The following is a 115,343-nucleotide window of genomic DNA, read 5'->3' on the forward strand; positions in this document are numbered from 1 at the left end:
TGCACCACCTGGCCCTCATACATCACGGCAATTTTATCCGCGAAAGTAGAGGCCTCGAGCTGATCGTGGGTCACGTAGATCATGGTGATATTGAAGCGCTCGTGAATCTCTTTGAGCTTGCGACGCAGCTTCCACTTTAGCTGCGGGTCGATAACGGTGAGCGGCTCATCAAACAGAATCGCCGTTACGTCGTCACGTACCAGCCCACGGCCCATGGAGACCTTCTGCTTCTCGTCGGCGGTCAGGTTTTTGGCCTTACGATCCAGCAAAGGGGTCAGCTCAAGAATATCGGCGACTTCGAGTACCTTGGGTTTCACCCGGTACTCGGGGGTATTCATATTGCGCAGGGGAAAGGCAAGATTATCGAACACCGTCATGGTGTCGTAGATCACCGGAAACTGGAACACCTGGGCAATATTGCGCTCTTCTGGGGGCAGCTCATTGACCCGCTGACCGTCGAAAAGTACGTCACCCTCCGAGGGTTCAAGCAGGCCCGAAATAATGTTCAGAAGGGTCGATTTACCGCACCCTGATGGGCCCAATAGGGCATAGGCGCCGCCCTGGTGCCATACGTGATCCATCTGCCGGATGGCGTAATCCGCCGCACCTTTGGGCGTTTTTTCGTAGGAGTGCGCCAAGCCTTTTAGTGTGATCTCAGCCATGGGCAGCTCCTCCCTGACGTGCAGGAATATGTACCGTGTGACCCTGCTTGTCGAAGGCGTAAAGTTGATGGGTGGGGAAGTAAACTTTCAGAGGTTCATTAACACTAAACTGGTGAATACCCGCTAAGTGCAGCACTAAGGGGAAGCGTTCGTGGCGAACATGCAGGAAGGTTTCAGAGCCGCTAATTTCCGCTACATCCACATGGACATCCAGGGCCAGGTCATCGGCCTGTTGGGGTTGTAGAGTGAGATGCGAAGCTCGCACGCCAAAGTCGTAATCACCCGGTTCAAGACGCTTTAGCTCGTCATCGCAGGGAAAGTGAAGCGTTTGGTCGAAGGTGATCTCGCTGTCGGTCAGCTGACCGGGAACGATATTGATTGGGGGTTCGGAGAACATTTCTGCGCTAAAGCGGCCATTGGGCTCGCGATAGACCTGCTCGGTAGGGCCGTATTGGAGAAGCCTGCCTTCGTGCAGTACCGCCGTGTTACCGCCCAGCGCTAACGCTTCATTGGGCTCGGTGGTGGCGTATACCGCAATACAGTTACGCGCTTTAAACAGGTCACGCAACTCATCGCGTAGCTCTTCGCGGAGCTTATAATCCAGATTGACCAGCGGTTCATCAAACAGAATTAAATCGGCATCTTTGATCAAGGCCCGCCCCATGGCGGTACGCTGCTGCTGGCCACCAGAGAGTTCCTGCGGGTAGCGGTTAAGCAGGTGCTCGATATGCAGCATTTCAGCAATTTCGCCAACCCGTTTATCAATTTCGCTTTTTGGGTGTTTGGCCAGTTTAAGCGGCGACGCAATGTTGTCGTAAACGGTGAGGCTGGGGTAGTTGATAAACTGCTGGTACACCATGGAGACATTGCGTTTACGCACTGAGACGTTCGTGACGTCTTTGCCATCCATAATAATTTTGCCGCGGGTGGGTGGTTCAAGCCCCGCCATTAGGCGCATTAAAGTGGTTTTGCCAGCAAGTGTTCGCCCAAGCAGCACATTAAAGGATCCTGGCTCTAGGGCTAAGTCTATCCCACTGATATGGGGCACACCGTTAACGATGTGATCGATATTTTGCAAATGTAAGGACATGCCGATCTCGCTAGCGTCATTGTTGTTGGATAAGGTAGATCGTTTTCGTTTACGAAAGGCTAGTTGATCGTTTGCGAACTTGCAACGCGTTTTTGGTTCCTTGGTCTACGCATTTAGGTGTAGAAAGTGAACACAAAAAAGCCGACTCCTGGCATACAGGAGTCGGCTATCTTTACAGGTAATGCTTTGAAAAAGAGGTATTACTTAACGTTTTCTTCCTCCTGCTTAGGCGCTACCACAGGTTTTCCGTTGTGCTCGATCAGCGTGGACTTATTCTTGGCAAAGGCATCGTAGGCAAAATCGTCCACGGTGAGCATTTCCAGTACTTCGGCCTCGAAGGTACGCATAAAGTCGGCATCCTCTTCATTGATCAGGCCTTTTTCCAGACCGGCTTCTACACGTGCCTCAGGATGCAGCGCCGTTTGCGGGAGTTTGCCTTTAGCATACGCCTTGTTCACCGTGCGGTAGATCGCCTCGGCGCGGTCATAATCGACCAGCAAAGCGTTGTAGCGCGCCAGCGGGTTGCGCTGTTCACCGTCGTCTGCATCCCAGGTGTTTTCCAGCAGCTTGGTGCGCAGGGCACTGTGTGTAGACACACGCTTAGCGATATCCCGGGCCAGGTCATCGTGGGGTTTATTCCAGCGGCGACCGGTGGGCATTACTACGGCGTTGAGCGTTTTACCTAGCGCACGGTTGGGTAGATTATCGAAAATCTCCACAAACGCCTGCTCGGCACGCTGGAGCAGGAAGCGGCAGCTGTAGTGCAACAGCGCCTCTTCGCCTTCTACTTTACTGCCTGCCTGCCACTGCTTGAGTACCATTGAGGTGAGATAGAGGTTAGACAGCACATCCCCCAGCCGTGCAGAGATCATTTCACGTTTCTTCAGCGCTGAACCCAGGCTTGCCATGGCAGCATCGGCACACAGGCCAAAGCCAGCGGAGAGGCGGGCAATATCCTGGGCATAGGCGGCGGCGGGGCCGTCGAAGGGTACGCTGGCTTTACCAATGCCAAAGCCGAGGGTAAAGGCGCGCGCAGCGTTACCAAAGATCAAGCCCGCGTGACCGAAGAAGGCTTTATCGAACGCCTGCATATCGTTGGCGTCTTTGGCGGCCAGTTCTTCTAGTACGTAGGGGTGGCAGCGAATAGCACCCTGACCAAAGATCATCAGGTTGCGGGTCATGATGTTGGCGCCTTCCACGGTGATCGCCACCGGGTTGGCGCTGTAACCGATACCGAGGTAGTTGCGCGGGCCAAGAGTGACCGCCTTGCCGCCGTGAACGTCCATCGCATCGCTAAGCAATACGCGCTGGAACTCGGTCAACTGGCTCTTCAGGATGGCTGAGGGCACGGCGGGTTTTTCGCCGTGGTCGATCATATTGGCGGTTTGATACACGGTGGCCTGGGAGATATAGGCCAGCGCCGTCATGCGGGCGAGGGGCTCTTGCACACCTTCCATTTCGGCAACCGGCACGTTGAACTGACGACGAACACGGGTGAAACCGCCGCTCCAGCCCAGGGCGTAACGCGCGGTGCCGGTGGCGCCTGACGGCAGCGTGATGCAGCGGCCGATAGACAGACACTCCACCAGCATCCGCCAGCCCTGGCCGATCATGTCTGGGCCGCCAATGATGGTGTCCAGCGGAACAAAGACATCTTTGCCGATAATCGGGCCGTTCATAAACGGGCTGCCGATAGGGTGGTGACGGCGGCCGATTTCCATGCCGTCGGTATCGCGGGGAATCAACGCCAGGGTAATACCGCGATCTTCTTCGTCACCCAGCAATTTTTCCGGGTCAAACAGACGGAAGGCAAGACCAACGACTGTGGCGATGGGCGCCAGAGTGATCCAGCGTTTTTCGAAGTTAAGGCGCAGGCCGATCACTTCTTCGCCGTTAATGGTTTGCTTACATACAACGCCAGTGTCTGGCAGCGAGGTAGCGTCAGAACCTGCGCGGGGGCCGGTGAGGCCAAAACAGGGGATCTCGCGGCCATCGGATAAGCGCGGCAGGTAATGATCTTTCTGCTCTTGGGTACCGTATTTAAGCAGCAGCTCGCCAGGGCCGAGGGAGTTGGGTACGCCCACGGTCACCATCAGGGTTTCATTGACGGAGAGCTTCTGCAGTACCATGGACTGAGCCTTAGCCGAGAAGCCAAGACCACCGTACTCCTTCGGAATAATCATGCCGAAGAAACCCTCTTTTTTCAGGTAGTCCCAAAGCTGCTGGGGCAGGTCGGCGCGCTCCTGGGCGATGTCCCAGGCGTTGCACATGCCAGCGGCTTTCGCACACTGATTGGCTAGGAAGGCTTTCTCATCGTCGCGTAGGCCATCGTCTTTAAAGGCGAGCAGTTTTTCCCACTGGGGTTTGCCTGAAAATAGCTCTCCGTCCCAGGAAACGCTGCCCGCTTCCAGAGCTGTGCGCTCGGTGGCGGAAACTTTGGGGGCGACTTTTTTAAAGGTGGCGAATAAGCGCGGTGTGAGCCACTTGCGACGCAGTGCAGGCAGGCCTGCCACGGCTACTGCCGCAGCGCCAAGAAGCAGCAGACCACCAATGATTTCCGCGTCAAACAGTAGGCCAACAAGGCCTAATACGCCAAACACAGCTAGCGCCGCGGGAGCGCCTGCTTCGCGACGCATGACCACGAGCAAGCCGACAATGGCGAGCACGATCAGAAGTAGGGTGAGCATAGGTTATCTCTCTTTTTGCTGGCCACTGTTGCAGGCCGACTGTTGTTAATAAAACGCGAGTAACATCGTTGTTGAGATATTGAGTCGAACACTTGTTTGAATATTGGCAGATGGGGGCTATCACACGCAAGTTTTTAGGCACGTTTGGCGTAGCTTGTTCCTTTAACGTAGCCAAAAAAAACGCCATGGCGACAAGCCATGGCGTTTGGAGTAAAAAACAGACTAAATGTTCAGGCGCGTTTGGCCGGTGCTCCGTTGGCGACGTAATAGTCAACGCTGGCACGGGGAAGCGGCTCATGGCCTTTGATACGGTCGGCGATTTTCTCGGCCAACATAATGGTGGGCGCATTCAGGTTGCCGGTGGGAATCACCGGGAACAGTGAGGCATCTACGACGCGAAGGCCTTCAATACCATGGACACGACCCTGGCCGTCGGTGACGGCCATTTCACCCTCGCCCATACGGCAGCTACCGCAGGGGTGGTAGGCGGTTTCGGCGTGCTGTTTGACGAAGGCATCGAGCTCGGCATCCGACTGCACGTCGGGCCCTGGTGCTATCTCGCGACCACGGTATTTATCAAAGGCTGGCTGAGCGATGATATCGCGAGTCAGGCGAATAGCATCGCGGAACTCTTCCCAATCTTTCTCTTTGGCCATGTAGTTGAACAGGATGCTGGGCGCGGCGTGTGGATCTTTCGAGGTAAGTCGAATACGACCACGGCTTTCTGAACGCATGGAGCCAACGTGGGCCTGGAAGCCATGGGCCTGCACCGCGCTCTTGCCGTTATAGCTAATGGCAATGGGCAGGAAGTGGTATTGCAGATTGGGCCACTCCTCTTCATCGCGGCTGCGGATAAAACCACAGGATTCAAACTGGTTGCTGGCGCCCACGCCGGTGCCATTGAACAGCCATTCAGCACCAATTTTGGGCTGGTTGTACCACTTTAGCGCGGGGTAGAGCGAGATGGGTTCTTTGCACTCGTACTGGATGTACATCTCCAGGTGATCCTGGAGGTTTTCACCTACGCCGGGCAGGGCGTGAACCGTCTCGATACCCAGTTCCTTCAGCAGTTCAGGGTTGCCGATGCCTGAGCGCTGCAGAATCTGCGGGGAAGCGATGGCGCCACCGCACAGGAGTACTTCACGGCGGGCGTAGGCCTGCTGTTTTTCGCCTTTCTGCTCATAACGTACCCCCACCGCACGTTTACCTTCGAATTCAATAATATCGGTAACGGCATGGGTTTCGATGGTGAGGTTGTGGCGCTGTTTGGCGGTATCCAGGTAGCCGCGGGCCGTTGATGCGCGGCGGCCTTTGGGCGTGACGAAGCGATCCATAGGGCCGAAGCCTTCTTGCTGGTAGCCGTTAACGTCTTCGGTTTCCGGGTAGCCAGCCTGCTTGCCGGCTTCAATAAAGGTGCGATAAAGCGGGTTGTTATCCGCTTTGGGCGTGGTCACGCTGACCGGGCCGTCGCCACCGTGGTAGCTGTTGGGTCCAATGTCGCGGGCTTCGCACTTTTTGAAGTAGGGCAGGCAGCTTAGGTAGTCCCAATCTTCGAGGCCGGGCTGTTTGGCCCAGTTGTCGTAATCGAGTGCATTACCGCGGATATAGCACATGCCGTTAATCAGTGAGGAGCCGCCCAACCCTTTGCCACGACCACACTCCATGCGGCGACCATCCATATGTGGCTCGGGGTCGGTTTCAAACGCCCAGTTGTAGCGCTTGCCCTGTAGTGGGAATGCCAAGGCAGCGGGCATTTGGGTGCGGAAATCGAAGCGGTAGTCGGGCCCGCCCGCTTCTAACAGCAATACGCTGACGTTGCTGTCTTCGGTGAGGCGAGTAGCAAGCACATTGCCCGCCGAGCCTGCGCCGATAATGATGTAATCAAATTCGCGTGGTTGAGACATAGTGTCTCCTTAAGAAATCTGGCGAGTCGAGGAAGTGAGCCGGTAGGCATAAAAGCGAAGCGTCTTTTTCAGGGCCGGAAAGTGCTCCATGCGATTCCAGCATTCCCGCCATCCTTGGCGGTCAGATGAAAAAGCCGAGCGCCCATGGATGGGTTCACAGCGTCTTCGTGTTATGCCTACCGGCGGAGCTTAGTGCTTAGAGTTAAAACACTGACTCAAACGGCCCCATTTCGATTTGTACCGACTTGGTCTGGGTGTAGTGATTGAGCGTCTCAACACCGTTTTCGCGACCAATACCCGACTCTTTATAGCCGCCTACCGGCATCTCGGAGGGGGACTCGCCCCAGGTGTTTATCCAGCAAATCCCCGCTTCAAGTTGGTGTATCACACGGTGGGCGCGGTTCAGGCTTTCGCTGAAGACACCGGCGGCAAGGCCGTAGGTGGTGTCGTTGGCGCGGCGAATGACTTCCGCCTCATCATCAAAGGCGAGTACCGACATCACCGGGCCAAAGATCTCTTCGCGCACGATACGCATCTCATCAGTGCAGTCGGTAAACACGGTGGGTGCAGCCCAGGCGCCATTGGCAAAGCTACCGGTGTTCCATTCGTCGCCACCCACGAGCAGGCGAGCGCCTTGCTCTTTGCCCAGGGCAATATAGGAGAGCACTTTCTCCTGATGCTCGAAGCTGACCAGGGGGCCAAAGTTGACGCTGGGATCCATGGGGTCGCCTGCTTTGATGCGCTTAACGCGCTCCACCAGTTTGGCTTCAAAAGCGTCTTTAACGCTGCGCTCAACAAATACCCGCGTGCCGTTGGTACAGATTTGGCCGCTGGAGTAGAAGTTGGCCATCATGGCGGCGTCTGCAGCGCGATCAAGGTCGGCATCTGCAAACACCAGCAGCGGCGATTTGCCGCCCAGTTCCATGGTGACGTCTTTCAGCGTTGAGCTAGCAGCGGCGGCCATCACTTTCTTGCCGGTGCCTGCTTCGCCGGTGAACGAGACTTTGGCGATGCCTGGGTGTTCGGTGAGCATGGCGCCCACGCGGCCGTCGCCCTGAACCACGTTAAAGACGCCGTTGGGCAGGCCTGCCTCGGTAAAGATTTCCGCTAGTTTCATCACGGTCAGCGGAGTCACTTCGCTGGGCTTGAATACCACTGCGTTGCCTGCCGCCAGCGCCGGAGCGGCTTTCCAGCAGGCGATTTGGATCGGGTAGTTCCAGGCGCCAATGGCACCAATGACACCCAAGGGCTCGCGGCGAGTGTACACAAAAGAGCTGTCGCGAAGGGGGATCTGGCTGCCTTCAATAGCCGGCGCCAGGCCCGCGTAGTACTCCAGCGCATCTGCGCCGGTAACGATATCGACACTGGCCGTTTCGCTGATCGGCTTGCCGGTATTGCGGGTTTCAAGCTCGGCAAGCTCGTCATTGCGCTCTCTTAACAGCGCGACGGCGCGCAGCAGGATGCGTGAGCGCTCCATGCCGCTCATCGCGGCCCACTCGCGCTGGCCGCGCTGGGCTGCGGCGACCGCAGTGTCAACATCCGCTTGGCTGGCTTGGCCGATAGTGGCCAGCAGGCTGCCATCGAAGGGGTTGGTAACGGTAAAAGTATCGCCTGAAGTGGCGTTTACCTGGCGACCATCAATATAAAGTGGCTGTACGTCTTGAGCGGCCATGTCGATCTCCAAGAATCAGAAAATTAAAGGTAAATATTGGATGCTTTGTTGGTGCATCCATGATGAGCAAAAAGCTGGTCGAGATAGGTGTGGGCAAGGTAGCGGGCCTCTTCGGCGTCAAGGCCTTCTGGCGTTAGTGCGCCACGCAGCCATAGCCCATCAATCATGGCGGCTAAGCCGCGTGCTGCGTTGCGGGCTTCTACGCGGGGCATAACACGTCGGAACTGGTGACATAAATTGCTGTAAAGACGGCGATCATTGACGTTTTGCAGACGCTGCAGCATAGGCTTATGCATGCTGCTGGCCCAGAACGCTAACCATGTCTTGGCGGCGGGGCCGGTGACCTGAGTGCGGTCAAAGTTACCCTCAATAATGGCACCGATATGGGCGCGGGGAGAGTCGTCTTCCAACGCATGGCGACGCACCGCAACAGCTCCGGACAGGTCGGTCAAGATTTGCCGCATCGTCGCTTCCAGCAAGCCATCTTTACCGCCAAAGTAGTGGCTGATAATGCCCGCTGAAACGCCCGCATGGCGGGCAATTCGCATCACGGTAGTTTCGGCTAAGCCGACTTCATCAATGGCTGCCATAGTCGCGTTGATTAACTGCTGGCGGCGTATCGGTTCCATTCCCACCTTTGGCACGACGTTCTCCTAATTCGTTGAATGCCTAACAGGGTCGTTGCTTGAAACCCGAGCGTAGACATGATTACCTAACAATGATGGCATTTTTTTATTGAACGTTCAATCAATAAAAAGACAGCGATGATTGCTACGCACTGCGACCACTGCAGCAACGGAGTGTTCGTATCTATGTTTTGGAAATACGTATTGGCAATATGTATTGGCAATAAGCTTATAAAAGGGGACTACGATGATGAGCAGAACTTCTTCACGCTATGCAGGTGCTTTATTGCTGGCAGCGGGTCTGCCAACGGCAGCCTATGCAAACGAGTGCAGCAGCGTGCGCTTTGCTGAAGTGGGCTGGACAGATATTACCGCCACCACTGCGCTCGCCAGCGAAGTCCTTGAAGGGCTTGGCTATGAGCCAAGCGTCGATACAGTTTCCGTTCCGATTGCCTACGCCGGTATGCGCAACAATGATTTCGATGTCTTCCTGGGTAACTGGATGCCCTCGATGGCCTCTATTAGTGACCCCTATATCGAGCGCGGTGAAGTTGAGCGCTTGGCGACCAACCTGGAAGGGGCGAAGTATACCCTGGCAGTGCCTCAGTACGTTTACGATGCGGGGGTAACGTCGGTTAACGATTTGGCCGAGCATGCGGAGCAGTTTGAGCGTAGCGTGCACGGCATCGAAGCGGGTAACGACGGTAACGAGCTCATTGAGCAGATGATCGATGATGATGCTTATGGGTTAGGCGATTGGCAGGTGATCGATTCCAGCGAAGCGGGAATGTTGGCGGAACTGCGCGCCCGGGTACCCAATGAGCAGTGGATGGTGTTTTTGGGCTGGGAGCCGCACCCCATGAACTCTAACTTCGATATGGCTTATCTTGCTGATGCCGACGACTATTTTGGCCCAAATTTAGGCGGCGCGACTGTGCACACGAATACCCGAGCGGGATTCGTGGATGAGTGCCCGAATGTGGGTACCTTGCTGCGCAATATGACCTTCACGCTGGAAATGGAAAATCAGCTCATGAGCGCGATCATGGATGATGGCGAAGATCCCCGTGATGCCGCACGTGACTATTTGAAGGCTAATGATAGCCTACTGGACGAGTGGTTAGACGGCGTTACAACACGAGACGGCGAGCCAGGTGCAGAGGCCGTGCGCGCCGCTATTCAGTAAGTCAATTTCGATACGCTTTGTTGACTAGCAGGGCAAGCCGGAATCCGGCTTGCCTTTCGTCATTAAGGTAGGCATAATCTGCACCCGTTGATGAGGGAAAGGCTACGTAGCTCAGCTGGTTAGAGCACATCACTCATAATGATGGGGTCCCCTGTTCAAATCAGGGCGTAGCCACCACATCAGCCTCAGCACACTTAATATATAACAGAGTGTGCCGTTATGGTGGTCCCTTAGGTCCTCCCGCAACGCTAAACTGCGAACCCCGCCAGGCCCGGAAGGGAGCAACGGTAGTGGTGGCTGCGTGTGCCGGGATGTGGCTTTTGGGGCCGCCTCCATTTCTTGTCGTTTCTGGTCTGTTTTGACATAAAATCCGGTTAAAATGACATAATTTGCGGTTTCTCGTGACATAACCTATTTTTGTAGTAAACCTACGAAATGGGGTGCTGTCATGTACAGGCGTAAGCTCCGTCATTCCCGTGTCAAAAACCTCTATAAATTTGCTAGCTTCAAAACTGCTTCTGCTCACACTGTAGAGTCGTCCCTAGAATTTGATGCCTGCTACCACTTTGAATACTCTCCTCACGTTAAGTCTTTTATTGCCCAGCCTATGGGTTTTACTTACTCAATTCATGGGAAAACTAACCCCTACACTCCTGATTTTAAGATAATAAATAATAATCAAAAAATGGCCTTTATTGAGGTCAAGCCCCATAGTAAAACCCTCCATCCAGAATTTTTTCAAAAATTCCAGGCAAAAAAAGAAGCAGCATGTCAGTTAGGTTTTGAGCTGAGCTTAGTAACTGAGCTTCAAATCAGAAAGTATCCAGTCTTGAATAATTTTAAGCTGCTACATCGTTACGCTGGTTTTCAGAGCCATTGCGAGTTGTATGATAGTGTTTATGGCCTTGTAAAAATTCACTCCCCTATTTTCTTGCATGAAATTTGTGCTCTATATGACATTAGCTTCCGTCCTAGAGTTATTCGCTCACTGGTTTCGTTAATAGCCTCTGGGAAATTAAAGGCCAATATATTGGAAAAGCAAATTGGTGACGATTTGCTTCTTTGGGCATGAGGTGACTTATGTTGGAAGATCCTTTTTTTGATGAGTTTTTAGCAGGCATAGATTTTTCGCAAGCAGCGAGTAAAAAAAGCCGTGATGAAATTGAGGATGTGGCATTCATAACAATAGATGATCTTAATGAGGATTGCGCCGATAAAGCTTTGTTCAAGTATAAGGTAATAAAGTTAGTCAATAAAAGGCTTAATGGAGGCTGGACGAAGAAGAATGTAGAGCCAATTATCTATGAATTGTATAATGAGGGTGTTATAGATAAAAAGCCTGGGTGGCAAAGCGTAGCTAGATGGAATGCAAAGTATCGTGTCGATAAAAATTTGCTTTCCTTGGTTGATATAAGAGCTATAAAAAATAATTTTTGTGATTTTAGTTCTTTTTCAAAAGACACTTTCTTTTGGGACGCTGTCGAAAAAAAATATCTTACACGAGTGAGGGGGTCTGTTGCGACCACTTATCAGTTTTATAAGGATTTAATATTAGTCCATAATAATGAAAATCCAGATGATCAGTTTGAAGCGGTTGGGCGAAGTGCCTTTTACGATAGAGTTAAAAAGCTTCCACCTTATATTTGTGACTTGAAGCGTTATGGCAAGCGATATGCGGATAAAAAATATCGATTGATCAATAGTTTCACAAAATCTACTAGAGTGATGGAACGTGTTGAAATTGATCATACTGCTCTTGACTTGATCTTGCTTGATGATACCTTAAATACCCCTATTGGAAGGCCATTTATAACTGTCTTGATTGATACATTTAGTAAATGTATCGTGGGTTTTTATTTAAGCTTTAGAGGGCCGAGCTATAATTCTGTAAGGTGTGCAGTGTTAAATGCGTGCTTGGATAAAAAAGACTTGTTGGAAAAGTATCCAGACATCGAAAAAGATTGGCCATGTCAAGGGCGTATTGAAACACTTGTTGTTGATAACGGCGCAGAGTTTTGGTCGAAAGATCTTGAGAGATTTTCTACCTCAATAGGAATGAGCGTTGAGTACAATCCAGTTGGAAAACCGTGGAAGAAACCTTTAGTCGAGAGAATATTTAACACCTACAATACAGAGTTTATTCATCAGATACCGGGAAAAACTTTCTCAAGTGCAAAAGATTTAGAAGGTTATGAGCCTGAGAAAGATGCGTTATTACCATTTTCCAGGTTTTTACATCTGCTTCATATATGGGTTGTAGATATTTATAATCAGCAGCCAAATAAACGTAGAACCAATATACCTGCTTTATCTTGGCAGATTGGGTGTCAAGATTTTCCACCGGTTGTTTACCAAGGGGCTGAAAAACAAAGATTTAAAATCGAAAGCTTTCCTACCGTCTATCGAGATTTACGACCAATTGGGATAGAGGTGGATCATATCAGCTATAGCAGCGAAATGTTGGTAGAGTTCAGAAAAAATCACCCGCCGCCCCCCGGTCAGAAAAAGCATAAGCTTTGTGTTAAGCGAGACCCGTCTGATGTTTCTTTTGTGTATGTATTCTTACCTGGATTGGAGAAGTATATCAAAGTTAATGCTACTAGCCAGGAGTTTCATTTAGAGGGCGTCTCTATTTTCCAGTACCAAGTTATGAGAAGGTTGTTGAATAATCATATTGAAATTAATACCGATCATGAGGGGCTTGCCCTTGCAAATATGAAGCTCAGCGAGAGAATGGATGATATAAGGGGAAATGCTTTAGTCAAGAAGAGAAGTAGCCTAAAAGGAATGAAAAGCGTTGCTGCTTTCATAGGCGTGGATAGTGAGAGTGATGCGACTTTTGAAAGTGTGCACCGTGACATGAAAAGTAGAGATAACGCTATGTGTGATTCTTCAGAAGACGGCTTAACAGATTCAAAAAACTTTGAGCTTGTTGATGATTGGCACGATATTGCTGTTGATGTGGAGCCTTATTAATGAGCAACATACTGTCTGAAGCTAAATGTAGTCAATTGATTTATTTTAGAAACTGTTTTGTCCAACATGCAGCCTTAATACAGGCGATGAGTTCTTTGAATCGATTGAAAAATAATCAGCTATTAGGCGGAGAACAGCAGTGTATGTTGCTGTTAGGAGATACAGGGACTGGTAAAAGTAAATTAATCAATGAGTTTTATTCGGCATTTCCAAGCTACAGAGAGGGCGATGTTCTAGTAAAGCCTGTGCTCGTTTCGCGCATACCAAGTAAGCCTGATGTTGAAAAAATGATGATTCAATTATTGAGCGATTTGGGGTATTTTGGTTCAGAAGCAAGAAAAGGTAGTCGTCGTGAGACGGGCCTAGCAGAGGCATTAGTCAAAGTATTAAAAAAATGTAAAACACAAATAATCATCATCAATGAATTTCAAGAGTTAATAGAGTTTAAGTCGGTTGAAGATCGTCAACGTGTTGCCAATAGACTTAAGTTGCTCAGCGAGCAGGCTTGCATACCCATCGTTTTAGTAGGTATGCCCTGGGCTTCTGAAATATCTAACGAGCCTCAATGGGCCTCGCGATTAATGTGTTCAATAGAACTGCCGTATTTTAAAATTTTTAAACAAATCGATCGTGTTGAGTATGTAAGGTTTTTAAAAGGCTTGGCGTTAAGGATGGGCTTTCATGAACCGCCGCCACTTCATAGCGATGAGATACTATTTCCACTTTTTTCTGCAACGCGAGGTGAGGTAAGAAAAATTAAACACATTCTCGATGAGGTTCTTTTTTTAGCCTTGTCGCAGGGAGATAATACTGTTCATAGGCAGCATTTTGTTGATGTTTTGGATAACGTTTTTTTTGATAAAGATAATCCATTCAAGCTGCCTATTGATGATGTCCCACTGAGCGAAGTATCTCGATATGCATCTTATAATCGCTACTCATCGGTTGAGTCTGAGACTTTTATAGGAACTCAGTTTGGTCGGAAAATTTCGACTAGAGAATTATTTTCTAAAAATTAGTAAATTATCGTGAAAGATTTCCTTTTGTTAAATCAAAATGAAGACACCTTCAAAACACCATTGCATTCTTGCTAAGAATCTCTTAGCATATTTTTGTGTCATCTTGCGCTAGCCTAGCGGCTTTCCAAGTAGCGATGGTGTTTTCATGGATAGTCCGCTTCCAGATCGCTTGAGAGCCGCCAGGCAAGCAGCGGGTATGACACAAAGGCAGTTGGGTGAATACCTCGGCATGGAGCCGAATCTGGCGAGTGCGCGTATGACGCAGTATGAAAAGGGCCAGCATGCGCCCAATTACCAGTTGCTGAAGAGGCTTTCAGAGGCACTGGAGGTGCCCATTCCCTATTTTTTCTGCGAAGACGATACGATTGCAGAACTTATCCTTGAGCTGGATAAGCTCGATCCTGCGGAACGCCGAAGCTTGCTGGAGCAGCTCAAGAAGGGCAGTAAGCCTAGTAAAAGCTGATTTCATTACTGATAAACTGTCCGCAATTCCAATGTAATTAACCTTGATGAGCGCCTTTCAACTTCTTTCAGCTACAATTCTGACCTGATCGGCGGTGGGCTGATGGTACGCGAAAGCCGCTCCATCGCCGATGTGCTGCGGTCTGAAGCAGATGATGAACAGTGGCAGTAGGCAATCATTGTTGATAACCGCCTCCAGAAGAACCGTCCCGTGGCTGTTAAATCTGTAAGCCAAGCCATTCGTAAACGCTTAGAGAAGTTGGAGCGATCTTTCTGGCAAGCACTAAGCGATGGAGACGACCAGCTCGCAACACAGGTTACTTTCTGTGCGTCCATGGCACGTAACCTGCTACTGGTGGAGTTTCTTGAAAGTGTCGTCGCCGATGCGTTCCTAACTCAGTCGGAGGCGCTTCAGGCCTACCCCAGTGGGATGAGTTTTTAGCCGAGTGTGCCCATCGCTACGAAGCTATAGTGGGCTGGGCCGAAAGCTCCAAACGTAAAATGTGGTAGGTGGTGAATCGTATGCTGGATGAAGTCGGCGTATTGGAATCCAGCCGCTCACACAAATTACAGCCATTGCTGCTTCGCCCAGAAGTAAAAAGCCTGCTGGAAATCTACCAGCACGACCGCTTGAGTGCTTGTTGTAGCCTCCGTTCTAATTGCTTACGTCAAAATAAAACTAAGTAGACCTTGCAACACAGGTGGCAAGCGGCATAGTCTTATATAAAATCAGTCTTGTGCATTAACAAAACCTTGCATTAAACATGCTAGACATAGGGACGCAGCCGCATGTCACAGAGTAATTACTACCCTATAATTAGCAGTTTTATTAGCTATAAATATGCAGAAACAAGCTGCAGAATATTTCTGACCTATATGCGTTAAGCGTAGATTCTAACCAGCGGGAGCAGTTAGTGTTGTAAACATTGCCTTTGCTAAGTCGTATATAAGTTATCATGTCCCATGCTGACTTAGTAGATAAATGATATCGACCTATAGACTTGGGTTTAAAAACGCAGTTTTCTCGAGTGATTAAGATGGGTGTAATCATTTAATAGATTCTAAAGCTTTATGCAGAATAAAGACAATTATCACTGGAGATGATTAAGTGACGGTAACCTTAAAAACCCTTGGTATCGCATTCCGCAAAGCCAAGGTGGATCTCTACTACTCTACCAATCGCTCACTTTTTGCAATAGTTGATTATGAGGAAAATTTGCAGGAAAACCTTCAGCTGCTGCAAAAAAAGATCAATAGCAGGTCTACCACTTGGGTGAAAGACCCTGACTTTCTCGGAACATGGTCCCTCGCGCCTAAATCTATCAGGTGTGGAAAAGACAAAAAAGCTGGATTGATTCATGCCTCCCCTGAACAGGAGTGGGCCTGTTTCAACAAAGCTGATGAAAAGTCTTTTGCTGAGTTTCGGCTCATGGCTAAGTGCAGCATAGATTTCCATGTGCTCTCGGCACTCTGGATGCTGAAAGTCGGGCACCTCTTCGATGATCAACTGAGTCAAAACATTTACGGTAGCCGGCTGCGTAGAACAATTGATAACGAAGTAAATGAGTTTTCGCTTGGCTCCTTCAAATCTTACCTAAAGCCTTTCAGTGATTGGCGTGACGGTGCAATTAAAACTATGCGCACGGCGCTTGATGACAAGAAGAAGGTTCTGGCGCTCACTGCGGATGTCAGCAGCTTTTATCATCGGCTTCATCCCAAGTTTATGCTCAGCGAAGCCTTTCAGGAGATTGCAAGTGTTGAGTTAGATCAAGAGCAACGGAAGCTCCACCAACTTTTTATCAACGCACTGATTGCCTGGGCAAAGGGCACGCCCCTTAAAACAGGATTGCCCGTGGGTTTACCAGCTTCCGCCGTTGTCGCTAATGCTGCGTTAATCGGCCTTGACCAGTTCATTGAGCGGCAGGTAGTTCCGCTTTACTACGGTCGATACGTGGACGATGTACTACTGGTGATGGAAAACTCCAGTAATATTCAAACCATGGAGAAGTTTTGGGAATGGATATTCAGCCGAGACGGTGGATCTAAAATTCTAGGTTGGGATAAACAAGAAAAATCAACAGACAAAAGCATCCTGTTCAAACCGAGGTACCTTGAGAACAGTCACGTCGCGTTCGAAAACAGCAAGAACAAACTTTTCGTATTGTCCGGTGGCCCGGGAAAAGCATTGGTCAATGCCATCGGCGAGCAGGTCAACCAGCGCGCCAGTGAGTGGCGATCATTACCAGACCTTCCAGAAAACCCAAATGTAATTGCCACAGATCTATTAAAAGCGACAAACCATGCTGGAGAGCATGCCGATAATCTACGCAAGACCGACGCATTGACTTTGCACAGGGCAGGCTTCGCACTCAACCTTCGAGATTACGAAGCATACGAGCGGGATCTCACTCCAAGTGCATGGCGAGCCCAGCGTCACGCCTTTTTTTCGGCTGTCATTGACCACCTGATTACTCCGGTAACATTTTTTGAGTTGGCGCAGTATCTTCCCCGCGTAATCCGCATGGCCGTAGCGTGTAAGGATTTCAAGATGCTTGGGAATATCTTACATAGCCTTAGAAAATTGATAGAAACGGTTTCTGAAGACTGCCAGCCAAGCATTAAGTCATTGACTTCAGACATTGAGTTAGACCGCAACGATGCCCTATGGCGTTGGCAGGTGGCTCTTCATAATTCTGTAGCAGAAAACATTATCGCGGCATTACCGCCACGATTGGGTACCTCAAAGGTTCGTGAGTGGGAACTGCATGTAAGGTCGCACTGGCTAAGAATCACTGAAGCATTATGGGACGGGCATAGCATGTACCCACACTCTATTAAGGAGTTGAAGGATTATCACCTTCGCCTCTTCAGTCATGACCTCGCGCACATTCCGCTACGATTTGTCGGGTTGCCGAAAGAGATGGTCAGCCGTAGAGGAATTCCAGCTCGCAGAAGCTTGATCGAAGCATCAGTGGATGAGCTTTTGCCTGAGGCGGTTACTTCGGGTATTAGGGTTCTTTCGCAGTGGGTTAAGCTGGAAAACAACACCCCCTTGGGGCTCTATTTCTCCACACGCCCGTTCAGTCTTCAAGAGCTTTACTTGGTCGCCAAGGAGCCTTTCAAACAAGAAAATCAGGATGATCTGGGCAAGGTAGTTCTCTCCCTGCGAGGCTTTTCACCTAAAGAACAGAAAATGCCGACCTGGGGGGGGAGTGGGCGTATGTTGCGAGTCCCCGATGGAAAGCCTACTCCCAGACAGACCATAGCAGTCGCAAGCTGGAAAACGAGCGATAAAAGCTTCATCTCGGTAGTAATGGGAAAGGCAGACCCCGATAGTCGGCGTCGCTATCAGCGACTTAATCGCTTAATCAATGAGCTAATCTCGCGTCCAGATGGTGCGGGTTACTTGGTATTTCCTGAGCTAGCCTTGCCAACCCGGTGGTTCATGCGCATTGCCGACAAGCTCAAAGGGCGGGGCATTTCTTTGATCACAGGTGTAGAGTATCTACATGCTAAGAAGAAAACGGTCAGAAACCAGGTCTGGGCATCACTGACCCATGATGGTCTGGGCTTTCCGTCCCTTATGATTTATCGACAGGACAAGCAGTTCCCTGCACTCCACGAAGAAGTCGAACTACGTCGTCTATCTGGTGTAAAGATGGTGCCCTATGTTACTTGGGTGAACCCGCCCATTATCAAGCACGGTAACTTCCGTTTTGCCTTGATGGTATGCAGCGAGTTAACCAATATCCGGTACCGAGGCGATCTAAGAGGGAAAGTGGACGCATTGTTTGTTCCTGAATGGAATACCGATATAGACACTTTCAACGCGCTGATCGAATCTGCAGCACTGGATATTCATGCCTATATCATTCAGTGCAACAACCGTACCTACGGCGATAGCCGCATACGTGCGCCCTACAAAGACCGCTGGAAACGTGATGTACTGCGCGTGAAAGGTGGCAACCACGATTACTGCATCACTGGCGAGATCGACATTCTTGCACTACGCCAATTCCAATCCTGCCACCGTTCTCCAGGCGAAGGCTTTAAGCCAGTGCCGGATGGTTTTGCAGCCGACATGTCGAAAGACCGAAAAGTTTTACCCAAAGGGTGAGGTTAATAGGGCAACAAGATTAAAGGCCCCCTTGATGGCTACAAGCCCTACCACTTCTTATTTTAGTGCATCGGTTTATTAAACGAGCCTTGGATACTGACAAGAATAATCCATTCGAACATCCAGCGGAAAATTACAAAGACTGCTAATGGAAATTAGCAGCTTTTCCGGTTACGTTTGACTCCTGGGTGGCGAGAATTTTTGCCTGCTTCGCAGTTTGGATAACGGATGTTAGACCATGTGGCATGACAATGAGACGGCTATTGATTACCTGAATTTCGGCGTAGTTGCTGATGCTTGTGCGAGTATGCTGAAGCGCGCCGATGGTGCTCCTATTTCCATTGGAGTGTCTGGGGGATGGGGAGCAGGTAAGTCATCTTTGATAAAGATGGTTGCAGTACGTTTACACACATTATCTGAACCAGATTTAAGCGAAAAACCAGATAATACTTTTGTCGTGTTAACTTTCAATCCGTGGCTATATCAGGATTTTGAATCTGCGCGAAGTGCTCTGCTTCAAATCGTAGGTGACGAGATTGTTCGACTTGCGAAAGAAAACGAGACCATAGCAGATAAGGTTGATGAACTATGGCGTCGTATCAACCTCCTCAGGATTGCTCAGTTGAGCGGTGAAGCCGCACTGACATTAACGACTGGCATTCCGGCCGGAGCCCTTGGCAAAACGTTCAATTCCATCGTTAACCTTGTCTCTTCGGATGCAAGAAAAACACAAGCTGTAGAAGTCGATGCTGAAGGTATCGCGGCTGCGGCAACGGGTTTATTGAGGCCAAGTGAACCGTTTTCCATGCCAGCTCATATCCAAGCCTTCCGTGACACGCTGGAAAGCCTCCTCGACGACCTAAAAGTCACCTTGGTCATTTTTGTCGATGATTTGGATCGGTGCCTTCCGCAAACTGCTATTTCAACGCTGGAGTCTATTCGCCTGCTGCTATTTATCCCCCGCAGCGCATTCGTCGTTGCTGCCGATAACGACTTTATTAAGGCAGCGGTAAAAGTTCATTTCGATGGGGCTGGGATCTCGAGTGACGTTGCCACCAATTACTTTGACAAGCTCATCCAGGTTCCACTTCACGTTCCACGGCTTGGTCTCAATGAGGCAAAAGCCTACCTGGCACTGCTCTTGCTCGAGCGAGAGGCCAAGGCTGGTACTTTCACTAAAGAGCAGTTCGAAAGCGCGCTCAAGCTCATTCCCGAAAGACTGAGAAACAGCTGGAGAGGCGATACGATCAATCAAGAGTTTCTCTATGAACTAGTCGGAACAGACGAAACATTGAGAAGCTTGATGGATCTTGCAGAGGGATTGGCGTCTATGCTTCATCGCTCATCAGCAGTCAATGCTAACCCTCGGCTTATGAAGCGCTTCCTAAACACGGTTTATCTACGTGAGGCTCTTTCTGCGCCGCAGGGAATCAAGCTAGATATCGCCGCATTGGCAAAATGGCACCTTATTGAGCGTTGTGATGAAGCTCTAGCTGAAGCGTTGGCTGGACAGGTGCATTCAGACAATGATGGTCGAGTAGAGGTTCTTGCTGAAGCAGAGAGTGCGGCTGCAAGCCAAGCTCGGTTGCCCGAGCCTTTCAAGGACAACCCTTTTACTCGTCAGTGGCTTGATTTGCCACCTGCACTTGGTACTGAAGATTTACGCCCATTGCTTCACCTGAGCCGTGACTCAGGCACGCGTGACTTTGGCGATGACAACATGACGCCTGATTCAAGAAAACTTCGTGATGCTCTAAAGACTGCCACTAGTGGGCATAAATCCCTCACAGAGCTTATGAACAAGATTGGGCCTGATCAGACCGAACTGGCGATGTCCAAAGCATGGCTGAGCTGTAGCACCACTCGCAATTGGAAGCGCAATGATGAAATTGTGATGCTTATTGAGTGCTGCAAGGTTTTTCCGGAAATTGGAAAAAAAGCAGCCAGCTTGTTAGAACAAGCTCCTCTAAAGCAAGTCGGGCCCGGCATTATTCCAACCCTAGGTGCCCAACCATGGGCGCAAGAGGTCTTAGATCGCTGGAAGGATCTTAACGAATTGCCTAAGACAACTAAGAATGCGATTGTGAACTTGAAGGCGAAGCGCTGATGGGGACTTCAACATCTAGTAATGGTGGCCGTGCAGGATCTCCTTTTGACCCAGAATGGCTCGCTCCAGATGGAACGGCACCAAGCAACCCTGATAGTGAAACACAGTCAGATCCTGAAAAAGACAATGGCGAGGGGGCGGCTGACAGTGATTCGCCTGTGGCACGCGAGAATGTTATTGCTCCAGATCGTCGCTTTGGTCCTGCGCGATCGCAAATGGGTTCTTACCTAAAAAATGGCAATCGCGACAATCTTCGTGGTGCTATCCGAAGCATGGTGTCAAAAGGAATGGGGGGAGCAAGCCGTGCTGCTTCCACTATGCGTAGCACAGCCAAAGGGGCCGGGGCTCTCGGTCAATTCCTCGAAGCAGCTCGAGATGGTAAGGATCCGCGTGTAACGGACTGGGTAGAGCGCTGTAGGGCGGCTAATCTTTCTGCTTCTGACTTGGCGCTTGAGGTTTTAAAAGAGGTTATCTCAGGTTCTGGAAGTATTGACGAAGAATCTTTACGTGATGCCGGTACTAATGCGCTAGCCAAGCTCTACGAGAATCACCCGAACGTCGATATTTTTGATTTAACAGATGCTCAAATTGCCGAAGTGATTGGTCTGACAATCGCTAATCAAATCTGTCAGTGCATCGATATGCAGCTCGGGCAGACCTACGAAAAACTGAAGCATGACCCAGCCCAGATCCAAGAGCGCCGAACGGACATAAGGGAGTGGGTCTGGGCAGAGGTACGGGTGACCCTGGAGGAGAAAAAAGCCTCACATACAGATCCTAAGAACTTGGCTCAATCAGTCCTTCAATCTGCTTTGCAGGTATTTGCCGAATGAACAAGATTTTGTGCTCCACCGCGGATCGTATCCCGCAGCAGTTGCAAACAGGCGAGAGAGTTTTCTCGTATTTTAAAGGAGCCAAACGCAATGATGTTGGTGCAATTGCCAACCGTTGGCATGGAACACTGAAGCGAGTCGGATTCCGGCCATCACCGGCAGTTTGGGACTTTGTACAGTTTTGCCTAGCGGTCTGTAGTGCTGACTTGGCCAGCCCCAGGAGCACCAGTGCAGACGGATGGACGCGTACGATCCAACTCACTTTAGGACTTTGTGAGCCGCTGCGATGGGTACCCTTCAAGTATCACCTTGAGGAAATGCTAAAGGTTTTGACTGGCGACTATTGGACCTTGGTTTTTAATGATGCAGGGTATAAGCCTCCTCAGGGAGATGGCGGATACCTCCAGAACGACTGCGTTTCTTTGCTATCAGGCGGCCTCGATAGCCTGATTGGCGGTATCGATTTAGTGACTGAAGAAAAGAGGCCTTTGTTCGTTTCCCAGCTTGCGCATAAAGATTCGGAGCTGCAGCGACGCTATGCTGAGTTGTTGGCAGGCAGGGGCTCTCATTATCAGTGGAGCCACGGTATAAGTTTCAAAGGTGTACGGGAATCGTCGACTCGTGCCCGATCCTTGGCCTTCTACGCGTTTGCTGTACTTGCCTCCACGAAGATTAATCTGCCAAAGCCTAAGATCTACATTCCTGAAAACGGCTTTATCTGCATTAACCCTCCATTGGTACCCGGGAGAGTCTCGAGCCTAAGTACACGCACAACTCACCCGCTCTTCATTGGTATGCTCCAGAGTGTGCTTGATGAACTTGGGATATCTGTGGAGCTGGTACTGCCTTATCGCTTGCAAACTAAAGGCGAGATGATGCGAGGTTGCCTCGATCAAGAAAGGTTGAGAGCGTTGGCGGCAAACTCTACAAGCTGTGGGCGCTTTAGAACTTATAATCGTCAGCACTGTGGTCGTTGTGTACCTTGCTTGATTCGTCGATCTGCATTCTTGGCCTGGGAGCCAGAGTCCGATACCACCAACTATCGTTTTCCATCAGTAGTTGGCAGCGATAAGTCAGGTGGCCCCGATGACCCTATGGCTGTAGCTCTGGCTGTGCTTGATGCCAAGCAGAGAGGGCTGGATCGATTCCTGGGGGGCACACTGGCTTTTGCATCAATTGAGGAGCGTCCAGACTATCGCCGAGTCCTTAAGCAGGGGCTTGCTGAATTGGAAGCTGTTCTTGTTCAGGATCAATTGCTTTGATTGACTTTCATTGTCACGTAGATCTCTATCCCAAAGCTAGGGAAGTGCATGCTGAGGCACTGCAGCGCAACGTATTCACGTGGCTAGTAACTACGAGTCCGAAGGCCTTTCAAGCAACGAGTTCAGTGCTTGGTCATCACGAGACAATGTTGATCAGCCCTGGCCTGCACCCTGAAATCGCTGGCGATCGTTTCCAGGAGTTGGAGCTTCTTATAGAGCTGATTGATGGCGCCAAAACTGTCGGTGAAATCGGTTTGGATGGCTCCAAGAGGTATGCCTCTAGCTACCTAAAGCAGAAGCAAGTTTTCTCTACTGCCGTGAAGCGATGCCATGATTTGGGCGGGCGTACGCTCAGTATCCACTCGAGGCAGGCGGTTGTAGACGTGTTGACGTTACTTAGAGAGTTTCCAGATCACGGTATCCCCATTCTGCATTGGTTCACCGGGTCGGTATCGGAGCTTAAAGCTGCCGCTGCACAAGGCTGTTGGTTCAGCATTGGTCCAGCAGCTTTCAATTCTGCGGCAGGGAAGGCATTGGCCAAAAAGCTGCCAAAGGAAAAGGTTGTTCCTGAAAGTGATGGTCCCTTTGCACAGTTAAATGGCCAACCCGTGATGCCATGGGATTTCGAAATCACCGTCATCCTGCTCAGCAAAGCTTGGGAAATGCCAGTAAGAGATGTTCGGTATCAATTGCTTAACAATGCCAAAGTATTGCTTGGGGTAATGGATTGCACAGCTGTAGCGACAAGCCTTATTCTTGAAACAAAGTAATATGTAGCATTTGTGGTATTCAGAGCTCAGTAGTACTGGGCCGACAGTATTTTGGTTTCTGGCGGGCAAACCACGGTGGCTAACCTGTTCTACAACATGAGCTCACGGGGCATTGGCCTGGTGGGTATGTGGGATTTGATGGCGTTCGATGAAGTGGCCGGTATCTCTTTCAAGGATAAGGACGGGGTGCAGATCATGAAGAACTACATGGCCTCTGGTTCTTTTGCCCGTGGGCGCGAAGAGATGGAGGCCTCAGCCTCGATGGTGTTCGTCGGCAACATCAACCAAAGCGTGGAGTCGCTTGTAAAACCAGTCACCTATTGACGCCATTCACCGATGCCATGATTGGTGCCGCGTTCTTTGATCGCTTTCATGCCTATATTCCTGGTTTGGAAATCCCCAAGATGCGGCCCTCGTTCTTCACTCAGCGCTATGGGTTTATCGTCGACTAACTGGCTGAATTCTTCCGTGAAAGGCGCAAACGCAGCTTCGCTGATGACATTGATTGCTACTTCTCGTTGTGTGACAGCCTCAATCAACGTGACGTGATCGCGGTACGTAAAACTGTGTCGGGCCTGCTGAAGCAGATGTTCCCTCATGGTGAGTACATGAAAGACGATATACGGGAGTGCCTGGAATACGCCATGCAAGTACGCCGCCGCGTGAAGGAGCGGCTGAAAAAAATGGTGGCATGGAGTTCTACGATGTCCACTTCAGCTACATTGACAAAGAGACCTTGGAAGAGCACTTTGTGTCGGTGAAAGGGCAGGGCGGTGGCGGCCTGATTCCAGAAGGCCAGAGCAAGCCAGGCGTGGTGCATACCATTGGTCTGAGTGATAAGGACATGCCGGGGGTTTACCGCATCGAAATGCAGGTAACCGCAGGCAGCGGCAAGCTGGCCATGTCAGGGCTTTGGAGTTCCACCGCTACCAAAGTAAGTCAAATTAGTGTTTGATTACTTCAAGGCCAACGCCAGCCGCATCAGCGGTGCCCGTAAGGTGTTGGAGCATGATTTTCACCTCCATGTGGTCGATCTACAAAATAGCGGCGTTTTGCGTGACCTCTCACTCGCTAGCTTGGTCGCGTTCTCTTGAGGTCTGGTCGGTAAACCTACTCAGAGCCAAATGGTCGTGCTGGGCGATATGAGCCTAGGAAGCAGCCTAAAGCTTGTCGAAAGTCTAGCGGAATGCCTGCAGGTTGCTTTTGATGCCTGTGGCAAGCGCGTCACCCTGCCCATGAGCAGCGCTATGGATATTTCTACCATACCTGGTGAGCTGTTCACCAAGTTTCAAACCAATTTCTATGCCGAACCGATTGATGCAGTGGTCAAAGCGCTTGGGGTGGATTAAGGTTGATGAGTCTATTGCGATGATACATTCATGCTCTCGCACGCTTTACAGGAGGCAGTTAGATGGAAAAATCTAATGAGCTCAGTGATGTAAAAGCAAACGGCGGTCCTCTGCAGCGGCTTAAGGGCTCGGTTGGCAAATATGAACTGCCATTTGAGCCTTTAGGCATTGAGGACTGGGAGGCTATGCAGCTGGAAGAGCTTGTTCCAGCCACCCGCACAAGTGATGAGCATTTGCCGAGATAGGCACGCATTGCACATGCCATGTGAGTGAGTACATGGTCGGTAGGCGAGGAGCATAGCAATGAAAGTGACTGAAAAAGTTGAAGTCGAGGCCGTCACCGATGTGGTGTGCGATGTATGCCTAACCACAACGCGTGTAGCAGATGGAAATTTTGAGTACGCCACCCTCAAAGCCCATTGGGGCTATGGCTCTCAACACGACGGCGAGCGTTATGAAGTTTACCTGTGCGAAAGCTGCTTTTTCAGCACGTTGGCTTACTTCAAACAAGAACGCCGCGTGCAAAATTTGTTCAGCAAAGATAGCGACAGAGATCAGGCCTTCAATACAGATGACCGCATTGGGCTCGTGGCGAAGGATGACTATTTTGGTGACAGGGATACATAATCTTGATAAGTGGTTTTGCTTCGCTTTTGGACTGGCTACAGAGGGCTGCTTTAGGCAGGTTTCGACCCAAAGCGGCCCTTCCAACGAAAGCAGCATGCTGATGCAGCCGGCTCGATAATCTAAGCAGTGCTGCCTATCTATACTTAATTTATTTTAATTTCCATTGGATCGATCGTGAATGAAGGTATAACCTGAATGAATGCACTGCCGGGTTCATTCGGGTTATGTAAAGGGGGTATAATCACTGTTAGTAGAGAGGCGGCATGCCAGTTTGTTCTTACTGCGAAAATGAGTGCTCACTGACAAGGGAACATATAATTCCCAATTTCTTATACCGTTATCAAAAGCGCAATGGCGGTCATATTGGATGGAATGAAGGTGCACAGAAGATCATAGGTGGCGAAGCGCAAATCAAGGACGTCTGTCAACGTTGCAACAATGGTGTCCTGCACGATCTAGATGACTACGGAAGGGAGTTTCTTGAGAATGCCGGAATTTTCGTCGAAAATTTTTTGATAAAGCAACATGTCGTATACTATGACTATTGTTCTCTTTTACGTTGGCTTTTAAAGATCTCATTCAACTCTGCACGGGCGTCAAAGAACCAAGCCAGCGTGTTCGAGTACCAAAAAGGTTTCATCCTGAACGGTAGTGGTAGTAGCGATGCTGAACACCCCAAAGAAACCTTCTTATTGGCAGGTTTAGTTAAGCCTGCGTCGCTATCCGAGGACGAAGCAAAGAAATATGCCAGCCAGTTACCGATTTCGGATGAGGGGTTCTCGAATCCATTTTTTATACGCCTATCTTGGGTTCCTGCGATCTCAGGTAGTCATGTAATACGATTAGTCGTTATTGGTGCGCTGGTATTCCATTTAGTCATTTTCAACAATGAAGTTAAACCGGGGTTTCGACGTTCTCAGGTAAGACGTTGGCTAAAAGAAAATAAAGGGATGCAACTTGTTGATCCTGCCAAAAAAGCTATTACTTTGACGCAAAACGATATTAGTTTTCTAGATCATACCAGTATGCAGCTCGGTCGGGATAAGCATCGCGAGGCTGCGGAGAACCTACTAACAAGTAGTTTCAGGTGATGCCGCCGGTGCACCTGAACTAAGCGTTAGCTTTTTTAGGATAAACGTTGATTCTGTATAAATATATGTCGTTTAAAGCGGCTCTTTCAGTTATTGAAAGCTCATCACTTGGCTTCTCTTGCCTAGAAGATCTGAATGACCCATTCGAGTGCACTGCCTTTGGCTTTGAGGAGGGTGGCGGTTCATTCGTAACCGCAAGAATGGCTACGAATGCGTGTAAAAATCGATTTTCAAGAAACTATGGCGTGCTGTCATTAACAAGACAGCCATTGAACCCATTAATGTGGGCCCACTATGGAGACGAACACCAAGGTGTAGTAATTGGCTTCGATGTTGAATTAGCTGGATTTACTGATGAAGATGCATGTGTCATACCCTGTCAGCATGGAGAAATCGTTTATTCGGCAACTAAGCCGCATAAAAATTTGCCTACTCTAAGTAGTGAAGAATTGATGAGTATAGGAAATGGCATCAAATTTAACTCTCATGCGTTTAATTTAGTTAAAAGGGCATTTCTATACAAATCTATTGAATGGAGTTACGAAGAAGAAGTTCGAGTTGTTAAGGATATATCAGCTCTGCAATTTAGTTACCATTTTGGAAAGGGCCGTAGTAACGCTTGGAATAAAATTTCAGTAGTGGGACGTCCATTGTATTGTTTTGATATACCAGAAAATGCTATTAAGGAAGTGTATTTAGGTCGGCATATATATAAGAATGTGACTAAAAAGAAAGTTTTTTCCGGTGATGAACTTAAAGAGGTGTAGTGGCATAGTGAATTTGGCCACCTAATTAGAGGTGCTAATATGCACCAAGACATCACTAGGTGGCAGCATGGCAACAAGACCAAAACGTAACTTTAGCCCTGAATTCCGGCTCGAAGCAGCACAGCTAGTCGTTGATCAAAACTATACAGTTAGAGAAGCGGCTGAAGCCATGAATGTGGGGTATTCGAGCATGGATAAATGGGTTCGTCAGTTACGCCAAGAGCGTGATGGCCAAAGCCCTAAAGCAACGCCCATGACACCCGATCAGCTCAGGATTCGCGAGCTTGAAAAGCGCATCCGTGACATTGAGATGGAAAAAGACATCCTAAAAAAGGCTACCGCTCTCTTGATGTCGGACTCCCTGAACACTTCTCGCTAATCGAGAAACTCAAGACGAGCTACCCGGTAAAAAAACTGTGTGACGTGTTTGGCGTGCATCGCAGCAGCTTTAAATACTGGAGACAACGTTCAAAAAGACCTGTGTGTGCCACGAAGACTAAGGAAATAGCCAAGGTCAGAGAGCTCTTTCGCGAGAGCGAAGGCTCGGCAGGGGCGCGCAGCATCGCAGAGATGGCGACAAGGCAGGATGTGCCGTTAAGTCGCTATCGCGCTGGCCGCCTGATGGAAAAGCTTGGCCTAATTAGCTGCCAAGTGCCTGGGCACACCTACAAGAAAACAGGTGATGAACATGTTGAGGTACCGAACCACTTAGCGCGTCAGTTTAACGTTGAGGCGCCCAACCGCGTTTGGTGTGGCGACGTCACATATATCTGGACTGGCAAACGCTGGGCTTATCTAGCCGTTGTCATGGACTTATTTGCTAGGAAAACGATTGGCTGGTCGATGTCGTTATCGCCCGATAGCGAACTCACCAGCAGCGCATTGAAAATGGCTTATGAGAGCCGTGGGCGGCCAAAAGGGGTTATGTTCCACAGCGACCAGGGCAGTCATTATACGAGCCGTAAGTTCCGTCAGACACTCTGGAAATGCCAGGTAAAACAAAGCCTAAGCCGACGTGGTAACTGCTGGGATAATGCGCCAATGGAGCGTTTCTTCAGGAGCTTAAAGGTTGAATGGGTGCCAACGTATGGCTATCGCTCATTCTTGCAGGGGCAGCACCATATCGTGAACTATTTAATCGGGTATTACAGCCAGCTTAGGCCTCACCAACATAACGGTGGTATGAGTCCAAATCAGGCAGAGGAAAAATACTGGGTTAACTATAAACCGGTGGCCAGTTTTACTTGACCACTACAAGGTTCTTCTTTCATGGGGGCGGAAAGATTTAAAATTATTGCAATGTGAGCCTGATGTACACTCATGGAAGTTGATAGCGAAACAATCAATCAACCAATAAAGATAACAAGCTATTTAAAGTTGATTCGAAATGCGTGGCATTTTTACTGTTCGTTGAGTTTATTGTTTAAGGGGTATGCCGGGAACATCGTTATTGCATTGCTTACACCTATCAGGGCGTTATGTACTGCTGATTTCTGAGGACAAGCAATGTAACCTAAAAGACCACTCTTGGCCGGACAACGACGGCCCGAAGTAGACCGTCGTTTATCCGCATCAAACTTCTGTCTGTTCTGCCATTTCCAACGCGTCATCTACCTCTATCCCTAGATACCTGACGGTGCTTTCCAGCTTCGTGTGACCCAAGAGCAGTTGCACTGCCCTCAAGTTTTTCGTGCGGCGGTATATCAGCGAAGCTTTTGTACCAAGCATCGTGTGCGTGCCATACATTGACGCATCTAGACCTATTTCGGTAACCCAGGCTTTCACAATACGGGCATATTGGCGCATTGAAAGATGCTTTGCGCTATTGATTCGGCTGGGAAACAGGAAGTCTTCGCTTCGGAGCTGAGCAAGCTGTATCCAGTCGATAATAGCGATGCGAGTTTCCTCGGTAATTTCGAACTGGACAGGCCGATGTGTATTTTGCTGCATCACAATGGCTCGTGGGGATATGCACGCACCATGGGCTATATCCCGTACTCGTAAATTGACAAGATCGCAGCCCCGTAATTTGCTATCGATGGCTAAATTGAAGAGGGCAAGGTCTCTCGTCTTTTTGGCAAGCTGAAGACGAACACGGATGGCCCAGATGTCACGAAGGCGCAGAGGCGCCTTCTGCCCAACTAACTTGCCTTTATTCCAAGGTGTAGGTGTAAAGGAAATTTCAGTCAAAACGTTCACGGCATGATCCTCCATCAGGTGGAGGTCAAAGAATGGGTCAATTCGTGCACATCATGTGCTAAGGTTAATTTAAAGTCGGGGCTCGACCCAAAGCGGTAATGGCGGGAAATGCAGCAGGAGCGCGAGTTTAGGCTATGCTTCCTAATTAAAATCAATAACTAAAAGAATCATGAGTTTGAGAGAATCTGGTAGGCTGCATTTATCGGAAAAAAGTGCCGGCACGTTCACTCAATCATAGAACGCGCAGTCTAATACGCTGTTACATGTAGTGGGGGTTCAACGAATGGAGTCAATTTTTGCCTAGTTACAAACGCCACCATTATGTGCCTCAGTGGTATCAGTACAGATTCTTGGATGGATGTTCGGGCGAGAACAAATTCCACTACTTGGACATGAATCCCGAGACCTGTACTGCTCCAAATGGAAAGAAATACCAGAGGAAAGCACTTTTGCGGTGGGGGCCGCCAAGGTGTTTTTATAAGGAGAATTTATATACGACGAAATTTCCAGGCTGGGAATCCACTGAAATTGAGGAGCGATTTTTTGGGGAAATAGACGCCAAAGGAAAAGATGCTGTCGAGTATTTTTCCGATTTCACCCATCCTAGCGTCGACCCAGACGCACTCAATGCGTTTTTACCGTATATCAGCTCTCAGAAACTTAGAACGCCAAGGGGGCTTGGTTATTTAAAGAAAATTACTAAAAGCGAAGACAAGAATGCATTGCTATTTGAGCTTCAAAAATTACATAGAATGCATTGTGCTCTTTGGACAGAGAGCGTTTGGAGTATTGTTGACGCGTCGGACGCTAATACTAAATTCATTATTTCGGACAATCCAGTCACTGCTTACAATCAAAATTGTTTTCCCGAATCTCATTGGTGCAGGGGTTTTAATGAGCCTGGGATCTGGCTGGACGGTACTCACTCAATTTTTCCGCTTAGCAGTACAAAATGTCTTATACTGACAAACCTTTCATGGGCTCGGAACCCCTACGGAAACCCGCTCAAGGGGAGACCTCATCCAGAATTGTTCAGAAGCGCGATGTTTAATTTTACCACCATACAAACAAATCGGATGCTGTCTGAGCAAGAAGTTATATCGATAAACTACGTGATCAAAAAGCGAGCCGATAGGTACATAGCAGCAGCTAAGGAAGATTGGCTATACCCAGAAAAACATATAGATTTTAAACGATGGGATGATATCGGAAAATCCTATCTTTTAATGCCTGACCCAAGGTCTATAACGTTTTCATCGGAAATGATTATCGGATATAAGGGAGGTCGGGCGGATTCATTTGACGAGTATGGTCGTAAGGTTTGGCATTCCGATTATAATGATGAAAAGCGTCGTTCAGATGAGTGGAACTCGTTTCAAGCTTTCCAGGGAGAGTATGCCCGGCTGTTTGGCCCTAAACGTCGAGGGATAAGCTTTGAGTTCGGCAGGATTGGTAAAGAGGAAGACAACGAAGATTTCCATAAGTATCACTTGAGTTTGGAACAAGAATACAAGCCGTTGATTCGTCGTAGACGGAGAAGGCGCAGATGAAATCATGTAACAAGTTGCTGCATGCGGATAAATTACTCGCTGCGCTCCTAATTTACCGGTGAGCACGGCGTTATAACAGCACTACCTAAAAGACTGCTTCTGTCCGAATGGGGTAGCTTCAGGCTATGCTGATGTAATGGCCGCAGCATCGGTCGCTGGAGCCGATCGGCCACCGATTATCGTCAGACCAAAGGATATTGGCGCCTGTGATATTTGAAACATTAGCAACTCGATTGGGTGGGTCCGCTTTCTTAGCGGGAGTCAAGTATCTTTACGGCCGACTCGTTCCCCATAGAATCAAAGCTAAGAAGACTCCGCGGAATTTTTTCGAGCACATAGGCCCTGGGGTTTCTAAAGAGTTCGTGGTTGCATCACTAGGTCCGCCGCACCGGCAGTGCGAGGAGATATGGCAATATAATTTTGGGGACGCGCTAGCGCAGATCGAATTCTATGTGGATGGGGCTGCTCGCTCAGTGGCCCTTGCCATCACTATTGACAGCCCGAAGCAGGGCTTCAAGCTGCCGACTCTTGAGGTTCCACTCGGGAAGCTGACATTTAACGAATTTCTTGTTTGCCCAGAAGGACACTTTAGGTACCGTTCGACATTGAGAACGTGTGAACTTCTATATTAAGTAAAGTTTCCACCTTCATGGACGAGCAACCATTACACTTTTGGAGCACTTTGCGTACTCACACCAGGAGCACTAGCGGAATCCGCTTTTAATACCCAACTGGCCGAGGCGAATGCGAGCTCTGCCACGAAAGATGTCCGGGTAAACTGGATCGGTCTTTCTAGTAGCTCCGAGGAGCTTTGGTTTGATTGGTCTATTGCATTGCCGGTGTCGGCTTAACGATCGACTATGTTTAGATTAGGCTATGCTCAACGCTTGCTTTTGGCCGAAAAAAAGCCAGATTAATGAAACTTTGAAGCGCAGAGAAATATATGACATATGGATACAGGCTCAATGTTGAGCAGCTCATGCTAAGGAGAGCAAACAATAGTTTTGATGAAGCTAAGAAGAAGATGGTTGAGGTTCCTGATTCTTTGCCAGAGTCTGGAAAACCTTATTCCTTTAAAGGTCCAGGGTTTGAAGATGATGAAACTATTGCTCTCTGCATTGAAGCTATTCTTGGCTGGGCAATTTCATTTGAGGCATTTATAAATTTAGTTTGGCATGCTCATCCAATAGCTAAAGAAGAGAATGAGAGAAGTTATGGAAGCACAACAGCCAAGCTAAAAAAATTGTACAAAATCTCTCGGTTGCCTTATGGCGATTCAAGTTGGAGAGCTGGCATCCAGGATCTTTTTGATATGCGAAACTATCTTGTTCATTATAAGGATCCGGTAGTTTATATAGGTTTCAGTTTTGCAGCTAAGTTTCAGCACGATTTCTCAGAAAGAAGCATGCAGAAGATTCAACGAGACGTTCTCTGTGCGATAAAAGAAATTGGAGTCCTGTTTGGTGTTGAATCTGGATTTATTGATAGTGATTATGATCACTTGGTGTATAGATATTAATTCAGTTTGGTAGCATGGCTGCGCAGGCCAAGATCGGCGATAGCGAACGAGCAGCCTAGTGAACGACTGCGATTTAGCCCTAGCTTACAATTGCAGATAACGGCTTCGCTGTGGCTGTATTACTTGTTATTTCAGTTGTGCTGAATGTCTGCTTCTGGCCGTTATCAGAAGGGCTGCTCGCCCTACGCACTTAAAAAGATTTACGTTAGTTATTAATAAAAATCCAGCCCTAGACAGTGGATGAGCATTACTGCAGAACAGAGAATTACGGATCTTGGGCCAGACGAAATCCGACAAGGTCGTTCCGGTTTCTGGCGTCGAATCGGTAGCGGTAGGCTGAACGCACCCTCCGTGGTTTGCCGTCCCATGCACCACCGCGCACCGCACGATCAACGCAGACGCCCCCGTCCTCTTCTAGCCACGCAGGCCTTGCCTGCACAGGTGCACCTTTATAGTTTTCGTGCCAGCAGTCTTCAACCCACTCCGCCACATTGCCCAGCATGTCGTGCAGCCCAAAGTCGTTGTGCCTAAAGCTCCCCACCGGTGCTGAGTATGCGTAGTCATCCTCACAAGGATGCGCTTCCCAGGTTATGTGCTCGAAGCGTGTTCGAAGAACCTCCTCGTTATTTGTATCGAACACGTTTTCATGTACACACTGGCCTCGCTCTGTAGCCTCGCCCCAATAGCGTGCAGTAGTAGTCCTGGCCCGTGCAGCGTATTCCCACTCAGCTTCTGTTGGCAATCGGTAGAGCTTATCGGTTTGCTCCGATAGCCAGTCTACATACGCCTTTGCGTTATGCCAGGTCACGCCTATTACGGGCCGCCTGCCTCGCCCGTAGAAGAAACCACCAGGGAGGGGGCGGCCCGTCGCTCTCGCGAACTGGTCATACTCATCGAAGGTGACCTCGTGTCGGCCGATTAGAAACGCCTCAACGCGAACTACACGTTGTGGCCCCTCGTCGGGCCATCGGCCTTGCTCGTTATCTGGCGAGCCCATTAGAAATGATCCCGGCGGTACCTCGACCATTTGAGGTATCTGGAGATCGGAGTCCGACTGATCAGTCCGGGCAACGAGCGGCACTGTTACAGCCCAAAAGGCTAGGCAACCGAGCAACGCCATCACCGTGCCGACCGAGCGTAGAGGGCGCTTTTTGATCGGCAACACGTACTTTAGGAACTTGACACCCTGGTTTATCGAACTCGTGAAACGCGTGAGTCGCTGCGCGGCCCAGTATATCCAAACCCATACCGAAGTAGCGAACGTCGTCCACACGAACACGGCCAAGATGCGTCCGTCGACGGGCACGCTCGGGCTTAGCACCCCTGCTGCTAGGACATTGCGGATACTCTCGATCGCGGGCATGCCGTCCAGCATCCCAAAAATGGCGACAGGGATCACGAAGATAGCGAGTGTTGCAGCAAAATCAAACATCAGCCAAATTATCTGGCCCGGCATCGAGCCCACCGATGCCATCCGCCGTATCACGAAGCGTGTCTCAAGCAGCGAGAGATAGTCCGGAATCAGGTTGAGCATGACGAAAAAGAAGACCAAGAGCCAGCCCGGCACGAAGCTCCAGAAGAAGGCTAGGCGATCGCCCGAGGCGACGGCATGCTTGACGTAATCCCAGTCCGCAGGAGCGGCATACGCATAAACGACCAATGCCATAGCAAGAGCAGCCAGCGAGGCGATGCACGAACGAGCGAAGCAGCGCACGCTAATGTGCTTGCTTCCGAACACTTGATCGAAAAGCATGGCGAAATGCAGTGGCCAGACACTCACCGCCGCACCTACTCGTTCTGGCTTGATACTTAACAGGTATCGACTTAAATCCTTGCGGAATTCCTCGCTGATATAGCCGTCTGCCTTCCAAGCCAGCTTGAGCAAGATAGCACCGAAGGAAAGACCCATCACCAGCCATGCCCAAATCAAGTCCACGGCCATGTCCTCGCCCAATGCAGCGTTAGGGAAACGCTGAACAAATGCCGCTTTCAGCGCGGGGTGCCGTTCACCTGGCGGGATTGATCAACAATTAAACTATTTGCCATGCTTCGCCGAGAGAAAGATCCTAAAGTTTGTATAGGAAGTATAGACGTCTTTTCGACAACTGGTATAAATCATAGTCTCCGCAAATGCCTGGATTCATCAAGCTAGTAGGAAGGAGTCTAGGATAGGGGAGCACACTGGCGAATCTCACAATGCTTGAGCGTGTTGCGTATTGAATCAACTTTAGCTAAAAGTCCGCTCTTGGCCGAAACAGGAATGCTCGTGCATAGATGCAATTGACCCAAAGCGACCATGCAGGCAAAGGCAGCATGTGCTTTCATTGGTGTTGAACAGTTAGGTATGAGATCCCGAATGATCGAACCATTTAGAACCCATGTTGAAAACCTGAGGAACGCTCTGCTGACTCTGAAGCCAACGGGAGAAGATGGCTTTGAAGGGCTTATTGGCGAAGCGCTTGAAGGAATAACGAGCATCCCCTTTCGGCTTGCGAGTAGCGGCTACCAACGCGGAATCGACGGCAAGGCTGCTTTTGAAGGCGCTGTTGCTTTCGAAGGCAAACTCTACACGAACAAACTGCCGCGCGCAGACGTGCTGTCAAAAATCCCCGACCTTGTCCGCCACAACGATCACGCAGACTTAGTCTGGGTACTAGGCGCAACCTGTGAGGTACCTAGCCAGTTGGCGGACGACTTGCGTGCCGATGGAACACAGCAAGGTATCAGTGTTCTTATTTTAGATTGGACTCCTTCCGATTTTCCACGTCTGGCTGTGGCGCTCGCAATAGCTAGTATCAAGACCGAAGCCTTTCTGAAAGCCAATCTCATCAATCAGGTGTTAAGTGTGGCGCTTTCTGCACTGGATGCTATTCGTTCAGATGCTCGGTTTCCGCACCAAGAAGAGTCAATTCGCAGAAGCCTCGACGCGTCGGGAATGGCCACAGTGATGGCAGAGAAGGCCAACGTAATATGGTTCGAAGAAACCGTATCGCAAAAGGCCATTGCGCGCATCGAACTCGGTCAGCCCCTCGCACCCAGAGACCGAGCTGTCACCGTTTTAGCCCGCAACAACTTAGTCATTAAACTGCGGACATATTTATCGAATATGGATGATGACAATATTGTCTGCGTCCATGGCGAGGAAGGCTGTGGCAAATCATGGATCGTGTTGCAGTCATGGCTTGCACAACCTGACAAGCCACTTCTGGTGTTTTTAACGCCTGATGATTTTTCAGAGGTCGCTACACAAGACGACATAGAGGCACTTCTGATTACAAAACTCGTTGGGCAGACTGGCAGCGTAAAAAGCGATGAGAGCATAATCCGCTGGCGGCGCCGCCTGAAGGCATGGGCGACTGACGGCAAACCGTCACGGCCTCGCTTCGTTTTCGTAATCGACGGAGTCAATCAGCGCCCCGACTGCAGGTGGGGCAGGATCATCAGCAACGTCGCAACCTATGTTAACCAGCGTGGCGGTCGCATCGTACTTACTGCACGCACACACTACTTCAACACGCGAGTTAGGAAGGCGCTGACATACCCTGTTAAAGAAGTCGTTGTTCCCAAGTGGGGTGCTGAAGAACGTGAGAGCATTCTAAGAAAGCACCTGGTTCCCCTTAACAAGCTCAATCCAACTGTTGCAGAGTTCCTAAGGAATCCTCGCATTCTGTCGATTGCACTTGAGGTTTTCGGCGATGATGTTGCGATATTTGAGGAACTTAGCATCGAACGCCTGCTGTTCGAGCATATCATGGCAGGAATCAAGGAAGACTTTGGTGACGATCCTATCGAATTCGTAGCGCATCTACGCGGCCAAGCGCAGGAACTAATAATGCGCGCTACGAGCCAAGTAAAGGACGATCTGCGCATCTTTGACAGCGAAGTTCCAGCGGTTGCCGAAGGCCGCTTCTATTCCGCCGTCCCCGGGGAGTCGCAAAAATACGAACTCAGGGATGAGGGGCTAACATTGGCCCTTGGGTTCTCTATTATCGAAAATCTGCGCAAAGCCAAGCGCAACAACCGTAGTCTTGATGATGCTCTCAAGGAGGTTCTTGAGCCGATCGAAGCGCTAGATAAAACGGCTGAGGCAGTGAAAGCGGCAATTACAGTATGCGCGGCTGACGATGATGAGTATTCGCCTGAGATTGCCCAGGCACTTGTTAAGGGATTCGCCGAGCTTCAGAACCCACCGCCGGATTCGCTTGACGCCTTGGTTAGTTTAGCAAGGGAAAGACCGCTGGATATCGCAAAGGCGGCTCGGAATCTCTGTTTGGATTCTAGTCAACAGCCAAACTTCGATTGGATACAAGCGGCGCTTGTTCAAACTGTAAAATCAAGTTCCGTCTGGGACTCGGTGGCACAGGAAGTTCGGGATTGGCTATGCGCATACTCTCTGGCGGTGGAGCGCCGTATGCATCGTCACGTCCGCCGTGATCCCCAGGACAAAGTTCAGCAGGAGCGTGAAAAGCTGCAAGCGGAAATGGATGACAAGCTTGCTGCCTTCTCACCCGCCGAAAAGACTCGTCAGAGCCGCCTAATAAAAATGGAGGGTGATCTGGATGCGCTATCGGGGCTTGCTTTGATTTTGCTGGCTGGCAAGAGACTCGCACCGTTCGCAAACGAGCTTACTGACTGGAGTTTTGCCAACGCGCTTAACGGCTCCTATCAGGTGCCAAGCAAGGATTTCCTTGCCCTCATTAGCCTGAACCTTCGTGATTGGTCAGAGACGCGAAGTTCACTGTTGCGAAGTTGCAAGGATCTGACCTCTGATACCATCTCAAAAACAGGCAAGTGGGCTCTGCTTAGAATCTTGCGAGCAACGGGCGATTCAGGTGACGATCGGGAAGCTAGCATCCTTTATGAGGAACTAACCCATGATCGTCAGATACCACACCGCCTATTCCCTACAAAGGAAAAAATAGAGGCCTGTGATCCGTCAGCACCGGTACCTGCTAACATGGATCAAACAGTCCAGCGTTACCAGAGCCTTGATTTCACCGCGCTCCGACAGGGTAGAGGGCAATCGTCTCAGGATCACGTTTTTGTTGATTCCCTGCCGGTCGTTGCTCGTTTTGCACTGAAAGCCGCCGCAGCTAAGCTTCGCGAGTTTGCAGAGGACGTTGTGAAACGCACCGACATATCGCTTCGACAAGGGTTATTGGAGCTGCGCGAACATGGCGCGCTCGCCACGGAGGATCAGGCACGGGCTCTGGTCGAAAAATGGAAAAATGCACAAGGAGCAGGCGATAATCAAGGACTGCCAAAAGGTGAGAGCATCTTGCTGCAGTATGAATTGCTCATCGCTTTTCCATTCCTTGATTGCTCCGAGCAGATTGAAATTCTGCTGGCAACGACCGAGGATCAGCCACTCCTGCTGGAACTCATCGATGAAACCAAAACTCCCGATCCACAGATCCTCGACCGTTTCTTAAAAGAAACCCTGGCCGAGGGCACGGAATGTTATAGGCAGCACCTACTTCTTGAGATAGCTGCAGCGACGGGCGCCGAACTCTCAACCGAGATATGCGATTTCACTCGGTCTTCCATTACTTCGAAAGAGGGGCGGCTTCGCAGCAGCGCACTCGGTCTGGCAGCCCACTCGGGGCATCCCGACCTAATAAGGGCGGTAGCGGAGAGTGGCTGGAAATACGTTCTGTCCGAGGGTAAAGGTAATTTTGAGAACTGGTACGGCTCTATTGCTTTGCTAAAGGCTGCAGAAGCCGGACTCACCGATGAGAGTATGGTTATAGACCGGATTTCACCATCACTCTATGGGCGAGCAGCAACGGTGCTCAACAGGTCAGCGGTTCAGCAAATTGCTCAACGCATTGATGCCTCTATTCACTGTGCAGTCGGCCTACCGATTGAGCTGGTTACTCCTGAAATTGAGTTGGAGGCAGAGTATATTTTTTCCGAGGATCCAATACTTTTCTCTGTCTCAGAGCGAGAGACGCCCTCAGAGAATATAGAAGATTTTTTCAGACGTTTATCCGAGAGCGATAATGAATTCCGCGATAGGCAAAAACATAATAAAGACTCGTTCGTTGCTTTCAGGGAAGAGCTAACAGCAGCAAAAGCGCATATCATTCTTGATCACCTTACGTATGAGGATTTTGCGGCGTTGGCCGTTATCGATCCCGAAATTATAAATAAGTGGGGTGACCTCTTCATGGAGATCAACGACACTAGGCTCCCAGTCGTCCACAATCTCATTCTGCTGGTGGCTAGTGCGATTGCAGACACCAACCCTGAGAAGAGTGTGCTGCTATTTAAGAGAACGGCACATAGCCGCCCGTTGGTAAGGTTTACATTCGGTAAGAGCGGCGTTGATCTTGGGTCAATTAGCGCCTGGAAGGGAGGCAAACCTTCATCTTTTGATGCGTTGCGTAGAAAGCGATTGGACAGCGCGGCAACTGACCAAGCGATTGCAATCGAAGTATTATCCGCATTGCAATGCAATCAAGGGTCTTTTCTTGATGCCTATATCGATGAAAAGATTGCACAGCCTGAGCCAGCCGAAATTGCTCGCGGGCTCATGGTTGCTGGCTTTTGCGATAATAGCCCACACATTGAAAGGACATTAGCAGAATTCAAAGATACCGAGGGCCTGCTCGGCAAAGCGTATGAGGCGGCTGTCACTGCCTATCGGCACAATAGCTGGGCTCAACACTGGTTCAATATCATGTGTGAAACTAATAATCCTGTTGCGTTTTGGCAGGCCGGAGTTCTTTTCACACAATGTGTCGATGGCCGGTTTGATATGTGGAGAAATAGCTTTATTCAATACGGCGGTTCGATTGCGGCCTTTAGTACGAGCCTAAAAAACCCACTGAATAGACGCTATGAAAAACTTGCAAAGGACCGCCAAAAACGACTTTTTGGGCAGGAGGCTCCGTCAGCTATTTTCATCCACTCAGCCGATTAAGTGTTGTGATGGTAGACCTTTTCTTCTTAAGTCATTGCTTTATTTGATTTATTGTCCAGCATATAACAAGCTGCTGCATTCGGAAAAATTATTTGCTGCGATCCTGATTTTCCGGTGGACACGGCGTTGGGCCAAATAGGAACTCATTGAGCAGGTCAAAGATCTGGACGCGGAACGTATTACTATTCCCTGAGCGCGCGGCATATCGTTTATCCGTGGCGAGCTCTATTCCGACGGGCCGACATCAGCCTTAGCTTCGAAAGCCAACGGGGTTTTCAAGCCTAGAACTGAGTGTTTTCTGCCCGCGTTGTAGAAACCCGGCCGGTTCCCGCGTGCAGAGTAAGATCTGTATCCGCCTTGACCTCATTGCTCAGGCGAAAATATGCAGCAACAGCGAACCACAGCTTTGTCCGTAACTTACTCATCTGCATGCCCAAATTGCTGCGATCGCCCGTCAAAATCCGGTTGTGGCAGGTATCTGCCGAGAAAATTGTTCTTATTATTTAAACGCAATTTCCTGCTTGAAAGCTATCTGATTGGCCCAGCTTCCAGCGACAGCAGATAGCACCAGTAGATATTGCATAAAGGGACGGATCAATTTTGACAGCGTATCAATCGCAATCCATATTTGCATAAAATCAGCTTTTATTAGCGAAAGACGCCATCATGCCGAAGGATAAAAGTAACTGTGACAAATGGCTTAATGGCGGCGGTGTCAATGATGATGCCTTTGTCAGTCACAAGCCGCCAATGACGAGCCTGAGGGGCTCTGTGCGTAAATACATGGGCACCTTTGAGCCGGTAGGGGATGATGATTGGGCAGTGTTAAGTCAAGTGAACGACTCTCCATTTAAAGAAGGTTATATCACTAACTCAGGAAATGGTGCCTACGTATATGAACATTCCAAATAGTTTGCGCGAAACTGAGATGGAAGCAAAAGCGCGTCGAGCCGTGATGGAAAGCGGCGATTGGTTAACGGCCGGTGAGATATTGCAGTTGCATGGCGTCAGCTCACGTAGTGACTGTGCTCAACCTGCGCAGTGGAAACAACAAGGTGATATTTTTACTATTAATGACCATGGCACCGAATACTATCCTGCGTTTGGGCTTGAAAAGGAAGCTGGCTACCGACCATACGGGGTAATGTCGAAAATCATCGACATCCTCAAAGACCATAAAGATGGGTGGGAAATGGCTTTTTGGTTCCAGTCAGTAAATAGCTATCTTGGCGGGCTAAGACCTCAGGACTTGATGGCCACAGACCCTAATCTCATTGTCGACGCCGCTTTTGATGAGGTTCTAGGGATCAACCATGGGTAGCGGACAGAACGAGGCCCAACAGCTAAACACTGACCGAATTCCTTCGATAAAGCCAATTAAAGTAATGTCGGCTGCACCTGAAGGGATTGGTAGGATTAATATGAACTTTCTGCTGCAGATCAGCTCTGTCTTATAACCGTGATTTGCCAGTTCCTGCTAAATGGAGTTATTCCTCCACGGGCGTCGGGTTTCCCCAAATATGTTGTCATTTTACATGTAGTAAACAGCATGTGATGAGGTTGATCATGCCAAATGAAACAATGACGTCTCAGCAGCTGAGGGATAATGAGCATGAAACCCTGGTAGCCGAGTTTTGGCGGTTCAGTAAAAGCCACACGTTACGCAGCGTAATCTGAGCGCCTAATAAGCATCCACGATGGCCTTCTACCAAATTTATACCAAGCAATGCGAGAGACCTTTCAGCTAAACGGTAAGCAGGTTGGCATTGTTAAATGCATCTATATCGACTCTTCACCGCCGCAAACGTGAGGGGAAGAACCTGAACTCCGTGGCGTCAGAACGGCTTGATAGGATTGCGACCATGAGCCAACTTGCCGTGATGGTGTTCGAGGACAAGCCTGGCGCAATCAACTGGCTGACTCGCTCGAATGGGGCTCTAGGAGGGCAGGTACCTATAATGCTCTGCAAGACCGAAATTGGGGCAAAGCAGGTTCGTCGTGTGCTATAAGCTATGAAGTGTGGTGGGGTCGGGGTGGTTTGAAGTAGCTACTATTCATGATGGATATCCGGCAAGCCTGGATGATTAATCTCTGTCGATCCCTTTGGAATTACAGGTATATCCTGTTTGTTGCACGAAGCTTTAAACCTGTCGGGCTGGTGACATCAATCGATACGCTAAATGTGAGCAGTAAGGGGGGATAAGCTACCTGTTTGAGGATGGTTCCACCTTAACAGACAAAGAATCCCTGCGTATTCGACGCCATGCGAGCGCTGCTATCCATGATCGCCCAGCACTGCTATGTGGATAGTTAAATAGCGATCTTGAGCACCTGGAACAGGTGCATTTGGAAACAACATGCCCTCATAGTGGTTTCTACACCCCATGGCCATTTATGGAAGCAGTACCCTTACCACCAGCGATGATGCCAATGAGTTGGTGGTAGAAAGTATGTTGACCCGCGAATCAACGTGTCGAACGACAAAATGCCACACAACAGGCGAGCTATGAAAAGGCCTATCGTGAGTGGAAATGGCGAAAAGTGAATTTTGATGCGGCAGTATTTGCCCGCCAGCAGAGGGAAGAATCTGGTGTGTTGATTCAGCATGAAGCTATGGCGCCCACCCTGGAAGAGCTATTGGATGAGATAGATTGGCCGCGTGAGACAGTCATCGACTTCGATCTTGGTAGTGGTGACACCACGATTGCACTAAATATTGATTTGCCCCCAAAAGATAAGATGCCCAACTGATAATGGACGATGCTAGCAAAACCCATCAAGCTCTCGTCGAAGATGCGTAGTGCCATTCGAAAGCGGGAATTGTATCGTGATCACGTACAGGGCATTGCCTTTCTCGTGCTATGTGCGGTGTTTTTTCGTTTGCCACGTGTTCAAGAAGCGCGAGTTTCTGGGTATCGTCAGGTCGTTGATCCCGCTACTGACGGTGTTCGCGACCAGTATCTCTTCAGCATCTAAGTTACCAGAGCGCAGCGGATACGTATCAACTTCGAACAGCTTGACACGGTTGCGGCCGTAGAAGCGTTTTCGCTTCGTCGTGACATGACCAAAACAGGCATCTTTCGTGTTATTGAGCCATTTAAGTTGATCTAATCTCTGAGTGAAGCGTCAGGCACTTTTCCACAAAGGCTTTTGCGCCGCTTAGCCGCGGATGATAGTTCAGTGTTGTTAAAGTGAGAGATGTTGAAGTGACTGATGGTTCTTTGATCGGCGGACATGGTGGTTGAGTACTGTAAGCCAATATTTTTTAGAAAAATTTATGCTTTATGGTGAGTAGCTGCTATATGTTTGATAAGGATATCTTAGCAGGTGGTTGCCATGAAATTGCTTGTCCGCCCAAGACCGTTCATTAACGAGTCACTTGAGAGCTACATGCTCCGTTTGTCGCAAGAGAATTTCTTCGAATACTATCAGCAGCTTAGCCGAGCGATAAAAGACTGGCTGCAGTTGCATGATCACGAAGCAGCAGGGGCGTTCCCAGAAGAGTTAAGTCGGCTAAATGTCTACCATGCTGCGCAGAGTAGTAGCCGACGCATCAGAGCGCTCAAGCTAGTGGAGTCGCTAACTGATAATGAAAAACTTCCGCTGCTACACTTGTCAGTAATGCACTCCAGCGAGAAATTTTGTTCACGCTACGCTAGCGTGTTCTATGCCGGTAGCCACCTACCCAGAGCGTTAGTACGCCAAAAGGAGATACCTGTTTGCCCGGATTGCCTTACTGAAGCTAACTACATTCGTCAGGAATGGCATTGGATGCCATACGAAGCTTGTATTAATCACGGCAAACAGATGCTGCATGAGTGTCCAAAATGCGAAGAGAAATTAAATTACACTCATTCGGAATGTTTGCACACTTGCCGCTGCGGATTCGATCTTCGTAACGCCGACACAGAGCCAGCAGACGAATGGCAGCTGATAGCGAGTCGCTTGGCAGTAGGTGAGCATTCGCCTTCAAGGCATCCTCTATTAGACATCCGACCCATCAGTTTGCGACTTGCGTGCTTGCTGTGGTATCAGCTATACACATATAAAAAGCTAGACGCCAGCGATCAGGTTCCCACTCGTACGATTGAGCAAGCTATAGAGTATTTCACGCATTGGCCTGAAGTGTTTACACAGGAACTAGAGCAGCAAGCTGCGCTCTCAGGCGATAAGTTGATATGTGATTATAATAAAACCTCATTTCGCGATATTTTTGGCAATATTGTCGGCATTTCGCGCCTTCTTTTGCAGGCTTCCCCAGAGAGTGATTTCGTCTTGGCGCCTTTAGAAAGTTTTTTAGCCCGATTAGTAGAGCAGAATCCGCAAACGCGTGTGCCAAACGTCGCAGACTTTCTTATCAGCATGTCAGAGGCAGCTATTCTGCTAGGCACATCGTATGAGCAAGTGTACCGACTTTATGAAGAAGGGTATCTAAAAATTGCGGTCAGATTGAAGTCTCACGAAAAGCTAGTGAACGGTAAAGGGGTGTTTTACTTAAGAGAAATCATGGAGTTACGTAAATCACGCATGCCGATTGAGACAGGCAACTACAACAATTATTTACCAGCGTGGTAACGTCATGTCTTTTATTAACTTGTTAGAAATCGATGAGCCAAGCCGCTCAGAAGCGATTCGAAAAGCCTTTGCTCCCTACACGCCGCTGCTAGAGGTTTCTGAAAATATTAGCGCTGCAATTTTGGCACTGCTCAACTTATCGCATAAGCGTCAGTTTGCACCCGATTTATTGAATAAAAAAAGAGCAGTTGAAACACTCAAAGATTGGGAGCATATAGAAAGCTGCGCGCAAGAAATGCAATGGCTGCACTCACATAACTTAAAGCTCCCCGATACACGTGTCGCACATCAGAGATTGTTAGTAAGAGCTGAGAAGCCCTCGGGGAATGTCCTTTCTTCATTTAATAGCGTGAGTCGTTTGGGCTGGTCACACAACTCAGCAGCTGTAAATAAAGCAAAGCTTTTTGGAGCTCAATTTATATTTAATGGTGAGACACACTGTTTGGCTACTGTGATTATGGATAATGAAGAAAGATGGAAGGAAGAATTCAAGAAGCTTGGTATATCTGCTGGTCAGTGGATTTACCTTCAGTCGCTTTTCGAGGCATATTTTACTGAAAATCTATTGCCCTCTTATGTGGATAGGTGTTCTGTACAGGTGACATTTATTTACCAAGGGAAAGATGTAAGCATTACACCGGTGACTTCACATTCATTGTTGGCCGATATTCAAATTGCTCGCCGCAATAAAACTGGGAATTTTTCAACAATAAAACATTGGCACCCCTCAAGTGTTGGAGATTTATCGTCATCACTTGGAGGCAATATTTCAGCTCTTAATTATCCACCTCGCTTGCTATCTAATAGCTGTTATAAAAATAAGAATTTTTCTGAAGGATCTTTTTTAGATTTTCATCACAGCTCTTTGAGAAGTAAGTCGTTCATCTTTGCATGTAATGATATTATCGAAAGTAAAAGTTTTTTGACAGCGAAGGAGAGGCGAGATGCTAGACGTGCTGGCATCAAATTGCTGAGGCAGTCTTTATCTGAATGGCTATCTCCAGTTAGCTATTGGAGAAGTGTAGGAAGAGAAGTAATTTCAGAGCGGCATAACAATACAGCATGCCTTCTGATTTCTGCTCTTGACGAGGATGTACTTGGAATTCTACCTGAGGTTAATAAAGAATTGCACAGTATTTTGGTAAGATATCCCCAGACACAAAGCTTTGCTTACCGCTCAGATTTATTAATTCCTTTCAAGTCTCAGCTTAAATTTTTACTGACAAAATTAAAAAAACAAAAAGGTGAAGACACAGTTGAAAATAATTTTCATTATCTTCATTTGAAAAACTTGCATATCTTTGATGCTCAAGCGCTATCTTGTCCCTACATAGTGGGCCTGCCTTCACTGCTAGCAGTATGGGGAACCGTTTATAACTACCAGCTACGTTTACGAAAAATTCTTAAACGAAGCATCGTATTTGAAGAAGTTGCTTGGTTTTTGCGGCAATATGAGCCTTCTTCGGGTGCCAAGATACCTGCTCCTTACCAACCACCAGTGAAGCCAGGTGGGGCTCCTAAACGCCCCGGCCTGATTGATATGCGCTTTTGCGATTTACGCATGGATTTAGTTATTCGCTATCGTATAGAGGATAGAGACGATACCCCGGTGGGAAATGAAGAACTGCCAATACTGCAGTCTGCTTTCCCCGGAAGGTTCGCGGGGGGGACTATGCAGCCCCCGCCACTTCATGAAGAGTTGCAGTGGTGCCAAGTATACGCAGATGAGAACAGTTTATTGGCAGCCATATCGCTTCTGCCGGACGAAGGTCGTTGGATTGTTGACTCAGAAAAACAGGTGCAAAGCATTGAAAGCTTGGTGGCATGGTTGTCCAAGCATCCCAATCATTTACCTGCTACGAGTGGCTATCAGTTGCTTGAAGAACCTTGCTATCGGTCTGGTTCGCACAGGGAGCACCATGCTTATGCTGAGCCTTTGGTCGGTCTAACAGAGACGTTGTCACCGGCAAGCGTGAGGCTCAATGGTAAAGCTGACTTTCTTAAAAACGCTTTTTGGAGGTTGCAAAGCCAGAATCTGACTATGCTGATGAAAAAAGCATAGGCAGGTCAGCATGATGAACTCTTTCAGGCATCTTAGCTATGAGCGCTCTCTCAATCCGGGTAAGGCGGTTTTTTATTACCGGACAGATTCGAGCGAATTTGAGCCGTTGCAAGCTGAAGTGACACGGTTTCGTGGCCCCAAGGCAACGTTTAGCGATGGCTATATGGCATCTGGGACTGCGCGCGCAAAAGAAACAAGTGATTTAGGATTTTCTAATCTTATCATGCTCGAAGCGTGTTATGTACCACCGTTAGTCGATACGGTGTATTGTCGTTTTTCTTTACGCATCATTGCAAACAGTTTAGAACCAAATATCTCTGATAATGCAGAAGCAACAAAAGCATTGAGAGAATTTTCTGATACGTATAGAAGTTTGGGCGGATACTATGAGTTAGCAACCCGATATGCTAAAAATATTCTTTCAGCAGAATGGCTTTGGAGAAATAAAGTTGCAAGAGGAGTAGTTGTTGAAGTTTCTACCTCTAATTTAAAAAACTACTGTGTTAAAGATGTACAGTACAAAGAATGGGGTTCTTCTTGGGGAGGAGATGATCTTAAATCATTAGAAGGACTAGCAGCCGAGCTTGAAGAAGCACTTTCTTGCCCACAAAAATTTCTTTTTGCTGATGTAACTGCCAAAATAAAAACAGAATTTTGCCAAGAAATCTTTCCCAGTCAATTATTTGTTGAGAAAGATGATAGAGGCAACGAAAGTGCGGCTAGACAGTTTGTGAAGAGCACAATGAGTGATGGTCGTCAAGCAGTTAGCTTTGGCGCTTATAAAGTCGGAGCAGCAATTCAAAAAATTGATGACTGGTGGTTAACTGAAGGTGCAGAATATCCCTTAAGGGTAAGTGAGTACGGTACAGATCGTAGTCGAGTTTTAGCTATGCGTGAACCTACTACAAAAAGAGATTTTTATTCATTGTTAGACGAAATTATAAGTATGACTGAGGAAATGAATAAATCCAAGCAGCCTAGTTACAGTGCTCACTACTTAATGTCAGTGTTAGTAAAGGGTGGGATGTTTCAAAAAGGAATTAAGAAGGGTGAGAAATGAGATACTTTTTCCACATTAGATATCTAATGCCTTCAGCCAATCATGCATTTTTAGCAGGTAGGTGTATTGCTTGCTTACATAGCTTTATGACTGGGCCAAAGATAACAAATCATGGTGTTGGTGTTTCTTTTCCATTATGGGCTACGGATACAGTCGGAGGTTCAATAGCTTTCGTGAGTAAAGATAATAATGCCTTGTCTAATTTATCATCAGCGCGTTATTTTAAGAATATAGCTGACGAAGGATTTATTGAAGTTAGTGGTGTTAAAATGGTTCCATCCACATTAGAGGAAGTGAGGTTTATTAGAAACCAGCATATTGCTAAGTCTTTTCCGGGCGAAATTAAGAGAAGATTGGCCCGTGGCAAAAAGCGGGCTGAAAAACGTGGTGAGACGTTCATGCCTATTAGCGTTGTATCAGATCGTTTGGTTGATCACTGCCACGTAATTCCTATTGATAGCCGCTCGTCAGGCCAACGCTTTCCGCTGTATGTCCAGCTTGAGGCACTCAGCGAAGAAAGCAAGCATGATAGCTACAATAGCTACGGCTTGGCTACACAACACTCGCATACTGGCTCTGTTCCAAATCTTAAACATATTACCTAAATATTTATAGAATATATATTGTATTACTTATCAATGTCTTATCTCTTATACGCCAAGAAGGGTATTTTTACCATTTTGTGTTTATCTCGTTGATATCTATATTTTAAGTACTAACTACGTCTAGTGAACCGTCGCATAGGCAGCTGAAAATCGGTGCAGATTCAAGCCGAAAGCCGAGCAGGCGTGAACCGTCGCATAGGCAGCTGAAAATCGCTCGATGGCGGGCTAGGGAGTTAAACGTATGTGAACCGTCGCATAGGCAGCTGAAAATAACGGGCGATTAGGATGTGCTGTGGGCTTAATGTGAACCGTCGCATAGGCAGCTGAAAATAGGTTCGGCCAACGATACGGGGCCATCGGTTAGTGAACCGTCGCATAGGCAGCTGAAAATAAATGCTACCCGTGCGCAGCATGACCACCTGGGTGAACCGCCGCATAGGCAGCTGAAAATCGCGGCGAATTGTGGGACACGTTTATCGATGCGTGAACCGCCGCATAGGCAGCTGAAAATATGGTACGCAGTGAGTCTTTTACCCATAGCGGGTGAACCGCCGCATAGGCAGCTGAAAATCGCGAGAGGAGGTGAATAAATCGATCCGGTTGGTGAACCGCCGCATAGGCAGCTGAAAATTTGGAGACGATTGTTAAACAGCAGCCAGTTTCGTGAACCGCCGCATAGGCAGCTGATATTAGGACTGGAAGCCAGCAACGGTAATGATACACACCGCCGCAATGGCAGTAATTGTTCTAAAACCTCCAATTTTACTTGGAGGTTTTTTTATAGTGAGCCTGGGATAGCGCGCAGCGCCCAATGAGGGGGTCATGAGGGTGTCCTCTGTGGGATTGAGGGCGGATGGTAGGGCTGTCGTAAGAACTTTTCCTACAACCATCGCTCGCCATGACATCTCCAGCAATGACACCTTCCGCCACCTAGGATTGATGCCTACTATGACCTTTTTGCAACTTCATGTCTCGCTTTTCCGAGTAAATGAAAAATGTTTTTACCGCCCCCTGTGGCGCTCTTCAGTACTTAATTCAACGCAAGAAATGAGGCATGGATCTTAAATAAATACACAGGAGGTGCGCTCAGTTTCTGCGGCAAAAAAGCAGATAATCTTAATGTATATTTATGACGTGATTTTATTACAGAAGCAAACGTTCGTTTTATTTTATGTCATCTAAAAATGGAAAATTTATGTCATTTTGCGGTGGAATTTTTACGTAAGTTACTGATTTTTAGATTTGCCTATGTCAAGTTGAAACGGAAACGACATTTCTGATTTTCCCTTCGATCCTGCCTCAGTTACGTGTCATAGCTTTATGTAGTTATCCTTCGAGAGCTGTGTTGCCATGTGCCTTCTATAAACATTATTCTGTAAAAAGCATAATGATCCACATGTTTCATGTTTGGATTTCTTTATACTATTAGGCACCCGCTACATTTAAACCACCGAAGTTGACATATCACGAAGATAGTCGCTGGTTTCCCTGGAGTCGTATCGACGACATGGTTACTTGGTATGCAGCCTCGCTTCTGCTTCATCTAAAGCAAGTGACTTATACTTCGCGCAAGCCTTTTTCAAGTCTAGCCTCCTACTCAGCAGGGACAGGCTCTTAAGCCTAGTGTCATTCAAGAATTGATATCAGGAATGCAAGATATTTGGAGAATATTCTTGATCTGTATCACCAAATGTACATTTTCCAGTTTCATGGTGGTTGTAAAGGTCAATAATGACATCAGTCGTTATCTTTTTTTCCTACTGAATAATTAGAGAATCAAGGAAGCTCTGTTGTGTCCTCCAAGCTGAAAAAAGTGTTATGGCGAATATTAATAATTGCCGGAGTTGTATTCATTGCCGGTGTGCTGGTATGGCTGGAGTTCCGACCCGATGGACTGGGTGATGGTTTTGTCAGCGGTAATGGAAGGATTGAAGCGACAGAAATCGATATCGCTACCAAGCAGGCGGGGCGCATCGAAGCAGTGTTTGTTGGCGAAGGAGAGCAGGTCGAGCCGAATCAGCTTTTGGTGCGTATGGACACGAAGGTGCTAGAAGCCGAGCTGGGACAGGCCATGGCACAGGTTCGACAGGCCGAGAGCGCGACACGCACCGCCCAGGCACAAGTAGCTCAACGACAGAGCGAAAAAACGGCTGCCGATGCCACCGTTCTGCAACGGCAAGCCGAGCTAACGGCGGCTCAAAAGCGTTATGAAAGAACTCTGGCATTGGTCGCTCGCAATGCTTTGTCAAGGCAGCAACTCGACGATGACTTAGCCCGCTTGGAGAGTACCGAAGCCGCGTTGGCGGCAGCGCGTGCGGGTGTACTCGCTGCCGTGGCGGCTATTGAGGCAGCCGATTCACAGGTCATTGAGTCACAGGCGGCCATTGAGGCGGCGAGCGCCACGGTGGACAAATTAGAGGCAGATCTTGAAGACAGCCAGCTGCGCAGTGACCGGGTGGCTAGGGTTCAGTATCGTGTCGCTCAGCCCGGTGAAGTGCTGTCAGCGGGGGGCGTGGTACTCAATCTCATCGATCTGACCGATGTGTATATGACCTTTTTCCTGCCCGAGCGTCAAGCCGGGCGTGTTGCGCTGGGTGCTGACGTGCACTTGGTGCTAGATGCAGCACCTCAGTATGTGATCCCGGCTAACGTCAGCTACGTCTCCAGCGTGGCCCAATTCACGCCCAAGACCGTGGAAACGGCTAGCGAACGTGAAAAGTTAATGTTTCGAGTTAAGGCTCGTATCGACCCTGCGCTACTTGAACAGCATCTGGATCAAGTCAAAACCGGTTTGCCGGGCATGGCCTATCTCAAGCTTGATGATACGCTCGATTGGCCCGAAGAACTGAAGGTCAATGTGACGCCATGATCCCTGATAAACCTGTGGTACAGCTTGAAGGTGTCAGCTTGCGCTATGGTTCAGTGCATGCCTTATCTGGCCTAAATTTGGCCATCCCCGCTGGCAGTATGGTGGGATTGATCGGACCCGATGGCGTGGGTAAGTCCAGTCTGATGGCCCTGATCGCCGGTGCCAGGAAAATTCAGCAGGGTAAAGTTGTCGTGTTAGGCGGTGACATGGCAGAAGGGCGACATCGCAAACAGGTGTGCTGGCGGATTGCCTATATGCCTCAGGGGTTGGGAAAGAACCTCTATCCCACTCTGACAGTCTTTGAAAACCTCGATTTCTTCGGCCGACTATTCGGTCTGGATCGCCGGAACCGGCATAGTCGTATTGCCGAACTTGTGCACAGTACTGGGCTGGTTGGGTTCACGGAACGTCCTGTCGGCAAGCTCTCCGGCGGAATGAAACAGAAACTGGGGCTATGTTGTGCGCTGATCCACGATCCCGACCTATTGATACTCGATGAACCCACCACTGGCGTCGATCCTTTGTCACGCGCCCAGTTCTGGGAACTGATTGGTAGGATACGGGGCAAGCGCCCAGGTATGAGCGTACTAGTTGCCACTGCCTATATGGAGGAGGCTCGAAGTTTCGACTGGTTGGTGGTCATGAATGAGGGACAGGTACTGAATACTGGCTCGCCCCACGATCTGCTGGCAGCGACGGAAAGCGCAACGCTTGAGGAAGCTTTTATCAGGTTATTACCCAAGACTAAACGGCGCAGGCATCGAGACTTCAAGATAACGCCGCGTCAACCTGATGCCAATATAGCCATTGAGGCCCATGGACTTACCAAGCGGTTCGGCGATTTCGTCGCCGTGGATCACGCTGACTTTCGTATCGAACGCGGTGAAATATTTGGTTTCCTGGGATCTAATGGCTGTGGAAAGACCACCACGATGAAGATGCTCACTGGGCTACTATCCGCCAGTGAAGGAAAGGCATTGCTATTCGATAAGCCCGTCGATCCACGCGATATCGCTACGCGCCGTCGGGTGGGCTACATGTCCCAGGGTTTTTCTCTCTATACGGAACTGACGCTTCGTCAGAATCTTGAATTGCATGCGCACCTGTTTCATCTTCCTAAGGCTGAGCGCTCCCTTCGCGTGAGGGAGATGCTGGATCGTTTTGACCTCACAGCAGTGGCTGACAAATTACCGACAGCGCTTCCCCTAGGTGTGCGCCAGCGGCTGTCGTTGGCGGTGGCTGTTATTCACCGTCCTGAGTTATTGATTCTCGACGAACCCACCTCTGGAGTGGATCCGATTGCACGCGATGATTTCTGGCTGCTGTTAGGGCAGATCTCCCGTGGAGAGAGAGTGACGATCTTCATCTCCACCCACTTCATGAACGAGGCAATGCGCTGCGACCGAATTGCCCTGATGCATGCAGGGCGCGTATTAGCCACCGACACCCCTGCGGGGCTACTAGCGTCGCGTGGCTTACCCACACTAGAAGCTACCTTTATGGCGTACCTGAAGGAGGCTAGCAAGATAGATGAAGCCGAGCCCGAAAAGCCGACAACTACCTCTCTAAAACCGCACCCGTCGACCCGGTCAGGCGGGCTGACCGTTAGCCTGCGTCGTTTGTTCAGCTATACCCACCGAGAGACCCTGGAGCTACGTCGCGATCCGATACGCGCCACGCTGGCGCTGCTGGGTAGTCTGATCCTAATGTTTATCATGGGATATGGCATCAATATGGATGTCGAACATCTGACCTATGCCGTGCTCGATCGTGACCAGACCACTACCAGCCAAGCGTATACTCTCAATCTAACGGGATCGCGTTATTTCACCGAGAAGTTTCCTCTGACCGACTACACCGATGTACAGCAACGTCTACGCAGCGGCGACATTAGCCTGGCGGTGGAAATTCCGCCAGGGTTTGGCCGCGATCTCAAGCGTGGCAATGTGCCCAAAGTTGCTTACTGGGTCGACGGATCCATGCCGGTCAGGGCCGATACCATCAAAGGGTATGTGGAGGGGATTCATGCTGAGACCGTAGCTCGTTTGAGTGAAAGTGCTGGAACCTCTTCTCCTGTCGAGATTGCCATTCGCTACCGCTACAATCCCGATGTTAGAAGCCTGCCAGCCATGGCCCCGGCGATGATCCCGTTACTGCTCATGCTGATACCGGCGATGCTTACTGCACTGGGAATCGTTCGTGAGAAAGAGCTCGGTTCTATTATCAATCTTTACGTCACGCCGGTTTCTCGGTTGGAATTTCTGCTTGGCAAGCAGTTGCCCTACATAATGCTGGCGATGATCAATTTCGCCACCTTAGTGACGTTCGCCGTTCTGGCCTTTGGCGTCCCAGTGAAGGGGAGCCTGCTGACATTGAGCCTAGGAGCGCTGCTCTATGTCGCCTGTTCCACGGGGATGGGATTGTTGATGTCATCGGTTCTGCATAGTCAGATTGCCGCTATCTTCGGTACCGCCATCGCTACACTGGTGCCTGCGATCCAGTTTTCGGGGCTACTCTCTCCGGTTTCTGCGCTGCAAGGGGGGGCGGCTGTCATTGGACATATCTACCCCACTAGCCATTTTCTGATTATCAGTCGAGGCGTGTTTTCCAAAGCGCTTAGTTTGGGAGATTTGACACCGTATTTTCTGGCCCTGCTGATTACTATCCCCGTACTGACGTTGTTTAGTGTTTTGGGGCTTAGGAAGCAGGAGCGCTGACATGGCCAGGTTTGCCAATATTCTGCAACTGGGTATCAAGGAAATACGCAGCCTGTATCGCGACCCGGCTCTGATGTTACTGATCGTTTACTCGTTTACTTTGGGGATCTACCTGAGTGCCACTGGCGAGCCGGAGGCGCCGTTCCGGGCTAGCGTAGCCATCGTCGACGAGGATCGATCTCAGGCATCCTTGCGTATTGTTAATGCCTTTCAACTTCCCTATTTTTTGCCGCCCGAATTTATCGATATTGGCCAGATGGATCGCGGCATGGATGCGGGGCGTTATACCTTTACACTTAATATTCCTCCTAACTTTCAGCGTGATCTGCTGGCCGCTCGACAGCCGACCATTCAGTTGAATGTCGATGCTACCCAGATCAGCCAGGCATTCACGGGAGCTGGGCATATCCAGCGGATTATCAGTGATGAGGTGGCCGATTTCATCGGAGCATACCAGCAATCATCACCGGGCCGCATTGAGGCAGTGGTTCGTGCTGAATTCAACGCTAATCTCAACCGAACTTGGTTCGGCGCCATTAATGAAGCTATCAATCAAATCACCATGTTGTCGATTATCCTGACAGGAGCAGCGTTGATCCGTGAACGAGAGCACGGCACCATTGAGCATTTGTTGGTCATGCCGGTCACCTCGTTCGAGATCATGTTGGCCAAGGTCTGGTCGATGGGGTTGGTCGTGCTGCTGGCTTCGGTCTTCGCACTACGCATTATCGTCGAGGGTTGGCTGCAAGTACCTCTTCGCGGCTCGCAGATGCTCTATCTTTTCGGCGCCACGCTACTGCTGTTCGCGACCACATCGATGGGGATTTTTCTGGGTACGATGGCGCGCTCGATGCCGCAATTGGGGTTATTAATCATTCTGGTACTGATTCCCCTGCAGATTCTCTCGGGCGGGATGACACCGCGTGAAAGCATGCCAGATCTAGTGCAGCGCATTATGTTCGTCGCCCCGACCACTCACTTTGTCGAGCTTGCTCAGGCCATTCTCTTTCGTGGCGCCGGATTGGGAATTGTCTGGCCGCATTTGTTGGCGCTGGCCATCATTGGAAGCGTGTTCTTCTTTGGCGCCTTGGTAAGACTTAGAAAAGCACAAGAATGATTCAGCCAGCTACTTTCGGCGCGTTGTTTATGGCCGAACAAACCCTGGAGCAGGGGGGCAACGGCAACATAAATCAATGCAGCATTCATCAATCCCATAAGTGGTCATGGACTAGCGACTTAATGGAAGGGCAGTCCAGCCGCTCTGAGCCGTCCTTTTAGTCGCTCAATCTCCTCAAACAAGTCGGCGACCAGAGCGGCTAGCTCTGGGACAGCATCGAAATCGTACTCCATTTGGCGAAGGCGGCGAGCCCGAATAAGATCGTGGCTGGTGAATCGCCATTGAGAGACGTAGTGAGTGCCATCGCCGAGCATGCCGCTCTCGACCCGCTCTTTCACCCATTGCCTTTCTACGGCGCATGCATGCGCGAACTCTTCCAGTGTAAGGGTAGTTTCGTCGAGTATTTCACCATTGACTATGTTGTTTTCAACCATGATCTACCTCTTTTGACGCGGGTTGAATGGTATGTCACGCGCCATACTTTCATACAGTTGGCGTGCCTTATCGGTATTGGCCGGAGGTAATACCACGTTCAGGACGAAATAGAGATCACCAGGCTCAGAACTGGGAATGCCTCGGCCTTTCAATCGTAACTTTCTACCGCTTTGGGAACCTTTGGGCACTTTCAGTTGAACCTGTCCAGAAGGTGTGGGCATCGTGAGAGACGTACCGAGAGCTGCCTCCCAAGGTGCAACCAGCAGGGTTGCGAACACATCTTTCCCTTCCACGCGATAGTCGGGGTTTGGTGTAAAGTGTATTTCCAGATAAAGGTCGCCGGACTCGCCCCCACCTGTACCAGGGTGGCCCTGTCCCGCTAAGCGGATATGCTGACCTTCAGTGATACCCTTAGGAATGCGCACCTTGAGATTGTGCTGCTGCAGGTAGACATGTCCTTGTGGATCAGTCTGTGGCGCATGCAAAGTCACCGAGCGTGTTGCACCGTCATAGGTGTCGCGCAAGTCGATAAAAACTTTTGCATGACGATCCAATCCACGCACGCGGTGATGTGACCCGGTGCTTCGCCGACCAACGTGGCTAAATAGATCGGTGAAGAAGTCACTGAACTCACCAAGGTCGACATCTTCGTAATTTCTGCCCGAGAACTCGAAACCTGCATCCCAATCTGGCGGCGGCCGGAACTCCTGCCCAGCACGATAATGCTCTCCCAGTTGGTCGTAAGCCGCACGTTTCTCGGGATCGGTAAGCACCGCCTTAGCCTCATTGATTTCCTGCATACGCAGGGCAGCATCGGGCTCCTTGCTAATATCAGGATGATACTTGCGCGCCAGCTTGCGATAGGCCTTCTTGATGTCGGGGATGGCGGTAGCTCTATCGATCCCAAGTATTTGATAATAATCCTTGAACTCCACGAATCACTCCATACTTGTTCGGGGCTAAGGGGGGCGAGACATTCATTACGCAAATGTCCGTTGGCCGGCTAGATGCCTCTTTTGTTACTTTAAGAGCCTATAGTAAAAGGTTATTGTTATTTTAAAATGCCTCTCCTCGTCTTATCGTGACCATTATCAATAAATCCACACTTTGCTGTAATAGGTCAGACAAAGTAGTCATTATGTTTTTTAGTCGAGCCTATCGTACCTATGGGTCAAGAGTGCTTTATATTCGATCCGTCGCTGGCCTGTCAGCTATCTCTGCTACTTCCCCGATAGGCGGAAAATCTTGGACGGTCAGCGTCTCGCGCTCAAGCAGCATGGCGGCACCGGTCTCCAGTACCTTGCGACGGCGGGTCAGTATCTGGGTGGCACTATCAAAAGCGTCGTCGACCAGTCTGCGTATGGCAGTATCGATTTCACGGGCTGTTTCCTCGGAGTAGGTCTTGGGCTTTGCGAGCCCAAATTTGTCGCCTAGAAATGCTTGCCGGTCTTCCTCATAAATGACTTGTCCGCCTTCCTCACTCATTCCGAATCGGGTGACCATGCTACGGGCAATATCGGTCACCTTGGCCAGATCATCAGCCGCTCCAGTGGAGATTTCGTTGAAAATCATGCGTTCGGCGGCTCGGCCGCCCATCAGCGCTGCCATACGACTCTTTAGGTCGGCAACCGTTTGCAGGAAACGCTCCTCTGTTGGGCGCTGGAGTGTATAGCCCAAGGCGCCAACCCCACGTGGAATGATAGAGATTTTGTGTACGGGGTCCATTCCAGGCAACGAAGCGGCGACGAGAGCATGGCCCATTTCGTGATGCGCTACTACGCGTCGCTCATGTTCATTAAGCACACGGCTTTTCTTCTCCAGTCCGGCAACGATGCGTTCCACCGCGAGTGTAAAATCGCTTAGTGTCACCGCATCGGCATCACGGCGCGTGGCTAGCAGAGCCGCTTCATTGACCAAGTTGGCTAGATCAGCACCGGTAAATCCTGGGGTCAAGGCGGCTATCTGCTCGGCATCGACATCAGGCGCCAGCTTGTTGAGGTGTTTTAGATGTACATTGAGAATGGCAATGCGTCCCCGCCGCTCGGGGCGATCGACCAAAACCTGACGGTCGAAACGTCCTGCACGCAGCAGGGCGGGATCAAGGATCTCGGGTCGGTTAGTCGCGGCCAGAAGTACAATCCCGGATGATGTATCAAAGCCATCTAGCTCAGTTAGTAGCTGGTTGAGGGTCTGTTCCTTTTCGTCATGACCGCCACCGAGCATACCAAGCCCTCGGGCGCCGCCGAGTGCATCCAGCTCATCAATAAAAATGATACACGGCGTGGCTTTTGCAGCTTGCTCAAAGAGGTCTCTAACTCGGGCTGCCCCCACACCGACGAACATCTCTACGAACTCGGACCCTGAAATCGAAAAGAAGGGAACGCCAGCTTCGCCAGCCACGGCACGGGCCAGTAGCGTCTTGCCAGTGCCAGGAGGACCAACCAGAAGGATGCCCTTCGGCACGTGAGCCCCCAGGCGACCATAACGCTGTGGGTCGCGCAAAAAGGCCACTACTTCCTTGAGTTCATCCTTGGCTTCGTCAATGCCAGCCACGTCGGCGAAGGTCACCTTGGTTTCGGTCTCAACATAAACACGGGCTTTCGATTTGCCCAGTGTCATCATGCTGCCAAGGCCTCCCTGACTAGATACCATACGGCGCAGGAAAAATCCCCAGATAGCGAATACGAGCAGGAACGGCAAGAGCCAAGAAAGCATAGAGGTCAGCCATGACTCACTAGGCGCACCATTGAAAGTGACATCGTATTGGGCTAGGTCATTGGCCAAGGTCGGGTCGATGCGATAGGTGGTGAAGCCAGTAGTACCGTCGGAGAGTGGCGTATTGTAGGTGCCTTTGATCCGCTCTGAACTAACATCAAGCGTGTTGATGATGCCTTGCTCAAGATGATGTCGAAACTCGGAATAGGGAATCGGTTCGTAGGAACGCTCCTCCGCAATGAAGTCCTGAGCCAATAGGACAACAATATAGCCGAAAATAAAAAAGAGGATATATGCTTGGTAACGTTTGTCCATGCTAACCTCAATGCGGCTTACTAGAGGGCCTTATTGGAGGAGGTTTCGCCCTTGTTACAGATCGGCGCAGTTTTTGCAGCGGGTTGTGTAGGGCAAGGCCTTGAGACGATCTGGTGCGATGGGCTTGTCACATTCCTCGCATAAGTCTCCGACCTGGGCAGCGATGCGTGCCAAGGCGCGTTCGGCCTGGGCCAGTTCTAGCCTGACTTCTTCCTCCAGCCGCGCGACAACTTCGTCGTTTTGAACCTCTACCGCCTGATCATCAAGATCTTTATTCAGAGCGCCACTGCTTCGATGCTGGTGTTCTTCATAGTGATGGATGCGGGCTTTGAGCTCTAACCGTAGGTTGTCTAGCAAGGCCTTTCTATCTTGAGTAGACATGATGTACCCGTTAGTGTTGATTAGTAAGTTGCTCTATTGAGCGGTATATGGCATCTAATACACTTGGTACAGCTCGCGTTATGCTCAAACCTGTTTTAATCGGGCCGATGGCGGCGTTACACCACCACGGTTTTCTGAGTAAGGTCAAACAGCATGAGCGCTAGAACTTGTATCTATGACTAAAGATCTTCCAGCTTTTCCGCGTCTCGTATCATGCGCATGATTTCGTGTTGTTCTAAAGCGAGGAGGCCATTCAATAATTCCTCGGTGGACGAGACTTCAGCCCGTGTCGATAAATAGCGATAGAGATCAATAATACGATCATGTACTGCTAGCAAAGAGCGCAGGACATCGTCAGTGCCCATGTTGGCAAAGTCTAAATTACCCAGTGTTTCAAGCTTGAAAGGGTGCTTGTCAAAGTATTCTGCACACCACGTTTGGAGCGCGGCTTTCTCTGCATCTTGCTCGCTCAACGCTATGACCCGGCTAAGCTTTTGTTCATGTTGGGAAAGATAGTCAAGTAACATGCGCAGCTTTTCATGCTGGGTGTCCCTGGCGGCGCGCTTTAGTTTATCGGCCAGATTGGCATGCAACCGCCGGGTCAGTTCCAGTATGTCTTTGATGGTTTCAACCGTCATGCCTTTGTCCTATCTCAGGTTAGTCCTTTAGAAAAAGTCGCGCGATCCTTGCAGAATTTTTAGATTTCACACCAAATGCGCTCTCTTAGATCATCACTGAGCTTTGATACCTTATGCACGCGTTTTAACGTCGCTTCTGTCATATCACCAGTGATTTCGTGATAGCAGGACATCATAGATGATGGCGTTAGCAGACCCTCAAGACCCAGCATGCAGCTTGTCAGCTTACTGCAGGAAATCGCCACGGTTGAAAAGAAGTCTAGTTCGTGACGCGTTGCGTCATTCAGTGTCTCTAGCCAAATGCGCTGTAACTTGATCGCTGTGTTAGTGGATTCCATCCAAGGTTGAGACCACAAAACGAGCAAGTTGTCTGCCACGGGTGCTTTCAGAGGGTTTTTTTGATGACCTGAAGTTATCATGTTCTTGTCCTCGTTGAAGTGTTTTTGTTTTGTAGCCAGGCGAAAATTGCATTTATTTTGATTCGTTTTGTATTTTCATTAATAATCAATTAGTTCGATGTACTTAACGTCCTGATTTTTATTTTATTTAGGTCGGTGAGTTATCTTATTAGGCTGACAGCAACACTTTAATTGCATTTTCTGAAGAAGCACGCGAAAAAATATCATAGGCTTCCTCGATCTCTTTCAAGGCGAACCGATGGGTGATTAGGCTCTTCGCTTCAATGCCACCTGCCTCCAGGAAACGCATCAATACTGGAATGGTATTGGTGTTCACCAGCCCAGTGCGCACGGTAACGTTTTTGATCCATAAGTCCTCGATTCGAAATTCAACGCTGCGGCCATGCACCCCGATATTGGCAAGGCGACCACCGGGACGCAATATGCGCTGGCAGGTATCAAACGACTCGGGAATTCCTACGGCTTCCATCGCTACATCGACGCCTTCACTATCCGTGAGCTTCATTATTGTTTCGACCGGGTCAGCACTGACGGTATCGGTAGCTCCTAACTGACGTGCCACGGCTAGACGGTTTTCGTCGGGATCTACCATGATAATACGTGCGGGTGAGTAGAAACGGGAGGTGAGTAGGGCCGCCAAGCCGATCGGCCCGGCACCGACGATGGCCACGGTATCGCCGAGTTTAACTCCGCCATTGAGTGCGCCAATTTCATGACCGGTTGGCAGGATATCGCTCAGCATAAGTGCGGCGGCAGGATCGAGCCCCGGCGGCAAGTGGTAGAGACTGTTGTCGGCATGCGGGATGCGTACGAATTCTGCCTGGGTGCCATCAATTTTATGCCCCAGAATCCAGCCTCCATCGCGGCAATGCGCATACATTCCTTGCTTACAGTAGTCGCAATGTCCGCAAGAGGTGATGCAGGAGATAAGTACTTGATCTCCTGGCTTGAGGCTACTCACGCTATCACCTACTTTTTCTATGATACCGATTCCTTCGTGGCCCAGAGTGCGACCAGCTTCGACTGTAGGAACATCTCCTTTAAGGATGTGCAGGTCAGTCCCGCAAATGGTGGTTTGCGTTATCCTTACAAGAGCATCGGTGGGAGTCTCGATTATAGGCCGGGGCTTCTCTTTCCACTTCCGTTTCCCTACTCCTTCATAAACAAGTGCTTTCATCGTTTATTCCTCCTATGCAGACAATTGCTAGGGATCTCGCAATAGCTTTCAAAGAGTATAGATAATATAGGTGCACAAAAACTTGACCGTTGTCAGCTTTATAGCTTTGTTTTTTTATGCGTGTATGGTTGTTATAAAACCGGCAGCTTAAATAGCTAAGACTTGATTAGCACTACAAGGGTGAAGTTTGAGTTATTGGCTAATGGTAATGGTGGATGTTCTTTTGAGGAGTATTAATTTCTTAATGCCGTGATGAAAAATTGACAGAGATCATAGAAAATGAGCTTTCTCTCACACTAGGATGCCTCCTGAAAAACAGCCTAATGTTGGGCTATTTCTACATGGTGAGAGGGCTTTATTGATGGATAACTTGACAGCACTTAATTTTCTGCCGCAAGACCAGCTGAACTTAGCATATTTGCACGAAGTACGTGAGTTAAATCGCTACCGAGGCTTGGCATTGAGTTTTCTACCCTTTGATCCACCCATTAGTCGTTTGATGGATGCGATTGGTATGGAGTGTGTGCACAGACTTTGTAGTTTGCAGGAAGTGGCTAGCCAAATGGATCTTGGTGCTTGCGTGAGTGCTAATCAGCAAAAGGAACCTCCATTTTTCAATAAAGTTAGTAAGCACTTCTTCGTTGTGGATGAAAATATGGGGCATCACCTGCTAGTGAATGCCGAAAAAGCCGCTGAAGCGACGAGTGCTTTCTTTGGTTGGATGCTGGAAACGAATGCTACACCTGAATTGCACCAGCCTTTATTCGACTTTGTGACACAGAAAACGAAAGAGTGTTTTGTGCTTCGGGAGTGCCAAGAACAGTGGAGAGTAGGCTCTTCTGAGCTAAATCTTGCGATGTGATTAAAACGCCGCTTTCACGCATGGTATATTCATGCATTAGAGCATATGTGGCCACGTAAAAGCGGCATACCTCCCAAAACAGCTCGTTTGTTAAGACGCTATGAAAGATGTCTCACTATCGGCTGGTATTTTTGATTCAGGAGCGTTTTAAAATCTGCGCCTTTAATATCAAGGCTGTATTTAATAGGTATTTTTATTTGAGCGATAAGGTGTTGTTTTACTTCCTTATGTTGAGTGGACTGCTATGAAAAAGCGGGCGCTGTCGAGGCAGTTTGATTGCGCTAGATCAATATTATTATGAATAAGTGATTTTATTTGCTTGATGAGCTTTTCTTCACGGGACTTTACGCTATAACTATCCATAGATTTCTAGTAGTGACTATGAGCAAAGGAGTGGTTTGTACACAAAAGCAGCATACGAAACCAGCTAAGAAAAAGGTAACGAAAATTGGTGTTTACGGTGCTTAGGGACGTCGCATGAAGGTCATGGTGCTTGAGCAACAGGGTGGATCGTTGCAATGTCAGGAAAGGCCCATTCCTACGCCGGGAAAGGGGCAGGTACTGCTGAAAGTTGAAGCGTGCGCCGTGTGTCGCACCGACCTGCATCTGCTTGACGGAGAGCTGCCGGACATCCGTTATCCGATTGTTCCTGGGCACGAAATTATTGGTCGTGTTGTTAAGTGCGGCCCTGGTGTAGTGCTAGAGAAGGGAGTACGCCTGGGCGTTCCTTGGCTAGGGTATAGCTGCGGTAAATGCCGCTACTGTTTGCACGGGAAGGAGAACCTTTGTGATCAGGCGCGTTTTACCGGGTACCAGATAGATGGTGGCTTTGCTGAATATACCTTAGCGGATCATCGCTTCTGCTTTTCTATCAGTTCCCACTATAGCGCTGCTGAAGCAGCCCCACTGATGTGTGCTGGCCTGATTGGCTATCGTTCTCTGGTTATGTGTGGCAATGACCTGCAGCGTCTCGGTATTTATGGCTTTGGCGCGGCGGCACATATTGTGGCCCAGGTCGCAAAATGGCAGGGCATGGAAGTGTACGCCTTTACTCGCCCAGGGGATGAAGTGTCTCAACGATTTGCGCAGTACCTGGGGGCGACATGGGTAGGTAGCTCTGAACAGTTGCCGGAAGCGCCACTGGATGCCGCTATCATTTTCGCACCTGTGGGAGAGCTGATACCCCTTGCACTTCGTGCCGTGCGCAAAGGGGGAGTCGTTGTCTGTGGCGGTATACATATGAGTGACATTCCCTCTTTTCCGTATGCGCTGCTTTGGGGAGAGCGGCAGTTGCGCTCGGTAGCCAATCTGACTCGCCAGGACGGTAGGGCGTTTTTATCACTGGCCTCTGAGGCGATGATCCAGACCAGGACAGTTTGCTACCCGCTCCACGCCGCTAATGACGCACTGAAGGATCTCAGGGAAGGCAAGCTGACCGGAGCTGCCGTGTTGGTGATGGGGCCATCCCTGGCATCGGAGATGTTAGATGTCGATTCGTAATTTGGATGCCCTGTTTTCACCTAGTACGATCGCTTTGATTGGCGCCAGTAACCGCCCCGGTTCTGTGGGGGCGGTACTGGCACGCAATCTTTTTGATGCTGGTTTTGCCGGGCCTGTCCTAACGGTCAATCTACGGGAGAGAGCGATCCGCTCGACCCTCAACTACCACACCGTGAGTGAGCTGCCGCTGGTTCCCGACTTGGCCATTATTGCAACGCCGCCAGATACGGTTCCTGGTCTTATACGCGAACTCGGCGAACGTGGATGTCGGGCTGTCGTGGTCATTACAGCTGGCTTCGGCGAAGGCGATTATGCCGATGGAAAAGTACTCAAACAGACGATGCTTGACGCGGCCAAGCCTTACTTGATGCGCATTGTTGGCCCTAACTGTCTGGGCATTTTAGCCCCCCATCGGGGGATCAACGCCAGCTTTGCGCATATCATGCCCCAAAAAGGCGATGTGGCCTTTGTGACGCAGTCTGGCGCGGTGGCGACCTCTATCCTCGATTGGGCGGCAGCACGGGGAATCGGCTTTTCGCATGTAGTGTCTCTGGGTTCGATGAGCGATGTCGATTTCGGCGATATGCTCGACTACTTAGCCCTTGACCCTAAGACGCATTCCATCCTGCTGTATGTCGAAGCCATTACTGAGGCACGCAAATTTCTCTCGGCGGCCCGAATGGCTTCTCGTACCAAGCCTGTAGTGGTGGTTAAGGCAGGGCGTAGCGATGCGGGGGCCAAGGCTGCATTGTCGCATACCGGAGCGCTGGCAGGTGCTGATGCCGTTTACGATGCAGCGTTTCGGCGTGCTGGGATGCTGCGCGTCAAAACACTCGATGAACTATTTCAAGCGGCAGGTACGTTGGCCACAGGGGCTCGCGTGAAAGGCGACCGGCTAGCCATTCTCACCAACGGTGGCGGCGTTGGTGTGCTTGCAGTCGATGAGTTGGCTGACATGCATGGCCGTCTTGCCGAGCTTTCCGAAGACGCGTTAGCGCGTCTGAATCATCTTCTGCCACCTGCATGGTCCCATGCCAATCCGGTCGATATTCTCGGTGATGCGCCAGGGGCACTTTACGCCGGCGCACTCGAAACTTTGATGAATGAGAAGGAAGCGGATGCGATTCTGGTCATGAATTGCCCGACAGCGGTCGCCGATAGCTTGGACGCTGCCCAGGCAGTGGTGGATACTCTGGGCTCACAGCGGACAGCCGTCCTCACTTGTTGGCTGGGTGAAGGTGCACCGGCTAAAGCTCGCCATTTGTTTGCGGCACACAACATTCCAAGTTACGAAACACCCGAGCAGGCCATTCGGGCCTTCGGACATCTGTTTAGTTACTGGCGAAACCAGCAAACATTAAGGGAAACGCCGCCGCCTCTTTTTAACAACAGTACTATCGATAAGAGTAGTGCGGATGCTGTGATTGACCGCGTACTGGAAGATGGGCGGAGTGTTCTAACGGAGCCAGAGGCGGTGGCCGTGCTATCAGCTTATGGCATTCCAACCGTCTCTGCTATCACGGTGCATACCCCGGAAGAGGCGAGTGAGGCAGCAAAACGGATTGGCTTTCCGGTGGTATTGAAAATCCTGTCGCGAGACATTTCGCATAAGTCGGATAGTGGCGGCGTGCAATTGAATCTTGCCTCGCCTGGTGCGGTGAAGCAGGCTGCTGAAGACATACTTGTGTCTATTCGCCAAGTAATGTCTGAGGCGCGATTAGATGGATTTAGTGTACAGCCGATGATTCGTCGTCCTGGCGCACATGAGCTGATCTTAGGTATCGCTGAAGATAGCATTTTTGGTCCAATCATACTGTTTGGCCAGGGAGGAACGGCCGTTGAACTGATAGGTGATCGTGTGATTGGCCTCCCGCCTCTCAACCCGCTGTTAGCGCAGGAAATGATCCAGGCGACACGTATCTCAAAGTTGCTACGTGGCTATCGTGATCGGCCTGCGGCTGATCTTGAGGCGGTTACGCTCACTCTTATCAAATTGTCACAGTTGGTCATTGATTTGGAGCGCGTGGTCGAACTGGATATTAACCCGTTGCTGGCCGATACCTCTGGGGTGCTTGCCCTAGATGCACGTATTGTGGTCAGGGCCGAGCGTGATCAGCGGCGCCCGCTGGCTATTCGTCCCTACCCACAGCAGCTTGAGCAAACGATAGAAACACGCAGTGGTCAGCGCTACAGCCTGCGACCTATTCGCCCCGAAGATGAGAGTGCATTGGTCGATATGCTGCGTCACTCTTCCCCTGATGATGTGAGGCTGCGCTTCTTTGCTGCCATTCGAGGGTTTGATCACGCCTTTGCTGCTCGCCTGACTCAAATCGATTATGACCGGGAAATGGCCTTTATAGCGATGCCATTTGGCAAGCAGGATATCGCGGGAGTGGTTCGTTTATCTTCGGATCCCGACAATGAAAAAGCGGAGTTTGCGATCATGGTGCGTAGTGATATGAAGGGGATCGGGCTTGGCTATCGGCTTATGCAGCAGATGATTGATTATGCTCGTGCTGCCGGCATTCAGCAGGTGTTTGCCGATGTCCTGAGAGAGAACCATGCCATGCGGGACATGGCCAAAGAATTTGGTTTTATAGTTCAGCCCGGCCGCGATGAAGTCGATACCGTGACGGTGGCGCTCAAGCTGTAACGGTGATTGCTTATTCCTTTTGAGTACGTCTGCCAGGGAGACAGGATGGAGACGCCGACTGTTAAACGAGATACTGTTTCTCCATTGGTTTCACCGCCCAGCGATGCCCATACCAAGCGAAGCGAGGATGTTCTTGCGGCGCTAGGAACCTCAACCGCCGGGCTTGCAGTGGGTGACGCGAAGCAGCGCCTCGTTATTTTTGGAAGTAATCGGTTGCCAAAGGTGGCCGGTCGACATCCATTGTTTCGTCTTCTTGCCCAGTTTCATAACGCATTGATCTATTTTCTGTTGGCGGCAGCGCTTGCCGCTTCGCTGCTAGGGCATTTCGTTGACTCTGCGGTTATTGCTGCGGTGGTTTTGGTCAATGCCCTGGTTGGATTTATTCAGGAAGGTAAGGCCGAAAAGGCGCTGAGCGCGATCCACAATCTTATCGCTCCCCACGCCTATCTGGTAAGAGAGGGAAGGCGAGTCAAGGTACCCGTGGAAGAGATTGTACTTGGAGATATCGTGTCACTTGAGCCAGGGGATCGGGTACCTGCTGATCTGCGGCTTATTCGTACGAGTGCTTTGCGTATCGAAGAGGCCATTCTGACGGGCGAGTCGGTGGCGGCAGAAAAGCGGGAAACACCAGCGCCCAAGGACGCTGCATTAGGTGACCGGCACTCAATGGCCTATTCCGGGACGCTGGTGGCTACAGGGCAGGCGATGGGTGTCGTTGTGGCAACGGGCGGCGCTACGGAAATCGGGCGCATCAGTGCTTTGCTGCGTGAAGTACAACCATTGACCACACCGCTGCTGCGCCAGATTAACCATTTTGGGGTGTGGTTTACCTGGATCACACTGGCGGTGGCGGTCTTACTATTTGCCTTTGCGGTATTGGTACGTGGCTATGCTTGGCCGGACGCGCTGATAGCTGTCGTTGCCCTGGCAGTGGGGGCTATTCCTGAAGGCTTGCCAGCGGTCATCACCATTACATTGGCTATCGGCGTACAGCGCATGGCGCGTCGTCATGCAGCGATCCGGCAGCTACCGGCGGTGGAAACACTAGGCGCTACTTCGGTCATCTGTTCAGACAAGACCGGCACCCTGACGCGTAACGAGATGACGGTGCGACGGCTGGAAGTCCCTCATGGTCGGTACACGGTGACAGGCTCGGGTTATGTGCCGGAAGGGCGGCTGGAAGCTGCTTCTACAGATGACGCTGCTGCGGATAAACAGCGGCTAGAGAGTGGTTGTTTAGTGCTATCGGGAGTGCTGTGCAACGATGCCCAGTTGAACCAGGAAAATGGTGCCTGGCATGTGATGGGCGATCCGATGGAAGGTGCGCTGGTGGCGTTGGCCATTAAAGCTGGTTTGGAGCCGGAGCTAACCCGCCATGAATGGCCGCGAATTGATGAGATCCCCTTTGATGCTAATCATCGCTTTATGGCCACCCTTCATCGCCATTCATCAGGCGATGGTCGGATTTTTGTCAAGGGCGCCCCCGATGAACTAATGCAGCGATGTGTCGCCCAGATAGATGGTGAAGGGACGGCATCGCTAGATCAAGACGCCTGGGGCGCCAAGGTCGCGAACGCAGCCTCTCAGGGAGAAAGAGTGCTCGGCTTTGCCGTTAAAGCAGTAGCTCCAGGTGCTGATAAGCTAGCTTTTTCCGACCTGGATGGGCTCGTCTTCATTGGCCTGATAGGGTTTATCGACCCTCCGCGCGAGGAGGCGGTGGCCGCCATTAAAGAATGCCATTCCGCGGGTATTGCGGTGAAAATGATTACCGGTGATCACGCTGAGACAGCAGCGGCGATTGCGCGGCAGCTAGGATTTGGAGAAGATCCACACGTCTTGACTGGGCGTGAACTTGATGGCATTTCAGACGCTGACCTTCCTGCTATCGTGAACGAAACCAGTGTTTTTGCTCGCACCAACCCTGAACACAAACTGCGTATCGTTCGTGCCCTGCAGTCGACGGGGGCAATCGTGGCCATGACCGGCGATGGCGTCAATGATGCGCCGTCGTTGAAGCAGGCAAATGTCGGCGTTGGGATGGGGCATAAAGGCACTGATGCGGCGAAAGAGGCCTCTCAAATGGTCTTGCTGGATGATAACTTCGCCTCTATCGTCGCTGCGGTGAACGAAGGTCGAGTTGTCTATGACAATATCCGCAAAGTAACCGCGTGGACACTACCCACTAATGGCGGTGAGGTATTGGCGGTCATTGCCGCTATCCTGTTTAACTTCTCCATGCCGATGTCTGCGGTGCAAATTTTGTGGATTAATCTTGTTACAGCGGGCACCCTTGGCCTAGCTCTAGCGTTCGAACCGGCAGAACCCAATGTCATGCAGCGCCGTCCCAGGCCTGCTAATCAAGGGTTGCTGACACCTTTTCTGATCTGGCGGGTAGCGCTTGTTTCGTTCCTTTTTCTAGCAGCGGTGCTGGGCGTATTTTTTTACTCACTGGGGCGTGGGGATGAGCTGCCGATGGCTCGCACCTTGGTGGTCAATTTGATCGTCGTATTGGAAATTTTCTATCTATTTAATGTGCGCTATCTACACTACACCTCATTTAGTTGGCAGGGGTTACTGGGCACCCCCGCTGTGCTGTCTGCTGTCGCTGTGGTGATAGTTGCTCAGGCGATGTTTACCTACTGGCCTGCTATGCAAGCCCTTTTCGATACTCAGCCGTTAACATTTTTGGATGGCGTATTGGTCATCAGCATCGGCATGGTGATGATGACTATATTGGAACTCGAGAAAATTGTGATGCGCCGAACAGGCTGGCTAAATCAATAAACAGAGGTAGGGGAGTGTGTCTAGGATTAAGCAAGTACGTGCTCGTCTGCTAACGCTTGATCCGTTTCCTGCATGGCTGTTTGTTGGATTTGTGCTGTTCTGGATATGGTTGGCCATAGCGCCTTATTACCGTTCAGATTGGCTACTTGAAAATATTCTGGTGTTTGCCGCGGTGCCCGTATTGGGTTGGTTGTGGTATCAGGGTGGTGTCTCACGTCTGGCATGGTTAAGCATTTTTCTATTTTTGATATTTCATGAAGTTGGTGCTCATTATACCTATTCTGAAGTGCCCTATGACCGTTGGTTGAGAACCCTGCTTGGGTTTTCTCTGGACCAACGGTTTAGCTTTGAGCGTAATCAGTACGACCGCTGGGTACATTTCCTTTATGGACTGCTACTTTTTCCACTGATGGAAGATCTTGTGAAAAGACGCCTACTACCGGTGATGCTGATTTTATCCCATTCGGCGTTTTATGAGATTGCTGAGTGGCTGGCGGTTGTACTCTTCCCAGGGGAATTGGGGGAATCATACCTAGGTGCCCAGGGAGATATTTGGGATGCACAGAAGGACATGGTTTTGGCACTTTTAGGAGCGTCCATAGCAAGCCTACTGAGTGTGACAGCACACTATTTCGTGACACCAATTAACTCAAATTCAAATAAATAAGCAGAGTGGTGAGTATGTGGAATTTTCTTCATAGATATCAATTGCATCATTGAAAGAAGAGGTAATGCGATGCGCGCTCATGTTTTTATTTCAGCAATAGCAGCCAACTTTGTAGGGTTAAGAAGGCGGCAGTACTCATGCCCATGAGCTGATAATATGCCTTGCTGTTGAAAACCGCTGATGAGTCGGCTGAGCGTTTCAATATTGCGAATGTAAGCTATATTAAAATCTTGCAAGCAGTGGTATGTATTTTACAGTGCCTCATTGGGATGTGGCGCAGTAAATATACAGGGATTTATAGGTAGTGAGAGATAGGGCGTGTAACGTTGAATATCGTTTAGCTCTGTGAGGCAGCCAGGATAAAAGAAACAAAGTGACTAGCACCTTAATAGAACTAGCCATACAGGCGTTACGCCTTTCTAACATAGCTACCAGGGGCGTCTTCGAGCGGTGGGTAAGTTTGTGAACCAACATCGGGCGCCTTAATAAGAGAGCCAGACCTGGTTGCCAGCCATGATTGCCATGCAGCCCACCATGAACCTGGCTTAATTGCTGTGCGTTTCAGCCAAGTGTCTGGATCAATATAAGAGTCACCTTCAAAGGCGGTGGCTACCCGATAATGCCGATGCGATTGTTCAGGGGGGCTAATAATACCCGCGTTGTGACCTCCACTAGTGAGTAAAAAAGTAATCTCCGGCGCATCCGCAATTAGATGCAACCTGTAGGTTGATCGCCATGGTGCGACATGATCCCACTCAGTGCCAACACAGAAGATAGGTATCTGAATATCACTAAGTGCTATCGGACGGCCATCTACCCGAAGACGTCCTTCGGCTAAATCATTATTTAAAAACAGGTTACGCAAGTATTCAGAGTGCATGCGGTAAGGCATACGCGTTGCATCCGCGTTCCAGGCGAGAAGATCGTTAATGGGTTGCCTTGTGCCTAGCAAATACTCGTTCACGACCCGAGACCAGATTAAATCGTTGGAGCGCAGTATCTGGAATACCCCTGACATTTGCTTAGTATCGAGAATGCCCTGAGCCCACATTAAATCTTCAAGGAAGGCGAGCTGCTTTTCGTCAATAAATAGCATCAATTCGCCAGCTTCTCGAAAATCTGTTTGCGCGGCAAAGAGTGTCATTGAAGCTAAGCGATTGTCGCTATTTCTCGCCATCGCAGAGGCGGTAATGGCCAACAGTGTTCCTCCAAGGCAGTAGCCTACCGCATGTATCTTCTGGCTAGGAAATAGATGTTCGATAATATCGAGGCTAGCCATAATGCCTTGTTGCCGATAGTCATCCATCCCAATATCGCAATCCTCAGACGTTGGGTTGCGCCATGAGATCATAAAAACGGTGTGGCCATGGTCGACCAGATACCTGACAAGCGAGTTATGCGGTGACAGATCTAGGATGTAATACTTCATGATCCAGGCAGGCACAATGAGCATAGGAGCCGCGTGCACCTCTTCAGTAGTAGGCGTGTACTGGATCAATTCGACTAGATGGTTGCGATAGATAACCTTACCCGGCGTAATTGCTACATTTTTTCCAACGACGTACTTTTCAGTACCCGCTGACCTTTTGCCAAGATAGTGGTTTTGGATATCTTCACAGTAATGCTGCAGGCCTTGGATTAGATTACCTCCGGCGCTTTCAAAGGTCTTTTTGAGCACAGTGGGATTAGTCAGTAAAAAATTGGAGGGCGAGAACACATCAAGCCACTGGCGGGCACCGAATTCTACTGCCTGTTCGTGATGCGGAGATAAACCGCGTGGTCCGGTGGTAGCGTTATGCCACCACTGCTGTTGAAGAAGAAAGCCTTGATAAAGCAGGTTATAGGGAAAATAACGCCAAGCAGGATCACGAAAACGACGATCCTGTGGCAAAGGGGCAATACAAGGCTTGGCATCGGGATCTAGAGCCGAATGGCTGGCCCAAATCAGTAAGCGTAGATGTTTCTTCGTTGCTTTTTGTAGTAGATGAGCCTGAGTCCCTGGAGAAAGCTGGAGGCTGGATAGCCAGTCCAAGTAAGACAGCATCGCCGATGCAGGAGAAATACCGAGCGTTAGCCTGGCCAATGATGCACGTACCAACCTATCGATATTTTGGTGTTGAGCTTCGTCGTAAATCATCAAAATCAATCCTCGTGAGGTAGATAGGCTGCTCAAGAGAGTGAGTACAAGATTTAGTGCTTCACTCTTATCTACCACTTGCTTAGCGTCTTGGCATCGTGTTTGATACTAGCTGTTCTTTTCTAGATTATAAGCTACTTGGGTTTCAATAGGGCTAGTTTAACGCCATATAAAACTCATCATGCTGTCCTGCTAAGTTTTTGATTTTTAATAAGTCTGTTGTACCCCCCTTTAAGAATAGAATTTTGAATGGCTGGAAAGGAAGATAAATTGCTCTAGATCAATTTTTAATCATTTTAATACCTTTTTGTTACGTTGATTAGCTTTTAAAAAATCTTGTTTGCGCTATAAATATTCAAGTAACACCTGATGTTTTTTTGGTGCCTAAGATTAATACGTAATGGGTGAAGGTGCTATCCAAAGCAGATGAAAGCATAGAGGAGAAATATCATGGAGAAGACTGCTACAAAACCTGTTATTGCGGGTCAGGAGTCCAGCGCATTGCCAACCAATCGGTCGCTGAATCCGCTTGAGGAGTTCGACCGCTTAATGGAGGGGTTCTTTGAACGTAGTTGGTTAAAACCTTTCTTTAGAGATGACTTAGTCAAGGAAAGGCTCGGATTTTTTGCTCAAAGCAACCCTAAAGTCGACATTATTGACCGAGAAAAGGAACTCGTCGTTCGTGCTGAGATGCCAGGTGTTGATCGCAAGGAGATAGATATCGAGATCACCGACCATGCTGTGATGTTAAAAGGTCGGCGCTCTGGTGAAACCGAGGAAAAGAAAGATGAATATTACCATTCAGAAATATGGCAAGGCACTTTTTCTCGTACGATTGCATTGCCTGTCGATGTAGAAACACAGCATGCGGAGGCCAAATTTAAGGATGGTATCTTGACAATCACCATGCCCAAATCCAAGCAGGCATTACGGCGAAAGCTTGAGGTTAAGTAAGTCAAAAATAGTCTGGTTGACGGAAAGTTATAACTGCATAACACAAGGAGTATTCATAATGTCGAAATCAGATAGTCAACTTCAGCAAGATGTACTTGCGGAACTTGGTGATGAACCCTCTGTCCGAGCGTCGGATATTGGTGTAGAGGTAAAAGATGGCATTGTAACATTAGCCGGTCATGTGGATAGTTATGGTGAAAAATGGCATGCGGAAAAGGCAGCTCAGCGGGTGGCTGGGGTAAAGGGCGTCGCTGTGGAAATTGACGTACAACTGCCAGGGGAAAATCAGCGCACTGATGCCGATATAGCGCGTGCGGTAAAAAATACGCTTGAGTGGAATGTTTTTATTCCAAATGACCCATTAAAGGTAATGGTTGAGGATGGATGGGTCACCTTGTCAGGGGAAGTGCCCTGGGAATATCAGCGCCTCCTAGCTGCTAGCTCAATTCGATATTTAGCAGGTGTGACTGGTGTTAGTAACCAGATCGTTCTTAAACCTAAGCCAACGACTACGGCGGTTAAGGCTAATATTGAGAACGCACTTAAGCGAAGGGCGCTTCAGGATGCGAATGCCATAAAAGTAGAAGTTCATAATCATGAAGTAACGCTTAGTGGAAAGGTACATAACCTTGCGGAAAAAGACTTAATTCACCATGCTGTATGGAATTCACCAGGCGTCTGGAAAGTAACGGATCATATAAGAACTTAAGCATTAAATGTTATAGAGTTTTCAGGGTTGTCTAATCGCAGGCAGGGGTTCGATGACCCTTTGTTTTTTGGCTTGTTGGATCCTGTAACCAAAGGGAATCCTGCTATGTACCTAGTCCGCCCGTCCTGAGGTGCTACCAATGGGAGGCCGCCGAACATCTTTACGATGCATCTAATTTGTGGGCGATGCAAAACTATATTGATGGCCGCCGAGCCTGTGATCCATAGTGATGTCTCCTTACGGCTTTCTGCGACATCTCACGGCGACGAGACGGCTTCACCACTTTTTATGATGGCTTTCCTTGAAGATGTCCGCTTTCAATCGTTCCTTGGAGTACATCTTCTTGAGCCGCTGGCTTTCATCCTCTAGCACCTTCAGCCGTGCCACCATGGATGCACCCATACCACCGAATTTAGCTATCTACTTGTAGAAGGTCGCACTGCTCATGCCGAGCTCACGGCATAGTTTCGGAACCGGGGCACCGCCTTCCTTTTACTTAAGGATCGAAAGTATTTGGCTGTCTGAAAAACGTGATTTTTTCGTGCAGGTTATCCCTGCGTTTAGCTTACGGAAAATTCTACTTCTGAGTTCCCTGGTTTTTCGGAGGGGATTACCAAATAATATATATTAATGGGAATTGTTTTAGCCTTTTTTGCTTAATTTCTAATTGGTGAGACTAGTAAAATAGAATGAGAAAATATGCCTAAATTGTTAGGTTAACAGTTATAGCTATATAAACAGCTTGTTTATATACTTCTCTTCGAGATCGTTACTCTTTGGTTGCCTTTGTTTGGGTGATAAAGCGTATTCTTGTTGAAGTGGAAGTTGCCAAGATCTAATTTTTATATGGTAATAATAGTGACTTAACCATGCGGGTATTGACATCATGACTAAAATATTACGATTTTTTGATATCCTGTTTGCTGCCACGGGCCTACTCATTGGTCTGCCATTATTGCTTATATTAGCCTTAATCGGTTACTGGGACACGAGGTCTCCTCTATTTTTGCAAAAGCGTGTGGGATACCGTGGCCAGCCGTTTGTATTGATTAAATTTCGTACTATGAAGCCTGATACCGCTTGGGTTGCTTCGCATCTTGCGGATTCTTCTTCAATTACCAAATTCGGTCATTTCTTACGGCGTACCAAATTGGATGAGTTACCGCAGCTATGGAATGTATTGAAAGGGGATATGAGCCTTGTGGGGCCTCGTCCTTGCTTATACACGCAAGATGAGTTGATCAAAGAGCGTACCGAGCGTGGTGTATACAATGCTCGCCCAGGAATTACCGGGCTGGCGCAACTTAACGATATTGATATGTCTACGCCTCAATTACTGGCAGAAACGGATCAAAAAATGTTGGCGACAATGGCGATGCCGACGTATTTTCGCTACCTGTTCCTCACTGTGATGGGTAGAGGAAGCGGAGACCGGGTGAGACAATAAAGCATGCGCACTCCTGTGGCCTACAAGGTAAATACTGCATGCAGGCTTTAGCAATCACCGTGTTACCGCTATTGGCCCCCTTGGGCTATTGGCTAGGATTGGCGATCACTATTATATGGTCGTTTCTTGCTAGGCATGAGCGACAAAGGCGTAGCTTTTTTAGAAAACCAATGGGGCGTGGTGATGGCCTTCTTTTGGCGTTGCTACTAGGAGTCGGTATTGTCGAAGTAGTGGCTGGCGCTTGGCATTCTAGCTTGGAGCGGGCCTTGCCATTAGCTGGTGCAGCTTGGCTCGCGGCATTGGCGTTTATGTTAGTGCGCGCCGTTCCACCACGTCCTTCAGCATGGTGGGTGGGTTTAGCGCTAAGTGGATTGGGTGCAGGGGGTTGGGCGGCGTGGCAAAAATGGATAGTCGGTTTAACCCGTGCTACAGGCCACCCACCGTTACATTCAATCTTTTTCGGCAATCTTGCGCTATTGATGGCGCTGTTATGTTTGGCCGGATTGGGGTGGGCCTGGCAACAGCGATCAACACGTTTTTTTTGGGTAGCGCTTTTGCTGAGCGGCGCAATGGGGGGCGGACTAGCCTCGGCTCTTTCTGGCACCCGGGGCGGGTGGTTGGCACTGCCGCTAGTGATATGGGTATTTTATTACGGTTATGCGCGTCGCTGGCGAGCGCTGTGGCGATGGTTGGCACTGACTGCTGCAATAGCTGTGATGATAGGGGTGTATACGACGCCCCATAGCGGCGTAGAAAAAAGGGTGGATAAGGCGGTGGCCGAGGTGCATCGCTACATGGAAGGCGCTGACTATGGCTCCGTAGGGGCTCGCTTGGAAATGTATCGCGGCGCATTCTGGCTGATTTATGAACGTCCCCTCGTGGGCTACGGGCATCAGGGCTATCTACCCGCCATGCAAAGACTAGAGACTCAAGGCGTGCTAAGCCCCGAGTTAGGCAATTACTGGCATGCGCATAACGACCTTCTGGATGCCTGGGTACGAAAAGGGCTGCCAGGTCTTGTTATAGTCGTGAGCCTCTATCTCATTCCCCTGTGGCTTTTTTTCCCAGGTTTACGCGCTGAAAGCGCCACTCAGCGCTCCTATGCCGTGGCTGGTATATTGCTGCCAATCACTTTTATGGGCTTTGGCTTAAGCTATTCTTTTTTTGCTTATCCAGCAGGGGTAGCGGTGTATGCTAGCTGGCTGATTTTCCTTTGGGTTCTCGTTTCCGAGCAAGTTCTGCAAGATGGTTGCCATGTATACACTAATGAAAAGCCTGACGGCGATATTGCTGATGCCAATGTCTCTGATGGCCCTCACTTTTACTATCGGATGGTTGATTCGTAAGCTTGGGTGGTACCGCCTGGGTCACAGCATAATGACGTTAGCAATGCTCTTGCTATTGCTGGCGGCCTGGGCACCAGTGGCAGATAATTTGCTAGGGCCGTTGGAGTCTCAATATGTCGCTTGGGAGAAATGGCCTGAAGAGCAGAACATCGAAGCAGTGGTAGTCCTCGGGGGTGGTTGGCAGCCGGATCGCCCTTGGTCGATAACCGGCAGGCTCAGCGAAAGTTCGGGTTTGCGTCTGATGGAAGGCCTGCGGCTATGGCATGAGCGTCCAGACTTGCTACTGGTAGTGTCAGGGGGAGGGCAAGATCCAAAAATGACCATGGCTCATGGTTACGCCGAAGCTGCCGAAGCATTGGGGGTTCCGCCAGAGAGTATCGTGACGCTGGTGTCGCCCAACGATACTGCTGAAGAGGCCAAGTCAGTTCGGGCGCTGCTCGGTGAAGGTGCGCAAGTATTGATTGTGACATCAGCGTCGCATATGCCGCGCGCTATGCGTCATTTCGAGGCGGCAGGCCTAGCTCCAGTTGCTGCACCTACCCATTATTTGGCCGATCGAACGGAGGGATTAGCGCTAGCTTATTGGCTGCCCTCTGCCCGTGAGCTACGCAAGACTGAGAGGGCAATCTACGAAACCCTTGGGTTGCTTGCTATTCAGTGGGAGCATTGAAGGTGTCATTTGAAAACGTCTACCTCTGCTCACCCAGGAGATAAGTAAGACATGTTCGAGCGTATTTTAGTGGTGTGTACAGGTAATATTTGTCGTAGTCCTGTCGCTGAGGCATTTCTTAAACAGCGGCTACCCGAGCGTCATATCAGTTCTGCAGGCTTGGGCGCCTTGGAAGGCGAGCCTGTATCCCCGTTTGCACGTCAATTGGCCGAGGCCGATGGTTTGGATGTGACCAGCCACCAGGCACGGCAATTAACGGTGATAATGATACAGGAAGCCGATCTCATTCTGGTGATGTCTGAGGGCCAGCGCCGTGCCGTAGGACAACACGTACCCCAAGCCTTAGGTAAGACGCTATTGCTAGGTCGTTGGCTAGATAGTGGCAAAGGGCGCAATATCCCCGATCCTTACCGAAAATCCAGGGAAGTTTTCGAGCATATCCATATGTTGCTAAAGGACGCTGCCTTTACGTGGGCAGAGAGGCTCTAGAGGCATCGCCATCGCTTCTTTTTCTTTTTTACTGCTTGATCTGTCTGCGGTATGGCCAATGTGCATGTCAGTATTAGATCCATTTTTCGTTTTAAAATTTTTAGTTGACTAATCATTAAGTAATGATTTTTTTGCTATTTTTTAATTATGTATTTCTTGTTTTTAAGATGTTGATCTTTGTATTTATGATGGGATTTATGTATTGTTTTTCTCATTTATTTTGAAGGAGTAAAATTGTTAAAAATGCCTGATTTAAATGCCAATAAAGTAGAAGGTTGAGGTTTCTGTCTTTAGACTATGAAGGTGAATAAATTTAACAGAAACAAATGCTTGTATTTTTTTTATTGTAGTTTTAATAATTTTTTCTGGAGATATCATATAACCTATCATTTAAGTGACACGATTTTGTCATTCGATAAAGTTACCGTTCCACTATAAGTCGTAACTAAGCGATTTTGTTCATTGCAGAAACTATCGGAAAAGCCTTTTTAACTCTCTGGCGTGATGCTCCATCTTGGGTAGAGGCGTGACGTACCGAGAGTATGTCTTTGTGTTTAGGGCCATCACCGCTGGGTTTTACAAGAAAGGCGATTCTACCTAACCATCCATTAATTTGGCGGTCAAGCCTGATAAATAAGGAGGGATAGACAATGAATTACAAATCCTATGGTGATTTAAGTGAGGACATCGCTGCGTCCTTGTTCAAAGTTCACGGGAAGGATTACGACCTGGTGGTCGGTATTCCCCGTAGCGGCATCATCCCTGCCAGCATGGTTGCGTTGGGTTTGCATCTCGATATGATGGGGCTCCCAGACTTTATTGACAACCAACCGCTGAAAACTCGCTTGCGTAGAAAGGAAGAAAAGCCGCCGGGAGCCGCCTGGGACGCGAAAAAAGTTCTTTTCGTCGATGATAGCGTCATTACAGGGAAGACTGTGCAGGAAGCACGGAGTGCTATCCCCGAAAACTGTCCTTGTATAATAGATACCTTGGCGATCTATGCTGATCCCGACGGTAAGCAACATGTTGATTTTCATTTTTACACGCTAGAATCGCCTTGTGCTTTCCAGTGGAACCTTTTCACTCCTGCCATACTTTCCCAGTCATGTGTCGATATCGATGGTGTACTGTGCGTCGATCCTACCGACCTTCAGAACGATGATGGAGAGCAGTACATTGCGTTTTTGAATAACGCGGAGCTTCTTTTCCTACCTGCTGGCCGAATCGGCTGCTTGGTAACCAACCGTCTTGAGAAGTACCGTAGCCAGACAGAGCAGTGGCTGAAGCAACAGGGAATTGACTATGAGCGCTTGGTCATGCTGGATCTGCCTTCGAAAGAGGAGCGCCAACGCCAGGGGATTCACTCTACGCACAAGGGCCTGTTCTATAAGAACTCGGATTACACTTTCTTCATTGAGAGTGCTACCAGGCAGGCTGCAAGTATTGCAAAAATATCGGGGAAAGCCGTTTATTGCTGTGAAGATAATAGAGTCTATACAGCGTCTGATAAAATCTCCGCCAAAAAGGGATCTCATAGCTATACGAAACGCCTTCTCAGCGCCAGCAAAAGAAAGATTTTATCTAGCTTTCCAAGCCCCCTCAAGACGGCACTGAGGGAGCGGTGGAAACCCAAAAAGGCGTGAGCGGATTCAAAGACCAACTTATGGCCGCCCCTCCAAGGGTGGCTTTTTTCTATGTGACCACTGTCACTAAGAAACCCCTCAATTAAGGCGATATTACAATTGTTCCGCGATTGTAACTTGAAATTTCTTCTTTTGTAACTTTTTACAACTTATTAATTTTAAATATAAATTTTTTATTATCATTAAATGTTTAATACCGCTAGGCATGATCTCCTCTCCTCTCACCCATGACGCCAAACCTCATTTCTAAACGCCTAAATAGCGTTAGCTATCTCATCCTCAGCAATGAAGTAAATCAAAGTATGTTTTTTGTTTTTTTATGTAACATTATATTTGTCTGCCGTAATGGCATTCATGTCTTATGGCGGCTCGAAGGTTGCACTGCCAAGGCGAGTTTCCAAATAGGCTCTGGGAAATGCCATTTAAAATCCCCGGGCGGTAGCGTGGTAAGACACAAAGCAAAGGGAACAAAAAATGAATAATTTCAAAGAAATAGAAGGTGTAGAAACCAGAAAAAACCCATTGCGGCTGGTTCGCTATCTAATGTTCATCATGCTGCTGGGGATATTAAGTGGCTGTGCCATGGCCCCAGGCGGGCATATTGATGAAAGCGAGCTCGACCAATCGCTTGATGGCCGAGTGGACGTACAACCCATTACACCAGAGTTTGTAGATAGGTTGTATGTCCCAGAAGAGCCTACCACGCAAGCCACGTCTCAAGCATTGAATCAAGAAGTGCAAGACTACGAATATCGGGTAGGGCCTGGGGACATTTTAAGCGTGATCGTCTATGACCATCCAGAATTAACGATTCCTGCCGGCGCCGAGCGCTCCGCTGCGGAAACCGGGAACCGTATACGGCCCAATGGCACGATGTTCTATCCCTACGTAGGGCGTGTGAGAGTCGAGGGCATGACGCTTGACGAGGTGCGCGAGTTAATCGCACGGCGATTGTCCGCAGTAATCAATGAGCCGCAGGTAGAGGTAGGCATTGCGGCGTTTAACTCCCAAAAAGTGTACATCAGTGGTGCAGTGGAAAACCCCGGCACTCTGCCTCTGAGTATTGTGCCGATGACGGTACTTGATGCCATTAGTGAAGTAGGCGGGGCACGTGATAATGCGGATTGGCGTAATGTCACCCTAAGCCGCAATGGTGGTGAAGAGGTGATATCGCTTTACGCCATGATGCGTCAAGGGGATATGACACAAAACCGGTTACTGCGTGATGGCGATCTACTTCACGTGCCCACCATGGAAAATCAAAACGTGGTCGTTCTGGGACAGGTTAGCCGTCCAGGTGCCATTGCCCTGGGCAATGAACGCATCACGTTGACGGATGCATTGGGAAGGGCAGGTGGTGTGAATGAAAATCGCGCCCAGCCGTCGGGTATTTTCGTAGTAAGGGGAAACCCGCCGGGTAGCGAGAAAATTGCCACCGTCTATCAGTTGGATATTCAGGATGCCACTCGCTTATTGCTAGGAACACGCTTTCCTCTTGAGCCGCAGGATGTGGTGTACGTGACGTCAGCACCGCTGGCTCGCTGGAACTCTGTGATCTCCCTGCTGTTGCCATCAGTTAGTTTGCCAGGCGACTTTGCAACGTCTGCTATTGATGCCGGTGAGCTTTAATATATTTTCTGAGTGATGAGGCATCTCCATGACTAATTTCCCTTCACCAGCGCCGTCGCCAGCACCTCGAGAGAGCGATGAGCTTAATCTGCGTAAGTTGGTAGACACGCTGTCCGATCATCGCTGGTTTATTGTGTCGGTGACGGGATTTTTTCTGCTGGCGGGCTACTTTAATGCCAGCTCTCAGCCGAGAATTTATCAGGCCGATGCCTTAGTTCAGATAGAGACCCGAGGATCGAACTTGGCGTTTATGGAGTCATTGGGAGAGCCGCAACAAGGCAACCCTACCTCTGCTGAGCTCGAAATTCTGCAGTCACGTATGGTGTTGGGTGAAACCGCTGACCGTCTTGACCTTGCCATTCAGGTTGAGCCGCGTAGGTTGCCGGTGGTGGGGGACTTTCTGGTTCATCATGGAGTTAATCAGCAGTGGTTCGAGAGCCTCACGCCTGAATTCATTCGCCAGTGGTTAGCAGACTCTGTGGATGATGCTTGGAGTAACCCCTATGTGTGGGCTGGGGAATCACTGCGAGTCGCTCGTTTCGATGTTCCCGAGGGGAACGTGGGGGGGGAGCATGTGTTGCGGCTTCTCGACGGCGGTGAATTCGAGCTGCTGCTGGAAGAAGAAACGCTGCTTACTGGTAGCGTTGGGGAAACGGTACAGAATGATGAATTGGGGTATCGTCTTTTTGTCAGCCAGGCAGAGGCCCACCCCGGCGCAGAATTCACATTAGTAAGAACGTCTGCTCTTAGTGCAATAAGTGAGCTGAAGAATCGCTTTGAAATCATTCCGCGTGGGTTAGAGTCGGGCGTCTATGAACTGACGTTGAACGGGGCGGATCAAAACCAGATTCAGCCAACACTAGATACGCTGACCAGCGTTTTTTTGACTCAAAACGTGCAGCGTCATTCAGAAGAAGCAGAAAAACAGATCGCCTTTCTCAACGAGCAAATTCCTCAGGTTAGCAACCAATTGTCAGATGCCGAAGGCATGCTCAACGATTACCGAGCTCAGCGTGACTCTGTCGACCTGACGTTCGAGACACAGAACCTGCTTACTCGGGTAGTCGATGTGGAAAACCAGCTTGGTGAGTTGGCTATGCGGGAAGCGGATCTGGCTGAGAGGTACCGTCCTTCACACCCTAACTACCAAACGTTACTGAGACAACGCGGCCAGCTAGAAGCCGAGCGTGACCGACTTAACGCTCTGGTGAGTGAATTACCCGAAACCCAACAGGAAGTGCTGCGTCTTACTCGGGATACTCAGGTCAATCAGCAAGTGTATGTCCAGCTACTCAACCAGCTTCAAGAGATGCGTTTGGTGAAGGCTGGCACAGTAGGCAATGTGCGTATCTTGGATGCGGCCATGCTGTCCCCCGGTACCATTGCTCCACGTATCCCTTTAATAACCGCTGTTAGCGGCCTGTTTGGCGCCTTGTTGGCAATGTTATTAGTGATCGTTCGTATGTTGCTCAGCCGGTCTATCAAAACCCCCGAGCAGCTTGAAGAATTGGGTCTGCCTGTCTATGCCACCTTACCGAATTCCGGTGAACAGGCAGGGCTTACCGAGCGTATTCGTCCGCGTCGTGCCAAGAAAGCCCAAGAAGTTTTTCGTGGCTTGCTGGCCGTCAAGAAACCCGCTGAAATTGCCGTTGAGGCATTGCGTGGGCTTCGTACCAGCCTCTACTTCGCCATGCTCGAATCCGATAACAATCGGTTGATGATTACTGGTGCTAGTCCGGGGGTAGGTAAGAGCTTCATAGCCGCGAACTTAGCGGCGGTATGTGCCCAGGCTGGCCAAAAAGTGTTGTTAATCGATGCTGATATGCGCCGCGGCCATTTGCACCATGCCTTTCACGGTAAGGGAATAAAGGGACTTTCAGAGTTGTTGGCACGGCGTATCAGTGTGGAGGAGGCCATTCGCCATAGTGAGCTTGATGGACTTGATTATGTGGCAAGAGGAAGCGTACCGCCTAATCCATCAGAGCTTTTGATGCAGCAGAGTTTTCACGACTTTCTAGACACGATAAGCCAGCACTATGACCTGGTAATCGTGGATACGCCCCCGATTCTGGCGGTAACCGATGCCTCGGTAGTCGGCAAGTTGGTTGGTACCAGTCTAATGGTGGTGCGGTTCGACACGAACCCTCCTGGCGAAATCAAAGCCGCTAAGCGTCGTCTTGAGAGTGCTGGTGTGAGGCTCAAAGGTGGAATTCTAAATGGTGTTAAGAAGCCGACCAGCAGCCGTCACGGATACTATGGCAGCTACCTCTATGCTTACCGGTGAGCCAATATGCTTAATCAATTGCGCGAATTTTATTCTTTACTAACGCAACAACAGCGCCGCCGATTGTTAGGGCTTCAGGCACTGATCATTGTGATGGCGCTAGCTCAAATTGCCAGTGTCATCGCCATTGGGCCTTTTATGGCGGTGGTCGGAGATATGAGCAAACTCCAGGGCAATGGTTGGTTAGCCTGGGCTTATACCTATAGCGGAATGCAAAGCCACAAGTCCTTCTTGAGTCTATTGGGCGGTATGGTACTTGGAGTGTTGTTAATGGCAGCTCTAATTTCCATGTATACCACCTGGCGGCTGTCGCTCTACAGTGAGCAAGTGGGAGCGGAACTCTCTAGCCGCCTCTATCGTTATTATCTGTATCAACCTTGGTTATTTCATTCGAGCCAGAATACCAGTGTCCTGATCAGCAAGGTCTCCGTTGAAGTCCAGCGCGTTACGACAAAGGTGATCAATCCAGCGATGGAGCTCAACGCCAAGGCGGTCATGGTGACCTTGATGAGCTTGGCTATCTTTATCTATAACCCTGTTGTAGCAATATCCGGCTTAGTGATATTCCTCGCCACTTATCTACTGCTTTATCAGACGGTGCGGCGCTTTCTCAGCATTAATGGAAGGCGTATATCTGAGGCTCAATCGAAACGCTTCAAGCTGATGACTGAAGGGTTTGGAGGCATCAAAGATCTTCTTTTATTGCATCGTCAGGCGAGTTTTACCACGCGGTTTGAAAAGGCCAGCAACCGCATAGCGCGAGGCCAAGGTGTAACACAAGGACTGAGTGAGGCACCCCGTTATGCTATCGAGCTGGTGGCCTTTGGTTCGGTAATCCTGCTGGTTCTTTACCTGCTTAACCTCTACCAAGGCAATCTGGGCGCCATTTTGCCGGCGCTTTCAATTTATGCCCTAGCCGGTTTCAAGATGCTGCCTGGCTTTCAGAAAATCTATACCTCCATTACTAAAATACGCGGCAACCTGGCGGCTTATGATGCAATCCGTGAAGATTTGATCGCCAGCAGTGAGGAAACCATAAAACTGAAAACAGGCAGTGAATCTAAGCCTGCTGCTCAGTCAATGCCGTGGGTTCCTCAGCGAGAAATCAAAATTCATGAGGTCGCCTTCGACTACCCAGGAGCGCGAGCACGGGCGCTGAATGGCCTGACTCTGACAATTCCGGTCAACAAGATGGTCGGCTTAGTCGGTGCTTCTGGCAGTGGTAAAAGTACTGCTGTGGATCTATTGCTGGGTCTGATCGAGCCTCAGCAAGGGCAAATACTCATTGATGGTGTGGCTTTAACGCAGGAGAACTTGCGGAATTGGCATGCCAGTGTGGGGTTTGTGCCGCAACAGATATTTCTGTCCGATGCCACGATCCTCGAAAACGTCGCCTTTGCCATTGAACGCGAAAATATTGATGTTGAGAGAGTCAAAGAAGCCCTACACATGGCGCAACTCGATGAACTGATCATGCGATTTCCCGAAGGGCTCGAAACTAGAATCGGGGAGCGCGGAGTGCAGATATCAGGGGGACAGCGTCAGCGTTTGGGTATCGCCCGTGCTCTTTATCAGCAAGCCAGTGTATTAGTTTTTGATGAAGCCACCAGTGCTCTGGATGGGATCACCGAACGTCGTGTGATGGAAGATATCCAGCGCTTCGCAGGCCAAATGACGGTGGTGCTTATTGCCCACCGCCTGGCCACGGTCAAAGAGTGCGACATAATTTATATGCTTGAGGACGGGCAAGTAAGTGATGCAGGTACTTATGATGACCTGGCCAGTCGCAATCATACCTTCCAGATGATGGCTAACCTCTAGCCACAGTAGAAAAAAGGTATCGCCATGAATCTGATCGGTGCGCTATTGCTGTTTGTGGGGCTTTCGCTAAGCAGCCTTTATTTGTTTCCCAGCGGTGGGCCACAGCTGGCTGATTTTGTGCTGATCGGTTTTGCCGGCGTGATGCTTTTGATGTCATTAGGAGACAAACACCTGAAAGTTTCACCCTTCGCTATGTGCTGGGGATTAATGGTGTTGTGGGTAGTAATGGTATGCCTTAGCTGGACGTTAGTGATGGAAACCACTGAATTTTTTAGACCAGCCCAGTTTTTCCTGTTCAATTTTTTAATCGGTATGGGGCTGCTGCGTTTCCTAAGCGTTTACGGTGAACATGCCATAGGGCTTATTCGAAATAGCATCTCTATTGCGCTAGTGATCGCCGGTGGCCATGTGTTAGTGCAATTAGCCTTGGGGATCAACCGCACCACTGGCAGCTTTAATAATCCCAATCAGCTGGCCTACTTTTCGCTATGTGGCGTAGTGGTGTTGTTAATGCTCGATGATTTTCACCCTAAAATGAGGCCTTTGGCATTGGCCGGGCTAGCTAGCGGCGTGTTGGGGATCTTATCGGCGTCGTCGTTGGCCGCTATGGGAGGTGGGGCTATGGTGGGGATCGGCTGGGCCATAGCAAATGCTAAGCAGGTCAAGTACTTTGCGCGCCTGTTGCTGCTGGTGCCACTATTATTGGGAGGTGTTGTGCTCGCCAATATTAGTACTGAGGGGCAGGTGTTGCGCAACCTGGAAGCGCGTATGGATCGAGCACCAAGCAAAATTGATAGTGTGTATGAAGAACGCAAGTTTGACCGACTGACTAACTTTCCCGCCTACGCAATATTGGGGGCAGGAGAAGCCGAACGGCAGCGTTTTGCACCATATGATGGGGCCGAAATCCACTCCTCCTTTATTAACATGTTGTTTGCTTATGGCTTGCCAGGCCTAGTGCTTTTCCTATCGATAATAGCCACCGTATTGCGCCGAGCTCCCCTTTACATCTGGGCTGGAGTAGCAGGGCCATTGATTTATTCCACTACTCATAACGGGCTGCGCGCGACGTTATTCTGGGTACTACTAGTGATCTGTTGGCATCTCTACCGAGAAGGCTCGATAGCGGCTTCCCGTCAAAATCTCGTTTTTGATCGACCACTTCAATAATGCGGCTGCCAGCGCCATAACTTGGCAACCCGCAAGGACGGATAGAGATAACTATGGCTAGTTTAATAAAGTCGTTATCAATGGCGCCGCGCTCCATAAAGCGCCGGGTACTTGTTGTATTTGATGGTTTGATTGTGGTGGGTAGCCTGCAACTTGCCACAATGATTCACCTGGAAAGCCTACAACCACTCAGCAGCATTTCCTTGTGGATGACCATCAGCGTGTTAGTTCCGATAAGCCTTTTGCTTTTCCGCTGGTTAGGGCTTTATCGCGCCGTCATTCGCTACATGAGCCATGCCACTGTATCCACTATCGCTGTTGTTGTGCTGGCATCGACTTTGTTAGTAGCACCGGCCAGTTACATGGTTAACTCGCCCATTGGACTATCTATTATCATCATTTATGCGCTGCTCTTATTGTTGGGTATCGGTAGCCTGCGTTTTCTATTGCGAGAGTTGTATCGCCACAGTCAGCTTCGACAGCGCAAGCCAGTGGTGATTTATGGGGCAGGGGCCGCGGGTTGCGAGCTGGTGGCTGCTCTGCGCAATGGAGAGGAATACCAGCCGGTGGCCTTCGTTGATGACTGGCGGGGATTGGAAGGCGCCATGGTAGAAGGGCTGCGGGTACATCAGCCGGTAGCATTAGCTGCTCTGGTTCAAGAACACCGCGCCACAATGGTCTTGTTAGCTATCCCCAGCGCCCCACGTTGGCGTCGCCGCGAGATACTGCACTGGCTTTCGGGCCTTTCCGTGCCTCTTAAGACAATTCCTGGTAGCGCCGATGTAATTGCCGGTAGAGCCAAAATCAGTGAACTTCGCGATGTGGCGCTGGAGGACTTATTGGGTAGGGAGTCTGTGCCTGCCTTCCCCGAACTGATGGAGGCCAATATCCGCGATAAATCGGTCATGGTGACGGGGGCAGGAGGCTCGATAGGCAGTGAGCTGTGTCGTCAGATTCTTGATCAGAATCCTGTCCGCCTGCTTTTGATCGATAACTGCGAATTTGCGCTATACGCCATTGAGCAAGAGTTGAAGCAACATATCGAAAGCACCGCGTCACGGTGCGAGCTAAAACCATTGCTTATCTCAGTGCAGCATTCGGGCAGTCTTAAGGCAGTGTTCGAATGTTTCGAGGTGCATACTGTCTACCACGCTGCTGCTTACAAGCATGTGCCGATGGTGGAATTTAATCTCGTGCAAGGAGTGAGTAATAACGTCTTTGGCACATTGAATCTGGCCAAGGCGGCAATGTCGGCCAATGTTGAAACCTTTGTGGTGGTATCCACCGATAAAGCGGTTCGCCCCTCCAATGCCATGGGTGCATCCAAGCGTTTGACTGAGCTTATCTGTCAGGCCTTCGCACATTCTCAGTCCAACACTCGATTCTGCATGGTGCGCTTTGGCAATGTTCTGGGTTCAAGTGGCTCCGTTGTCCCAGTGTTTCGTCAGCAGATTGAGCAGGGCGGCCCCGTGAAGGTGACTCACCCGGATATCACCCGCTATTTCATGACAATTCCCGAAGCTGCTCAGCTGGTTATCCAGGCTGGCGCCATGGGGGAAGGTGGGGAGGTTTTCGTGCTCGATATGGGCGAACCGGTACGCATTCATGATCTGGCCATGAATATGATTCGCCTTTCGGGATTGGAGGTAAGAGACGCTGCGCATCCTGAAGGGGATATCGAAATCATCTATTCCGGCTTGCGGCCTGGTGAAAAGCTTTACGAGGAATTGTTGATAGGTCATGACGTCAGCAAGACGCGCCATGATCGTATCATGACTTCAAAAGAGCGCTTCTGGGAATGGCCGAGGCTCGAAGCCTTTTTAAAGCAGCTGGAGCAGGCATTTATCGCTACTGATCACCTGCGTATCCGCCAGTTGTTGCAGTCGGCTCCACTGGACTACAACCCTTTGGACGAAATAGCCGACCTGGTATGGAAAGCGCGTCAGACCATGACCTCAGATACGCAACGCCAACATGTTGATGCAACGAACACAGCCTTAAGGTCGGTCGCCAGACTAGGCCCTGTATTACGCTCCGTACCCAAAGAAGGTTGAGAATCTTATTGAATCGCTGGCTATCACAAGACGACGGAATCTTACCAACTTTGCTGCAACCCGTTTACTTCCGGCGCCTACGCCATAGCGACTGAGCCGTTTCCCCCTCGCTCTGATCACCACTTTTCATGCTTGAGTGATGCGAAAAGCATTATTGAGCATGTCATCAATGCTTATTTAAAAATAAGTGCTCTCTTTAGCACAAGGAGGCAAGTCATGACGAACAAACAATCTGATGACGAGCAACAAGAGTGGCTATCCGGGATTACTGTTTTTCTGATTAGAGAGTGTGAGTTGGCGTATTTGGACACCCTTCTTAAGTTGCTTGATCACTATGGATTTAATGTGTTGTGTAGCGTGCCAATCGAAAGTGGGCAGCAACAGGCGCTCGCTCAGTGGGTTCTTGATGATGGACAAGAGCAAGGAAATTTTGCCAGCAGTGGGTCGCCGCCAGTTTTTCTGCTTGTGGTACAGGATGTCCATCCAGTACCGGTGAAGCGGATGTCGAGTGACTCTCCCAATTTAAGACTACCTACCATCAGGGCAACCTTCAGTGCCACGCTCTCTCCAGAGGAGAGCAAAGCAGAACAACAGAGTCCGATACATTGCTCCCGCGATGCGGATCAGGCGTTTAAGTATCTCAAAACCTTGGTGCCCGAGCAGATCGGTAAGATACGTGAAGCAGCCCTAAGCAACGATGCAGCATTTCGCACACCTTACCCGGTATTAGCTGACCTAAGTAAAGAGGTTTGCCGAGCCAAAGTAGAGCTGGTGGATTTTCATGGCACTGAGGCGATTTGCAAGACATTTCGGCCTGGGCGTGAGCGCTACCTAGAGCGTGAAGTAAAGGCGCGTGAACTCGGTGCCTCTCTGCCAGAAGTATCCCGTCTGCTAGAAGTCGGTACTCATTATCTAGTGTTTGAGCGCTATGCCAATTGCATGGAACGCATTTTATCGCCTCGTGCGCCTTTTTCTAATCATGGTTTGCTGCCTATCTGGGCCATCGAGCGCGTGAGAGCCGTTATTTTGCACTATCGCAGTCTTGGCTATGAATGCATCGATCTTAATCCGCATGACCTTATCTATGACCCTTGCCAAGGGCTAAAGATTATCGATTTCGAGTTTCTACAGCCCGGTTCTGACGAAATAAAGACGCTGAAAGGCAACTATGCCTGGTACGCCGTACCTTCGATTTTTACCGGCGATTTACCTCCTTCAGCCCGGCAGAGCTCCTATCGACAATGTTGGTTTCCCTATACCGGCCTGCCGCGAACCTTATGTCTGAGTGAGCTTCCGCGTCCGTTACTTGCCATGGTGCGTTCAGTGGCTCTGGTGCCCTTGACGTTGGATGGCTTGAGGCGAGTGAGCTGGCGCCATATTCAGCGCTTTGTACGCAGCTGAGATTAGCGCTGTTATTTGCCCTACTCCTGCCAATGCCCTCTATTCCTCCCACGTCATGGAGTTATTAAATGAAGATTCTTGTTACCGGCCATGCCGGATTCATCGGCTTTCACACTGCCAAGCGGCTACTGGAGCGCGGTGATAGTGTCGTCGGCTTTGATAGCGTCAATGACTATTATGACCCTGCCATTAAGGAGGCGCGCCTAAAAATTCTTGAGCAGACGGCGAAAGAGACAAGAAACGACTACCTTTCTATTCGCGCTAATCTAGCTGATCAACAGGCGGTGGCCGAGTGTTTTAATGAACACCACTTTGACCGAGTTATTCATCTAGCTGCCCAAGCAGGGGTTCGTTATTCGCTGGAAAACCCACTTAGTTATGTGGAAAGTAACTTGATTGGGTTTACTAATGTTTTGGAGGCGTGTCGTTACTCCAGCATTGCGCACCTGACGTACGCCAGTACCAGTAGTGTTTATGGCGCTAATACTTTAATGCCGTTTTCCGAGCATGAAGGAGCCAACCATCCACTGCAATTTTATGCTGCCACCAAAAAAGCCAATGAAATGATGGCCCACAGTTATAGTCATTTGTTTGGATTACCGACCACCGGGCTAAGGTTTTTCACCGTCTATGGCCCCTGGGGGCGCCCAGATATGGCGCTTTTTAAATTCACCAAAAATATTTTGGCCAATGAGCCCATCCAGGTTTTCAATTATGGCTGCCATACCCGCGACTTCACCTATGTGGATGATATTGTTGAGGGCGTTATTCGCGCCAGTGATGATATAGCCACTCCTGCTTTTGAGTGGAATAGCGATAACCCTGACCCTGCTACCAGCAATGCGCCATTTCGTATCTTCAACATTGGCAATAATGATCCTGTGACGGTCAACATCTATATCGAAGCCATTGAAAAAGCATTAGGTAGAAAGGCCATCAAGGATCTACTGCCTTTGCAGCCTGGCGATGTTCCAGACACTTATGCGGATTCAAGTGAATTAGAAAAAAAGGTTGGTTATAGGCCCGCCACATCAGTTTTTCATGGCGTTGCCAAGTTTGTCGAATGGTATCGAAGTTACTATTCGCCAAATAAGGCGAGCAGCACCATAAGTGAAATTCATAGCTTGCCTAAATAAAACTTCTCTCTAATTTTTCTCACCACTTTACTCTCCAGTTAGGAAATCCAATGAACGTTACAGTTTTCGGCACGGGTTACGTAGGCCTGGTTCAAGGAACTATTCTGGCTGAAGTTGGCCATCATGTTGTTTGCATCGATCTAGATGATCATAAGGTCGAACAACTTAGGCAGGGCAACATCCCTATTTATGAACCTGGTCTAGAATCTTTAGTAAAAGAGAACTACGCCGCTGGGCGCCTTGAGTTTTCTACCGATGCGGCCGCGGGAGTCAACCATGGCCAAGTGCAGTTTATTGCTGTGGGAACTCCACCGGACGAAGACGGTAGTGCTGATCTCAAGTACGTTCTCACTGTGGCTGCCACCATTGCCGAACATATGGAGCAGAACCAAATTATCATTAACAAATCCACCGTACCTGTAGGTAGTGCTGACAAAGTGCGTGACGAGGTGGAAAAAGTGCTGGAAAGGCGCGGACGCAATGATATCGCGTTTGACGTGGTGTCTAATCCTGAGTTTTTAAAAGAAGGTAGTGCGGTCGTAGACTGCCAAAAGCCTGATCGTATTATTATCGGCACAGAGTGCGATGCCACGATTGAAGTCATGCGCGAGCTATACGCCCCCTTCAATCGTAATCACGACAAGATCATCGTGATGGATGTAAAAAGTGCCGAACTGACCAAGTATGCAGCTAATTGCATGTTGGCTACCAAAATCAGTTTTATGAACGAAATGGCAAACCTGGCTGAGCGTCTGGGTGCCGATATTGAGGCGGTGCGTAAAGGAATAGGCTCGGATCCACGCATTGGTTACGACTTCATTTATCCCGGTGTGGGCTATGGCGGTTCGTGCTTTCCTAAAGATCTGCAGGCTCTTATCCACGTCTCGAATACCATTGATTTTGACGCCAAATTACTCAAAGCAGTGGAGTCGCGTAATAAAGAGCAAAAAAACACGCTATTCAATAAGATAAGCCAGCACTTCCATGCTGAATTAAAGGGTAAGACCTTCGCCATTTGGGGGCTTTCATTCAAGCCCAACACTGATGATATGCGCGATGCCCCCAGCAGGGTACTAATGGAGGCACTTTGGGCAGCTGGTGCCAAGGTGCAGGCTTATGATCCGGAAGCCATGGAAGAAGCTCAGCGTCTCTACGGGAGTCATGATCACTTAATCCTTTGTGGAACCAAAGAAGCAGCTTTAAAGAATACTGACGCCTTGATTATCGTCACGGAGTGGCAGAACTTCCGTGCACCTGATTTTGATCTTATTAAAGAGAAATTAACTGAACCCACTATCTTTGATGGGCGTAATATTTATGAGCCGCGCCGAATGAGGGCGAAAGGATTTACTTATTATTCAGTAGGTAGGCCCAGCCCATTAGAATCTTCATATCTAGCTTCTAATTAAATATTCCATGTATCACATGGTTTTGTTTATATTCACTACTTTAAGGATGCATTTATGTTATGCATGGGTCTTTATTATAAGTAGGCGTTTATATTTTCGAATTTATATGTTTTTAGCTGGTAATTTTTTACTATCTGGTGTTCGTTGAGGAGGCAGCATGAACTCTAAGCTTAATAAACCAAAACGTCGCTTTCTGCTAGTGTCGGGCTCAAGCTATTCCTTAGTCAATTTTCGGGGGCCGCTCGTACAAAGCCTGATTAGTGCAGGATTAGAAGTACATGCGGCATCACCAGGGTTACATGATGATCCAAGGACATGCCGCCAGTTAGAGGCTTGGGGAGTATTTGTTCACGATATCCCCATGCAACGAACAGGCCTTAACCCGTGGTATGATTTTTTGACGCTAAAAGCACTTTACTTGTTGATGCGTAATATACGACCCGATGTCGTTCTGGCATATACCATCAAGCCGGTGGTGTATGGGATGTTGGCGGCTTGGCTGGCGAAGGTTCCTCAACGTTATGCATTGATCACTGGCCTGGGATATGCCTTTGCCGGAGAGGCACGCGGTAAGCGCGCTCTGGTTTTCCATCTGGTGCGTAGACTTTATTCGGCAGCTTTGAATAAGGTGGATAAGGTGTTTTTCCAGAACCCCGATGATGAAAGCTTATTTCGTGATTTGGGAATACTACGCGATCGCGTACCTTCCCAAGTGCTCAATGGGTCAGGGGTCGATATGGCGCATTTTGCTACAGCCCCTTTACCTGATGGGCCGCCACGTTTTTTATTGGTTGCTCGCTTGTTGGCAGACAAAGGTGTCCGCCAGTACGCTGAGGCAGCTAGGCGAATCAAGCAGCAGCACCCTGAGGTAGTATTTCAACTGGCTGGTGATATCGACAGCAACCCCGATACGATTTCGCAACAAGAGCTGGATACTTGGGTGGGAGAGGGATCGCTTGAACACTTGGGTTGGCTGAATGATGTGCGCCTGGCACTTGCCGAGAGTAGCGTTTTTGTACTGCCTAGTTATTACCGAGAAGGCACGCCGCGCTCAATTCTGGAAGCCATGTCTATGGGGCGAGCGGTCATCACTACCGATGCACCTGGATGTCGAGAAACCGTCACTAATGGCGATAACGGCTACTTGATACCTGTAAAAAATGTCGATGCGCTTGTTAAAGCCATGCAACACTTTATTGACAGACCAGCTTTAGTTAAAACCATGGGACAGCGCTCCCACGAGATTGCTAAAGATAAATACGATGTGCATAAAGTCAATGCCGTTATGCTTGAAGCAATGGGTATAGGAAAACCAGAGCTTCGTAATAGGGTGCAAAAACCATTTGATACTATTACTGCTAAATAAAATTGTAGCGTAGTGCTGCGTGTTATCTACATTATACCCTGCAAAAGTACTAACAGCCTCGATACTAATTTCCTGATTTTATCTAATTTAATAGCTGCGGCATCACTGATGCAATAGGTATTTCGATTGGTGGTCACCATATATCTATCTGTATCAGCTAAATGGGTGGTAGATAGCTGTTGCTGAAAATATTGAGCGAGTTGTCGGAGAAAACTTAATGCAGATTCAGTTCAAGTCATATGGTGATCTCGGCAGGGATATTACAAAGAATTTTGAAAAATTTTCTGGTGACTGGGACTTAGTCGTCGGGGTACCAAGAAGTGGTATGGTTCCCGCCTACATGATTGCACTTGCACTAAATATAAATTGTACGGATATTTCATCCTGGGTTAATAATTATCCATTGAAAAAAGGGCTTACGCGATGCGTGAGAAAAGATTTGAACTCTCCCTGGGAGGCACAAAAAGTTCTTATTGTAGACGACAGTATAATGACCGGAGGTTCAATAAGAAACGAAATTAACGCGCTCCCCGATTGGTTAGCAGCACGTGCATCGACACTGGCTATTTACTCAGGCAAGCCAATCAGAAGTGATGTAGATATTATTCTTGAATTTCTTCCCCATCCAAGAGCTTTTGAATGGAATATATTTCATCATAATGTAATGAGTAGGTCTTGTATTTGTCTTGAGGGGATGATGTCAGAAAACGAACTTTGCGATGATACAGGTACTACACGCTTTCGTTACCTTCCTTCAAGAGATATCGATACAATCGTTACGTCTCAGAGTGAGTCAAACCGACATAAGGTAGAAGCTTTACTGATGGATAACGGGGTTTCGTATCGTAATCTCGTTATGAAGAAAAATAATAAGAATGTCATGACTATTGATTCGCAGGTGAAATTCAAGGTTGAGACTTTTGTTGCATCCACGGCGGACTTGTTTGTCGAGTTTAATTCTTATCAAGCAAAACTAATTTGTCGAGAAGCAGGTAAGCCTGTTTTCTGTTTTAGTGATAGCCGTATATATAATCCTGAAGATCAGCTTGGGGCTCGTTTTGCCAAGAATAAAATAAAATTATTGATATGGAAAGTAGTCAATATGAAATTTCGCCGATAGAAAAGAGATATAAATTATTTTCTGGCTAAATAAATTGTTAGTTCTGTAGTTAATATGCTAGTGAGTTTTTACTGTCTGTTAATGATAATTATTATTAATAGAAAAGGTTCTCATCATCAGCTTGTCTGATGCCATGGAGGTGGCCTAATGAATCAGATTGATATTTCTGTCATTATGACTGTGAAAAATGGATCCAAATACCTGGAATCAAGTCTTTCTTCCGTTTTTTCTCAAACCTATCTACCTAAAGAAGTTGTTGTGGTCAACGATGGGTCAGACGATGATACCTGGGAAGTGCTCAAGAAGTTACGTCACATGGCCCCTGTCCAGGTTCAGTTAGTGGATACGCAAGGTGTTGGTCGTGCGCGGGCGCTTAACCTTGCTGTCAATCATACTCGTTATCCGTGGCTGGCCAATATCGACGCAGACGACCAATGGCTACCCGAAAAATTGGCGCAGCAGGTCGCTACTATAAGCCTATTTCCAAATGTGGAGCTTGTCGTAACAGCTAGCCAGATCGTTTATGGAGAAGGGGAAGGGGAGTTAGTTATTAGTAGAGGATTCTCCGTCACACCAATGGGGTGTGATAGTTTTTATGTTAACAATCCAATAAATCATAGCTCTATATTGTTCTCTCGACGATTTTTTGATGAGGTTGGAGGGTACGATGAAGCATTGTTTAGACAGGTCGATATAGACCTGTGGGTACGCGCTCTGAGAAAAGGTTTTATATTTTACCAAGTGGATTTACCGCTAACAGTTAAACGACTTCATGAAGGACAGAGCTTTGAAGTCGGAAATCGATTGAGTTATACATTTAATTCATTGAAAATTAGTCTAAAAAAATTACGACAGTTTAAAGCTCCTTTCTACTATTTTCCAATTGCTTTTGTTAAATTTTTTTATAATAACATTCCAAGAAGCATCCGGCGTCGCTTGAAAAGGGTGAGCCTTTGGAAATTATAATGATGCTCATCTTTGATATGCTTTAGGGATCGCACCTGGAATAGCATAATCCTAAATAATTAGCGACATAAAGTGTGTATGTTCTCCATTTGCATTTTACGAATGCACGAAATTCCAGGCTTCTCTTTATGCCAAACAAAAATGTTTATTATATTAAAATGGCAACTAAGGTCAGGTGCTGCCGTATTAATCGCATGTATATGTTAGCCAATAATTAAACGCTGTATTGAGTTTTCAAGGGCATGATTATGCAGGGGACACTATGAGCAAGGTGATCGCGGTGATACTCACCTACAATCGGCAGGATTTGCTACAGCTATGTTTAGCTGCCATTTATTCACAAACATGCATTTGTGACCAGGTGATTGTGGTCGATAATGCTAGCGATGATAATACACAAGAAATGCTAAGTGAATTGGACTATCCGAATCTAAAAGTGTATTTGCTGTCGCAGAATGTAGGTGCTGCAGGTGGATTCAATGCTGGGTTTCGTCTCGCATATAAGGAAGGAGCTGATTATATCTGGATGATGGACGATGATGTCATTCCGGAGCCGTTTGCCTTGCAAAGATTAATTGAAGCAGATAATACCTTGGATGAAAATGGTATTGACAGAGCCTACCTGATCTCTACTGCTTTTACAGAAAATGGTTATGTAACTAATTCACCTTCTATCAACAAAAAAATTAATCATATTGGATATAAAGATTGGCCAAAATTTGCTCAATATGGTGTTGTCTCCGTTGATCGAGCAACTTTTGTATCTATTCTTGTTCCCCGCGGTACCATTGACAGGTATGGTTTGCCTATTTCCGATATGTTCATATGGGGCGAGGATACTGAATATACATTAAGAATAACGGAAGATGTTCCCGGGTTTGTTGTGGGTGCCAGCAAAGTGATGCATTTACGGCAGGAGAAAGGAGTGCTAAATATTATTTCTGAAAATAGTGAGGTGCGCCTTAAGTATTATAAGTACTTAATAAGAAATAGAATATTTGTCACAAAAAAATATCGTCCAGCTCATGTCGTAGTAAAAATTATGTGTTTAGATTTATATATGATATTAAAATTATTACGAAGAAGACAGTTAAAAAAAGCTGGTATTGTAACAGCTGGGTTGGTTGAAGGTTTTTTGTTTTCACCTGAAATTGAATACATTGATTCACCGGTTAAAAGTCAATGTCTTCCATTGAGAATTTATAAATGTGAAAGTTTATAGTTTTTTGGCTAAAGTTGGCTAATAGCTTAAGACGAGGTGAGTTTATGTATAAGTTTTCTGTCATAGTGCCTGTTCATAACAAAGCTTCAACTTTGTTGGACTCTCTCTCGTGTCTTTATAATCAGACCTTTAAGAATTTTGAAATCATTGTCGTTGATGATGCCTCTACAGATGGGTCTCTCCAGATTTTATTACAAGAGGAACGCAAGGGTAAGCTGCGACTGTTCCAGCGAGATAAGCCTGGCCCAGGCGGCTACGCAGCACGCAATTATGGAGCACAGCAGGCAACAGCTGAATGGTTGGTTTTTTTTGATGCAGACGACCTGCTTGTGTATGACCACCTTTCAAGGTTTGCTAATGCTATTTCCGAAAACCCATCTGTTAATCTTTTTGTAAATGCATTTCGGAAGATGGAAGGAAATATAGTAATTCCGAGAAGTGAACCTTTAAAAAATGGAGTCATGAGTCGACAGGAAGCTTTAGCAGCGTTCTCACGTTCTGATTTCATTCACATGAACGGCGCTTGCATACATAAAAATACATTCATGGCCCTTGGTGGTTTTCCTGTTGATCGATACCGACGTGCTGGGGATGTTTATTTTTGGTTAAAAGTTATATGCAGTCTTAAAATGGTTCACTATGATCCCACCGTTACGAGCATGTGGTTGCTTCATAATAGTGGCGTGGTAAGCGACAAAAATAATATGATTCAAATTCATCCTTGCTTAGACTTAAAGAGTGAATGTGAAGTTGACCTAACGTGGCTTGAAAAACATTATCTAAATGCCGCCATTAATCGTAAAATATTGTCATGGGCGGTTGAAAAAAAGATAGTTGGAAGGTCAGTTAAGAAAGATATATGCTCATTAATACTATTTAGTATGCGGCCCCGCCAGTGGATGACTTTGGCGACTCTAATAATACCTCAGCCATATTACTGTAGATTACGGGATCGTGTGCTAAGTGGTTAAAAATCGTATCTTCTTTTTTATTGCAGAGATTTTTTCGAAATTAAAGTGATAAAGTAAAGTAGACTATCTAAATAACGGCGCAATTCTCAGAGGATTCGCGAGAACTGTTGTGTCGCTAACACTAACTATCCTGTCTGACGTCAGCATATCTCAGCGAATAATAATAAATCTATGCAAGATCTTCCTTATTAGGTGATTAGCCATGACACAATTAGAATTCATCGCAAAAAACTGGTTAGGTCGACTGCGTACTTTTGAGTATAAGGCACATTTTTTTGTGAAAGGTGTCTTTGATTATCAGATAGAGAACGCAAATAAATCACTTTTTATAGAAGTTGTAGGGTGTCCAGGGGTGGGAAAGAGTACTCTGATAGATTATATGGAAGAAAAGAGGTTAATTAAAGGTTTGATTCGTGCAAGATTGTGGATTGCCAGACTACAACGTAATACGAACATCGATAGTGCTTATAAAAGAATTTTAGATTACAAGTTAATAAGTTTAGAGAATGAAAAATCAAGGTTTAAGTATTCCCAGTACGCTATTACTCCAAGAGCAATAGATAAATATGTTGAAGATGAAAAAATCCCGACTGTGTTGCTAATAGACGAAGGCCTTTTTCACCACTTCAAATATGAAATTAGTGATAATTTGGGAAAGGATAAAGCTTTATTTAGTAAGCTGATGGAAAAAAGGGTTATTGTGCATATGACCGCTCGGCCAGAAATTATAGCGGAGCGCATTCTTAAGCGTTATAGGAAGACTGGTAACCTGTTGCCATATTATAAAAATAAACATGAATATGAAATTGCTGAATATTGTAGAAAAGCTCAAAAAAAAAGAAAGAAAGTGATCGGGGAATTTGAGAAAAGAGGAGTACCAGTGTTAACGGTTAATGCTGAAGATGGTGAGCAAGCGAATACGAAACACATAGATGATTTTATCAAAATACTAATGAATGATTACTTAGGAGCTAATTGATTTAACTCGAGGTTGGTTTTTCTAGAAAATACCCGTTGATGAGTAAGAAAATTATCTATTTTTGCCGAAAACTCCTTTACGCAGACTTTAAACTCTCCTCTGGAGGCCCTCAAGGGCACCTGTGGGTAGATGTGTTGAATGTTTTTGCTATTTATTAAGGAGGATAGAAGTGAACAAAACGTTTGATGTTTATACTCTCGATAACAAGTATCGTAAGGATATTCAAGGAGTTCGTGCCATCGGCGCGATACTGGTGCTTGTTTTCCATATCTGGTTTCAGAAGGTATCTGGAGGTGTCGATGTATTTTTCGTTGTATCTGGTTTTCTAATGACCGGAATGTTGCTTCGTCAGTATGCAAGGGATGGTAATATAAAGCCCTTTCATTTTTGGGGAGGAATTATTAAACGGGTGGCTCCATCCGCTTATGTTGTACTCTTAACGACTTTCATTCTCAGTTATTTTTTCGTACCACCTGTTTACTGGGTGGCTACAATACATGAATTTATTTTTAGCGCAGGGCATTTAGAAAACTTATTGCTAATAAGAAGAGAGGTTGATTACTTACAAATTGGAGACCCAGCAAGCCCTTTTCAACAGTATTGGGCACTATCAATTCAAGTGCAATTCTATGCCTTTCTCCCTTTGCTTATTGGGCCACTATTGTATATTTCAAACAAAATGAAATCATTGATACCTTTAATGTTGGGAGTTTCTATAGTTTTTTTTATTTCTTTTGTTTACTCGTTGGTCTCTACGCATTTTACTCCTAACACAGCCTATTTTAATCCTTTAGGAAGAGTCTGGGAGTTTCTAGCCGGTGCCTTGGTTGCTATATTTATCCCTTATATTAAGTTGAATAAAAAAACGGCATCAATCATCTCTTTTCTAGGTATTTTTATTCTCTTTAGCATCGGTATAGCATTTCCTAGCGACTGGAATTTCCCTGGATATGTCGCGCTATTTCCTGTTGTTTCAGCTGCTTTTATCATCATTTCAGGAAACGAATCTGAAAAACGTACACTGGTGAACAGGTTATTGTCAAATCGATATCTTGTCATGTTGGGTGCCATGTCTTTTACCATTTACCTTTGGCACTGGCCGATATTGGTTTTTTTTCAGCACTATTATGAAACAACAAACTTAGGCGTTGTAAAAGGTATGACCATTGTTGTATTAGGAGTTTTGCTGGCTATTATTACGACCTGGTTGATTGAAAAGCCTTTTAGGAAAATACCCAAGTCTAGGGTTTGGATCGCCTATATTGCAGGTTTTTCATTTTTCATTCCTTCGGTTACGCTTGGGTTGGGTGCTAAATACTATATTGAAAATCTGCATGATGTAAAAGTTGATTTTAAAAGATCTGCATTCGAGGGCGATGAGATTTCTATACAAGACGATGCTTCCAATTTGAACTATTGGTATGTTACCGCCATTTCTAATGACTTAGGCGAGACCATGGACAGAGATAATGGTTGTGCTACGGTCATTACAGAGTCCAAAATTTCATCTTGTGATTTTGGAGATACCTCTTCAGGAAATGTAGTCGCACTCGTAGGCGGGTCGCATATAGGTCAGTGGGAACCTTTTTTCTCGAGTCTAGGGAATGAATATGGATTTAAAGTGGTAAGTATCATAAAGAATTCTTGTTCCCTTGGCTATGAAATTGTGGAAGGTAATGATACTTGTAAGTTATGGAATGAAAATATCGTTGATTATTTAAGTGACCTGTCCCCTGATCTTGTTATAACAAACTCGACGAGGTCGAATCGTCCCCGTGAGAATAGATTAGTAGTAGGGAATCCTGTTGAGTTTGTTCCTTCTGGACATGTGGAAAAATGGAAGGAAATATCTGCTTTAGGTATTCCTGTAATGGGTATAAGAGATAACCCTTGGTTTGAAAGTGATCCAAGCTATTGCGTTTGGAAGAACCGTCATGAGGCAAGCCTATGCGCTCGACCCATTGAAGAGGTGTTGCTATCTGTTAATCCTGCAGATGCGTATGTAGGTGAAATACCTCTGTTTATCTCAATAGACTTTACCGAATTAATTTGTGTTGAGGGATTATGTCCGGCATATTTTGATGAAAGATTGATGTGGTCTGATACCCACCACCTGACACGAAATTATCTGGAATATATCACCCCAAGCCTGAAAGCTTCGCTTGAGCATCAGACGTCAATTTTTCAGGTTTTTAATAATTACGGGGAGAGCAACTAAATGTCCATTTATGAATTTGAAAAAGCGGTGAAATGTAAAAGTGCGATAGAGGATGCAGGTGGGGTTACGAAGGTTCGCAGCCCAAGAGCTTCAGTAATTGTGCCTACTTATCATGATTGGGCTCGATTGAAGCTGTGTGTTAATGCTTTGAAAAACCAAACATTTCCCCAGGATGATTTTGAAGTTATTATTGTAAATAATGCACCAGAAGATACACCACCTGTTGATTTCTCTTTGCCTCACAATTTCTGTATCATTAAAGAGGGAAAGCCGGGATCATATGCTGCAAGAAATGCAGCTTTAAAATTGGCGAAAGGTGAAATTATTGCTTTTACTGATTCTGATTGTATTCCGGATCCTTACTGGTTGGAAGCTGCTGTTAACCATTTTGATAAAGGTGTAGAGCGAATAGCAGGAAAAATAGAGCTTTTTTTTAAGTCTGATAAGCTCACCCTAGTCGAAATTTATGAGAAGGCTTTTGCCTTTGATCAGGAAAAATATGCTCAGACTGGAGGAGCAGCAACTGCCAATATGATTACATTGGCGAAACACTTTGAGACGGTTGGGCTTTTTAACGATACATTAATGTCAGGAGGCGATAATGAGTGGGGCTGGCGAGCAAAAGATAAAGGTATATCTATTGAGTATGCTCCAGACGTTATTGTAAATCATCCTGCTCGTGCCGATATGAAAGCTATGCTAAAAAAACGCAAAAGGGTGATCGGTGGGGAAGTATGCAATAAAAATAACGCTTCTAAAAATACTTTTTTTTTAATTCTTCTTAAAGGCTATTTTCCTCCACGAAGACAGTTAAATATTTTTGGTAGAAAAGGACTCTCATTTTCTAGAAAGTTTTTGGCATATTTGTTGTGTTATTACTTTAAGATTTACTCAACTACTTATAAGTTAGCCTTGCTAATAGGTATTGCAAAGCCCGAGAGATCTTGATCAATAAAATGAAATGTTGTTGACTCTGTATAAGGTTCATAAAATATAAACCCTCCATAAATATTGGAGGGTTTTTTTTGGTATAAATTTTTCTTTAATTTTTTAAGTGGTGCCTGAAAAGTAGCTTACTGTACTGTTGATCATACTCTATAGAGCACATGGCGTCGTTGGAATCTATACTTGCACCCATTGAGCTATCGCGGTAATAAGCAGATAATCTCCAATTACGGATAATGCGATGAAAATGCTAATGCGTTGGCTTCATAGTCTAGTGGCGCTGTTAGCGTTGCTGTTAGCGGGGCCTGTTTGGCTATTGGCGAGTAATCAGGTGGCGACCGATGGGCATTGGTCGTCGCTGGATCGGTCATCTGCTGGCATAGCGCCTGATCCAGCGGTGAACGCTGAAGCCGTCGTTCAGGTATATTCAGCCCGGGCTTATAACTGGCGCGGAGCGTTTGGCGAGCATATCTGGATTGCGACCAAGACTGAAAACGCCGATAGTTACCGACTGCATCAGGTGTTGAGCTGGCGGCGTCCCACGGTGGTGTCTTCAATCGACACGCCTGATCGAGCCTGGTTTGGCAGTCCTCCTACACTGTTGGCTGACTATCGCGGCGAGGCGGCTGCACAGATAATACCGCAGATAGAGGCCGCCGCCGCTGACTACCCACAAGCTGAGCTTTATCGAGTGTGGCCTGGCCCGAACAGCAATAGCTTTATTGCCTGGGTTATACGCGAAGTGCCAGGCTTTGAGGTGACGCTCCCGGTAACTGCTATTGGTAAGGATTATATTTTCAATGGCGTTTTTGCTGCTGCGCCCAGTGGCAGCGGTTACCAGCTGTCTTTGGGTGGGGTGGTTGGCATTATGTTGGCGCTTGAGGAGGGCATTGAACTTAACCTCCTGGGCTTGAGCTTTGGTATCGATGTTATGCGACCCGCTTTGAAATTGCCGGGCATCGGGCGGTTGGGGATGCCCGTCAAGGTAACAGAAGGTTGATCAATAAGAGTAAAAAACTGTGTTTGCAGATACTTTTTATTAAACTAGTAACTACTGGGCGCTGATGACACCAAGCTGCGTTGCTGACATTATCCAAACCACTTATTTGGAAATGATTTGGAACGGCGCCATCACCCAGGTGAATCAATTGCGTTTTCCCACTGATGAGGAGTAGTGGGGTTAGCTGTTTTGCTGCTGCTCGGTAAAGCGCTGCATAATGGCGAGGGTTTCGTCGCTCACATGGTGCTCCATGCCTTCAGCGTCAATACGCGCAGTCGCATCTCTCACCCCAAGGGCGCGTAAAAAGTGCAGCACGATATCGTGGCGAGCGCGTGACGTTTCCGCCATTTTTTGACCCGCTTCGGTTAGAAACAGCGAGCGATATGGCTTGCTAGTAACCAACTCCAGCTCATTTAAACGCCGAATCATTTTTGAAACCGTCGCCTGGCTGACCGCCATACGGCTGGCAATGTCCGCCGCGCGCGCTTCGCCGCGGTGGGCCAGCAGGTCGCCAATTAGCTCAACGTAGTCTTCAATCAGTTCGGTTTCGTGGGCATTTCGCACCGTTGCATACTGCTGGGCATGCTGCTCCACAGGGGGCAGGGCATCTCCAGGAATGCTTGGGGCAGTCAATGAGGCGTTCGGATTAGAATCAGTCATTGGTAAATTATATCGGAAGCAGTGGGAACAATCATTGGATAGTCGCTGGGATAGTAACGTATTTTTGTGCAATATTGTTAGCCAAGGCTAAACTATTTGCACAATGCTTTCTTGTTGAGCTGCAGTCTACTTATCGGTCATGTACAAAAAAGGAGAGACAATGAGTAAGCGCAATCTGGTATGGCCTTGAGCCTACCGCTATGGCTGAGTGCTGCACTAGCCTGTACCGAAGCGCCCAGTGCCAAAGCGCAAGAGAATGCGACTTCTCCTTCCCTACCATCGTGGCGGGTTTGGTAACGGTGGGTATCATTTTAGTGGTGGCGATGCTTTGCTCGCCCAAGCACAGCCTGTTGCTGCGCCAGTGGCGTCGCTGGCGCATGTGTTGAAGCCCAAGACTAGCATCCCCTATATAGCTAAGCTTGATCCGCAGAATCAGAAAGCGATTTGATCTGATTTTTAACGCCCACAGCGTCTTCGACGTCCAATTGAAAGGCGATACCTGTACCGGGGGTCTCATCAAATTCGCCTACTTGGGCGATCGCCTCGAGAATGTGGCGGCTGCGGTGCTCTTCTGCCAGGAACAGAAGCATATCCCGCTGCGCGGTAATCTCCATGCCAAAAATGCCTTGCGCTTTATTAAGCCCTTCCCCGCGGGCGTTATTGATCACCGTGGCGCCGGTAGAGCCCGCGTGGCGAGCGGCTTCAAGAATAGAGTCGGTTAATTCGTCTTCCACCATGGCAACTATCAGTTTAAAGCGCATCGTGATCTCCTTTTCCTAACCACTTGCTTTACAAGAGGGTAAGTCATTTGCTGAGCGTGTCCGCGTGGCTCGCCATTGAGCAATTTGGGCGTAGCCCATCACGGTAATGATGGGGAATAAACAGGCAAGCGCGATCATCCCGAACCCATCCATTACCGGGCTGCGCCCAGGGATTTCAGTTGCAAGGCCTAAGCCTAACGCAGCAATAATCGGTACGGTAATAGTTGACGTTGTGACGCCGCCCGAGTCGAATGCCAGCGGAATGATGGATCTGGGCGAGCGCAGGGTTTGAACAATGACCAGCAAGTAAGCGGCGAAAACGAACCACTGTAAAGGCCAGCCCATCACAATACGCCAAGTACCTAGGGTGATCCCAAAGGCCATACCGAGTGCAACCGCAATGCGCAGCATCAAGGGATCAATCGTGCCACCGGAAATCTCGCCTGCTTTCAGCGAAACTGCAATGAGCGATGGCTCGGCAATGGTAGTACTGGCGCCAATAGCAAAGGCGAAGATATATACCCAGTAGTAGTCACTCCAATGCCGCTGGGCTCCCTCGGTTAAGCTTGGCAAAAAATCATGGTTGGTGAGCTGGGTGGCCATTAACTCACCCATTGGAAACAGTGCTTGTTCCAGGCCGACTAAAAAAAACGACAGCCCCACCCAAACCATAAGAAAACCAACCAAGACCTGCGGCAGACGCTTTACAGGTTTGCGGATGACCAAGTATTGGAAGCCGAAAACGATTGCAGCGATAGGCAAAATATCCAGCAGCGTTCCCCAAAAAGTGGTGATAAGGGTCATGGATCGACTCCTGGTATCAGGTGAATGCCAACAATGCCAAATATCAGCACAAAAATAATCGGCATCACTGATGCCAATGCAATCAGCCCAAAACCATCGAGCATCGGGCTGCGGCCTTTGATTGAAGACGCCAAGCCTACGCCCAATGCTGTCACCAGCGGCACCGTGATGGTAGAGGTTGTGACACCGCCAGAGTCATAGGCAATGCCAACCATCTCTGCGGGGGCGAGCAGGGTTAACAACAGCACTAGCACGTAGCCAGCAATAATCATTAAATGTAGCGGCCAGCCTTTAAAAATGCGTACCACGCCTATGACTACCGCTAAACCCACAGACGCTGCCACTACCATGCGAAGCGCAAAGGCAAAGCTGTTTTGTGCACTAACGCTGTTATCGATAAGTCCGCCTTGGGCAACAACTTCAGCCGCTCGGGCAGCGATGGCGATCAAGGCTGGCTCGGCGACGGTAGAGCCAAGCCCCAGTGCAAAAGCAAACACCAGTAGCCATGTTATTGAGCCTTTTTTTACGAATGCTCGCGCTAGGTTCTCGCCCAATGGGAATAGTCCCAGCTCAAGCCCTTTAATAAAAAGGGTCAGACCTAAAACAACAAACACTAGGCCTAAGGCCAGGTCCATCAAGGCGAGAGAGTCGGGCAGTGGCTGGCGAATCACCACTAACTGGAAAAATGCCATCACCAATACCACCGGCGCAAGGTCGCGCAGGCTATCTTTAAGTTGGCGAGCGAGCGATACCACAAGATCCATTAAATTTTCCACGAGTCAGGGGGATAGCAGCGCTGAAGCACTATCTCATTAATGCCAGAGTGTAGAAGGAAAGAGTATCCAAAAAGTTGATCCTGCGCATAAAGATGAGCGTGAGTGCATTTAACAAAGCCGGCTACCTAATAGCAGCAGCGATGGGTCTAACCTGTGCCAGCCCCACCATGCGAGCATTAAACAGGTAAACAGCAGAGTTGCCACCATGGCCTTGAGTAAATTATTGCGTGTCATGGGATCACCGTTGTTGACTGCGAGCGCTCGAGCGGCTTTTCATTGATAAACCAATGCAGTGCAGCAGCGACGACCGAGAGCACAATAGCAATTTGCCAGACCGTATTGTAGTTGCCAGTAAGGTCATAAAAATAGCCACCCAGCCATACACCCATAAAAGAGCCTAACTGGTGAAACAGAAATACGATGCCGCCCAGCATGGAGAGGTGACGAACACCAAACACGGAAGCCACAATGCCGTTGGTTAATGGTACGGTAGAGAGCCATAGAAGCCCCATGACGATACCAAATAGGTAAGCGCTGGTTGGGCTTAACGGCAAATAAACAAACGCCGTAATCACTACGCCGCGAATCAAATAGAGCCAGGTTAGCAGCTTGGGTTTTGACCAGATGCCGCCCATCCAACCCGCGGTATAAGTGCCAACAATATTAAACAGTCCCACTAAGGCCAGTACCGTCGTACCCACCTTTACCGCCAGGCCGTTATCGAATAAGTAGCCGGGGAGGTGCACGGCAATGAACACCACCTGAAAGCCACAGACAAAAAAGCCTAAACAGAGTAGCCAGAAGCCTTTTTGGCCTGCTGCTTCGTTGAGCGCATCTTTGAGGCTTAAATCGGATGCCGTTTTGGCGGAGGGCTTGTCGCGCAGCATTGCCCCCAGGGGCAGAATGATGGTCGCGATAGCTGCCATCGCCATCAGCGCTGCGGCCCAGCCGAGCCACTCGAGCAAACCCAGAGTGCCAGGCAGCATGGCAAATTGCCCAAACGAGCCCGCTGCGCTAACGATCCCCATGGCCATACTGCGTTTTTCAGGCGCCACTGCGCGCCCCACAGCACCTAAAATAACCGAGAATGTGGTACCGGAGAGGCCAAGGCCAATCAACAGCCCGGCGCTGACCGTCATGCCTAGTTCTGACGTAGAGAGGCTCATAAACAGCAGCCCCAAGGCATACAGCAAGCCGCCAACAACGATAATCCTGGCCGCACCGAAGCGATCCGCGAGCGCCCCGGTAAAGGGTTGCGATAAGCCCCAAACCAGGTTTTGTAAGGCTAGTGCAAAAGCAAATACACCACGCCCCCAGCCGAGCTCGCTGCTGAGGGGCTCCATAAAGAGCCCGAAACCATGGCGTAAGCCCATGGCCGTGGAAATAACCAAGCTTCCCAATATAATCAGCAGCAGTGAGTGGCGAAGAACGAAGGCCATGATGTTCTCTTTGTTGGCAGGCTAACAGTTAGCTCACTATCGCATGCGTTGTGCGCTTTTAGAAGCTAGGAATAGGTAAGTAAGGCAGTATTAGTTTTATGCTATTAATCTGCTAAAATCCGCCCCCTTCGCCGTTAATGACCTCTCAATAGCTCTAAGGATTTTCATGAATGCAGTAATTCTTGCGGTGCTGGTGATGGTGGCGCTATCGCTGGCGCGTGTCTCGGTGGTATTTGCGTTAGTGGTGGGCGCTTTAGTCGGCGGTTTAGTGGGCGGGTTGTCACTAGAACAAACTCTGGAAGCCTTTAATACAGGCGTGGGCGGCGGGGCCCAGGTGGCGCTGGCCTACGCCACTTTGGGGGCCTTCGCTGTGGCGATCTCTCGCTCTGGGCTACCGGATATGCTGGCTAATCGTTTGATTACGCTGCTGGGTAAAAAAGAGGCAACCGTTGCGCAGCAGACGCGGGTCAAAATGCTGTTGCTAACGGCTGTGTTGTTGGTGGCTATTTCTTCTCAGAACGCTATCCCGGTACATATTGCCTTTATACCGGTGCTGATTCCGCCGCTATTAACCGTGATGAACCGCTTAAAGTTGGATCGACGCGCGGTGGCCTGTGCGCTCACCTTTGGTTTAACGGCCCCTTATATGCTGCTGCCGGTAGGGTTTGGGGCGATCTTTCTAAACGATATTCTTTTGGCCAACTTAAATAGCGCTGGGGAACCGCTGGGTTTAGAGATCACCCGTGGCATGGTGCCGCTGGCCATGGCAGTACCGGTAGGGGGGATGGCACTGGGGCTAATCGTTGCGCTATTTTGGAGTTACCGCCGCCCGCGTGAGTATCAAGCCGAAGATATCGCTAACGCCAACGTTGCCGAAGGCCATACGCCCGCCAAACCGCATAGGCTGGGGCTTGTGATGTCGGGGGTGGCAATCGTCGCAGCGCTCGGCCTCCAGCTTTACAGTGGCTCAATGATACTGGGGGGCTTGGTAGGGATTGGCCTGCTTTCAATGGGGGGCATCTTTAAGTGGCGCGAAGCTGACGATCTATTTACCAGCGGTATGCGCATGATGGCGCTGATTGGTTTTATCATGATCTCCGCAGCGGGCTTTGCCGAGGTCATGAAAACCACGGGAGAGATTGATGCCCTGGTGTCAGGAGCTTTTTCACTCTTTGGCGATAACCGTGGGCTAGCGGCGCTGGTGATGCTGTTGGTAGGGCTATTCATTACCCTGGGTATCGGCTCGTCGTTCTCAACCATTCCCATTATTGCTGCCATCTTTGTGCCCTTGGCGGTACAGTTTGGCTTCTCTCCCATGGCCACGGTGGTGCTGGTGGGTACGGCAGCGGCGTTGGGTGATGCAGGCTCGCCTGCCTCTGACTCTACCCTGGGCCCCACTTCAGGCCTTAACGTTGACCGTCAGCACGATCATATGTGGGACAGCGTGGTGCCAACGTTTCTGCACTACAACATTCCGTTAGTCGGCTTTGGCTGGCTAGCGGCAATGATGCTCTAAAAGCCTTATCTTCAAACTAAAAAGGGACAACTTGGTTGTCCCTTTTTAGTCGCTTTAACTCTATCACTATTTAGGCAGATGGCTTTCAAACGCGCTTAATAGCCCCCGCAGAAGCGAAAGCTCTTTGCGGCTGGGTTGAGCACGGGCGAAGAGCGCCTGAAGTTGCTCTTCAGTGCGGGCGTGGGGCTGGGTTAAAAAGCCACTTTCCTGCATTAAGCGGCCCAGATGCGCTTGAAAGTGTAAGAACTGTTCGCGGCTGGGTGGCGTTGCCTCTAGCGGGCGCTGATAAGTAAAACCGCTCCCATCACCTTTACGCCAGGCGCGATGTACTTCATAAGCGAGTATCTGTACCGCCTGGGATAGATTCAGAATACCGTAATCAGGGTTGGCAGGAATGCTGACCTGATGCGTGCAGCAGCGAATCTCATCGTTAGTCAGCCCCGAACGTTCACGCCCAAACACCAGTGCCACCGGCGCCGTTTGAGCGTTCTGGATGACGTCTGTTGCCATCTCATCAGGTTCGTCAAAGTGGGGAAGGGGCAGGCTGCGCAAGCGTGCACTGGCACCCACGACCTGCACGCAGTCGTTAACGGCTTCCTCCAGCGAGGTAACCACCCGCGCACTCTCCAGGACATCAGTGGCACCCGCCGCTAGCCGATTTGCTTCTTCATCGGGGAATAGGCGCGGATTAACCAGCACCAGCTCGGTCAGGCCCATGGTTTTCATGGCTCGCGCGGCAGCGCCGATATTGCCGGGATGGAAGGTCTGAACGAGTACGATACGGATATGCTGCAACATGCGCTGGTGCCCAGTAGTGAAAATGTAGCTTAAAAAAATCGCCCAGATAGTAGCACGTTCGGCCCTGGAAATGGCTGACAAAACGCTATCGACAACCTCACGCCTGTAGGCGCCTCAAAACGCAAGAACCCCGCACAAGGCGGGGTTCTTGTTGACAGCTAAATGCTAGCCGTCGATAGAGCGAAGGGCTCAGGGGTGCATTACATCATGCCGCCCATACCACCCATTCCGCCCATGCCACCCATATCAGGTGCAGAGTCTTTCTCTTCAGGGTCTTCTGCGATCATGCACTCAGTGGTGATCATCAGGCCAGCAACAGAACCAGCGGACTGCAGTGCAGTACGGGTTACTTTCGCTGGATCCAGGACGCCCATTTCAAACAGGTCGCCATACTCACCGGTTTGTGCGTTGTAGCCGAAGTTGCCTTCGCCATCTTTCACACGGTTAATCACAACGGCAGGCTCTTCACCAGCGTTGGAAACGATTTGACGCAGTGGTGACTGCATAGCGCGTAGCGCCATGTTGATACCGTGATTCTGGTCTTCGTTATCGCCAGTAAGGCCCTGTACTTTGGCCATTACGCGAACTAGTGCTGTACCGCCACCTGGCACCACGCCTTCTTCAACGGCTGCACGAGTAGAGTGCAGAGCGTCTTCAACACGGGCTTTCTTCTCTTTCATTTCCACTTCGGTGGCAGCACCGACGCGGATAACGGCAACACCGCCTGCCAGTTTGGCAACGCGCTCTTGCAGTTTCTCTTTGTCGTAGTCAGAAGAGGTGTCTTCGATTTGCGCGCGGATCTGGCTAACGCGTGCTTCGATATCGCCTTCTGCACCAGCACCATCGATGATAGTGGTGTTTTCTTTAGACATCGTCATGCGCTTAGCAGTACCCAGGTGATCCAGGTTGGCTTGCTCAAGCGTCAGGCCGACTTCTTCAGAAATGACCGTGCCGTTAGTCAGAATAGCGATATCCTGCAGCATGGACTTACGACGGTCGCCGAAGCCCGGTGCTTTAGCAGCGGCTACTTTAACGATACCGCGCATGTTGTTTACAACCAACGTTGCCAGGGCTTCGCCTTCGATATCTTCAGCGATGATGGCCAGTGGCTTGCCTTGCTTGGCAACAGCTTCGAGAATCGGCAGCAGCTCACGGATGTTGGAGATCTTTTTATCCACTAGCAGGATGTAGGGATCTTCCAGTTCAACCGTCATGGTGTCCTGGTTGGTAACGAAGTAGGGCGAGAGGTAGCCGCGGTCAAACTGCATACCTTCAACGACTTCCAGCTCGTCTTCAAAGCCACGGCCTTCATCAACAGTGATGACGCCTTCTTTGCCGACTTTTTCCATCGCTTCGGCGATGATTTCACCGATGCGTTTGTCGCCGTTTGCAGAGATAGTGCCTACCTGAGCAATCGACTTGGTATCGGTGCAAGGTACCGACATGGCTTTGATTTCTTTAACCGCGGCGTTGACCGCTTGGTCGATGCCGCGCTTAAGATCCATCGGGTTCATGCCCGCCGTCACGCCTTTCAGGCCTTCAGCGATAATGGCCTGGGCCAGAACAGTAGCGGTAGTCGTGCCATCGCCTGCAGCGTCAGAAGTCTGTGAAGCGACTTCTTTCACCATTTGCGCGCCCATGTTTTCGAACTTGTCTTTCAGTTCGATCTCTTTGGCAACAGAAACACCGTCTTTAGTAACGGTGGGGGAGCCGAAAGATTTTTCCAGTACTACGTTACGGCCTTTCGGGCCGAGGGTAACTTTTACCGCGTTGGCGAGAACGTCGACACCGCGGGCCATGCGTTTACGAGCATCATCGGAGAACTTAACTTGTTTAGCTGACATATCTGCTACTTCCTAATATTGAATGCAAAAACGTGAAAGTAAATAGTCGAAGCACTGGTTAAATAAGTACCAGCTGCAACGATGCTTAGCCTTCAACAACGGCAAGAATATCGGCTTCGCTCATGATCAAGACTTCTTCGCCGTCGATTTTTTGCTTCTCGACGCCATAGCCATCTTTAAAGATCACGTTATCGCCAACCTTAACGTCTAGCGGACGGACATCGCCATTTTCCAGAATGCGACCATTACCGACGGCGAGTATTTCACCGCGTGTCGGTTTTTCTGCTGCATTGCCCGGAAGCACGATGCCGCCTGCGGTTTTTTGCTCTTCTTCAACGCGACGGACGATGACACGATCGTGCAAAGGACGGATATTCATTCACGTTCTCCTGAGTATGGTTGAAGCCCTGGTGAGGGCGGTTAGCCTAAAAGTGTTCTCGAGGGAGTAACCCGCGAGAAGTGAAGACCTCACGGTCTTCTTTGTTAATGGCAGCTACCGTCTCGATCGCTACCGAATTTGTGTGCTGAATGAAAAATGGGGGCTGCGAATGGCCTTTCAAGGGGGAGAGTAATAAAAAAATTGCTTTTCCGCTGAATTTCTTCCGAAGAAAACCTCAGCGACGGCGTGGGGGCTCATCTCGACTAATAAAATCACCTTCAATCGGGCCATCCTGTTGTGAAGACTGGCTGTTTTGATATTCATTGGGCCGAGCTGATGAAGCGCTGGGGCCTTGCTGTTGTCCGGCAACTTTTTTAAGCCCCAGCCAGGTAAGTGCTTTGAACATCAATTGCCGCGCGCTGGGGATCAAGCATGCCAAGCCTACTGCATCAGACAAAAAGCCTGGGGCCATTAATAAGGCACCGCCGAAGATAAGTGCAGCGCCAGTTAATAGCTCACTGGAGGGGAGTTCACCAGCCTCCATGCGCTGGCGTGCCCGCGCAAAGGTGGATACACCCTCTTTACGAATCAGATGTAGCCCGGCAAAACCTGTGCCGAGCACTAAAAGTAGGGTGGTGAGTAGGCCGATCTGGCTGCCAATCGAAAACAGAACCACAAAATCCAGTAGAGTGAAAAGTGATATAAAAATAAGAATAGGCATGGCTAACTCCCGAAAAAGCGACTCGATAACAGTCGTAAATGCGTAATATGGTGACATAAATATAAATAGCAAGCAGCTGACATGACGTATTCCAGCGATGATGTAGCTCGATTTATGTCCATAATTCTTCTATGCTGCGATGCACAATGAAGCTGCTTTAATCTTTTGTAAGGAGTCACGAATGGTACTTACCGATAAAGTCATTGCAGTCACGGGTGGGGCGCGAGGGTTGGGTTATGCCATGGCGCTGCGCTTGGGCAGGCAAGGTGCACGCATGGCGCTATTGGATATGAGCGCTGAAGCGCTTGATCAGGCAGTATCGCAACTTGCCGCTGAAGGTATCGATGCCCAGGCGTTTGTGGTGAATGTCGCCGAAGAAGCCTCCGTGACTCAGGCGTTTGCCGATATCGCGCAACGCATGGGGCCTATCAGCGGTTGTGTCAATAATGCAGGCATTACCCAGGATGCGCTGCTGGTAAAAGCCAAAGAGGGGCAAGTGGAAAAGCGCATGTCCTTAGAGGCTTGGCAAAACGTTATTAATGTCAATTTAACTGGCGTTTTCCTATGTGGTCGCGAAGCCGCCACCCAGATGATTGAAGCCGGGCATGAAGGCGTGATCGTCAATATCTCCAGTATTTCCCGGGCAGGCAATATGGGGCAAAGCAATTACGCTGCCGCAAAAGCGGGCGTACATGCGTTGACCGTCACTTGGAGCCAGGAGTTGGCACGCTATGGTATTCGTACCGGCACCGTAGCGCCTGGGTTTGTGGCTACCGAAATGACCGCTGCGATGCGTCCTGATATGTTGGAGCGTATCTCGTCAAGCGTGCCGTTAAAGCGTTTGGGTGAGCCCGATAATATTGCCCAAAGCGTTGCCTTTATTATGGAGAACGACTACTTCACTGGGCGCATCATTGAGTGTGACGGCGGTTTACGACTGTAGTTTCTTTGCCGTGGTAAGACAAAGGCGTGTTGCATAGATGGGCGGCTCTAAAAGGCCGCCCGCGTTGTGTGTGTAGATGAGCGCGTGAACTCACTCATCTGTACATAACGCTTAAAAGTAGTCGCGGTTAATTTTGCGCTGAAAGTACATCTCAAGGCGCAGGGTCATCGCCCAGCGTGGGTCGTAGCTGACATCGCGCTGGAAATGTAGCTCCGGAATCACATCGGCGAATAAAATACCTTTATGAAGATCGCGGCGGTAGCGCGTCTGAAGATAGTAATTGGTCATGCGAGGATTGGACGCGCTTTCACCGATGGCTATCGCCGAGTAGCGCAGTGCACTGCGGCGGTTGATACGGTGATTGATTTCGGCAACCTCACTGTACTCCAGTTTGTCTTCTTCCTCGCGCCACTGAACTGTAGAGATAAAGCGTAAATGGCGGCGTTTGCTCAACGGTCGGCCGACATCCCAGCGTGTGCGCGCTGAGTAGCCTTCATTGTTGAACCATGAGACGCGGTTATTTGACTCAAGCTGCCACGGCCCTTCACCCAGTTGCCACAGGCGCTCGCTGGTAAAACGCACGTAGGGGTCAAGAGGGAGGCGCAGGCGAACACCGGCACCTACTCGATTGCTCCAGTTTTCGCGTTTATCACGGCTTTCTAACCAATCCAGGCCGAGCGTAGAGCTGCGACGGTCACGCTGGTCATTGGCAAGGCGCCCAGAGCCCTGCTCTTCTAGGGTGCCTTGCGACTCTTCCGGGTCACTCTCGATGACCAGTCGCAGGCGATCCTCTGAGGTAGGTAGGTCAATACGGTAACGAAGGGTGGTGTCGCCGCGGGTGCCATCCCCCTCCATCCAATCAATCTCTTGGCCGAAACGCAGATAGGACTCGTTGTTGACCTGCATATGGTCGTCAGTGCCAAAGAATCCATCGATGCGGCGCGACGTGTTATCAACCCAGTTGCCTACGCTTTCACGAAACGGCTCAATGCGCTCTTCCGCCCACTCGGGTAAGTCACTATCTTCCTCTTCGGCATACACATTCGTCGAGACCGTAGTGAGTAGGCCAAGCCAGCAGAGGGTTAACAGTTTATGCATCGTCGATAGTCTCGGTAATGGGGCGTCGCTGCTTAACAATAGCGTTTATTTAGCGTGCTTTATGGGTCTCGATCTCTTTTGCCCACTCCAGCACACGCTTGCGTTGGCCACGGCTATTGAGTCGATCCGTATCGACGCTCGCCGGGATAAGCTGATGATTGGGTGGCGCGCTAAGGTCGAGGTTAAAGGTTCGTGACGCGCCTGTCGGCATATCCTCGGAGCCATAAATAGCGATAACGCGAATTTCAAGCTGAATATTCTGCTCTTGCAGTAGATTATCATCGATTTCCCAATAATCTTTAACCTGATTCACAATATCACCAAACGATTGAATGTTCAGATAATCCCCGGAAGCTAGCGGGCCTTGATGAGTGCGGTAGCTGGGTTCTTGTTGCTCACCTTGTTGGCTACCCGTTTGCTGTTCACCACCGTGCTGCTGGTACTCCACTACGTCAAGGGAGTAACTGCCCTTTTGGGTATGCAGTACCGCTACCAGGTGTTGAACATAGATCGCTTCGCTGCTCATATTGCTGATTAAGCAGATGGAGTCCACGCCGATACCTTTGCCGCGATTAATGATCACGCGGGGGCGACGCTGTCGTACATAGCCGTTATAAAGTAGCTGGGCGTAAAATACCCATACAAAGAGTGTGCAAATGCTCGCTACAGCCGAGATTGCCTGAGCATTATCGTTGAGCCATTCCATTATATGAGATCCTTCTCATTGTTATTGGTGTTAATCCCTGACGCGGGCTTTTGAGGATAGCCATTGAGGGAGGTTGGGTAGCATTATTTAGGAATAGAGACTAGCGGAAAAGTGGGGGTAAGTCAGCCAAATCGGCCTTTGATAGAGGTAGTATTGAGCAAATAACAGACACACAAAAAAATGGCATTAAGCCATGGGTATTTTTCAAACGAAGAGAAGGTGTTTTGCGAAGAATACTGACCAGAAAGCTATCCAGGTAGCGCTAACATCAAGCTGTTTGGAAGCTATTCAAAATACAAGAGGGGTTGTGCTAACTTCTTGAAAACTAACAAGTAATTGGTGCGGATGGGGAGACTCGAACTCCCACACCTTACGGCACTAGAACCTAAATCTAGCGTGTCTACCAATTCCACCACATCCGCTAAGACGAGGCGTATATTATCAACTTTGTGATAGAAGTCAATCAATGATTTGATATTAATGCATATGGCAGTCAGGAGAGGGCATGGCATTAAAGGGGTGGCTACAGTGGGGTAGTAATTGGGCAAAGCAGGCCATGCCCGGCTACTGCGCATTTTGTTTGGCGCCGGCATCCGCAGGGCAAGGGTGGTGCGCAACCTGTTTGTACGAGCTGCCGTGGAACCTACATGCCTGTCGCCAATGCGGTGACCCAGTTGCTCATGGTGCGAGCTTGTGTGGGCACTGCTTAGTTGACCCACCGGCATTTTCGACCACCCAAGCGGGGTTGTTGTATCAAGGGTCGATCAAACAGTTGGTGCATGATTTTAAATTTCATGCTTCTCCGCGGGCGGGCACGCTATTGGCTGAATTGATGCTCTTAATCCCGCCGATAGACCTGGG

Annotated in this window: 93 protein-coding genes, 2 tRNA genes, 1 other RNA gene, 2 pseudogenes and 1 CRISPR repeat array (2 of these 99 cut by a window edge); of the genes and pseudogenes, 69 read left to right on the forward strand and 29 right to left on the reverse strand. The window is 48.9% G+C overall.

Going from position 1 to position 115,343, the window contains the following annotated elements; all coding sequences use genetic code 11:
- The 6 genes from HALTITAN_RS05590 to betI form a co-directional block, all read right to left on the reverse strand.
- A protein-coding gene (locus tag HALTITAN_RS05590; RefSeq protein WP_027959234.1) for an ABC transporter ATP-binding protein crosses the window boundary here: on the reverse strand, positions 1 to 662 show its 5' portion. 463 nt of this gene lie to the left of the window's left edge; only the first 662 of its 1,125 coding nucleotides appear in the window; the start codon lies at positions 660 to 662; its stop codon lies off the left edge, out of view.
- Positions 655 to 1,752, reverse strand: coding sequence for an ABC transporter ATP-binding protein (locus HALTITAN_RS05595; RefSeq protein ID WP_022523706.1), 1,098 nt, complete (start codon positions 1,750 to 1,752; stop codon positions 655 to 657). The genes HALTITAN_RS05590 and HALTITAN_RS05595 overlap by 8 nt, the downstream gene beginning before the upstream one ends.
- A gap of 200 nt (positions 1,753 to 1,952) precedes the next feature.
- Positions 1,953 to 4,439 (reverse strand): acyl-CoA dehydrogenase, encoded by a 2,487-nt coding sequence (locus tag HALTITAN_RS05600; RefSeq protein WP_039858290.1) that lies wholly within the window; start codon positions 4,437 to 4,439, stop codon positions 1,953 to 1,955.
- A 230-nt stretch (positions 4,440 to 4,669) separates the two neighbouring features.
- The gene (gene betA / locus HALTITAN_RS05605) at positions 4,670 to 6,343 is read right to left on the reverse strand and encodes a choline dehydrogenase (protein ID WP_027959236.1); all 1,674 of its coding nucleotides are present in this window, start codon (positions 6,341 to 6,343) and stop codon (positions 4,670 to 4,672) included.
- Positions 6,344 to 6,545: 202 nt separating this feature from the next.
- On the reverse strand, positions 6,546 to 8,015 hold the full coding sequence (gene betB / locus HALTITAN_RS05610; RefSeq protein ID WP_039858292.1) for a betaine-aldehyde dehydrogenase: 1,470 nt from the start codon (positions 8,013 to 8,015) through the stop codon (positions 6,546 to 6,548).
- Between the two features lie 23 nt (positions 8,016 to 8,038).
- Complete coding sequence (betI, locus tag HALTITAN_RS05615) at positions 8,039 to 8,659, reverse strand: transcriptional regulator BetI (RefSeq protein ID WP_009286516.1); 621 nt, start codon at positions 8,657 to 8,659, stop codon at positions 8,039 to 8,041.
- A gap of 229 nt (positions 8,660 to 8,888) precedes the next feature.
- Here betI and HALTITAN_RS05620 point away from each other — a divergent pair, with 229 nt between their 5' ends.
- The 21 genes and pseudogenes from HALTITAN_RS05620 to HALTITAN_RS05710 all read left to right on the forward strand — a co-directional run bounded on the left by HALTITAN_RS05620 (position 8,889) and on the right by HALTITAN_RS05710 (position 28,455).
- Positions 8,889 to 9,827, forward strand: a complete 939-nt coding sequence (locus HALTITAN_RS05620; protein WP_009286517.1) for a choline ABC transporter substrate-binding protein — start codon at positions 8,889 to 8,891, stop codon at positions 9,825 to 9,827.
- A gap of 100 nt (positions 9,828 to 9,927) precedes the next feature.
- Positions 9,928 to 10,004 (forward strand) — tRNA-Met (locus HALTITAN_RS05625).
- A 52-nt stretch (positions 10,005 to 10,056) separates the two neighbouring features.
- Positions 10,057 to 10,153, forward strand: an RNA gene (gene ffs, locus HALTITAN_RS24695) — signal recognition particle sRNA small type.
- Positions 10,154 to 10,275: 122 nt separating this feature from the next.
- Complete coding sequence (locus tag HALTITAN_RS05630; RefSeq protein ID WP_039858295.1) at positions 10,276 to 10,899, forward strand: TnsA endonuclease N-terminal domain-containing protein; 624 nt, start codon at positions 10,276 to 10,278, stop codon at positions 10,897 to 10,899.
- Between the two features lie 8 nt (positions 10,900 to 10,907).
- A complete protein-coding gene (locus HALTITAN_RS05635; protein WP_051051887.1) occupies positions 10,908 to 12,803 on the forward strand; it encodes an integrase catalytic domain-containing protein in 1,896 nt (631 codons plus the stop codon).
- A complete protein-coding gene (locus tag HALTITAN_RS05640; protein ID WP_009286518.1) occupies positions 12,803 to 13,822 on the forward strand; it encodes a TniB family NTP-binding protein in 1,020 nt (339 codons plus the stop codon). Before HALTITAN_RS05635 ends, HALTITAN_RS05640 begins: the two co-directional genes overlap by 1 nt.
- Positions 13,823 to 13,967: 145 nt before the next feature.
- Positions 13,968 to 14,285, forward strand: a complete 318-nt coding sequence (locus HALTITAN_RS05645) for a helix-turn-helix domain-containing protein (protein WP_039858296.1) — start codon at positions 13,968 to 13,970, stop codon at positions 14,283 to 14,285.
- 210 nt (positions 14,286 to 14,495) lie between these two features.
- The gene (locus tag HALTITAN_RS25945) at positions 14,496 to 14,726 is read left to right on the forward strand and encodes a BrxA family protein (RefSeq protein ID WP_236557285.1); all 231 of its coding nucleotides are present in this window, start codon (positions 14,496 to 14,498) and stop codon (positions 14,724 to 14,726) included.
- A 666-nt stretch (positions 14,727 to 15,392) separates the two neighbouring features.
- Positions 15,393 to 18,401 (forward strand): reverse transcriptase domain-containing protein, encoded by a 3,009-nt coding sequence (locus HALTITAN_RS05655; RefSeq protein WP_009286519.1) that lies wholly within the window; start codon positions 15,393 to 15,395, stop codon positions 18,399 to 18,401.
- A 238-nt stretch (positions 18,402 to 18,639) separates the two neighbouring features.
- Entirely contained in the window at positions 18,640 to 20,508 is a 1,869-nt protein-coding gene (locus HALTITAN_RS05660; RefSeq protein WP_009286520.1) for a KAP family P-loop NTPase fold protein, read from the forward strand.
- On the forward strand, positions 20,508 to 21,341 hold the full coding sequence (locus HALTITAN_RS05665) for a hypothetical protein (protein WP_009286521.1): 834 nt from the start codon (positions 20,508 to 20,510) through the stop codon (positions 21,339 to 21,341). The genes HALTITAN_RS05660 and HALTITAN_RS05665 overlap by 1 nt, the downstream gene beginning before the upstream one ends.
- Positions 21,338 to 22,603, forward strand: a complete 1,266-nt coding sequence (gene qatC / locus HALTITAN_RS05670) for a Qat anti-phage system QueC-like protein QatC (RefSeq protein ID WP_009286522.1) — start codon at positions 21,338 to 21,340, stop codon at positions 22,601 to 22,603. Before HALTITAN_RS05665 ends, qatC begins: the two co-directional genes overlap by 4 nt.
- Positions 22,600 to 23,373 carry a Qat anti-phage system TatD family nuclease QatD gene (gene qatD, locus HALTITAN_RS05675; RefSeq protein WP_009286523.1) on the forward strand — a complete coding sequence of 258 codons (774 nt, stop codon included), beginning with the start codon at positions 22,600 to 22,602 and terminating at the stop codon, positions 23,371 to 23,373. Before qatC ends, qatD begins: the two co-directional genes overlap by 4 nt.
- 96 nt (positions 23,374 to 23,469) lie before the next feature.
- Positions 23,470 to 24,005: pseudogene (locus HALTITAN_RS25950) on the forward strand (BREX system Lon protease-like protein BrxL); the annotation flags it as partial.
- A complete protein-coding gene (locus tag HALTITAN_RS25955) occupies positions 24,002 to 24,328 on the forward strand; it encodes a hypothetical protein (RefSeq protein WP_236557480.1) in 327 nt (108 codons plus the stop codon). The pseudogene HALTITAN_RS25950 and the gene HALTITAN_RS25955, both read left to right, overlap by 4 nt.
- A gap of 187 nt (positions 24,329 to 24,515) precedes the next feature.
- Positions 24,516 to 24,722, forward strand: coding sequence for a hypothetical protein (locus tag HALTITAN_RS25960; protein WP_236557286.1), 207 nt, complete (start codon positions 24,516 to 24,518; stop codon positions 24,720 to 24,722).
- Positions 24,723 to 24,784: 62 nt separating this feature from the next.
- A complete protein-coding gene (locus HALTITAN_RS05685; RefSeq protein WP_039858298.1) occupies positions 24,785 to 24,967 on the forward strand; it encodes a hypothetical protein in 183 nt (60 codons plus the stop codon).
- Positions 24,968 to 25,025: 58 nt separating this feature from the next.
- A complete protein-coding gene (locus HALTITAN_RS05690) occupies positions 25,026 to 25,349 on the forward strand; it encodes a hypothetical protein (protein WP_039858299.1) in 324 nt (107 codons plus the stop codon).
- Between the two features lie 263 nt (positions 25,350 to 25,612).
- Entirely contained in the window at positions 25,613 to 26,440 is an 828-nt protein-coding gene (locus HALTITAN_RS05695; protein WP_009286524.1) for a hypothetical protein, read from the forward strand.
- 47 nt (positions 26,441 to 26,487) lie between these two features.
- Positions 26,488 to 27,207, forward strand: coding sequence for a DUF2971 domain-containing protein (locus tag HALTITAN_RS05700; protein ID WP_009286525.1), 720 nt, complete (start codon positions 26,488 to 26,490; stop codon positions 27,205 to 27,207).
- 67 nt (positions 27,208 to 27,274) lie between these two features.
- Positions 27,275 to 28,455, forward strand: a protein-coding gene (locus HALTITAN_RS05710) for an IS3 family transposase (RefSeq protein ID WP_085947146.1) whose coding sequence is annotated in 2 segments (ribosomal slippage) — positions 27,275 to 27,542 and positions 27,542 to 28,455 — 1,182 coding nt in all. Because the reading frame shifts where the segments join, the coding sequence is not laid out codon by codon here.
- A gap of 324 nt (positions 28,456 to 28,779) precedes the next feature.
- On the opposite strand, the gene HALTITAN_RS05715 is transcribed toward HALTITAN_RS05710, so the two are convergent.
- Positions 28,780 to 29,406 (reverse strand): tyrosine-type recombinase/integrase, encoded by a 627-nt coding sequence (locus HALTITAN_RS05715; protein ID WP_039858304.1) that lies wholly within the window; start codon positions 29,404 to 29,406, stop codon positions 28,780 to 28,782.
- 296 nt (positions 29,407 to 29,702) lie between these two features.
- Here HALTITAN_RS05715 and HALTITAN_RS05720 point away from each other — a divergent pair, with 296 nt between their 5' ends.
- On the forward strand, positions 29,703 to 30,956 hold the full coding sequence (locus tag HALTITAN_RS05720; RefSeq protein WP_009286527.1) for a DUF4238 domain-containing protein: 1,254 nt from the start codon (positions 29,703 to 29,705) through the stop codon (positions 30,954 to 30,956).
- Between the two features lie 943 nt (positions 30,957 to 31,899).
- Positions 31,900 to 32,475, forward strand: coding sequence for a hypothetical protein (locus HALTITAN_RS05730; protein WP_009286529.1), 576 nt, complete (start codon positions 31,900 to 31,902; stop codon positions 32,473 to 32,475).
- Positions 32,476 to 32,740: 265 nt separating this feature from the next.
- On the opposite strand, the gene HALTITAN_RS24465 is transcribed toward HALTITAN_RS05730, so the two are convergent.
- Entirely contained in the window at positions 32,741 to 34,417 is a 1,677-nt protein-coding gene (locus HALTITAN_RS24465; protein ID WP_051051888.1) for a formylglycine-generating enzyme family protein, read from the reverse strand.
- 414 nt (positions 34,418 to 34,831) lie between these two features.
- On the opposite strand from HALTITAN_RS24465, the gene HALTITAN_RS05740 reads away from it, so the two are divergent.
- The 13 genes from HALTITAN_RS05740 (at position 34,832) to HALTITAN_RS05790 (ending at position 54,405) form a co-directional block, all read left to right on the forward strand.
- The gene (locus tag HALTITAN_RS05740) at positions 34,832 to 39,400 is read left to right on the forward strand and encodes an NACHT domain-containing protein (RefSeq protein ID WP_039858307.1); all 4,569 of its coding nucleotides are present in this window, start codon (positions 34,832 to 34,834) and stop codon (positions 39,398 to 39,400) included.
- 666 nt (positions 39,401 to 40,066) lie between these two features.
- The gene (locus tag HALTITAN_RS25265; protein ID WP_152419228.1) at positions 40,067 to 40,312 is read left to right on the forward strand and encodes a hypothetical protein; all 246 of its coding nucleotides are present in this window, start codon (positions 40,067 to 40,069) and stop codon (positions 40,310 to 40,312) included.
- Complete coding sequence (locus HALTITAN_RS05745) at positions 40,296 to 40,721, forward strand: hypothetical protein (RefSeq protein WP_152419229.1); 426 nt, start codon at positions 40,296 to 40,298, stop codon at positions 40,719 to 40,721. The genes HALTITAN_RS25265 and HALTITAN_RS05745 overlap by 17 nt, the downstream gene beginning before the upstream one ends.
- Positions 40,722 to 41,280: 559 nt before the next feature.
- The gene (locus HALTITAN_RS26305; RefSeq protein ID WP_425543008.1) at positions 41,281 to 41,409 is read left to right on the forward strand and encodes an MbcA/ParS/Xre antitoxin family protein; all 129 of its coding nucleotides are present in this window, start codon (positions 41,281 to 41,283) and stop codon (positions 41,407 to 41,409) included.
- A gap of 532 nt (positions 41,410 to 41,941) precedes the next feature.
- Complete coding sequence (locus HALTITAN_RS24470) at positions 41,942 to 42,151, forward strand: hypothetical protein (protein WP_051051891.1); 210 nt, start codon at positions 41,942 to 41,944, stop codon at positions 42,149 to 42,151.
- Positions 42,152 to 42,160: 9 nt separating this feature from the next.
- On the forward strand, positions 42,161 to 42,376 hold the full coding sequence (locus tag HALTITAN_RS25270) for a hypothetical protein (protein ID WP_152419230.1): 216 nt from the start codon (positions 42,161 to 42,163) through the stop codon (positions 42,374 to 42,376).
- A 360-nt stretch (positions 42,377 to 42,736) separates the two neighbouring features.
- Complete coding sequence (locus HALTITAN_RS05760) at positions 42,737 to 43,975, forward strand: TniQ family protein (RefSeq protein WP_051051893.1); 1,239 nt, start codon at positions 42,737 to 42,739, stop codon at positions 43,973 to 43,975.
- 4 nt (positions 43,976 to 43,979) lie between these two features.
- Positions 43,980 to 46,037 carry a hypothetical protein gene (locus tag HALTITAN_RS05765; RefSeq protein ID WP_039858311.1) on the forward strand — a complete coding sequence of 686 codons (2,058 nt, stop codon included), beginning with the start codon at positions 43,980 to 43,982 and terminating at the stop codon, positions 46,035 to 46,037.
- A gap of 10 nt (positions 46,038 to 46,047) precedes the next feature.
- Entirely contained in the window at positions 46,048 to 47,097 is a 1,050-nt protein-coding gene (gene csy3, locus HALTITAN_RS05770) for a type I-F CRISPR-associated protein Csy3 (protein WP_009286532.1), read from the forward strand.
- Positions 47,094 to 47,702, forward strand: coding sequence for a type I-F CRISPR-associated endoribonuclease Cas6/Csy4 (cas6f, locus tag HALTITAN_RS05775; protein ID WP_009286533.1), 609 nt, complete (start codon positions 47,094 to 47,096; stop codon positions 47,700 to 47,702). Before csy3 ends, cas6f begins: the two co-directional genes overlap by 4 nt.
- A 123-nt stretch (positions 47,703 to 47,825) precedes the next feature.
- Positions 47,826 to 48,393: a CRISPR direct-repeat array (repeat unit 28 nt; unit sequence GTGAACCGCCGCATAGGCAGCTGAAAAT).
- Positions 48,394 to 49,494: 1,101 nt separating this feature from the next.
- Complete coding sequence (locus HALTITAN_RS05780) at positions 49,495 to 50,571, forward strand: HlyD family secretion protein (protein ID WP_027959238.1); 1,077 nt, start codon at positions 49,495 to 49,497, stop codon at positions 50,569 to 50,571.
- Positions 50,568 to 53,288 (forward strand): ribosome-associated ATPase/putative transporter RbbA, encoded by a 2,721-nt coding sequence (rbbA, locus tag HALTITAN_RS05785; protein WP_027959239.1) that lies wholly within the window; start codon positions 50,568 to 50,570, stop codon positions 53,286 to 53,288. The genes HALTITAN_RS05780 and rbbA overlap by 4 nt, the downstream gene beginning before the upstream one ends.
- 1 nt (position 53,289) lies before the next feature.
- Positions 53,290 to 54,405 (forward strand): ABC transporter permease, encoded by a 1,116-nt coding sequence (locus tag HALTITAN_RS05790; RefSeq protein ID WP_039858312.1) that lies wholly within the window; start codon positions 53,290 to 53,292, stop codon positions 54,403 to 54,405.
- Positions 54,406 to 54,524: 119 nt separating this feature from the next.
- On the opposite strand, the gene HALTITAN_RS05795 is transcribed toward HALTITAN_RS05790, so the two are convergent.
- From HALTITAN_RS05795 to HALTITAN_RS05825, 6 genes are all read right to left on the reverse strand, one after another.
- Positions 54,525 to 54,839 carry a chaperone modulator CbpM gene (locus HALTITAN_RS05795; protein ID WP_039858314.1) on the reverse strand — a complete coding sequence of 105 codons (315 nt, stop codon included), beginning with the start codon at positions 54,837 to 54,839 and terminating at the stop codon, positions 54,525 to 54,527.
- A gap of 3 nt (positions 54,840 to 54,842) precedes the next feature.
- Positions 54,843 to 55,775, reverse strand: coding sequence for a DnaJ C-terminal domain-containing protein (locus HALTITAN_RS05800; RefSeq protein ID WP_039858316.1), 933 nt, complete (start codon positions 55,773 to 55,775; stop codon positions 54,843 to 54,845).
- Positions 55,776 to 56,022: 247 nt separating this feature from the next.
- Positions 56,023 to 57,870, reverse strand: a complete 1,848-nt coding sequence (gene ftsH, locus HALTITAN_RS05805) for an ATP-dependent zinc metalloprotease FtsH (RefSeq protein ID WP_009286536.1) — start codon at positions 57,868 to 57,870, stop codon at positions 56,023 to 56,025.
- A gap of 54 nt (positions 57,871 to 57,924) precedes the next feature.
- Entirely contained in the window at positions 57,925 to 58,251 is a 327-nt protein-coding gene (locus HALTITAN_RS05810) for a TraR/DksA family transcriptional regulator (protein ID WP_027959244.1), read from the reverse strand.
- A gap of 179 nt (positions 58,252 to 58,430) precedes the next feature.
- Entirely contained in the window at positions 58,431 to 58,889 is a 459-nt protein-coding gene (locus HALTITAN_RS05815; protein ID WP_009286537.1) for a hypothetical protein, read from the reverse strand.
- Positions 58,890 to 59,456: 567 nt separating this feature from the next.
- Entirely contained in the window at positions 59,457 to 60,485 is a 1,029-nt protein-coding gene (locus HALTITAN_RS05825; protein ID WP_039858317.1) for a zinc-dependent alcohol dehydrogenase family protein, read from the reverse strand.
- A 361-nt stretch (positions 60,486 to 60,846) separates the two neighbouring features.
- Here HALTITAN_RS05825 and HALTITAN_RS05830 point away from each other — a divergent pair, with 361 nt between their 5' ends.
- The 5 genes from HALTITAN_RS05830 (at position 60,847) to HALTITAN_RS05850 (ending at position 68,951) form a co-directional block, all read left to right on the forward strand.
- A complete protein-coding gene (locus HALTITAN_RS05830) occupies positions 60,847 to 61,347 on the forward strand; it encodes a hypothetical protein (RefSeq protein ID WP_039858552.1) in 501 nt (166 codons plus the stop codon).
- A gap of 477 nt (positions 61,348 to 61,824) precedes the next feature.
- The gene (locus tag HALTITAN_RS05835; RefSeq protein ID WP_009286539.1) at positions 61,825 to 62,847 is read left to right on the forward strand and encodes a zinc-dependent alcohol dehydrogenase family protein; all 1,023 of its coding nucleotides are present in this window, start codon (positions 61,825 to 61,827) and stop codon (positions 62,845 to 62,847) included.
- Positions 62,834 to 65,500 (forward strand): bifunctional acetate--CoA ligase family protein/GNAT family N-acetyltransferase, encoded by a 2,667-nt coding sequence (locus HALTITAN_RS05840; protein WP_039858318.1) that lies wholly within the window; start codon positions 62,834 to 62,836, stop codon positions 65,498 to 65,500. The genes HALTITAN_RS05835 and HALTITAN_RS05840 overlap by 14 nt, the downstream gene beginning before the upstream one ends.
- A gap of 45 nt (positions 65,501 to 65,545) precedes the next feature.
- Positions 65,546 to 68,284 (forward strand): cation-transporting P-type ATPase, encoded by a 2,739-nt coding sequence (locus HALTITAN_RS05845; protein WP_039858322.1) that lies wholly within the window; start codon positions 65,546 to 65,548, stop codon positions 68,282 to 68,284.
- A 16-nt stretch (positions 68,285 to 68,300) separates the two neighbouring features.
- Entirely contained in the window at positions 68,301 to 68,951 is a 651-nt protein-coding gene (locus HALTITAN_RS05850; RefSeq protein WP_009286541.1) for a DUF2238 domain-containing protein, read from the forward strand.
- Between the two features lie 409 nt (positions 68,952 to 69,360).
- Here HALTITAN_RS05850 and HALTITAN_RS05855 read toward each other — a convergent pair whose 3' ends face one another.
- The gene (locus HALTITAN_RS05855) at positions 69,361 to 71,088 is read right to left on the reverse strand and encodes a PHA/PHB synthase family protein (protein ID WP_085947147.1); all 1,728 of its coding nucleotides are present in this window, start codon (positions 71,086 to 71,088) and stop codon (positions 69,361 to 69,363) included.
- 450 nt (positions 71,089 to 71,538) lie between these two features.
- Between HALTITAN_RS05855 and HALTITAN_RS05860 the strand changes: the two genes are divergently transcribed.
- Positions 71,539 to 72,042 (forward strand): Hsp20/alpha crystallin family protein, encoded by a 504-nt coding sequence (locus HALTITAN_RS05860; RefSeq protein WP_009286542.1) that lies wholly within the window; start codon positions 71,539 to 71,541, stop codon positions 72,040 to 72,042.
- 58 nt (positions 72,043 to 72,100) lie between these two features.
- Positions 72,101 to 72,751 (forward strand): BON domain-containing protein, encoded by a 651-nt coding sequence (locus HALTITAN_RS05865; RefSeq protein WP_027959254.1) that lies wholly within the window; start codon positions 72,101 to 72,103, stop codon positions 72,749 to 72,751.
- A gap of 235 nt (positions 72,752 to 72,986) precedes the next feature.
- Here the strand turns inward: HALTITAN_RS05865 and HALTITAN_RS05870 are convergent.
- Positions 72,987 to 73,303: pseudogene (locus HALTITAN_RS05870) on the reverse strand (transposase); the annotation flags it as partial.
- A 334-nt stretch (positions 73,304 to 73,637) separates the two neighbouring features.
- Here HALTITAN_RS05870 and HALTITAN_RS05875 point away from each other — a divergent pair.
- The 22 genes from HALTITAN_RS05875 (at position 73,638) to HALTITAN_RS05980 (ending at position 102,037) form a co-directional block, all read left to right on the forward strand.
- Positions 73,638 to 74,198 carry a sugar transferase gene (locus HALTITAN_RS05875; RefSeq protein ID WP_009286544.1) on the forward strand — a complete coding sequence of 187 codons (561 nt, stop codon included), beginning with the start codon at positions 73,638 to 73,640 and terminating at the stop codon, positions 74,196 to 74,198.
- Positions 74,199 to 74,368: 170 nt separating this feature from the next.
- The gene (locus tag HALTITAN_RS05880; RefSeq protein ID WP_051051897.1) at positions 74,369 to 75,544 is read left to right on the forward strand and encodes an O-antigen ligase family protein; all 1,176 of its coding nucleotides are present in this window, start codon (positions 74,369 to 74,371) and stop codon (positions 75,542 to 75,544) included.
- Positions 75,545 to 75,587: 43 nt separating this feature from the next.
- Positions 75,588 to 76,214 (forward strand): ElyC/SanA/YdcF family protein, encoded by a 627-nt coding sequence (locus HALTITAN_RS05885; protein WP_230805089.1) that lies wholly within the window; start codon positions 75,588 to 75,590, stop codon positions 76,212 to 76,214.
- 51 nt (positions 76,215 to 76,265) lie between these two features.
- A complete protein-coding gene (locus tag HALTITAN_RS05890; RefSeq protein ID WP_009286545.1) occupies positions 76,266 to 76,703 on the forward strand; it encodes a low molecular weight protein-tyrosine-phosphatase in 438 nt (145 codons plus the stop codon).
- Positions 76,704 to 77,353: 650 nt separating this feature from the next.
- Positions 77,354 to 78,346 carry a phosphoribosyltransferase gene (locus tag HALTITAN_RS05895; RefSeq protein WP_009286546.1) on the forward strand — a complete coding sequence of 331 codons (993 nt, stop codon included), beginning with the start codon at positions 77,354 to 77,356 and terminating at the stop codon, positions 78,344 to 78,346.
- A 474-nt stretch (positions 78,347 to 78,820) separates the two neighbouring features.
- Positions 78,821 to 79,975, forward strand: a complete 1,155-nt coding sequence (locus tag HALTITAN_RS05900) for a polysaccharide export protein (protein WP_009286547.1) — start codon at positions 78,821 to 78,823, stop codon at positions 79,973 to 79,975.
- 28 nt (positions 79,976 to 80,003) lie between these two features.
- Positions 80,004 to 82,259, forward strand: a complete 2,256-nt coding sequence (locus HALTITAN_RS05905; protein WP_009286548.1) for a polysaccharide biosynthesis tyrosine autokinase — start codon at positions 80,004 to 80,006, stop codon at positions 82,257 to 82,259.
- A gap of 6 nt (positions 82,260 to 82,265) precedes the next feature.
- Positions 82,266 to 84,080: an ABC transporter ATP-binding protein gene (locus HALTITAN_RS05910; RefSeq protein WP_009286549.1), complete on the forward strand. Its 1,815-nt coding sequence runs from the start codon at positions 82,266 to 82,268 to the stop codon at positions 84,078 to 84,080.
- A 24-nt stretch (positions 84,081 to 84,104) separates the two neighbouring features.
- Positions 84,105 to 85,250 (forward strand): hypothetical protein, encoded by a 1,146-nt coding sequence (locus tag HALTITAN_RS05915; protein ID WP_009286550.1) that lies wholly within the window; start codon positions 84,105 to 84,107, stop codon positions 85,248 to 85,250.
- A 53-nt stretch (positions 85,251 to 85,303) separates the two neighbouring features.
- The gene (locus tag HALTITAN_RS05920; protein WP_022523693.1) at positions 85,304 to 87,304 is read left to right on the forward strand and encodes a polysaccharide biosynthesis protein; all 2,001 of its coding nucleotides are present in this window, start codon (positions 85,304 to 85,306) and stop codon (positions 87,302 to 87,304) included.
- Positions 87,305 to 87,520: 216 nt separating this feature from the next.
- The gene (locus HALTITAN_RS05925; protein WP_022523692.1) at positions 87,521 to 88,705 is read left to right on the forward strand and encodes a hypothetical protein; all 1,185 of its coding nucleotides are present in this window, start codon (positions 87,521 to 87,523) and stop codon (positions 88,703 to 88,705) included.
- A gap of 68 nt (positions 88,706 to 88,773) precedes the next feature.
- Entirely contained in the window at positions 88,774 to 89,841 is a 1,068-nt protein-coding gene (locus HALTITAN_RS05930) for an NAD-dependent epimerase (protein ID WP_022523691.1), read from the forward strand.
- 50 nt (positions 89,842 to 89,891) lie between these two features.
- Positions 89,892 to 91,250 carry a UDP-glucose dehydrogenase family protein gene (locus HALTITAN_RS05935; RefSeq protein WP_022523690.1) on the forward strand — a complete coding sequence of 453 codons (1,359 nt, stop codon included), beginning with the start codon at positions 89,892 to 89,894 and terminating at the stop codon, positions 91,248 to 91,250.
- A 157-nt stretch (positions 91,251 to 91,407) separates the two neighbouring features.
- Positions 91,408 to 92,616, forward strand: a complete 1,209-nt coding sequence (locus HALTITAN_RS05940; RefSeq protein WP_009286552.1) for a glycosyltransferase family 4 protein — start codon at positions 91,408 to 91,410, stop codon at positions 92,614 to 92,616.
- 217 nt (positions 92,617 to 92,833) lie between these two features.
- Positions 92,834 to 93,736, forward strand: coding sequence for a phosphoribosyltransferase (locus HALTITAN_RS05945; RefSeq protein ID WP_009286553.1), 903 nt, complete (start codon positions 92,834 to 92,836; stop codon positions 93,734 to 93,736).
- Positions 93,737 to 93,883: 147 nt separating this feature from the next.
- A complete protein-coding gene (locus HALTITAN_RS05950; RefSeq protein ID WP_009286554.1) occupies positions 93,884 to 94,702 on the forward strand; it encodes a glycosyltransferase family 2 protein in 819 nt (272 codons plus the stop codon).
- 262 nt (positions 94,703 to 94,964) lie between these two features.
- On the forward strand, positions 94,965 to 95,924 hold the full coding sequence (locus HALTITAN_RS05955; RefSeq protein ID WP_152419231.1) for a glycosyltransferase family 2 protein: 960 nt from the start codon (positions 94,965 to 94,967) through the stop codon (positions 95,922 to 95,924).
- Between the two features lie 44 nt (positions 95,925 to 95,968).
- Entirely contained in the window at positions 95,969 to 96,895 is a 927-nt protein-coding gene (locus HALTITAN_RS24475) for a glycosyltransferase family A protein (protein ID WP_051051899.1), read from the forward strand.
- 202 nt (positions 96,896 to 97,097) lie between these two features.
- Positions 97,098 to 97,874, forward strand: a complete 777-nt coding sequence (locus tag HALTITAN_RS05965; RefSeq protein ID WP_009286557.1) for an AAA family ATPase — start codon at positions 97,098 to 97,100, stop codon at positions 97,872 to 97,874.
- A 169-nt stretch (positions 97,875 to 98,043) separates the two neighbouring features.
- Positions 98,044 to 100,092: an acyltransferase family protein gene (locus HALTITAN_RS05970; protein WP_039858331.1), complete on the forward strand. Its 2,049-nt coding sequence runs from the start codon at positions 98,044 to 98,046 to the stop codon at positions 100,090 to 100,092.
- The gene (locus tag HALTITAN_RS05975) at positions 100,093 to 101,040 is read left to right on the forward strand and encodes a glycosyltransferase family 2 protein (RefSeq protein WP_009286559.1); all 948 of its coding nucleotides are present in this window, start codon (positions 100,093 to 100,095) and stop codon (positions 101,038 to 101,040) included.
- A 238-nt stretch (positions 101,041 to 101,278) separates the two neighbouring features.
- The gene (locus tag HALTITAN_RS05980) at positions 101,279 to 102,037 is read left to right on the forward strand and encodes a DUF3750 domain-containing protein (protein ID WP_009286560.1); all 759 of its coding nucleotides are present in this window, start codon (positions 101,279 to 101,281) and stop codon (positions 102,035 to 102,037) included.
- Positions 102,038 to 102,217: 180 nt separating this feature from the next.
- On the opposite strand, the gene mntR is transcribed toward HALTITAN_RS05980, so the two are convergent.
- A complete protein-coding gene (mntR, locus tag HALTITAN_RS05985) occupies positions 102,218 to 102,697 on the reverse strand; it encodes a manganese-binding transcriptional regulator MntR (RefSeq protein ID WP_022523680.1) in 480 nt (159 codons plus the stop codon).
- A 200-nt stretch (positions 102,698 to 102,897) separates the two neighbouring features.
- Here mntR and HALTITAN_RS25275 point away from each other — a divergent pair, with 200 nt between their 5' ends.
- Positions 102,898 to 103,083 carry a hypothetical protein gene (locus HALTITAN_RS25275; protein WP_152419232.1) on the forward strand — a complete coding sequence of 62 codons (186 nt, stop codon included), beginning with the start codon at positions 102,898 to 102,900 and terminating at the stop codon, positions 103,081 to 103,083.
- A gap of 27 nt (positions 103,084 to 103,110) precedes the next feature.
- On the opposite strand, the gene HALTITAN_RS05990 is transcribed toward HALTITAN_RS25275, so the two are convergent.
- The 5 genes from HALTITAN_RS05990 to HALTITAN_RS06005 form a co-directional block, all read right to left on the reverse strand.
- Entirely contained in the window at positions 103,111 to 103,458 is a 348-nt protein-coding gene (locus HALTITAN_RS05990; RefSeq protein ID WP_027959268.1) for a P-II family nitrogen regulator, read from the reverse strand.
- Between the two features lie 15 nt (positions 103,459 to 103,473).
- On the reverse strand, positions 103,474 to 104,262 hold the full coding sequence (gene umpB / locus HALTITAN_RS05995; protein ID WP_009286562.1) for a Na,Li,K/H(+) antiporter subunit UmpB: 789 nt from the start codon (positions 104,260 to 104,262) through the stop codon (positions 103,474 to 103,476).
- Entirely contained in the window at positions 104,259 to 105,026 is a 768-nt protein-coding gene (locus HALTITAN_RS06000) for a DUF1538 domain-containing protein (protein WP_083868713.1), read from the reverse strand. The genes umpB and HALTITAN_RS06000 overlap by 4 nt, the downstream gene beginning before the upstream one ends.
- Before the next feature lie 120 nt (positions 105,027 to 105,146).
- Entirely contained in the window at positions 105,147 to 105,272 is a 126-nt protein-coding gene (locus tag HALTITAN_RS26180; protein WP_268871412.1) for a hypothetical protein, read from the reverse strand.
- Positions 105,269 to 106,477: an MFS transporter gene (locus tag HALTITAN_RS06005; protein WP_039858333.1), complete on the reverse strand. Its 1,209-nt coding sequence runs from the start codon at positions 106,475 to 106,477 to the stop codon at positions 105,269 to 105,271. The genes HALTITAN_RS26180 and HALTITAN_RS06005 overlap by 4 nt, the downstream gene beginning before the upstream one ends.
- Before the next feature lie 166 nt (positions 106,478 to 106,643).
- On the opposite strand from HALTITAN_RS06005, the gene HALTITAN_RS06010 reads away from it, so the two are divergent.
- Positions 106,644 to 107,993, forward strand: coding sequence for a Na+/H+ antiporter family protein (locus HALTITAN_RS06010; RefSeq protein ID WP_027959271.1), 1,350 nt, complete (start codon positions 106,644 to 106,646; stop codon positions 107,991 to 107,993).
- Between the two features lie 66 nt (positions 107,994 to 108,059).
- Here the strand turns inward: HALTITAN_RS06010 and HALTITAN_RS06015 are convergent, their stop codons facing one another.
- The 4 genes from HALTITAN_RS06015 to HALTITAN_RS06030 all read right to left on the reverse strand — a co-directional run bounded on the left by HALTITAN_RS06015 (position 108,060) and on the right by HALTITAN_RS06030 (position 111,735).
- Positions 108,060 to 108,791: an RNA methyltransferase gene (locus HALTITAN_RS06015; RefSeq protein ID WP_027959272.1), complete on the reverse strand. Its 732-nt coding sequence runs from the start codon at positions 108,789 to 108,791 to the stop codon at positions 108,060 to 108,062.
- 200 nt (positions 108,792 to 108,991) lie between these two features.
- On the reverse strand, positions 108,992 to 110,635 hold the full coding sequence (gene groL / locus HALTITAN_RS06020) for a chaperonin GroEL (RefSeq protein ID WP_039858335.1): 1,644 nt from the start codon (positions 110,633 to 110,635) through the stop codon (positions 108,992 to 108,994).
- Positions 110,636 to 110,720: 85 nt separating this feature from the next.
- On the reverse strand, positions 110,721 to 111,014 hold the full coding sequence (locus tag HALTITAN_RS06025; RefSeq protein ID WP_027959273.1) for a co-chaperone GroES: 294 nt from the start codon (positions 111,012 to 111,014) through the stop codon (positions 110,721 to 110,723).
- 235 nt (positions 111,015 to 111,249) lie between these two features.
- On the reverse strand, positions 111,250 to 111,735 hold the full coding sequence (locus tag HALTITAN_RS06030) for an FxsA family protein (protein WP_039858336.1): 486 nt from the start codon (positions 111,733 to 111,735) through the stop codon (positions 111,250 to 111,252).
- 181 nt (positions 111,736 to 111,916) lie between these two features.
- Between HALTITAN_RS06030 and HALTITAN_RS06035 the strand changes: the two genes are divergently transcribed.
- On the forward strand, positions 111,917 to 112,678 hold the full coding sequence (locus tag HALTITAN_RS06035) for an SDR family oxidoreductase (RefSeq protein WP_039858337.1): 762 nt from the start codon (positions 111,917 to 111,919) through the stop codon (positions 112,676 to 112,678).
- Between the two features lie 111 nt (positions 112,679 to 112,789).
- Here HALTITAN_RS06035 and HALTITAN_RS06040 read toward each other — a convergent pair whose 3' ends face one another.
- The 3 genes from HALTITAN_RS06040 to HALTITAN_RS06050 all read right to left on the reverse strand — a co-directional run bounded on the left by HALTITAN_RS06040 (position 112,790) and on the right by HALTITAN_RS06050 (position 114,904).
- Positions 112,790 to 113,776, reverse strand: coding sequence for a hypothetical protein (locus HALTITAN_RS06040; RefSeq protein ID WP_039858339.1), 987 nt, complete (start codon positions 113,774 to 113,776; stop codon positions 112,790 to 112,792).
- A 49-nt stretch (positions 113,777 to 113,825) separates the two neighbouring features.
- Complete coding sequence (locus HALTITAN_RS06045; protein WP_009286565.1) at positions 113,826 to 114,482, reverse strand: hypothetical protein; 657 nt, start codon at positions 114,480 to 114,482, stop codon at positions 113,826 to 113,828.
- Positions 114,483 to 114,819: 337 nt separating this feature from the next.
- Positions 114,820 to 114,904 (reverse strand) — tRNA-Leu (locus tag HALTITAN_RS06050).
- Between the two features lie 83 nt (positions 114,905 to 114,987).
- Between HALTITAN_RS06050 and HALTITAN_RS06055 the strand changes: the two genes are divergently transcribed.
- On the forward strand, positions 114,988 to 115,343 hold the 5' portion of the coding sequence (locus HALTITAN_RS06055; protein ID WP_039858340.1) for a ComFC family protein. It continues 349 nt past the right edge of the window; the window shows 356 of its 705 coding nt (coding positions 1-356); the start codon lies at positions 114,988 to 114,990; its stop codon lies off the right edge, out of view.

This window comes from Vreelandella titanicae BH1, assembly GCF_000336575.1.
Lineage (GTDB): Bacteria > Pseudomonadota > Gammaproteobacteria > Pseudomonadales > Halomonadaceae > Vreelandella > Vreelandella titanicae.

Bases quoted from the DNA above. Each gene is read 5' to 3' on its own strand.
- HALTITAN_RS05595 (WP_022523706.1), bottom strand. From the start codon at position 1,752: ATGTCCTTACATTTGCAAAATATCGATCACATCGTTAACGGTGTGCCC.
- HALTITAN_RS05600 (WP_039858290.1), bottom strand. From the start codon at position 4,439: ATGCTCACCCTACTTCTGATCGTGCTCGCCATTGTCGGCTTGCTCGTG.
- betA (WP_027959236.1), bottom strand. From the start codon at position 6,343: ATGTCTCAACCACGCGAATTTGATTACATCATTATCGGCGCAGGCTCG.
- betB (WP_039858292.1), bottom strand. From the start codon at position 8,015: ATGGCCGCTCAAGACGTACAGCCACTTTATATTGATGGTCGCCAGGTA.
- HALTITAN_RS05620 (WP_009286517.1), top strand. From the start codon at position 8,889: ATGATGAGCAGAACTTCTTCACGCTATGCAGGTGCTTTATTGCTGGCA.
- HALTITAN_RS05630 (WP_039858295.1), top strand. From the start codon at position 10,276: ATGTACAGGCGTAAGCTCCGTCATTCCCGTGTCAAAAACCTCTATAAA.
- HALTITAN_RS05635 (WP_051051887.1), top strand. From the start codon at position 10,908: ATGTTGGAAGATCCTTTTTTTGATGAGTTTTTAGCAGGCATAGATTTT.
- HALTITAN_RS05640 (WP_009286518.1), top strand. From the start codon at position 12,803: ATGAGCAACATACTGTCTGAAGCTAAATGTAGTCAATTGATTTATTTT.
- HALTITAN_RS05645 (WP_039858296.1), top strand. From the start codon at position 13,968: ATGGATAGTCCGCTTCCAGATCGCTTGAGAGCCGCCAGGCAAGCAGCG.
- HALTITAN_RS05660 (WP_009286520.1), top strand. From the start codon at position 18,640: ATGTGGCATGACAATGAGACGGCTATTGATTACCTGAATTTCGGCGTA.
- HALTITAN_RS05665 (WP_009286521.1), top strand. From the start codon at position 20,508: ATGGGGACTTCAACATCTAGTAATGGTGGCCGTGCAGGATCTCCTTTT.
- qatC (WP_009286522.1), top strand. From the start codon at position 21,338: ATGAACAAGATTTTGTGCTCCACCGCGGATCGTATCCCGCAGCAGTTG.
- HALTITAN_RS25960 (WP_236557286.1), top strand. From the start codon at position 24,516: ATGAGCCTAGGAAGCAGCCTAAAGCTTGTCGAAAGTCTAGCGGAATGC.
- HALTITAN_RS05685 (WP_039858298.1), top strand. From the start codon at position 24,785: ATGGAAAAATCTAATGAGCTCAGTGATGTAAAAGCAAACGGCGGTCCT.
- HALTITAN_RS05690 (WP_039858299.1), top strand. From the start codon at position 25,026: ATGAAAGTGACTGAAAAAGTTGAAGTCGAGGCCGTCACCGATGTGGTG.
- HALTITAN_RS05695 (WP_009286524.1), top strand. From the start codon at position 25,613: ATGCCAGTTTGTTCTTACTGCGAAAATGAGTGCTCACTGACAAGGGAA.
- HALTITAN_RS05730 (WP_009286529.1), top strand. From the start codon at position 31,900: ATGACATATGGATACAGGCTCAATGTTGAGCAGCTCATGCTAAGGAGA.
- HALTITAN_RS24465 (WP_051051888.1), bottom strand. From the start codon at position 34,417: ATGGCCGTGGACTTGATTTGGGCATGGCTGGTGATGGGTCTTTCCTTC.
- HALTITAN_RS05740 (WP_039858307.1), top strand. From the start codon at position 34,832: ATGATCGAACCATTTAGAACCCATGTTGAAAACCTGAGGAACGCTCTG.
- HALTITAN_RS25265 (WP_152419228.1), top strand. From the start codon at position 40,067: ATGCCGAAGGATAAAAGTAACTGTGACAAATGGCTTAATGGCGGCGGT.
- HALTITAN_RS05745 (WP_152419229.1), top strand. From the start codon at position 40,296: ATGAACATTCCAAATAGTTTGCGCGAAACTGAGATGGAAGCAAAAGCG.
- HALTITAN_RS26305 (WP_425543008.1), top strand. From the start codon at position 41,281: ATGGTGTTCGAGGACAAGCCTGGCGCAATCAACTGGCTGACTCGCTCG.
- HALTITAN_RS25270 (WP_152419230.1), top strand. From the start codon at position 42,161: ATGCTAGCAAAACCCATCAAGCTCTCGTCGAAGATGCGTAGTGCCATT.
- HALTITAN_RS05760 (WP_051051893.1), top strand. From the start codon at position 42,737: ATGAAATTGCTTGTCCGCCCAAGACCGTTCATTAACGAGTCACTTGAG.
- HALTITAN_RS05765 (WP_039858311.1), top strand. From the start codon at position 43,980: ATGTCTTTTATTAACTTGTTAGAAATCGATGAGCCAAGCCGCTCAGAA.
- csy3 (WP_009286532.1), top strand. From the start codon at position 46,048: ATGATGAACTCTTTCAGGCATCTTAGCTATGAGCGCTCTCTCAATCCG.
- cas6f (WP_009286533.1), top strand. From the start codon at position 47,094: ATGAGATACTTTTTCCACATTAGATATCTAATGCCTTCAGCCAATCAT.
- rbbA (WP_027959239.1), top strand. From the start codon at position 50,568: ATGATCCCTGATAAACCTGTGGTACAGCTTGAAGGTGTCAGCTTGCGC.
- HALTITAN_RS05790 (WP_039858312.1), top strand. From the start codon at position 53,290: ATGGCCAGGTTTGCCAATATTCTGCAACTGGGTATCAAGGAAATACGC.
- HALTITAN_RS05795 (WP_039858314.1), bottom strand. From the start codon at position 54,839: ATGGTTGAAAACAACATAGTCAATGGTGAAATACTCGACGAAACTACC.
- ftsH (WP_009286536.1), bottom strand. From the start codon at position 57,870: ATGGACAAACGTTACCAAGCATATATCCTCTTTTTTATTTTCGGCTAT.
- HALTITAN_RS05810 (WP_027959244.1), bottom strand. From the start codon at position 58,251: ATGTCTACTCAAGATAGAAAGGCCTTGCTAGACAACCTACGGTTAGAG.
- HALTITAN_RS05815 (WP_009286537.1), bottom strand. From the start codon at position 58,889: ATGACGGTTGAAACCATCAAAGACATACTGGAACTGACCCGGCGGTTG.
- HALTITAN_RS05825 (WP_039858317.1), bottom strand. From the start codon at position 60,485: ATGAAAGCACTTGTTTATGAAGGAGTAGGGAAACGGAAGTGGAAAGAG.
- HALTITAN_RS05830 (WP_039858552.1), top strand. From the start codon at position 60,847: ATGGATAACTTGACAGCACTTAATTTTCTGCCGCAAGACCAGCTGAAC.
- HALTITAN_RS05835 (WP_009286539.1), top strand. From the start codon at position 61,825: ATGAAGGTCATGGTGCTTGAGCAACAGGGTGGATCGTTGCAATGTCAG.
- HALTITAN_RS05840 (WP_039858318.1), top strand. From the start codon at position 62,834: ATGTCGATTCGTAATTTGGATGCCCTGTTTTCACCTAGTACGATCGCT.
- HALTITAN_RS05845 (WP_039858322.1), top strand. From the start codon at position 65,546: ATGGAGACGCCGACTGTTAAACGAGATACTGTTTCTCCATTGGTTTCA.
- HALTITAN_RS05855 (WP_085947147.1), bottom strand. From the start codon at position 71,088: ATGATTTACGACGAAGCTCAACACCAAAATATCGATAGGTTGGTACGT.
- HALTITAN_RS05860 (WP_009286542.1), top strand. From the start codon at position 71,539: ATGGAGAAGACTGCTACAAAACCTGTTATTGCGGGTCAGGAGTCCAGC.
- HALTITAN_RS05865 (WP_027959254.1), top strand. From the start codon at position 72,101: ATGTCGAAATCAGATAGTCAACTTCAGCAAGATGTACTTGCGGAACTT.
- HALTITAN_RS05875 (WP_009286544.1), top strand. From the start codon at position 73,638: ATGACTAAAATATTACGATTTTTTGATATCCTGTTTGCTGCCACGGGC.
- HALTITAN_RS05880 (WP_051051897.1), top strand. From the start codon at position 74,369: ATGGGGCGTGGTGATGGCCTTCTTTTGGCGTTGCTACTAGGAGTCGGT.
- HALTITAN_RS05885 (WP_230805089.1), top strand. From the start codon at position 75,588: ATGCTCTTGCTATTGCTGGCGGCCTGGGCACCAGTGGCAGATAATTTG.
- HALTITAN_RS05890 (WP_009286545.1), top strand. From the start codon at position 76,266: ATGTTCGAGCGTATTTTAGTGGTGTGTACAGGTAATATTTGTCGTAGT.
- HALTITAN_RS05895 (WP_009286546.1), top strand. From the start codon at position 77,354: ATGAATTACAAATCCTATGGTGATTTAAGTGAGGACATCGCTGCGTCC.
- HALTITAN_RS05900 (WP_009286547.1), top strand. From the start codon at position 78,821: ATGAATAATTTCAAAGAAATAGAAGGTGTAGAAACCAGAAAAAACCCA.
- HALTITAN_RS05905 (WP_009286548.1), top strand. From the start codon at position 80,004: ATGACTAATTTCCCTTCACCAGCGCCGTCGCCAGCACCTCGAGAGAGC.
- HALTITAN_RS05910 (WP_009286549.1), top strand. From the start codon at position 82,266: ATGCTTAATCAATTGCGCGAATTTTATTCTTTACTAACGCAACAACAG.
- HALTITAN_RS05915 (WP_009286550.1), top strand. From the start codon at position 84,105: ATGAATCTGATCGGTGCGCTATTGCTGTTTGTGGGGCTTTCGCTAAGC.
- HALTITAN_RS05920 (WP_022523693.1), top strand. From the start codon at position 85,304: ATGGCTAGTTTAATAAAGTCGTTATCAATGGCGCCGCGCTCCATAAAG.
- HALTITAN_RS05925 (WP_022523692.1), top strand. From the start codon at position 87,521: ATGACGAACAAACAATCTGATGACGAGCAACAAGAGTGGCTATCCGGG.
- HALTITAN_RS05930 (WP_022523691.1), top strand. From the start codon at position 88,774: ATGAAGATTCTTGTTACCGGCCATGCCGGATTCATCGGCTTTCACACT.
- HALTITAN_RS05935 (WP_022523690.1), top strand. From the start codon at position 89,892: ATGAACGTTACAGTTTTCGGCACGGGTTACGTAGGCCTGGTTCAAGGA.
- HALTITAN_RS05940 (WP_009286552.1), top strand. From the start codon at position 91,408: ATGAACTCTAAGCTTAATAAACCAAAACGTCGCTTTCTGCTAGTGTCG.
- HALTITAN_RS05945 (WP_009286553.1), top strand. From the start codon at position 92,834: ATGCAGATTCAGTTCAAGTCATATGGTGATCTCGGCAGGGATATTACA.
- HALTITAN_RS05950 (WP_009286554.1), top strand. From the start codon at position 93,884: ATGAATCAGATTGATATTTCTGTCATTATGACTGTGAAAAATGGATCC.
- HALTITAN_RS05955 (WP_152419231.1), top strand. From the start codon at position 94,965: ATGAGCAAGGTGATCGCGGTGATACTCACCTACAATCGGCAGGATTTG.
- HALTITAN_RS24475 (WP_051051899.1), top strand. From the start codon at position 95,969: ATGTATAAGTTTTCTGTCATAGTGCCTGTTCATAACAAAGCTTCAACT.
- HALTITAN_RS05965 (WP_009286557.1), top strand. From the start codon at position 97,098: ATGACACAATTAGAATTCATCGCAAAAAACTGGTTAGGTCGACTGCGT.
- HALTITAN_RS05975 (WP_009286559.1), top strand. From the start codon at position 100,093: ATGTCCATTTATGAATTTGAAAAAGCGGTGAAATGTAAAAGTGCGATA.
- HALTITAN_RS05980 (WP_009286560.1), top strand. From the start codon at position 101,279: ATGAAAATGCTAATGCGTTGGCTTCATAGTCTAGTGGCGCTGTTAGCG.
- mntR (WP_022523680.1), bottom strand. From the start codon at position 102,697: ATGACTGATTCTAATCCGAACGCCTCATTGACTGCCCCAAGCATTCCT.
- HALTITAN_RS25275 (WP_152419232.1), top strand. From the start codon at position 102,898: ATGGCTGAGTGCTGCACTAGCCTGTACCGAAGCGCCCAGTGCCAAAGC.
- HALTITAN_RS05990 (WP_027959268.1), bottom strand. From the start codon at position 103,458: ATGCGCTTTAAACTGATAGTTGCCATGGTGGAAGACGAATTAACCGAC.
- umpB (WP_009286562.1), bottom strand. From the start codon at position 104,262: ATGACCCTTATCACCACTTTTTGGGGAACGCTGCTGGATATTTTGCCT.
- HALTITAN_RS06000 (WP_083868713.1), bottom strand. From the start codon at position 105,026: ATGGATCTTGTGGTATCGCTCGCTCGCCAACTTAAAGATAGCCTGCGC.
- HALTITAN_RS26180 (WP_268871412.1), bottom strand. From the start codon at position 105,272: ATGACACGCAATAATTTACTCAAGGCCATGGTGGCAACTCTGCTGTTT.
- HALTITAN_RS06005 (WP_039858333.1), bottom strand. From the start codon at position 106,477: ATGGCCTTCGTTCTTCGCCACTCACTGCTGCTGATTATATTGGGAAGC.
- HALTITAN_RS06010 (WP_027959271.1), top strand. From the start codon at position 106,644: ATGAATGCAGTAATTCTTGCGGTGCTGGTGATGGTGGCGCTATCGCTG.
- HALTITAN_RS06015 (WP_027959272.1), bottom strand. From the start codon at position 108,791: ATGTTGCAGCATATCCGTATCGTACTCGTTCAGACCTTCCATCCCGGC.
- groL (WP_039858335.1), bottom strand. From the start codon at position 110,635: ATGTCAGCTAAACAAGTTAAGTTCTCCGATGATGCTCGTAAACGCATG.
- HALTITAN_RS06025 (WP_027959273.1), bottom strand. From the start codon at position 111,014: ATGAATATCCGTCCTTTGCACGATCGTGTCATCGTCCGTCGCGTTGAA.
- HALTITAN_RS06030 (WP_039858336.1), bottom strand. From the start codon at position 111,735: ATGCCTATTCTTATTTTTATATCACTTTTCACTCTACTGGATTTTGTG.
- HALTITAN_RS06035 (WP_039858337.1), top strand. From the start codon at position 111,917: ATGGTACTTACCGATAAAGTCATTGCAGTCACGGGTGGGGCGCGAGGG.
- HALTITAN_RS06040 (WP_039858339.1), bottom strand. From the start codon at position 113,776: ATGCATAAACTGTTAACCCTCTGCTGGCTTGGCCTACTCACTACGGTC.
- HALTITAN_RS06045 (WP_009286565.1), bottom strand. From the start codon at position 114,482: ATGGAATGGCTCAACGATAATGCTCAGGCAATCTCGGCTGTAGCGAGC.